A 113,398-nucleotide genomic window follows, 5' to 3' on the forward strand; every position below is an offset into this window, starting at 1 on the left:
TTAGCCTACTCCGCTAATGTATTCCGAGCCCAGCAGCGCGAAGGGGGCCGGCCGGCAGAGTTTGAACAAATCGGTATTGAATGCTTGAATGAAGATACCGTTTCATGCGACGGCGAAGTCATTGCCCTGCTGATTTCCTCTTTAAAAAAGGCAGGACTCACAGAATTTCAAGTTTCAGTCGGTCATGTTGGCTTTGCACAAGAGCTATTTATGCAAATCCTCGGGACAAACGGCCGAGCCCATGCATTAAGGAAATTTTTATATGAAAAAAATTATGTCGGCTACCGCGAGCATGTGAATTCTCTCCAGCTATCATCGATTGATAAGCAAAGATTGTTGCAGCTTCTTCAATTAAGAGGCGGGGAAGAAGTCATCGGCCAGGCACTTGACATTATTGAAAATGATAAAGGTAAGCAAGCTATCCTTGAGCTGAAGGAGCTTTGGGAAGTCATTAAGGATTACGGTGTCGAACAATTTGTTAAGTTTGATTTTACCATCGTCAGCCATATGAGCTATTATTCCGGCATTTTATTCGAGGCCTATGCCGGGAAGGTCGGCTTTCCAATCGGAAATGGCGGGCGTTATAGTTTAATTGAAAAGTTTGGAAAAACAGCAAATGCCACCGGATTTGCGATTCGAGTGGATACGCTGCTTGAGGCGCTGGGAGATTTACAAGTAGAAAATACAACCCATTGCATCTTTTTCAGTCAGGAGCGCCGCAAAGAAGCCTTTGATTTGGCCGCTGAAATGCATGAGCAAGGGAAAAAGACCGTCATTCAAGATATAACCGGGGTCAAAAATCTTGATGCTTTTACTAAAAGATTTGCCGAGACCACCTATTTAATCGGAGGAAGCGGAGATGAGTAATATCCTAACGATTGCGATGCCAAAAGGGCGAATTTTTGAAGAAGCGGTTGAATTGCTTCGTAAAGCGGACTACAAACTGCCCCGGAATTTGATGATTCAAGAAAGTTGATCATTGACGTGGAGGAAGAGGGGCTCCGGTTTATTTTATCCAAGCCAATGGACGTGGCTACGTATGTCGAGCATGGTGTGGCCGACGTCGGAATCGCCGGGAAGGACGTGCTGCTCGAGGAAGAGCGCGATGTGTACGAACTCCTTGACCTTAAGATCAGCCATTGTTATTTAGCAGTTGCCGGCCTTCCGGATACAAAAATGAACGAAGTGGCCCCAAGAGTCGCAACGAAATATCCAAATATCGCCGAAGCCTATTTCAGAGAGCAGGGCGAACAGGTGGAAATTATCAAATTAAACGGATCAATCGAACTTGCACCGTTAATCGGCTTATCGGACCGGATTGTTGACATTGTTTCAACTGGCCGGACATTAAAGGAAAACGGGCTTGTCGAATACGAAAGAATTATAGACGTGACGTCGCGTTTCATTGTGAACCGAGTCAGTTATCGGATGAAGGACAAACAGATTGATGAAATGGTAACCCGGCTTAGTGAAGTGGTTTAGGAGGATTTTTTCATGAAAATACTAAAGGTTGATGAACTTGTTTCAATTAAACGCTCGATTGAAGCAGGTACCTCCGAGCAGCAAACGATTGTAAAAAAAATAATTACTGAAATTCGACAGCGCGGTGATGTGGCGTTACGAGAGTTTACAGAGACATTTGACCGGGTCAGCCTTGCCTCTTTTTCCGTTACTGAAGCAGAGATAGAGGAAGCCTACGGCGAAGTGGAAGAGCAATTGGTGACGATTATTCGCGAAGCCGCAGAAAATATCCGCTTTTTCCATGAAAAGCAGCTTCGGCCGTCGTGGATGACGACCGAAGAGAATGGAACGATTCTTGGTCAAAAAATAACCCCGCTGGATTCAGTTGGCGTGTATGTGCCGGGCGGAACGGCTGCCTACCCGTCATCTGTGCTGATGAACGTGATTCCGGCGAAAGTAGCAGGAGTCAAACGGATTGTGATGGTGTCACCGCCTGGCAGTGACGGGAAATTACCGGCAGCGGTGCTCGTTGCAGCAAAGGAAGCCGGCGTGGAGGAAATCTATAAAATTGGCGGAGCCCAGGCAATTGCCGCGCTAGCATACGGAACGGAATCCATCACTTCGGTTGATAAAATAACTGGTCCTGGGAATATCTTTGTCGCTTTGGCGAAACGGGAGGTATTCGGCGATGTCGATATCGATATGATTGCCGGCCCGAGTGAGATTGCCATTTTAGCAGATGAAACAGCACGGGCGGACGAAGTCGCCGCAGACCTGCTATCACAGGCAGAGCACGACCCGCGGGCATGCAGTGTTTTGGTTACCCCGTCACTGGGGTTAGCCGAGCAGGTGTCAGCGGAAGTCGAAAAGCAGCTGGCGATGCTGCCGCGCAAGGAAATTGCCGCTCGTTCGATTGCGGATTACGGGGCCATTTATGTAACAGCTGACCTCGACGAAGCCGTGGAAACGGTGAACCAGTTAGCGCCGGAACATCTTGAAATTATCACAGAAAATGCAATGGAGCTTCTCGGGAAAATTCGCCACGCCGGAGCGATTTTTATCGGCCGTTATAGTTCAGAGCCCGTTGGAGATTATTTTGCCGGCCCGAACCATGTGCTGCCGACGAATGGAACAGCAAGGTTCTCTAGTCCGCTGAATGTTGACGATTTTCAAAAAAAATCAAGCGTGATCGTCTACAGTGAGCGTGCATTAAAGGAAAACGGCGCCAAAATCGCAGCCTTTGCCCGTCAGGAAGGGCTCGAGGCACATGCACGGGCAGTGGAAATGAGACTAACAAACGATAAGTAGGATCTAAAGGACAAAACAGCTCGGGAAAGCAGCGGAAATGTCTTTAAGAAGGCTTCTTAAGGACAAAACCGGCTGTGAAAACGGTTAAAATGTCTTAAGACTGCTTCTTAAAGACAAAACCATATGAGAAAGATGCAAAAATGTCCTTAATAAGATTCTAATGGACAAAACTCATCTCAAAAGAATAGTTTCAGTTTCACTAAATGCAAAACAGCAAAATATCTAAGGAGTGTCCCTTTCATGGAAAGAACCGCAAGCATAGAACGGAATACAAATGAAACAAAGATCCAGCTTTCTTTGGCCATTGATGGCGAAGGCCAATCCCAGCTTGATACAGGCGTCCCATTCTTAACCCATATGCTAGATTTATTCACAAAACATGGTCAATTCGACTTAACTGTAGACGCCAAAGGTGATATTGAAATTGATGATCACCATACCACTGAAGATATCGGAATTTGTCTGGGGCACGCGCTCCGTGAAGCATTAGGAGACAAAAAAGGTATTAAACGGTACGGAAATGCCTTTGTCCCGATGGATGAAGCTTTAGCGCAGGTAGTCGTGGACCTCAGCAATCGTCCGCACCTCGAAATGCGTGCGGAATTCCCTGGACAGAAAGTAGGTAATTTCGATACCGAACTCGTACACGAATTCCTCTGGAAGCTCGCCCTCGAGGCACGGATGAACCTACATGTCATTGTTCACTATGGAAAAAACACACACCACATGATTGAAGCTGTATTTAAAGCATTGGGACGAGCACTCGACGAAGCCACAACCATCGACCCGCGCATCAAAGGCGTCCCATCAACAAAGGGCATGCTATAAAAACGACAAATCCGTGGCGTGTCAGGCACACGCCAAGAAACACAAAAATCCGTGGCGTGCCAGGCACACCCCGAGAAGCAACAAAAATCCGGGCTGTGCCTGTCACCTCCCGAAAACGACAAAATTCGAGGTGTGACAGGCGCCATCCAAAGGAGGGCACAACGATGATCGGTATCGTCGATTATGGAATGGGAAATCTTTTCAGCGTGAGTAAGGCACTCGAACGATTAAACGCCGATTATTTCATTTCCGCTGATCAAACGAAATTACTGCAAGCAGATGCATTGATTCTTCCGGGGGTGGGCTCGTTTCGTGATGCAATGGAACGTTTGCCTGCAGAAATGATAAAGGAATTTGCCGCTACTGGGAAGCCGCTGCTTGGCATCTGCCTCGGTATGCAGCTGCTGTTTGAATCAAGCGAGGAAAATGGGCCGACCAAAGGGCTGGGGTTGCTGCCTGGAAGCGTCCGCCGTTTTTCGGGCCGCACCCAGCAAGGCGAATCCTACAAGGTCCCGCATATGGGCTGGAACAAGCTAACATTTGTTAAACAGTCGTCCCTATTAAATAACCTTACCGAGGACTACGTCTATTTTGTGCATTCTTATTTTGTAGACGCAGAACACTCCGAAGAGGTACTTCTCGCAAAAACCGATTACCATGAACAGGTTTCGGCTATAGTGGGCAAAGACAATATATACGGGATGCAATTTCATCCGGAAAAAAGCAGCAGACTTGGAATGGCCTTATTAAACAACTTTTTACAATTGGTTGAGGAAAGGATACGGTACAATGAGCTTCACAATTTATCCGGCAATTGATATGCGCGGCGGCAATTGCGTCCGCCTCCTTCAAGGGGATTATAATCAAGAAACAATTTACGGGGATTCCCCGTTTGATATGGCTCAAAGCTTTGCGGCGGCTGGCGCCGAATGGATTCATATGGTCGACCTCGATGGGGCAAAGGACGGAAAACGCGTCAATGACCGTTTTGTGATTGAAGCGGCGGGGAAGCTCAAAGCAAACATTCAAATCGGCGGCGGCATTCGTTCTGAGGAGGATATCCTCCACTATCTAGAAAATGGTGTTGATCGCGTCATTATTGGTAGTATCGCAGTTTCCAATCCTGCTTTTGCGATAGAAATGATTAGAAAGTATGGCGCAAGAATCGCAGTCGGAATTGATGCGAAAAATGGCTATGTTGCTACTCACGGCTGGCTTGAAACATCTGCCCTCAAGGCGGTAGATCTGGGAAAACGGTTTGCGGATGCCGGAGCTGAAACATTTATTTTTACCGATATTGCTACGGATGGCACCTTAAAAGGGCCGAATATTGCTGCTGTTTGTGAAATGGCAGAAGTTACAGGGAAAAACGTCATTGCCTCTGGCGGCGTAAGCAGTCTCGCGGATTTAAAAGCCCTTGCAGCCGAAAAGGGTATAAGCGGGGCCATTGTTGGAAAGGCGCTCTACGAAAGTCGTTTTACCTTGAAAGAAGCATTGGAAGAGGGGAAACGCTGATGACATTAACCAAACGTATTATTCCCTGCCTTGATGTGAAGGATGGCAGGGTGGTAAAAGGCATTCAATTTGTCCAGCTGCGCGATGCCGGGGACCCTGTTGAACTTGCCCGTTTTTACGATGAGCAGGGAGCGGATGAGCTGGTGTTCCTCGATATCTCCGCATCGGTTGAGGGCAGAAAGACGATGATTGAAGTCGTAAAGGCTGTCGCCTCAGAACTTGCAATTCCCTTTACGGTTGGCGGCGGCATCAATTCACTAGAGGATATGAAGAATATTCTTCGGGCGGGTGCAGACAAGGTGTCATTAAATACGGCAGCGGTCTTGAACCCGGAATTAATCCGTGAAGGTGCCGATTACTTTGGTTCACAATGCGTCGTTGTCGCCATCGATGCCAAATTTGATCCCGAGCTTGGGACTTGGCGCGTCTATACCCACGGCGGAAGAAAACCAACAGAAAAAACCACTGTCGAGTGGGCGATGGAAGCTGCCGAACTTGGTGCAGGAGAAATTTTATTAACCAGCATGGACAGCGACGGCGAGAAGAACGGTTTCGACCTAAACCTTACACAAGCGGTTAGTGAAGCTGTTCCCATTCCGGTCATTGCATCTGGTGGTGCTGGGAACGCTGAACATTTTGAAGCGGCATTTTTACAAGGAAAGGCAGATGCTGCACTGGCTGCTTCGATTTTTCATTATAAAGAAACCTCTGTCCATGAAGTCAAAAGCTATTTGCGGGAAAAAGGAGTGAGCGTACGATGAACGTTCGATTTGATGAAAAGGGCCTAGTCCCAGCCATTATCCAGGATGCGGGAACGAAAGAAGTGTTAACACTCGCCTATATGAACGAGGAATCGCTGGCAAAGACGATTGAAACCGGAGAAACGTGGTTTTACAGCCGCTCGCGCCAGGAATTGTGGCACAAGGGCGCAACAAGCGGCAATACACAAACGGTTGTGAATATCAACTATGACTGCGACCAAGATGCGTTATTAGTGCTTGTCAATCCAAAAGGTCCCGCCTGCCATACGGGTGCCGTAAGCTGTTTTTCAGAACGGATTGTCGAGGGTACCTCGAATATGGCGGATTACCAAATCCTGCAAACCCTTGAAAAAGTAATTTCCAAGCGTGAACAGGAGCGGCCGGAAGGTGCGTATACCACATACCTTTTTGAAAAAGGTGTCGATAAGATCTTGAAAAAGGTGGGGAAGAAGCGGCAGAGGTGATTATCGCAGCCAAGAACCGCGACCATGAGGAGCTTAGATGGGAAGCGGCGGATTTGCTTTACCACTTGCAGGTGCTTTTAGTCGAACAAGGACTTCCCTTTAAAGAAGTATTGCGAACATTAGAAGAAAGACACAAAGACCGGTCTTAAATGGACCGGTTTTTGTTTTGTACCGCTTGAAATTCATTATACAAATGTAGGAAGGGGAAATATTGCCGGGTGCCCCTTCTCGAACAACTCCCAAATGTGTTATAATACATAAGTTATGTTGAAAAATGTGGAGGACTTCATGGTGAAAGACTTGATGGCAAGAATGCAAAAAGGAAAACTATTAACATTTGTTCCTACGGGGGAATATTATTTCACGAAAGGTTTAAAGGCATACCATCGACGTGATTTTATTAAATCAAAAAAATATCTTGAGCGGGCGATTCAGCTTGAGCCGGGTGAACCGATGATTACATGCCAGTTGGCGGTCGTGTCAACAGAACTTGGCGAGTTTGAACATTCCAACCGACTCTTGCATCTCATCCTTGAAGAGCTTGACCCAGATATGGCGGAATGCCATTACTTTTTAGCGAATAATTATGCCCATATGGGATTTTTTAAAGATGCTTATCATCACAGTAAGCTATATCTGCAGCTCGATCCTGACGGAGACTTTTCGGAAGACACCGAGGATTTGCTTGAAGTGCTCACCTTAGAATCAGAGGGTTTAGAGGAAGAGTTGTATGAAGAAGATGATCTGATTTTCAAACAAGAGCAGGCTCGTGAGCTGCTCGAGTCTGGCTACTTTCCTAAGGCGATCGAATTGTTAAAAGATGTCGTCAAGGATTATCCGGAATACTGGTCTGCGTACAACAATTTAGCACTCGCTTACTTTTATTTAGGTAAAGTCGAAAAGGCGGAATCAATTTTAGTGGATGTGCTCGAACGGAATCCGGGCAATCTTCATGCACTGTGCAACCAACTGATCTTTGCTTATTATCAAGGGCAGTCAGAAGGTGTTGCACAATTGGTGAACTCATTGAAAAAAATTCAGCCGCTCCATAGTGAATATCAATTTAAGCTGGGAGCCACCTTTGCATTAGTTGGAGAAAATGAACTTGCTTATTTATGGTTGAAAAAGTTATATAAACATGGTTTTAATGGAGATGGACCTTTTTATTACTGGCTCACCTATTCGGCCTATTTCACGGGACATGAACAATTTGCACAAGCTATATGGAAAAAAGTGCTCGAAATGAATCCCGAAAAGGAAGGCTCAGAACCATGGAATGACAAAGATCCAGCTACAAACGGATTTGAGGATTATAAGGGATCGATTTTTCAAAAGCTTGAAAGTGACTATGTGGAAGAACGGTTATTTGCCCTTTTCCTGACGACTGTTTCCAGTAAAAAAGACGAAATCATCACTTCAAAACGGCTTTTCCAAAATCCGAAATTGACTACTTTGGAAAAAGAGTATATTTCCTTAATTAGATCAGGGAAACCTTCCTTAACGGCAGATGCACAGGAAATTGCTGAGCTTTTTTATGAAAATTATCAGCCGATTGGCACGGTTGAGTCGGGGTTGTACTTGATGTGGTTCTCGGTGTTTGCCGAACTTTCCAAAACCAACGTCCGCTTGAAGAATAAACGGGCATGGGCTGGGGCTGTCGAGTACTTATGGCATAAGCTGCGCAGTGAAAAGGTTTCCCAGCAGGAAGTTGCGGAACGTTACGGACTCTCCTCAGCAACCATCGGTAAATATGTAAAATTAGTGAATAACTATTTAAACTAGAACAGGTATAAAAAAATAAATTTGAGAATTGTCTAGCTCCAGCACCCTAGCGGCTAGTGTCCTTCGCTCTCCGCCCTACGATAAGTCAACATCGGATCGCTTCGCTCTCCGTGTTTCCTTTATCTCAGTTGGAGCGCTCCAGGCCATACGCCGCTGATCAGGGCGCTTGCGCTTTTCTTATAAGCAGAAAAATGGACTATAATCCAATTGTTTTATACGATTAAGTAGGGAATACTAATGCTTAATCGTATTTTTTTTAATTTAGTAAAGCCGGCGTCTAGACATGGCGTTCCGCTTTTCTAGTTAGGAGTGAAAACCATGACAGAAGAAAAAATTTATGACGTAATTATTGCCGGGGCTGGTCCTGCAGGAATGACAGCTGCCGTGTATACATCACGCGCGAGCCTTTCCACACTCATGATTGAGCGCGGGATGCCGGGCGGGCAAATGGCCAATACAGAGGATGTCGAAAACTATCCGGGCTTTGAGAGCATTTTAGGCCCTGATTTATCAACGAAAATGTTTGAGCATGCCAAAAAGTTTGGTGCTGAATATGCCTATGGGGATATTAAGGAAATCGTTGATCACGGCGACTACAAACTCATAACTGCCGGTTCTAAACAATATAAAGCCCGTTCAGTTATTATTTCAACCGGTGCTGAGTATAAGAAAGTCGGTGTCCCAGGCGAAAAAGAGCTTGGCGGCCGCGGTGTCTCTTATTGTGCGGTTTGTGATGGTGCATTTTTTAAAGGGAGAGAATTGTATGTCATTGGCGGCGGGGACTCTGCTGTTGAAGAGGGCGTGTATTTAACTCGCTTTGCATCTAAGGTTACCATTGTTCACCGACGCGATCAGCTTCGGGCACAGAAGATTCTTCAGGATCGTGCCTTTGCCAATGAAAAGATTGACTTTATCTGGAACCATACGATTAAATCAATTAATGATAAAGATGGCAAGGTAGGCAGTATTACCCTTGTCTCGACACAAAATGGCGAAGAACAAACATTGCCGGCAGATGGCGTTTTCATTTATATTGGGATGGTGCCGCTGTCTAAACCATTCGAAAGCATTGGCATTACCAACGAAAATGGCTATATTGAGACGAATGAACTCATGGAAACCAAGGTGCCTGGGATTTTCGCAGCGGGGGATATTCGCGAAAAAACACTTCGCCAAATTGTAACGGCAACCGGAGACGGCAGTATCGCCGCCCAAAGTGCCCAGCATTTTGTCGAGGAACTTAGAGAAGAGATGAAATTAAAGAAATAATGTGGATGAGTACAAGGGAACTAGTTGTAAAATGGATCCCCAAAACAATTCACAAAAAAGTAATTCTCCTGTAACAGTGGTGAAATATTGATAGGGTATGATAAGAGAAATTGACCCCCTTTAAAAATATATCTTTCTTGCACAGGCCCAGCAGCTTGTGCTCTTTTTTTTGGGTGTCAGGCACCATTTTCCTCAATAGCATGATAGTAATAGGAGAAAGGGTGTCAGGCACCATTTCCTGCAATAGCATGATAGTAATCGGAGAAAGGGTGTCAGGCACCATTTCCTGCAATAGCATGATGGTAATTGGTGAAAGGGTGTCAGGCACCCGAAATAATTAACAGAATTATTGATTTTGTATTCATTGTGACTGTTTCCTAAAAATAGTATAATGAAAAGAATATAAAAAATGGATTTTTGTTTTCTAAAGAGGGTGAAAACATGCAGCGTGTGACTAATTGTGTATTGATCAGGAACAATCAAATATTATTGCTGCAAAAACCGCGCCGCGGCTGGTGGGTAGCCCCAGGCGGAAAAATGGAGCCCGGCGAGTCTGTACGCGACTCCTGCATCAGGGAATACCGGGAAGAAACGGGCATCTATTTGAAAAACCCACAATTAAAAGGGATATTTACAATGATTATGAAGGAAAGTGACGAGCTGCTTTCCGAATGGATGATGTTTACCTTCGTGGCAACCGAGTCAGATGGCATGGATTTAGAGGAATCGGAAGAGGGCAAGCTCGCGTGGCAGCCGATTGACCAAATTAAAGGTCTGCCAATGGCTGCCGGTGATCTACATATCATCGATTATATGGTTCATGGAAAAGGGATCATTTACGGTACTTTTACTTACACAAAAGATTTTCAACTCATTAGTTATCGATTAGATCCAAGTTAATATGAAATAGGGGGAATTGCAATGAGTACCGGTTCGACAAGCGAAACTCAGATGGTGATTATTACAGGGATGTCTGGGGCTGGAAAAACTGTAGCCATTCAAAGCTTTGAAGATTTAGGATTCTTCTGTGTTGATAATCTGCCTCCTACATTACTTCCAAAATTCCTTGAACTAATGAAGGAATCCGGGAATAAAATGAATAAAGTTGCCCTTGTCATGGACTTAAGGGGAAGAGAATTCTTTGACCATCTTTTTAAAGCGCTTGATGAACTTGCTGAAACATCATGGGTAAATCCGCAAATTTTATTTTTAGATGCGGATGATGCTACACTGGTACGCAGATATAAAGAAACAAGGCGGTCCCATCCGCTTGCCCATTCAGGCCTGCCACTTGAAGGCATCACGCTTGAGCGGGCACTGCTCGAGGAATTAAAAGGCCGGGCACAACTGATTTACAATACTTCCCAGATGAAACCTCGTGAATTACGTGAGAAAATATTAACGGAATTTACCGCGAATAACCAAGTAATCTTTACTGTCAATGTCATGTCCTTTGGCTTTAAGCATGGGATTCCAATCGATGCGGATCTAGTATTTGACGTGCGTTTCTTGCCAAATCCTTTTTATATCGAACACATGCGGCCATTAACAGGCTTGGATGATGAGGTCTCAAGCTATGTTTTAAAATGGAATGAAACCAATAAATTTTTGGAAAAATTAACGGATTTGCTCACCTTCATGCTTCCTCATTATAAAAGAGAGGGAAAAGCACAGCTAGTGATTGCGATTGGCTGTACCGGCGGGCAGCATCGTTCCGTTACGTTAGCCGAGTATCTCGGACGATTTTTCCAAAATGATTATAAGACATGCGTCACCCACCGTGACATTGAGAGGAGAAAGGATAAAACAACATGAGAGAGTTAGGACAGCCTCGTATTGTCGTCATTGGCGGAGGCACAGGATTACCAGTCTTACTAAGAGGATTAAAACAGTATCCTGTGGATATCACCGCTATTGTGACTGTGGCGGATGATGGCGGCAGTTCAGGACGCTTGCGCGAGGACCTGCATATTCCTCCACCAGGGGACATTCGAAATGTGTTAGCATCATTGTCAGATGTAGAACCGCTTGTAGAGGAAATGTTTCAGCACCGCTTTAAAACGTCGAATGAACTTTCCGGGCATTCACTCGGCAATTTAATCTTGGCGGCGATGACCTCGATTACCGGAAATTTTGTTCACGCGATTCAAGAAATGAGCAAAATACTAAATGTCCGGGGCAAGGTATTGCCGGCTGCTAACCAGAGCGTCGTTTTGCATGCGGAGATGGAAGACGGAACGACCGTTTCAGGCGAATCTAAAATCCCTTATTCGGGAAAAAAAATAAAGCGAGTGTATTTAACATCAAAAAGTACAATCCGCCCATTGCCGGAATCAATTCATGCGATTCGGCAGGCAGATTTAATTATTATCGGACCTGGAAGCCTGTATACAAGTATCCTGCCCAATTTGCTCGTCCCGGGTTTAGGTGATGAAGTATGCCGCTCCCATGCGAAAAAGGTGTATATATGCAACCTGATGACACAGGCCGGGGAAACACATGGCTATGCGGCCAGTGACCATGTAAAAGCTATTTATGATCATATGAGCTGTGCCTTTATGAATACGATTCTTGTCAATAATGAAGAGATCCCACAGCATATACAGCTCCGTTATAATGAAGAATTGGCTGACCCTGTTCTATATGATTTACCGCAGCTATTCCAGCTTGGGCTAGAAGTCGTGCATGCGGATATTGCCTACCAGGAAAATGGCGCGTTAAGACATGATCCCAAAAAGGTAGCAAATATTTTATATAATTTGCTAATTGCTGAAACCAAAAAGCGATATGAAGCGTAGATAGTATGTACGGTCAGAAACATAAATAAGTGCGAGTGTTTTATTGGAAATGAAAAAAGGGTGTGAGGGGATGTCTTTCGCTTCGGAGACGAAAAAGGAATTAACAAACTTGGAAGTGAAAACGTGCTGCCTTCAATCTGAGTTATCAGCATTGATTCGCATGAACGGTTCCCTTTCCTTTTCCAATCGTAAGCTAGTGGTCGATATTCAAACCGAAAATGCTGCGATTGCCAGGAGAATTTATACATTATTGAAAAAGAGCTACCAAGTGCAAGTAGAGCTCTTAGTTCGAAAAAAAATGCGCCTAAAGAAAAACAATGTGTACATTGTTCGTTTAGCCGAGCAGGCAAAGGAAATTCTTGAGGATACGAAAATTTTGGGTGAAGGATTTACCATCATTCATGATATTTCACCGGGACTTATTAAAAAGAAGTGTTGTAAGCGTTCTTATTTACGCGGCGCCTTCCTTGCCGGAGGATCCGTTAATAATCCGGAAACGTCTTCCTATCATTTGGAAATTGCTTCGCTTTATAAAGAACATAATGATTCTTTATGCGAATTGATGAATACATTTGGACTTAATAGTAAAACGCTTGAGCGTAAAAAAGGCTTTATCACCTACTTAAAGGAAGCCGAGAAAATAACCGAGTTTCTCAATATTGTCGGTGCCCATAATGCCTTGCTTCGATTTGAGGATGTCCGAATTGTCAGGGATATGCGGAACTCCGTGAACCGTTTGGTAAACTGTGAAACCGCTAATCTTAATAAAACGATCGGTGCATCCATCAGGCAGGTAGAAAACATCCGCTTTATCGACGCAACCGTCGGCTTGCAGATTTTGCCGGATAAACTCAGGGAAATTGCCGAGCTCCGAATTCAATATCCGGATGTAACGCTGAAGGAATTGGGAGAAATGGTATCCGGAGGCACCATCAGTAAGTCAGGGATTAATCATCGCTTACGAAAAATTGATGAAATCGCGGAAAAGCTGCGTGTCGGGGAAATGGCCCCAAAGCATAAAAGTTTGTGAAATAGTGAATTAGTTCAAAGAATATAAGAAAAAACATGGGGAGGAATTTGTGTAATGTTGGCGAAACAAGTAGAAGTAAAATTGAAAACGGGTCTTCAGGCACGCCCAGCAGCACTTTTTGTGCAAGAAGCTAACCGTTTTTCAGCTGATATTTTTCTAGAGAAGGACGGAAAAAAGGTTAATGCCAAAAGCATCATGGGCTTAATGAGCTTAGCAGTCGGCTCAGGAGTTGTCATCAATATCATCGCTGATGGCGACGATGAAGACAAAGCGATCAATGCATTAACCGATTTTATTGAAAAAGAGCAATAACGGAAAAGGTTCGGCTTCGGTTTAGAAGCTGAGCTTTTTTTATGCCCGCGGCGGGGGAAAGCACCGTAATGGTCACAAAAAAAACAACCGGCGGAAGGCCGATTGCTCGTCAAATTACTTTTTATCTTTGATTTCATTAGGGTTACGGGTAACGATGTTGTCAATTAAGCCGTATTCCTTTGCTCTTTCAGCTGTCATGAAGTTATCACGATCAGTATCGCGTTGAATCACTTCAAGCGGCTGGCCTGTGCGCTCTGCAAGGATACCATTTAATTTTTCGCGAAGGAAAAGAATGCGTTTCGCGGCGATCTCGATTTCTGTCGCTTGTCCTTGAGCACCGCCAAGTGGCTGGTGAATCATGACTTCGGCATTAGGCAATGCATAGCGCTTGCCTTTTGTGCCTGCAGCAAGTAAGAATGCACCCATCGATGCAGCCATCCCAATACAAACAGTTGAAACATCTGCTTTAATATACTGCATGGTATCATAAATAGCCATACCGGCTGTAATGCTTCCACCTGGGCTATTGATGTAAAGGGTGATATCTTTTTCAGGATTTTCCGCTTCTAAAAATAGTAATTGTGCTACAATGCTGTTGGCAACATTGTCATCAATCGCGCTGCCAAGCATAATAATCCGGTCTTTTAACAGACGGGAATAAATGTCATATGCACGTTCTCCGCGGTTTGTTTGTTCAATAACTGTAGGAATCAAATTCATTTTTCTTCCTCCTTTGAGTGTATTAGGTAATAATCTTATGTAATGTAATCATACACTGATGGTCAATAAAGGTCAAACAATTTGACTTTAAAATTCTTCGACAACTTCTCCCTAATCCATCATAACCATTTTATTCGTTTTTAAACCTATATTTCACTTGCAATGTTCACGGATCTGGCATATAATATGTAAGTCGTTACAAATTAGCGCTCGTGGTGCAACGGATAGCACGTAAGATTCCGGTTCTTAAAATGGGGGTTCGATTCCCTCCGAGCGCGTCAATCAAACACTAAAAGTTCCTATGTTTGTATGAGTCTATACAAGCATAGGAACTTTTTTGTAATCACCTAAAAAAGGCAAGCACATTTCTATGCTCACCTTTGTCAACAACAATGCGAATTAGACGATACTTGTTGAATACTTTTGCTTAAGTAAAGCAGGCATTCTTAACAAGGATGTTAATCTAGAGTTTATTTTACTAATGAAGAACGCTGCTCTAATACCTAAAATAATTAAGGATGGGAATAAGCTTAAAAGAATATTCAAAGTATATCCCTCCACATTGAAGTTTTGTGTTAAATGATAACACTAAGGTTAGTGTTAATCTAAGGAACCAATTTATTCAATGGGAGACCTATTTTAATGATTGAAACCATTTTCCAATACACGAATTCGGATTCATCGTGTAAAATAGAATGAAGGGGGGGATATGGATGAACTTTAAGGCAGGTTTATGGCAGCAGCAAACGTTGAAATTAACGATGACACAGGAATTGTCGCAGGCTATTGCATTATTGCAATATTCGGCCCAGGAACTGACTGCTTTTTTAGAAGATAAGGCACTCGAAAATCCCCTTATGAAGGTTGAAACGGGCGATGTTAAGCCGATGAATCCCCTCATGGACCGCAAACGCCGCCGGCATCAAAAAGAGGAAAAGGATTGGATCGAACAAATTGCAGACAAACCCTTTTCGCTTGAAGACCATTTAATCTCTCAATTAAATATTGCCAACTTAACGGCAGAACAATTAAAAGTCATTCGGCGTCTGATTCAGAGTCTTGATGAAAACGGTTACTTTCTGGGTGACCTTAGCGAAATCGCTCAAAGCCTGCGGGTGGAGGAAGAAGTAGTTGAAGATTGCTTAGCCGTGATTCAAACGCTTGAACCGGCAGGCATCGGTGCACGGAACCTTCAAGAGTGCCTGTTGATGCAACTGTATTATGAAAATCCAAATAATGAAGTGGCATTAAATATATTAGCCAACTATTTCGTTCCGTTTGCTGAAAAGAAATGGAAGCAAATTGCGAAGGAATTGAAAATAACTTTAAAAGATATTCAAGATGTGTTTGACCAAATTCAATTTCTGAATCCAAAGCCGGGTGCTATGTTAGCGAAGGAAACCACCACGTATATTATTCCGGACGCCATTGTCGAGCAAACCGAGGAAGGCCTGACAGTCAGGATGTTTGATGATTCCCTGCCAAGGATTAGTTTTAATGAGAATTATTATAAGAAGTTCAAAGATCAGGACCAGCAAGTCAGCCGGTTTTTGCAGGATAAGGTCCAGGATTATCAATGGATTGCCAGAAGTATTGAACAACGCCGGGAAACGCTCACTAAGGTGGTTGCCAAAATTGTTGAAAAGCAAACGGCCTTTTTTCAAAAGGGTGCACAATATTTGGTGCCAATGACAATGAAGGAAGTGGCCGCTGAATTGGATATTCATGAATCAACGGTAAGCCGTGCGGTCCGTGAAAAATATGTCCAGACACCGATCGGGACCTTTTCATTAAAAACATTCTTCACCAGCATGATTCAGACCGTTTCGGCGGATGAAAATACATCGTCAACCCAGGTGAAAAATGAGATTAGTAAATTAATAGAACAAGAAAATAAAGAAAAGCCGTTATCAGATCAAGAAATTGTGGAACAATTAAAAACGAAGGCAGGGATTGTGGTTTCGAGGCGTACGATTGCTAAATACCGTGATCAGCTGGGAATCCCGTCATCTTCAAAACGAAAAAGGTTCAATTAAGGAAGGAAATAAACGATGACGCAAACGACGATCACACTCTATACACGTAATCGCTGCCCCCTTTGTGATAAAGCAAAGACCGCACTTGAAGAGCTGCAACAGGAATGGAATTTTTCCCTCGAAGAAATCGATATTGAAACGAGCGATGACTTAACAGAGCGCTATGGCTTGATGATTCCAGTTGTACACCTCGACGGAGAAGAAGTGGGATTTGGCTTCGTAGATAAATTTGATATAAGTAATCGTTTACAAGAAAAAAGCGACAGCAAATAAGTTGAAATAGGTTATCACTCCTGATACAATAAAGATCGTACGAGGGGTGATTTTTTTTAGCGTAGGTGGGACATAATATGTCTATGGTGGACATTTTTGGACCAACTGCATAGAATAAAGGAGCATGCTAATCATGCAATCATTTATTGATATTCAAAAAAGATTATTACCCGATCTCCTTCAAGTCCTGCAAAAACGATATACGATATTACGTTACATAGGATTTATGCAGCCTGTAGGAAGGAGGAGCTTAGCTGTCAGCTTGGGCTATACAGAAAGAATCCTCCGTAGTGAAGTAGATTTCCTCAAAGAGCAGAATCTTATTAACGCAAATAATGTGGGAATGAGTTTAACCCCTGAAGGGAAAAATTTACTTGAGGATCTAGAAGGTTTAATGCGTGAATTAAAGGGTATTGATGTGATGGAGCTAGAATTAAAGCATCGGCTTGGCGCTAAGAAAGTGATCATTGTACCCGGAGATAGTGATGATTCACCATTGGTTAAAGGCGAGCTAGGCAAGGCGTGTGCAAGTTGCATGAAAAAGCTTTTAAACGGGGAAAATATCATCGCTGTTACTGGCGGTTCAACGATGGCGGCTGTTGCAGAAAGGTTATCCCCTGATCATCACCATAAGAAATTGCTGTTTGTCCCGGCACGCGGCGGGGTTGGCGAGGATGTCGCTAACCAAGCCAATACGATCTGCTCGAATATGGCAAAAAACACGGATACCAAACATCGTGTATTGTACGTTCCCGATCAGGTCAGTCCGGAAATTTATCAATCCCTTATAAAAGAGCCTGACATTCATGAGGTGTTAGAACTAATTAGATCTGCAAGCATGGTTATCCATGGGATTGGGGATGCTATCACAATGGCTAAGCGGCGAAAAACAAATCCCGAAATTAAGCAAAAGCTTGAAACCGGGAAGGCCGTCGGCGAAGCTTTTGGTTATTATTTTAATGAAGAGGGCGAGATAGTCCACAAGGTCTCAACGATTGGACTACAGCTCGAAGACCTAGCCAATATCCCGAACGTCATTGCTGTGGCCGGAGGGGCATCAAAGGCAAAGGCCATCAAGGCATTTTTTAAAAAAGCACCGGCATCGACTATTTTAATAACTGATGAGAGTGTGGCAAAAAGTTTATTGAAAGGGTAATTCCCTTTATAAAAATACAGCTTTACCCAATAAAAGGAGGAATTTTATCATGACAGTAAAAGTTGGTATTAATGGATTTGGACGTATTGGTCGTAATGTATTTCGTGCGGCTTTAAACAATAGCAATGTGGAAATCGTAGCAATTAACGACTTAACAGATGCAAACATGCTTGCACACCTTCTAAAATATGACACAGTTCACGGAACTCTTGCAGAAGACGTAACTGTTGACGGCGAATACTTAGTAGTTGGCGGACATAAAGTGAAAGTTATCGCTGAACGCGATCCTGCACAACTTGGCTGGGGCGGTCTTGGTGTAGATGTAGTTGTTGAATCAACTGGCCGTTTCACTAAGCGTGAAGATGCAGCGAAACACCTTGAAGCAGGTGCGAAAAAAGTTATCATCTCTGCTCCGGCAAACAACGAAGATATTACCATTGTTATGGGTGTTAACGAAGACAAGTACGATGCAAACAACCACCATGTACTTTCAAACGCTTCTTGTACAACAAACTGCTTAGCACCATTTGCAAAAGTATTAAATGATACTTTCGGCATCAAGCGCGGTATGATGACAACTGTTCACTCATACACAAATGACCAACAAATCCTTGACTTGCCACATAAGGACTACCGTCGTGCACGTGCAGCAGCTGAAAACATGATCCCAACTTCAACTGGTGCAGCGAAAGCAGTTTCTCTAGTATTGCCAGAACTTAAAGGTAAATTAAACGGTATGGCAATGCGCGTTCCTACTCCAAACGTTTCAATTGTTGACCTAGTTGCTGAATTAGAAAAAGACGTAACAGCTGAAGAAATCAATGCGGCATTAAAAGCAGCTGCTGAAGGCCCATTAAAAGGCATCTTAGCATACAGCGAACTTCCATTAGTATCAAGCGACTACAATGGAAGCACTGCATCATCTACAATCGATGCTTTATCAACAATGGTTCTTGAAGGCAACATGGTTAAAGTACTTTCTTGGTACGATAACGAAGTTGGCTACTCTAACCGTGTAGTTGACCTTATCGGTTACATTGCTTCAAAAGGACTATAAGATTGGATTGAATTTCCATCTTTAAAACATATATAATGGTTAATGGTATTCCAAAGGGGAGCGGGGAGTTGAAGCCCCCTCCCTTTTTTATGTAAAAAACGCCAATATTTTTATAGGAGGGTCCTTTACATGAACAAGAAAACACTGAAGGATATCGATGTAAAAGGAAAACGAGTATTTTGCCGTGTCGATTTTAACGTCCCGATGCAGGATGGAAAAATTACCGACGAAACGCGGATTCGCGCAGCATTGCCAACGATTCAATACTTGATGGAACAAGGGGCTAAAGTTCTTTTGGCAAGCCATTTAGGCCGTCCAAAAGGAAAAGTAGTTGAAGAAATGCGTTTAACACCAGTTGCCGTCAGACTTGCTGAACTTCTTGGCAAAGACGTGAAAAAAGTGGATGAGGCCTACGGCGATTCCGTTAAAGCCGTGATTGAGACAATGAACGACGGCGATGTCGTATTGCTTGAAAATGTTCGTTTCTACCCTGGTGAGGAAAAGAACGATCCAGAGCTCGCAAAAGCATTTGCTGAACTGGCTGATGTTTATGTGAATGACGCATTTGGCGCCGCACACCGTGCCCATGCTTCAACTGAAGGAATTGCTAAAAACCTTCCAGCTGTTTCCGGATTCTTAATGGAAAAAGAACTGGACGTACTTGGTAAAGCTCTTTCCAATCCAGAACGCCCTTTTACAGCGATTATTGGCGGTGCCAAGGTAAAGGACAAGATTGGCGTAATTGAAAATCTCTTAGAATTGGTTGATAACTTGATTATCGGCGGCGGACTAGCTTATACATTTGTAAAAGCACAAGGCCATGAGGTTGGTAAATCATTGCTTGAAGAAGACAAAATTGATCTTGCAAAGTCATTCATGGAAAAAGCAAAAGCGAAAGGTGTTAATTTCTACATGCCTGTAGACGTGATTGTCGCGGATGACTTCTCAGCTGATGCCAATACAAAAGTGGTTGCAATTGAAGAAATTCCTGCTGATTGGGAAGCTCTTGATATCGGGCCAAAAACTTCAGAAATATACCGTGATGTGATTCAAAAATCGAAATTGGTTATCTGGAATGGACCAATGGGTGTGTTTGAAATTGACAAATTTGCCGGCGGTACAAAAGCCGTTGCGGAAGCTCTTGCTGAAGCAAAAGGTACATATTCAGTCATTGGCGGCGGCGACTCAGCAGCAGCAGTTGAAAAGTTTGGCTTAGCAGAGAAAATGAGCCACATTTCCACAGGCGGAGGCGCTTCCCTTGAGTTCATGGAAGGCAAAGCATTGCCAGGCGTCGTGGCGTTAAACGATAAATAATTTTTTCAACAAAAGAAAGGATGTGCGATCAATGCGTAAACCAATCATTGCAGGTAACTGGAAAATGAACAAGACACTTTCTGAAGCAAAAAGCTTTGCGGAAGAAGTGAAAGGACTTGTACCTGCTGCAGATAAAATGGAATCAGTGATTTGTGCACCAGCATTATTCTTACAAAGCCTTGTTGAAGCAGCACAGGGAACCGAAGTGAAAATTGGTGCTCAAAACATGCACTTTGAAGAATCAGGAGCATTTACAGGGGAAATCAGCCCGAAAGCTCTTGCGGACCTTGGAGTTCAATATGTGATTATCGGACACTCTGAACGCCGTGAAATGTTCAATGAAACAGATGAATCTGTAAATCAAAAGGCACTTGCTGCATTTAAATATAACTTAACCCCAATCGTTTGCTGCGGTGAAACATTAGAGCAGCGTGAAACCGGTGAAACCAACCAATTAGTCGGCGATCAAGTTGCCAAAGCATTAGCTGGTTTAACAGCTGATCAAGTAAAACAATTAGTCATCGCTTACGAGCCAATTTGGGCGATTGGAACAGGCAAATCATCGACATCTCAAGATGCAAACGATGTTTGCGCACATATCCGCCAAGTCGTGGCACAGCAATTCTCCCAAGATGTTGCCGATGCTGTTAGAATTCAGTACGGCGGCAGCGTGAAACCGGAAAATATTAAAGAATACATGGCACAGCCGGATATTGATGGTGCATTAGTAGGCGGAGCAAGCCTTGAAGCACAGTCATTCTTAAAGCTACTGGAGGCAGGTATGTATGAGTAAATCTCCAGTTGCTCTCATCATCCTCGATGGCTTCGGCTGCAGGGGAGAGACAAAAGGAAACGCAGTGGCCCAATCCAAAAAGCCAAACTTTGACCGTTTCTGGAGCACTTACCCGCATTCCCATTTAACCGCATCTGGTGAGGCAGTCGGCCTTCCAGAAGGGCAAATGGGGAACTCAGAGGTTGGACACCTAAACATTGGTGCCGGCCGAATTGTTTACCAAAGCTTAACTCGCGTGAACATTGCCATTCGTGAAGGCGAATTTGAAAAAAATGAAACCTTCACAGGGGCAATGGAGCATGTGAAAAAACATGGTACCGCGCTTCACCTATTTGGCTTACTGTCAGACGGCGGGGTTCACAGCCACATCCAGCATATGTTTGCCCTATTAAAGCTCGCGAAAGAAGAAGGCGTGGAAAAGGTTTATGTGCACGCATTCCTTGACGGCCGTGATGTCGGTCCGAAAACAGCGACTAAATATATTCAGCAGACACTGGATAAAATGAAGGAGTACGGCGTTGGCGAATTTGCAACGGTCTCTGGACGTTACTATTCAATGGACCGTGACAAGCGCTGGGAGCGTGTGGAAAAATCATACCGCTCTATGGTTTACGGGGAAGGTCCTTCTTACCGCAGTCCATTAGAAGTGGTGGAGGATTCCTATCAGCATGGAATTTTTGATGAATTCGTCATCCCATCTGTCATCACCAGAGAAGACGGTCAGCCGGTCGCAACGATTCAAGATAACGATGCTGTTATTTTTTATAACTTCCGTCCAGACCGGGCGATTCAGATCTCCAATACGTTTACGAATGAAGACTTCCGTTCATTTGATCGCGGACCCAAGCATCCAAAGGATTTATTCTTTGTCTGCCTAACACACTTCAGTGAATCTGTAGATGGGTATGTAGCATTTAAGCCTTCAAACCTTGACAACACGTTAGGTGAAGTATTGTCACAAAATCACTTAAAGCAGCTGCGCATTGCTGAAACAGAAAAATATCCGCATGTTACCTTCTTTATGAGCGGCGGCCGTGAAGAAAAGTTCCCTGGGGAAGAGCGGATTTTAATCAACTCGCCAAAGGTTGCAACCTATGATCTTCAGCCTGAAATGAGTGCCTACGAAGTAACCGAAGCATTGATGAATGAAATCCAAAATGATAAAGTCGATGCGATTATCTTAAACTTCGCAAACCCTGATATGGTTGGTCACTCAGGCATGCTTGAGCCAACGATTAAGGCGATCGAAACGGTTGACGAATGCTTAGGAAAAATTGTTGATTTAATCCTTGAAAAAGGCGGATCAGCGATTATTACTGCAGACCATGGAAATGCTGATGAGGTTATCACACTTGAAGGCGAGCCAATGACGGCGCACACAACGAATCCTGTACCGGTGATTGTCACAAAACAGGGTATAGAATTACGTGAAGGCGGAATTCTTGGTGATTTAGCTCCAACTATGCTAGATTTATTAAAGCTTAACCAACCAGCTGAAATGACTGGAAAAACATTAATTAAATAATTTTTAAGGAGAGATTTACATGCCATTTATTGCAGACGTATATGCACGTGAAGTGTTAGATTCCCGCGGTAACCCTACTGTTGAGGTTGAAGTTTTTACAGAATCAGGCGCCTTCGGACGCGCATTAGTACCAAGCGGTGCTTCAACTGGTGAATATGAAGCAGTTGAGCTTCGTGACGGTGACAAAGACCGTTATCTTGGAAAAGGTGTATTAAAAGCAGTTGACAACGTTAACGAAATCATCGCACCAATGCTTGTAGGCGAAGAATTCAGCGTCCTTGACCAAGTGGCTGTTGACCACGCGTTAATCGAACTTGACGGAACGGATAACAAAGGCAAACTAGGCGCTAACGCGATCCTTGGTGTGTCTATGGCAGTTGCACATGCTGCAGCAAACTATTTAGATATTCCATTATACCAATATCTTGGCGGCTTCAACTCTAAGCAGCTTCCAGTGCCAATGATGAACATCGTAAACGGCGGCGAGCATGCTGATAACAACGTGGACATCCAAGAATTCATGATCATGCCTGTAGGTGCGCCAAACTTTAAAGAAGCGCTTCGAATGGGTGCAGAAATTTTCCATACCTTAAAATCAGTTCTAAAAGGCAAAGGCCTTAACACAGCTGTTGGTGACGAAGGCGGCTTTGCACCAAACTTAGGATCAAACGAAGAAGCCCTTCAAACGATTGTCGAAGCAATCGAAAAAGCCGGCTACAAGCCTGGTGAAGAAGTTATGCTTGCAATGGATGCTGCCTCTTCAGAGTTCTACAACAAAGAAGACGGTAAATACCATCTCGCCGGCGAAGGCGTTGTAAAAACGTCTGCAGAAATGGTTGACTGGTATGAAGAACTAGCTAACAAATACCCAATCATCTCAATCGAAGACGGCCTAGACGAAAACGACTGGGAAGGCCACAAGCTTTTAACCGAGCGTCTTGGCAAGAAAGTTCAATTAGTGGGTGACGATTTATTTGTTACAAACACGAAGAAGCTTGCTGAAGGTATCGAAAAAGGCATCGGCAACTCGATCCTAATCAAAGTAAACCAAATCGGTACACTTACAGAAACATTTGATGCCATTGAAATGGCAAAACGTGCTGGCTACACTGCAGTTATTTCCCACCGTTCTGGTGAAACAGAAGATAACACAATCGCTGATATCGCTGTTGCAACAAACGCTGGTCAAATCAAAACAGGTGCACCGTCACGTACAGACCGCGTAGCGAAATACAACCAATTGCTTCGTATCGAAGATCAATTAGGTGAAACATCTCAATACAATGGTCTTAAATCTTTCTACAACTTGAGCAAATAATTTCGAAAAAAAACAACCCCTGGTCAATAAACATGGCTAGGGGTTGTTTTTTGTTGGCAAGTGCACTTGGAAAAATAAAAGCAGGAAATAACCAAGTTGTGTTTAATTTATATAGTAAACAACCTAATGATTCAACAGAAAGATTGGGGCATAATACATATGAAAAAATATTTTAAAAACCTTTCATGGACACAACGCTCGATTATGATTCTTGCTGTCATCCTATTAGGAACCTATTATTATTTTTTGACAGGCTCGCTGCCTTTTCAAAAAGAAACCGTCACCGTGAACGTCGAAAAAACGAAAGATGGCGAAACGGTCGTGATGCTGGAAGACACTAACATGGCGAAAGTAGAAAAAGATTTTGCGCCAGATATGCCAGAAGAAGAGGTCATGGCGGCTATTCATCAAATGTCACATCAAAAAGTAAAAGCAGCTAAAAAGTGGGGGGCGCTCCCGCTTACACCTAATCGGGTGAAACGGCTAATAGAAGTAGTATCTGATAATCGTGCGAAATATGTGCACGCTTCTGTTTACTTAGATATTTTAACGCGCTGGTCCAAAGGTGATTTTTCCCAAGTCGACCATGACCATAACGCAGTATGGAAACTTCAAGGCGGCACGGTTGGGGCTGCAAAGGGTATTGCTTCTGTTAAAGAAGAACAACAATTTATTGATGAGCATTTTAAAGTAAAACAATAATTGGAGGAATCACTAATGAAGCGTTTGTTAGATTGTACGGCATCTGATTTTGAAAAAATGACCGGGCGTGAGCTAAAACAATCCATCCTCGCATCTGAAGGAAGAACAATCGTTGCAGAGGTGATCGGTGCAGTGACGCCCTATTATCCAGCCGTCACCAATGCTGAAATGGCTGCAGCCTTTGGCGCCGACCTGATCCTGCTAAACTTCTTCGATGTGTTTAGCCCAAGCATGGCAGGACTTCCCGAAGTGGAGCCCGATACCATTGTTCACACGTTGAAAAAGCTTGTCGGACGGCCGATTGGTCTTAATTTGGAGCCGGTTGATGTAGATGCTGACCGTGTGGAGGCGCTGATTGAATTGCCGGAGGGAAGGCTGGCAACGGAAAAGTCATTGAGGAAGGCGAAGGAACTAGGCTTTGATTTTGTCTGCTTAACAGGAAATCCGAAAACAGGCGTTTCGAATGCTGAAATCACGAAAGCGATACAAGTCGCTCGAACGGTATTCGGGGAAGACGGGTTGATTATTGCCGGAAAAATGCACAGCGCAGGTGTCGCCGGTGAGGTCGGAGGCAGTCTGATGTCAACAGAAACGCTGCACGGTTTTATTGAAGCAGGCGCAGACATCATCCTCATCCCATCACCTGGAACCGTGCCAGGCTTTACCGTCGAGAAAACGGCGAAGTTAATAGACATCGTTCATGAAAAAGGAGCACTGTCTATTTTAACAACAGGCACAAGCCAGGAAGGATCCGACGAAGCAACGATTAAACAAATCGCCTTAAACAGCAAAATGGCCGGCGCAGATTTATTCCATATTGGCGATGCCGGTGCATCAGGAATGTCGATTCCTGAAAATATTACCGCCTACTCGATTGTCGTAAGAGGGAAAAGGCATACATATGTGAGAATGGCATCGTCCGTTTTAAGATAACTGATAGTGGTGGTCAACTCTAGCATTTCCAGTAATCGTTTACAAGATTTCACAATAACAACTATTGTTAAAAGGCAGATAATATGGTAAATTTAATATACTGTGAAATGTACGTCTACAGGAGGTGGCCTTCATGCATGCATTTGTCGTTACACTATTAGTTATCGTAAGTATTGGTCTTATTGCCGTTGTATTACTTCAATCTGGTAAGAGCGCAGGTTTATCCGGTGCCATTTCAGGTGGTGCTGAATCCTTATTTGGTAAACAAAAAGCGCGAGGAATCGACCTGATTCTACATCGTATTACGATTGTTCTATCAGTATTATTCTTCATCCTTGCTCTTGCAGTAACTTACTTTAAAATCTAATATTCAACTGATAAACTCGGCCGCAGCGCCGGGTTTTTTTGTTGCATTAAGCGGGTACATTTATGTTAGGGAATTCAGATGGGGAATTCTAGTTCAAAATATGGGCAAAAACAAATTGGCGGAATCCACTGGCCAAGGATCGCAAACTATCCCAAAAACGTCGAAAGTCCTGTTATACAGCTGCTCAAAATCAACAACCCATCTGCTGCAAGCCTTTTTTCTAGCATGTTCCCCTTCGGTTTGCTTAAACTAATATAAGCGAATTGAAACAAAAGGAGTTTTTCACATGAAAGTCTCAGTACCAAAGCCATTTACTTTTGAAGGCGGCAAAAGAGCCGTACTCCTGCTTCATGGATTCACCGGGAATTCGGCAGACGTCCGGATGCTTGGACGCTTCCTTGAAAAGAAAGGCTACACCTGCCATGCCCCCCACTACAAAGGACACGGAGTACCACCTGAGGAGCTTGTCCACACAGGTCCGGATGACTGGTGGCGGGATGTCATAAATGGATACAATTTTTTAAAAAATAAAGGTCACGAAGAAATTGCTGTAGCCGGACTGTCCCTTGGCGGTGTTTTTTCCCTGAAAATAGGATACACTGTACCTATAAAAGCGATTGTGCCAATGTGCGCACCAATGCATATTAAAAGTGAAGAAGTGATGTACCAGGGAATTTTAGAATATGCCCGTCAATATAAAAGATATGAAGGAAAAACTGACGAGCAAATCGAAATGGAAATGAATGAGTTTAAAAAAACACCAATGAAAACGTTAAAAGCACTGCAGCAATTAATCGCCGACGTCCGGGAAAATGTCGATATGATTTATGCACCGACATTTGTCGTTCAGGCTCGCCACGACAACATGATTAATACGGAAAGTGCCAACATTATTTATGAGAATATCGAGTCAGTCAAAAAGGAAATCAAATGGTATGAAGAGTCCGGTCACGTCATCACACTAGATAAAGAACGTGATCAGCTTCATGAAGACGTTTATAGCTTTTTAGAAAGATTAGACTGGCACGATTAATAAAACCCCTTAAGGAGGGATTTGTTTGGAAGACAACATACAAAAGCACATTGACAGGCTTTTGCAATATATGAGGGATGAGGCCTATAAACCATTGACGGTTCAGGAGCTGGAGGAGGCATTTGGCATTCAGGACTCCAGTGATTTCAAAGAGTTTGTCAAAGCCCTTGTACAAATGGAAGAAAAGGGTCTCGTCGTTCGGACCCGCAGCAATCGTTACGGTCTGCCGCAAAAAATGAACTTAATTCGCGGAAAGCTTATCGGCCATGCGAAAGGCTTTGCCTTTGTGGTTCCGGATGAGCCGGGAATGGATGATATTTTTATCCCGCCGAATGAAACAAACACCGCGATGCATGGCGACACCGTGTTAGCCCGTATTTCATCAGAAACCTCCGGACAGCGCCGCGAAGGAACCATCGTCCGTATCATTGAACGCGGTGTGCAGCAAGTCGTCGGAACATATGTCGAAAGCAAGAGCTTTGGCTTTGTGATTCCAGATGACAAGAAATTTGCCAGTGATATTTTTATTCCAAAAGCGGCTTCTAAAGGAGCAGTGGAGGGACATAAGGTGGTCGTGAAGCTTGTCACGTACCCTGAAGGGCGAAAGAGTGCGGAAGGAGAAGTCATCACGATATTGGGGCATAAAAATGACCCAGGCGTGGATATTCTTTCTGTCATACATAAGCACGGCCTGCCAATGGCCTTCCCTGATGAGGTGCTTAAACAGGCAAATGACACACCTGATACGATTGATGAAAGTGAATTGACCAATCGCCGCGACTTGCGGAATGAAACGATTGTCACCATTGACGGAGCCGATGCGAAGGACCTTGATGATGCGGTAACCGTCACAAAGCTTGAGAACGGCAACTATAAACTTGGCGTTCATATCGCAGATGTCAGTTATTATGTAAAAGAAGGAACGCCAATCGACCTTGAAGCAGAGGAACGGGCAACAAGTGTGTATTTAGTAGACCGAGTGATTCCGATGATTCCTCATCGCCTCTCAAACGGGATTTGTTCGTTGAATCCGAAGGTGGACCGGCTTGTTTTATCATGTGAAATGGAAATTTCAGATGAGGGCACCGTTGTTTCCCATGAAATTTTTCAAAGTGTCATTAAAACAACCGAGCGGATGACCTACCATGATGTGAATCTGATTCTTGTTGAAAAAGATGAGGAAACACGCGGACGCTACGAACCACTTGTGCCGATGTTTGAATTGATGGAAGAACTTGCTGCCATCCTCCGCAACAAACGGATGAAGCGCGGCGCCATCGACTTTGATTTTAAAGAATCAAAGGTGTTGGTGGATGAGGAAAGCAAGCCGACAGATGTCGTTCTGCGTGAACGTTCTGTAGCGGAGCGTTTAATTGAAGAATTTATGCTCGCAGCCAATGAAACGGTTGCGGAACATTTTCACTGGCTCGATGTACCGTTCATTTACCGTATCCATGAGGATCCGAAGGAAGATAAATTACGAAGATTTTTCGAGTTTATCACGAACTTTGGTTATATTGTAAGAGGAACCGCCAATGATGTACACCCAAGAGCGCTTCAGGAAATTATCGAAGAGGTGCAAGGAAAGCCTGAAGAGATGGTGATTTCAACCGTCATGCTGCGGTCGATGCAACAGGCAAAATATGACCCTGAAAGTCTTGGACACTTCGGCTTATCTACCGAATTCTATACCCATTTCACTTCGCCGATTCGCCGCTATCCGGATACGATCGTACACCGCTTAATCCGTACGTATCTGATTGAAGGAAAGTTGGATGAAACGACACAGGAAAAATGGAACGCCCGATTGCCGGAAATTGCCCAGCATTCTTCAAAAATGGAGCGCCGTGCCGTTGACGCGGAACGGGAAACAGATGAGTTGAAGAAAGCGGAATACATGGAAGATAAAATTGGCGTTGAGTATGATGGCATTATCAGCTCTGTTACTAACTTTGGAATGTTTGTCGAGCTGCCTAATACCATTGAAGGCCTAGTCCATGTCAGCTACATGACCGATGATTATTATCGCTTTGATGAACGCCATTTTGCGATGATTGGCGAGCGGACAGGGAATGTGTTCCGAATTGGTGATGAAATCACGGTCCGCGTGGTAAAAGTCAATAAAGATGAACGCGCGATTGATTTTGAAATCGTCGGCATGAAAGGAACGCCTCGCAGGGAACGTTCGGAGACACCGAAAATTTTTAAAACCCGCAGCGATACCGATAAGCCTCGACGCAACAAACAGAAGGGTGACCGTGATCAAGGCCGGAATGGAAGCCGTAATCAAAAGTCTGATTCTGGTGACACTCAAGGGAAAAAGCCGAAGAAAAAACGTAAATTTTACGATAACGTGCCTAAATCAAAGAGTACGAAACGGCGAAATAAGTAGTTGCTTAGAGGGAGCCTTCCGAAATGTTGGCTCCCTTTCAATTGTCCAGCCTCAGCGCCAAGCGGCTAGTATACTTCGCTAAACGGCGCTTTCACTTTTCTTAATTGTAGCGACTTGTTTTTTTTGTTAAAATAAAACTATAGATTGAGGTGAAAAATATGCCAAAAGGTGTTGGAAAAGTAGTCGCTCAAAACAAAAAGGCTTATCATGACTATTTTATTGAAGAAACATATGAGGCCGGGATTGTATTGCAAGGAACAGAAATTAAATCAATTCGTGCGGGAAAGGTGAATCTCAAGGATGCCTATGCGCGGATTCAGAATGGGGAAGCGATTCTGTTTGGGATGCATGTCAGTCCGTATGAACAGGGCAACATTTTTAATCATGACCCATTACGAACACGGAAATTATTACTTCATAAACGTGAAATCAGTAAACTGCTTGGAGAAACGAAAGAGGCCGGATATGCCCTTATTCCCTTAAAGCTTTATTTAAAAAATGGCTTCTGTAAGGTTTTAATTGGCCTGGCAAAGGGTAAAAAGAATTATGACAAGCGTGAATCCTTAAAGCAAAAAGAAGCAAAGCGCGAAGTCGAAAGAGCTTTCCGCGAACGGCAAAAGATGTAAGCCTGCTTTTTGAACAACAACAAAACGCAGCTTACAAATAATTACAATTGAAATTTACTGTAAGTGTGTTATAATAAGTTTGTCGCTAAGATATGCGGCAGAAACTTTTGCTCAAAACAATCTTGAGCATCCTAACGTCTAGCTTCATTTTTATAATGGGGACGCTACGGATTCGACAGGGGTAGTTTGAGCTTAGGTCGCGAGTCGAGGGGATCGGCCTCGTTAAAACGTCAAAGCCATAACTGGCAAAACTAACAACAACTTAGCTTTCGCAGCTTAATACTGCATAGCTGTTCGCCCCTCCATCGCCTATGTGGTAGGGTAGCGGACTCACTCTAAGTAGGCTACGCCGGATTCCACCGCCTGAGGATGAAGGAAGAGAACAACCAGGCTAGCTGACCGGACGCCGGTCGATAGGCAAAAGGCTCAGCGAAACACCAATATATCGACTACACTCGTAGAAGCTTAAGTGGCGATATCTTTGGACGCGGGTTCGATTAAGTATTAGTCGCCTTGTATGGTAACATACAAGTGAAAATTCGGCTTTATCGGTGAAACCTAAGTCACTTTAATTAGTGATAGGGCAATGCCGAGCGGTATGTGGAGTAATCCAACAGCCGTGTATCGACTTATAGGCTGCCATAATTCATTTGGTAGTACTAGGATGCGAATTCGATACCTTACAGAGGTAAATTTATGATTCGCATAAGACGCCGAGGGACCTGTTTGAATAACAGGTTCAAGATATAGTCAGTGCCATGACGAAAGCATGGAAACGCACGTCCCGCCGTCTCCACCATACATAGGTGGATAACAAGATCAGCAGATAAAATGCTGGTCTTTTTTATATTTGAAAAAAGGTATTTTCAAATGCGATTTTCTTTTCTAGTAAAAATAGGGATTGTCAGTACTTACCCAGGAGTCCCCTGTTGCATGATTGTGGAGGGGGACTGACCCTTTTTTTGGGACTATCAGCCTGATTTTTAGCCGCATGAGTCTAAGACTATGCGGTTCTTTTTATTTTTGGAAAAAATCGATTACGGTTCTTTCCCATTTGGGGTAATTTTTACTCAAAAAAAAGCTAATTGGGGTGGTCCAACTCTATCCAATAAGCCTAATATACCCTGTTTTATCCCTAAATTTGTTAATTTTAGAAATCTCCCCGACTTCTTACACCATTTTATCTGCTTCAAAAACCCCAATAGTTGAATATTCATAAAATTAATATAATAGGATTAGGCTACTCTTTAATCTATTTCAATAGAAAAGGAGGAACTACATATTTTTTAAAAAAAATGATGAAAGTAGGGAGATTATGAAAAAGAAGACATTCTTTAAACAAGCTGCCGTTATTTCTCTATCGGCAGGTCTAATCCTGTCCTCAACGAACTTCACCTTAACATCGAAAGTATCAGCGGCCAATTCAAAAGCAGAATCTATTCTTGCCGAACTTACACCGGAACAAAGAAATGCATTAAAGCAGTTGGAACTGACAGAACAAACAGGTCTGCAAGGATTCAACAAACAGGAATTAAACAAAGAGGAGGAGTTGGATGTTATCGTTCAATTCCACGCAAAGCCGGGCAAGATTGCCGTCCTTGATGCGGGAGTAAAAGGAAATAAACTATCGCAAAAGAAAGCGGATGAGCAGGTAGCAAAGGAACACGAACAATTTAAAAAGGATATTCAATCGATTCTTCCAGCCGGTAACATAAAGGGCAGACAAATCAATCACACGGTCAATTCCAGTTATAAAACGGTTTACAATGGCGTAGCGATGAAATTGCCGGCTAATCAGGTGGCAAATCTATTAAAATCTGATGTCGTAAAAGCTGTTTATAAAAATGAAACGTACAAGGTTGATCCGATTCTTCCCGAGGGGGATGGAGAAAAAGCAGGTTCCACACCAGGTACAGTAGTGGAAAGTTTATCTCATTTAAAGGTGGACAAGCTCCATGATGAGGGACTGACAGGGAAAGGCGTGAAAGTTGGAGTAATTGATACGGGCATCGATTACAACCACCCTGACTTAATGAAGGTCTACAAGGGTGGATATGACTTCGTTGATAACGATAATGACCCAATGGAGACAACGTATGGGGATTGGAAAAAGACCAAGTACCCGGAAGTTTCCAACGGTTCAACTTATTATACTTCACACGGAACACATGTCTCTGGAACGATAGCCGGACAGGGAACAAATAAAGATATTTCTGTTAAGGGTGTGGCGCCTGAGGTCGATTTATATGGTTATCGTGTTCTTGGCCCTTATGGGACTGGAACTGCTATCAATATCATGGCCGCAGTTGAAAAAGCGGTTGATGATGGGATGGATATTATCAATCTTTCATTAGGTTCAGGCATTAATGACCCTTATTACCCAACTAGTACAGTTGTCAATAATGCTGTCCTAAGCGGGGTTACTGCCGTCGTTGCGGCGGGTAATTCAGGGCCAAATGAATATACGTTAGGTTCACCTGGAGCAGCCGCGCTTGCCTTAACGATTGGAGCAAGCGATGTTCCAATGGCAGTTTCTACTTTTAAAGGCCAAATCGGCAGTGAATCCGGTGTTGAGCTTGTCAGTATGGCACGCAATTACACCGACAAATTAAATGACCTTGATGGAAAGTCATATGAGGTAGTCGATGTCGGCATTGGAGCGAATGCCGACTATAATGGTAAAGATGTGCAAGGAAAAATAGCGCTGATTGCCCGCGGAGACATTCCTTTGAACGAAAAGGTCACCCTTGCCAAACAAAAAGGCGCTGCCGCTGTTCTTTTATCTAATAATGTGGACGGACAAATTAATGCCAATCTTGGTGAATCAACCACATTTATCCCAACCCTCTCTATGACAAAGGATGCTGGGGAAAAGATAAAAGCACAGCTTCAGAGCGGGGCAGAAGGACTTTACTTTCTCTGGTTATGGAGTTAGCCAAACGGAAGGGGATCGTCTCGCAGACTTTAGTTCACGGGGACCAGCCAGACAAACGTACGGAATGAAGCCGGAAGTAGTTGCGCCGGGTGTCAGTGTTCTTTCGACTGTGCCATCCTTTATGGTCAATCCCAATGATCAAGGAAACTATCAATTTGCTTATTCACGCTATTCTGGAACATCAATGGCGACACCATTTACAGCAGGGGTTGCGGCCTTAATGCTGCAGGCTAATCCGAAACTAATGCCGGAGGATATTAAAACGGTCGTTATGAATACAGCCGATCCGCTGAACGGGGATTACAATGTGTTTGAAGTGGGCGCGGGAAGAATTAATCCATATAAGGCTGTCCACAATGGAGCAAGCTTCCAAGTTCTCGACAAAACGCTTATTCCCGGTGCGGAAAATCTGGTCGAAGTGAAGTCCTTAACTGGCGGGCTTAGCTTTGATCATGAATTAGTGGATAAAAACCTTCGCATCAACAAATCTATTAAAATAAAAAACAATGAAAAAATGAAAAAGACGTTCACCATGAATGTGACTGAAGGAAAAGGTTCCAACAGCTTGATGCAAAATGGCATGTCAATTGACCTTACCAATAACATTACTGTCAAGGGCAATGAAGAGAAAAAAATATCCGCCAGCCTGCGTGTCCACAAGAAAGCAAAGGAAGGCTACTATACAGGCTATATTACGCTAACGAATACGGAGAATTCCACTGAGCAGTACAGGATCCCGTATAGCTTCTGCTTATTAAAAGAAGGACTGAATAAAGTGGAGATCGATAACCCTGTTTTTTCTCCAGGTTATTTAAACGAGGAACCATTGGACTTCTTCAGGGAGCCTTATGTCTACGCTCAGTTCAACATGAAAGCGCCAATGGAAAAATTGGATGTTGTCCTGCAGGATGAGAAGGGAAATGACCTGGGGCTGATCGGTACGGCAAACCTGAATGGTGCTTACGAAGATATTACTTATGGATTAACGTTCTTCAATGGGCTTTACTATAAATTTACCGGCGATGCTAAGAAGCCTATTTCTTCAAAGTACAGCTATGCACAAGAAGGACATTACCAAATTAAATTCATCGCGACCGGCCTATCCGGAAAGGTATTTACAGAAACCAGACATTTATGGATTTATCTCAACAAACCAAATTTTGAAAGCTCATTAGATGGAAACTCGCCATTTATTGAATTTAAGCCGGGACAGCAAACCTACCCGTTTGACATTAAAATCACTGATCCGATTGTCGACGAGGTGAAGAAATACGGTTTAAATTACGACCATTCCTCGAACTATATGGTGTATTATTGGGGCACATGGGGCTTCCCGTCGATGCCAATTTATATGGATAAAGACGGAAGGTTTATTGAGGAAGTAGCCATGAATAAATCAGAAAAGCCGCTGTATTTTGACATGGAAGGCTATAATATCGCTGGAAATAAAATCAGTAAGAGATATAACTTTGTGAAAGAAGGAACACCAGTTACGTATCCGACAAGTGAGACAACCGAAGTCAAGACAGGTGATACATTCAAAGCAGCAATCATGCTGGATAACCTAGAGGATATTACTCAAGCAAAATGGAACTTTACCGACATTTATGGATCCCAGAATATAGAGCTTATAGACGCTAAGCTTGCGGAGACTTTTGTTGATAAGGCAAAGATTGAGTTGAAGGATAATCAAGTAACTGTCCAATTTACTCAACCTAGCGGTGCATTCGATCACAAGAAAGTTGTCGAAGTTACCTTCAAAGTATCGGATGATAAATTTACCACAAGCGATTACATCAACCCGACTGTTGTTGTAACGGGTGGAAATAGTCAAACGATCCAGGTGATCAATGCCCCATATACGTTTAAAATTAACCCGCAATTTTCAAAGTTAGAGGGTACAATCGGCCCAGAGGGATTCTATGTCGGTGACCCGGAGTGGGGCGGATACTTTGGCCAAAAGGACTGGACCAAGGTCGGAGGATCAGTCAAGTTGATGGATTCAAACGGTAAGGTGTACGACGGCACATCTTCCATTAGCCCATATGGTAAATTCACCATTGATAAATTGCCATTGTCAAACGTACCTAACACCGTTGAAATGAAGGTCCCGGGTCATTTCATGACGAAGGTTGAAGTACCGGTCAGTATTGTCAAAGGCGGCATTGCCTATGGAAATGACTTCAATATGTATCTTACCAATCTGACAGCCGGTGAAGTGAACCAGGATGGCGTGATTGATGTCTTGGATGCGATCGCCGTTCAAAAGGCATGGAAAACCAATGATCGGGCAGCAGATATTAACTTTGACGGGGTAGTGGATGAAAAGGATATGGCATTTATCCAGAATAACTACCTGAAGCAAAACGAGGATGTTGAAAATGCTCCTGTGCCTAAGAAAAACGCAAGCGGAAAAACATTAGAAAAGATTCTCGCTGAACTGGGGATTCGTCAATAACAACCATAAGAGAAAACACTTGAAGCTTTTTAACTAATTTCAAGTGTTTTCTTTCTCTTTCAGGCGGCTGAAAAATTACCCCAATTTACAATCTATCAACTATCAAGTTATGATAATGATGAATTGATTTCTATACAAAATTTAATAAATTTTTAAAAGAGAAGCTGCTACTTTCAGCGCTTTTTCCAATTGACTTGATTCTGAGTAGTGGACAAAGAGCCGTTTTTCATACTGCTGAACGAGCCAAAATAATTCATTTTCTTTGAAAAATGGCAGGGCAGTTTCGTCTATAAATTTGTACAGCTCAATACTTTCCGCAATCTCATAGTTTAACATCGTAAATAATATATGACTGAGCCGATCGGTTGGATTTTTTGTGAGCGACAACATTCCGTCAGCAACCAGTTCTGTCAATTTATCTTTTTCCAACAAGGAACCTTCATAGGCACAGCGAATATATCCTTCAAATGACCAGAAATAGAGGGGAGAATTATTCTCACAAAGCTGCATTGCTTCTTTATATAATTCGTTCGCTTCCAAATATTCTTTGCGAAGGTACCGGTTATAGGCAAAGTTATACAGAAGCTTTGTTTTTTTATCGATAAAATTACATATATCACACGTTTGAAGAAGTGACTGATACTGCGCCAACGTCTCTTGAAAGTTTAAATACTCATTATCACCAATTTGCACGATCATTAGTGTTTCTGTATCAATGATTCTATTAAAATTATTTGTTTCCTTAAAATAGGTTAATGCCTTTTCGGCATAATAGTAAGCCAGTACTTTTGAATTAATTGAATGATAGGAATAAGCCATATTATAGTAAAATTCATAATTTCTATATTGATTGGGATTGATTGATTTTAATAAATCAATGGCATTAATATATTTCTTTTCGGTTATGTAATAGATTCCTAAAACATGTTTTAGTAAATTACTTTCATAGGAAGATAATTTATCCATATCCTTTTGGATGGCGGAAAGAATTTTCATGGCTTTTCGAGGGTTCCCTTGGGAACAGTAGTATCTGGCGAGTAGAAGGTCAAAGTGAATTTGAAATTTTGATACAGCAAGAATAGGGACATCAAATAGTTTTGGAATAATAGTTTCTACTTCGTCAAACTTCTGTTTAATCAAGGCATTTTCCATATCCTGAATGAGTGCTTCAACTCCGTTCAGACGCTGTAGCTCCGATTGGATGTCAACTCCAAGGCGTTTTGCTAAAAGTGAAGTAATTTCGGGAGAATATTCTGTTAGTCCCCGTTCAATTTTACTTATATGGGTGACGGAGCAAATCCCTTTACCCAACTGTTCTTGGGTTAGGTTGGCCTTTTCACGGTAAAGTTTAATTACCTTTCCTTCGTTCATTTTGATCCTACCTTCCTATATGCGATTAGCGAATGACTTAAATAACTTAAGTTCTATTAATCGTAATGCTAGCAGAAAATCAAAATGGAAATTGTCGAATTTTGTTGAAATGATAGAAAATTATTAACTTATGTAAAAAGGGAGAATTCATATGGCGACTATTTATATAGATCCAATGATTAATATGAAAACAAATAACATAATTACCATTATCATTCATTTCAAAACGCAGCCGGCTCATGCGGCGGTTGCCATCGCGAACTCCAGCGGCTTTCCACTATCCCTCCAGCAGGCGGAGCAAGACGTGGCGGCGAGTCATCTTCGGTTTCAGAATGATCTTCAAAGATTATTCGGTCCTGAGGGGATTCCCTTCAGGATTAACCATACGTATAAGACGGTTTTCAATGGGGTTTCCTTGAGCCTTCCGGGAAATAAAATTCCAATATTACTGCAATCACCTGAAATATCGGCGATTTATGCCAATAAAGAATTTAAACTCGACCCGCCCTTTGTCCAGTTCTAACTTTAAAAAAGGGTCAGTCCTCCGCTGCATGAAAGTGACGGAAGACTGACCTTTTTTTCTCATATTATGAATAAAGTGCCACACCAACAATGCCCGAAAGCAAGATAACGTAGAGTGGATGCCAGCGAAATTTTATTAGAGCCAGCAGAGATAATCCAAATACAAGCAACAAGCTGATCGACTGAAAAGAGAGATGAACCGAGATCAGGTTATTTGCACGGGCGAAACTAATCGCGGCGTACATGATTAAACTAGCCACGATCGGTTTTAATCCATAAAACATCGATTGGACTACGGGAATGTGATGCAACTTAATGAAAAAGGTGGCGACAATCGCTACTAAGATGATGGACGGCAGCAAAATGCCAATGGCTGCCACAATCGCACCCACTACACCTGCTGTTGAATAACCAACAAGAATCGCACTATTGGTTGCAATCGGACCGGGTGACATGCCTGCAATGGCAATCATATTGGTTAATTTCTCCGCCGTCATCCATCCATATTTTGTAACCTCTGTTTCTATAAGGGGAATCATAGCATAGCCCCCTCCAAAGGAGACAAAGCCCATCATAAAGAATGTTTTAAACAGCTGCCACAGAACCATAAAATCGCCCCTTTCTGTTAATATTATTGGAAATAATAAATTTCAACTTTGAGAATTGTCCAGCTCCAGCGCCCTAGCGGCTAGTGTCCTTCGCTCTCCGCCCTACGATAAGTCAACATCGGTTCACTCCGCTCACCGTGTTTCCTTTATCTCAGTTGGAGTGCTCCAGGCCATACGCCGCTGAACAGGGCGCTTGCGCTTTTCCTATATCCCGGCACCCATGAAATAATCGGGATGTTGGGTTGGATCTGTTTCTTTGTCTTTACGCTGTTCCAATTCGACTGGTCGGCCCTTTTTTCGTTTAATCCAGACGGTAAAAATACCAGATAATGCGCCAGCAAATATAGCAACGATCGGATGGATGAAGAACAATGCCGGTATTCCCACAAGCATGATCAAGAATGTGGTTTTATCAACTATCGCTGTCTTGATCGTTTTCATCGCGGCATACACGATGATGGCCACAATAGAGGCTCGAATCGAGATAAACGCTGCCTCTAGCTTTGGATTATCATGAACGAAAAAGTAGAAGATCCCAAGTGTGAGAACGATTAAAAAGGTGGGCAGCGACACACCAATCAAGGCGGCAATCGCCCCTTTCAGCCCGCCAATCCGCTGCCCGATAAATGTCGCCGAATTAACGGCAACTCCTCCCGGGACGGTTTGAGACAAGGCAAACACATCCGTCACATCTTCACTTTTTAACCATTTTCTCTTTTCAACAATTTCTTTTTCGATTAAGGGGATCATGGCAAAACCCCCGCCAAATGTTACAGGGCCAATTTTGAAAAAACTCCAAAATATCTGGAACAGTAATTTCCATTGTTCCTTCATTATTTTTCCCTCTTTCTTTTTATGTAATATATTCCTTTGTGGGGAAACTATAGTGTATTGTATATCATATGAATCATACTATCTATTACATTAGCAAAAGAAAGCGTATGGGTAAATTGCAATAAATGGATAGGGTATAACAGATTGTTATACCTAGTAGGTTGGTCTGAATTTGTGGATATGGGGGTTTTCCTATTGAACATAGAGAGTTTGAAATTGTTTTGTTTGGTTGTCGATGAAGGAAGCATCAGTCAGGCCGCCAGATTAAGCTTTGCATCTCAGCCAGCGGTAACGCGGCAGATCCATCAACTGGAGAATTTTTATGGCACTTTGTTATTCGATCGAACGGATGGAAAAATGAAGGTGACGGAAACGGGCAAAATGTTATATCCTTTTGCAAAAACCATCATCCATGATTTCAATCGGTCCAAGGAAGTCATTAAACAGGCAACGGGAGAATATCATTCAACCCTTCACGTGGGGGCATCGTTTACCATTGGAGAATATTTATTGCCAAGCCTGTTAGGGCGCTTTAAAAAGCAACAACCGGATATAAGGGTATCTTTAACGATTAAGAATACGCCTGGTGTAATCGATGATTTATTCAATGATGTCATCGACTTGGCTTTAGTTGAAGGGATTTTTGAAAACGAAAAGTTTATCGTCGAAAAATTTGCCGACGACGAGCTCCTCCTTGTTTGTTCCCCTGAGCATGTGTGGACTGAACAAATCCAAATTAAAGAACTGGCAAATGAACGAATGATATGGCGCGAATCCAGTTCAGGAACAAGACTAATCGTTGAAAATATGTTAAGAGAACATGGCATCCTAGAAAAAATTGAAAGTTATATGGAATTAGGGAGCACACAAGCGATTAAAAGTGCTGTGGAAGCAGGACTAGGGGTCAGTATCCTGCCGCGGTTGACAGTAGCAAGAGAATTGGAGCAAGGGACCTTAAAGGGAGTAAATATTTTTGACGTAACGATAATGAGAGATTTATGGCTGGTTAAAAAGAACCAGCGATTCCATAAAATAGGAGTAACTGATTTTTTAGATTTCATAAAGGAATAAATTTGGAAAGTTCGGCAAAGTGTTGCTGAGCTTTTTTTATTTGTTTTCCGGTTTTAAAACCTCTGTTGGACGTCAATAATGACAGGTAGTTGAATTTTGGGGGTGCAGGAAGTGAAAGAGGAACTAAAGATCTTTCATCGGATTTTTACGACGACCTATGATGCCATTGAAAAATTTATGAATATGCTTAACCCGGTGATTCAAAATGCCACCGATGACCATGAACGACTGTATTATCATCATATTTTCGAAGAAGAGGAGCAGCGACTGTCACGCTTAGTGGAGTTAATACCATTGATCAGTAAGTTTGAAAAAGAAAAGTCTGATGCCGATTTTGCTCCAACGAACAATGAATTTAACCGGCTCCTGCAAGAGCTGAATCTAGAAAAGTTCGGCCTACATAATTTCGTCGAGCACCTCGACTTAGCGCTGTTTCGTTTTACCGACGAGGACCGGAGCACGATGTTAAACCAATTGCGTGAGGTATCCTACCAGGATTATCAACAGGTCAAAGCAATGTTAAATGAAATCAACAGTCGTTTCGACACAAACTACGTGGACCCGCACGCCCACCACGACGAGCATCATGACCACCTTGAACGGTCAGGTGCCGCTGCGCCAGCTAGGGTTACGGTTAAACATAAAAAAGGCTTCACTGTAGGGAGTTTGAGGTAGTTTTTTTAAAAGGGTAACTTAAAATTTCTGGTTTGGCGGAATTCAATCCCAAACCCGCTAAATAAAAAACACAAGGTACTAACTTCCAGAAGAAGGAGGAAGGATTCATGAGTAAATCACAGTTATTTCCGGATGCCCCCTTATCGGATCACGAATTCAATCAATTAGATAAAACAGTCATTGAAACGGCACGCAGGCAGTTGGTGGGACGCCGGTTTATCGAATTGTACGGACCGCTTGGACGAGGCGTGCAAAGCATTGCTAATGACATTTTTACAGAAACCATCGAAGCAAAAATGGATATTCAAGGTTCGTTTGATACGACATTTGAATCGAGTAAACGGGTCAACCACACCATCCCATTGCTCTACAAGGATTTTGTTCTTTTTTGGCGGGACCTTGAACAGGCAAAGGTGCTGGACATCCCGGTTGATTTTTCACCCGCAGCCAATGCAGCCCGCGATGTGGCGAATCTTGAAGACCAAATGATTTTTCACGGGGCAAAGGAATTTGATATCCCTGGGCTCATGAATGTGCAAGGCCGCCTTACACATTTGATTGGCGAATGGTATGAATCCGGAACGGCTTTTCAGGATATTGTCGAAGCAAGAAGTAAGCTCCTGGAAATGAACCATAATGGCCCATTTGCCCTTGTGCTTTCGCCAGAGCTTTACTCACTTATCCACCGTGTACATAGGGATACAAATGTGTTAGAAATCGAACATATTCGTGAACTGGTCACAGATGGCGTGTTCCAATCCCCCGTATTAAAAGGGAGAGCTGGAGTCATTCTAAATACAGGCCGCAACAACCTAGACCTTGCTGTTTCTGAGGATTTCGATACGGCGTATATGGGACAGGAAGGAATGAACCACCCATTCCGAGTTTACGAAACGGCTGTATTGCGGATCAAACGGCCGTCGGCGATCTGCACACTGGAATTCATAGGGGAATAACGGGTGGCGCAGCGAGTTTTTACAGTAGGATCACTGATTCCTGGAAAAATAGTGCCCGTTCCCAATAGAAACATTCAGCAATCGCCAGCAATCAAACTTGAAAGAAAAGTACCAGAACAGCATTCTCCAGTCATCAAGCCCGAAAAAATTATAGTACAGCAGGGCGACATCCAGTTTGAAATTTCTCCAGAAAAAGGGAAACTTCTGGATGCAGCACTTAACCAAGGAAAGCAAATCCAGTTTAAATGCCGAAAAGGAACCTGCGGTCAGTGTACGGTGAAAGTGCTCCAAGGCTCGGGATTATCTGAGCCAAATGAACAAGAGCACAATAAGCTAAATAAAGCAATCGCGGGCAGCTATCGTTTGGCATGCCAGGCGGAAATTCTCTAATAGGAATCAAATATCCACCCAAACCACAAAAAAACGAGGTCCATTATCGGACCTCGTTTACGCATGTAAACGAACTAATTTATCTTCAACTGGGAATGGCAGTGATACATTGTGATTTTTCAACTCTTTCACACTAATATCGTGAACGAGCTTCAATGCTTCCTTTTTGAACGTTGAGGTAATGAAACCGGCATTGACTTCACATAATCTTTGTAAGTATTGCAATGTATCGCGGACCATGATTTCTTTGATGAACGTGTTATTTAACTGGCAAATTAATTTATGCTGCAAGCCTTTGATGACGGCAATTTGGTCGACGTGGGCAATGATGTTTGTGCCGTCCTCATCGATAAAGCCGACGGAGACATAGTGTCCTTTTGAGATATCAACATTTGTAAACACGGGGTTTTGGTAGGTTTCACCAGATGATAAGCGAATCGAATCTGCTTCCGCTGCACCGCCGATTTTTCGTTGATTTGCTAGAACTGTGTGAATATCCTTCAACCCAAAAAGCATGTTAAACATGTTGTATCCCCCTTCGATGGATTCTCTATACAGGTCATTTTATAGATAATGAGAATCATTGTCAATGGGATTCTCAACTAAAATATGACGGTTATTAGAGCATCATCCTCAGCCAATAAAAAATCACCTAAAAAATTCCCAAAATGAAAATACTTGCTTAAAAGCGGTAAATCCTTTAAAATAAACCTTACAAAAAACGGAAGGGTGACCTTGGAACGATGATCTTATAATCCTATTTCTCATGAAAAAAATACAATCTTTTTTTTCTGGATAGGATTAGTCTGTACTTTTATACAAGTCGATAAGATCATAGTGTCCTTCACGCCGGGATATTTTGTTGCTTTGAAATTGTATTGTGCCGCCTCCTGCCAGGAAAATTACTGCAGGAGGTTTTTATATGGAAAAAAACATAACACAACCGGCACCAACCAGAGGCCTGTTTCAAAACCGGGTCTTTCTAGCTATTATCATGTCCGGATTATTTTTACAAATTGGAATTTGGGTGCGAAACTTTGCCGTATTGCTGTTCGTTATGGACCAAACCAATGGTGATGCCTTTGCCGTCTCGATGATTTCGGTGGCTGAATTCGCGCCAATCTTTATCTTCTCGTTTATTGGCGGAACCTTTGCCGACCGCTGGGCTCCGAAAAAGACGATGGTCTGGTGCGATATTTTAAGTGCAGTATCCATCTTTGTCGTACTCATCACTCTAATTTTCGGAACGTGGAAGGTAGTGTTTTTCGCGACTTTAATCTCAGCCATCCTTTCACAATTCTCGCAGCCTTCAGGAATGAAATTGTTTAAAATGCATTTATCCCCGGATCAAGTGCAGCAGGCGATGTCTGTCTACCAAACGGTCTTCGCTTTATTTATGGTGTTGGGACCGGTAATTGGAACATTCATTTTCCAATCGTTTGGCATTGACATCTCCATCACCATCACCGGTCTTGCGTTCTTGCTTTCAGCGGCGGCCCTTGCATTCTTGCCAAAGGATCGCCCATTGGAAGACGTCGGTGATTCCACATTACTGCAAGAAATGAAAAGTGGAGTTAAGTATGTTCTTGGAAAAAAAGAATTGAGCCTGCTGGGCCTATGTTTTATGGCAGCAGGGCTAGGGGTCGGGTTCATTAATCCTTTATCGATTTTCCTCGTTACCGAGCAATTAAATCTGCCGAAGGAAAACCTCCAGTGGCTGTTAATGGTCAACGGTGTGGGGATGATTATCGGTGGTGCCGTGGCCATGATTTTTGCCAAAAATGTGGCACCGCAGCGTCTGCTTGTTTTTGGAATGCTTGTCAATGGCATCGGCATCGCTGTAATGGGATGGTCGACAAACATCTGGATTACCTTGATTGCCGAGTTTGCGAACGGTTTGATGATGCCTTGTATTCAAATCGGGATCAATACCTTGATTTTGCAAAAAACAGAAGAGGCCTTTATCGGCCGCGTCAACGGAATTTTAAGTCCGCTGTTCGCCGGCTCAATGGTTATCACGATGAGTATTGCCGGGATTTTAAAAGAGAAGTTTTCATTAGTTACAACGTTTGAAACATCGGCTGTCTTGTTTATTATCGGTTTACTGTTCATCTTGCCTATATATAATCAGAAACAGCAGCCAAAACCTGAAGTTCTCAGTTCAAAATAAGGGTGCATTGAAAAATACATTTCAAGTCTTAGTGAAAAATAGTCTCCGAGTCGATTATGAATGAATCGTAAAGTATGTATAGTCAGGTAAGAAATAAGCACCAGATCAAGCCTTCTGCTGATTAGAAGCAAGGGACTAGAAATAATAAGCAGGGGGTAAGAACATTGTCTATTTCGCAAGTAAATATCGATGCCTTTCGGGCGATCAATGATTTAGGAAAAGAATATGATTTCCTAAATCCCATCGCCATCTTCATGGCAGAATATATGTTGTATATTTTAATCATTGGATTGTTGGTGTATTGGTTTACCAAAACAAGCCAAAATAGAATCATGGTGGTTCAAGGTTTACTCGCAGTTGCAGTCGCCGAAGTCCTTGGAAAAATTGCCGGTAGTTTATATTCCCATTACCAGCCATTCGCCGAGCTGCCGAACGTGAACAAACTTGTTGATAAAGCAGTCGATAATGCCTTTCCGAGCGACCATTCCATCATATTTTTCTCAATCTGTTTTTCCATTTGGTTAGTCCGAAAGAAAGAGGGCTGGGGATGGCTCATCCTTGCTGTGCTTGTGGGAACGTCACGGATCATGGTTGGTGTTCACTATCCTGGGGATATACTTACCTCGGCACTGTTCGGAATTGCTGCAGCACTATTTTCCTACTGGCTTGTTCCGAAGCTTAGCTTCGTTACAGTGGCTCTTACGAAACATGAAAAGGGCAAATTGCCTGCAAACGGGAAGTCTGAGGATCAGTCGAATCAATTTTAATATAGGAAAACCTCTTTGAACCTGGATTCAAAGAGGTTTTTTTGAATTTAGTAATCAAAAATATTAGGAACAGAAGTATTGCCTGCCCCAATTAAAATGCCATTTTGATAATTCACGACATAATAATTGTACCTTATGACGCAAATATTGAATTGATTTTACGTTAAATGAATCTATGGGTGTTTCGTCATAAACCACTTCAGAATCTGGTAATTCTGTTGGAATTCCATTCGATAAGACTACTTTTTTACTACTCAATTAATTTGGAATCGTAACTTCCATATTCAGCAGAGTCACCAATTTCACCGGGTTGTTCTAAACTAATAAATTTTGCAGTTATTGTATGCGTACCTGGATCAAAACCAACTAGTTCAAAAAGAGCGAAACCTTTAATTGTAACCGATGTTCCTCCAAATGCGGTAACAATAGGTACATACACTAATTTATTTGTTGTATTTAAATAATCGAATGCTTCTAGAACTTTATTTGCTTTGACGTTATCACCTGGAAGGGTATTTACACTCATTCCAGCTGTGAGTGGTGCTGGAGAGCTATTTCTTATATAATCTGCAAGTAGTGGAGATCCATTCCCATTTTTAGGAGGATTATCTAAAGGCCCAAAGTTTAAGAAACCAAAATCTCCTTTTACTCCAGAGCCAGGACTTGACGTAATACTTAGTTCTTTTCCAAATTCAAGTTTTTCATAGGTTACTTTCCCTGCCACGACTTTTTCTGTTAAATGTATCCCTATTGGAATTACCTGCCCAATACCTTGTCTTTTTATATCCCCAATTTTCACTCGTGCAAAGGCACTTACCTTAGTGTTATTTAATCCTAAAACAGGCATTAACGTTAAGTTTACATTTTCTTCTCCGTAGACGCTAACATAATTTGCACCGGCGTTTTTGGCACTATATTCATAATGCCCATTTTCACTTTTTATTTCGTGATTTTGTTCTGTAATAAGTTTAGCTTGAGTCTTCGAATCAGTGAAAGCAGGGTCTTTTTCTGATAGTTGTCTTTGTTTCATGATATCTAATAGATAATCTGCACCTGCAAGTGCACCTGCATCCACTGACTTTTGAAGCTGCGATTTTGTTAAATATAATCTTCCCCCGTCAATCGCTAAACCGGCAATTCCTATTAAAGCTATTATGGAAAAAGCCACAAGTATAAGTGATTGACCATTCTCATTTATCATTAAATTTTTGAACATAACAACACATCCTTTAAATAGTTCAAAGTTCAAAAATAGTGGAGTGTATTTCATACTTTATTGAGAATAACCTAAATGTTTTTTTATAAAAAATTATTAATTATGAGGAAGAGCAATTTTCTGAATTGAATCAGGAAAATAGCCACTTATTCAGAATGGAGCCCCTTATTATTCTACTATTTTTATTGAAACATCTTCCTCACTAAGTTGGTCCTTAAATTGACCATCATAAGTATAAGTATTATTTGACCCATTTAGGGTATTAATATGATAAGCAATTAGGGATCCTTTGAATGTCATTCCTCCTCCATCAATTCTAATTTCTCCATTTGGAGCATATAAAAGTCCACTAAAATTATGACCATTTCCATTTATACTTATATCACCTGAGACGTATAGTGTAGCCCATTTATAAACGTTGGAGTTACCACTAAAGTGAACATCTCCATTAACAAATATAGTATCAGTGGATTTAATTGCACTAATATTTTTGAAGAATTCGTCTTCACTATTAAATACCTTTGTTGCTTTTCTTTTATATTCATCCTTATCTATTTTTACCATTTCTATATAGGCTGATTTTTTTTCTTTAGTGTTTTCAATTGAATTATGTTTATCATCCAACGTTCCAACATACTCATACTTACCATCGATAAAAATTGGATTATTACCAATTTTTGAAGCTCCATTAATATGAATATCACCACTAAATTTGTTCTCTCCACCATTAATTGTAGTTTCAAACTCCTTTCCCTTAGAATCGGCCGTAGCAGCTGAAAAAATTAAATAGTCCCAAATGTTGCTTACCACCGTCCGTGTTCTGGTAAGTTGTACTGTTGCACTTGCGGGAACAGTAGCTTCTTTATCTTTCGGCATTAATACAGAGATTAGGAAAAAAGGAACAACTTCGTGCCCAGTTACTTTAATTTTGTCATTTGAAGGAAATTCTATTGTATAACTTATTGGATTATCGTTTTTATCATAGTTTTTCCTTGCATAGTCTTCTGCTGTTATTCTTGCATCATCCTCCGTACCAGATATCATTTCTTGTGCGCCTGCGAGTGCTGCCGCATCAACAGCCTTTTGTAACTGAGATTTTGAAATATAAAGTCGTCCCCCATCTATCGCTAACCCCGCAAATCCAATTAAAGCAACTAGAAAAATAGCAAACATTACCATGGACTGTCCTTTTTCTTCTGCCCAAAACTTTTTAAGCATTAAAAGCAACCCCTCTTCGAACTGTTCTTTATTAAGAATGATAATATGTAACTAGTTCTTTGTACAGATTTATTTCCCTTAAATTCACTAAATAATGTGCAGAAAGCCTGTCAAAAAAAATTGATAAATTAATTTAGAGTTTATTTAACATGAATAAAGCTGCCAACAATAATGCCTAAGTTATTAATCGATCCAGCAGGGAGCTCCAGAGTTGAATATGCGGCTTTCAAAGGTTTGGTCATACTCCAGGGCTTTAAATTCGGATACAACTTAACAACCTCTTTCCTTTCATTAAGAAGAACAACATCAATAGGAAATTTCATAAAAAACATATGCACCGAATTACATGGCACAATCCAAAGCCCTTCATCCTTAATCGGATCCTTGCGAAACATTAATCCTCTCAGTCTTGTAAAAAAAGAATCAGCTACTTTAATTTGGTATGGAATGAATACTGTTTTTTCGCACATATTTTAAAATCTCCTTTAAACTAATAACATTAAGTTCATTATATTAAACTTTACGTTCTTTTAAAAGAACAAAAAACTAAGGAAAAATTAGAATAATAGAGGAAAGATAGGAAAACCACAATAAATTAGTCCAGAATGACCAAAAATGGACATTTTCAAATTAAGAAGTTCGTTTTATATTTAAATTAAGTTCTAAATATAGAACGAAATTAAAAATAACTATTTTATAGGAGGAATACAAATGTTGCAAAAATTGAAGAACTTGGTTATTGAAGAAGAAGGGCAAGCAATGACGGAATATGGCTTACTTATTGGATTAATATCGGTTGCAGTAGTTGCCACCCTATTACTAATTGGCCCAGAACTAAAAACTCTATTTACAACAGTCAAAAATGCATTAGTAAGTGCAAATACTCCTTAAAATCTATTTACATTAATTAGAATATTATTGAAGCCCTACTATTAAAAAGTGGGGCTTCTTCAAAAGTAGAGGTAGATAATATGATTTTAAAAATGGTATTAATAGCTGCATTACTTATTTCAATTATAACTGATTTACAAAAAAGGAAAATCTTAAATATCGTAACTATTCCTTCAATATTAATTGCATTAATATTTTATGCTACGACACTTGGTTGGGAAGGATTCGTTTTTACAACTAGAGGGTTTGCTGTAGGACTAGGATTACTTATTATTCCCTATTTATTAGGAGGTATAGGTGCAGGTGATGTAAAACTAATGGCCGCAATTGGGGCACTTATGGGCACTAGTTTTGTTTTTTATTCTTTTATCTATACTGCCTTAATTGGCGGTTTAATTGCCGTAGTGGTAATTATTAAGCAAAAAGGTTTTATCAATTCAATGAAATCATATTATTATTCCGTAGGATTCTTTCGAAAGTAATCTTGGTTCCATACTACTTACAAAAGAAAAGAATTCAAGTGTTTCATTCCCATATGGGGTCGCTATTGTTCTGGGTACATTATGTACGCTTATCTGGGGTGGATTTTGATGAAATCGGAAAAAGGGCAATCGCTTGTTGAATTTGCGCTAATCCTTCCGCTTTTAGTTATGTTATTGTTCGGAATTGTTGATTTTGGAAGAGCTTTTCATGCCTATTTGACTATTGATCATGCAGGAAGGGAAGCTGCTAGGGCAGCAAGCATTGGAAAAGATAATGATACAGTGGAACAAATTGCTAAGAGTCGGGCGAAAAGTATTAATTTGGAAAAATACGGGAATGTAGTTGTCTCGACAACTGACAGAACACCTGGAATAGATGTCAAAGTTACAATCAGCTATACATTTTCCTTTATTACACCTGTACTTAGTCCTCTGTTAAAGACAATAGATTTAATAGACGAAACATATATGAGAGTGGAATAGGGAAGGCCGTAGAATTAATGTCAAATTGGTGGAGTTAAATCAAAAGTAGCAAGGGACCTAGGAGGACTTTATGAACACAAAAAAAATATGGCTTATTTCTTTAATATTAGGGTTGATGGTTGCGGGTGTGGTTTATGTAGCTATATTAGCAAAAGAAAATGCTTCTACTCCAGCCAGTTCGCAAGTTACCGAGGAATCAAATGGGGGAAAAAATCAAAAATCTGCAGAAGAAATTGAAAAAGAGAAACTAGCGGAAAAGGAGAAAGAGCTCGAAAGAGAATTCACTAATCCAATGGTTGATGTCAGCAAAGGAAAACGAGCTATTTCGATTAGAGTGAATTTAGAAGGCGGAGTTTCCGGGTATGTTGCCCCGAATTCGATGGTCGATGTGATTGCCTATGAAACTACCAAAGATGATTCGACAAATAAGAAATTTAAATCGGCAGTGCTTGTCCTTGAGAATGTAAAGGTGCTAACTTCCGGTCAATCGTCAGACAACAAGGAAGGTGCCCTCAAATATGAAACCGTCACATTGGAAGTTACCGTAGAGCAAGGGGTCATGCTCGGTCTGGCTTCCAAAGATAAAGACGGCTTCTATTTAATGCTAAGAAATAATGAAGATACTGAAACCGGCAAAGCAGGAACCAAACAAACAAGAGAAGTAATCAAAGATGATTCAGGGGAGGGACAATAATGAGTATAAACTGGGTTTATTTTTCCGATACGAATTCTCCACCTAGAGAGATTAAAAAATTTATTGAAAAGCAGCAATATCAGATTTTGTCAGCCAATCAAGTGGAGAAGTTACATTCCCTATTGGCTGGGAATAATCAGTCCGTGATCTTTCTGGAAGCATATACACAGTTTAATGTGTATGACCTATGCCAGGAAATCTCGGCGCTTTATCCGCATGTGTATATTATTCTGATTGTACCTGAAGAGATGGAGAACTTGAAAAAGGCGATGTTAATGGGTGCTTCCGATACTCTTCGTTCTACATATGACCTAGGGGAATTGTCTGAAACAGTCGCTCACGCAAAGAAATTTATGAATCACCGTGAAAGGATGGAACCAAGCTCAATCAATCTAGTAAAAGAGCAAGGGAAAGTGATTGCTGTTTCAAGTCCAAAAGGTGGTGTTGGCCGGACGGTATTAACCATTAATCTTGCCGTTGCTTTTGCCAAAATGGGCAAAAGAGTGGCCGTTATTGATGGCAACCTCCAATTTGGCGAGGTCGGCATCTACTATAATGTAAAACCCAAAAAAACGATTTATGAATGGGTAAAGGAGGGGTATGGCCGCCCAAATTACTCCATCAGTCAATATATGACTACCGTTGACAGCGGTGTATCTGTTCTTTCTGCCCCACCGCGGCCTGAATTCTTTGAAGGTATTTCCGAAAAACATATGAAGGAAGCAATCGAGGAAGTCAAAAATCAATTTGATATTATCCTCATTGATATGCCAGTTTATTTATCTGAGATTCACCTGCGCTGTTTGGATCTTGCTGATGAAATCTTACTTTTGTCACTGAATGAAATTTCGGGACTGAGATTATGTCAACTTTATTTAGATACACTTGAGGCTATTCATTTGCGAGGAAAAGTAAAACTCATTTTGAATCGCAATGCAAAGGGGCAGGGACTTGACCAGAAGCGAATCGAAGAAATTTTGACAATTGATGTGTACCATACTCTTCCGGATCAGGGGAATATCGTATCGTCTTCCATCAAAACAGGGCAGCCATTTCTCTTATCACACCCTCGTAGCAGCATTGGTAAGGCTGTATTGAATTTAACTGAAAAGCTTTACGCACAAAAAAGTGATGGACATGTGGTATCAAAAAAGGATAAAAAGTGGTTTCAAGTAGGCAAGCGAGGTGGAAAGAAGAATGTCACTATTTAAACGGTATATAGAGGGGAATAATGCAACAACCGCAACAAAAGAGAGTTTGGCAATCCCCGTTTCAAAAAAGTCCCAGGAATTTTGGGATATCGAATCCAATCTTCATAATTTCCTGCTGGAGGAATTGAAAAAGTATCCGGGACAGAATAAAGAAACTGAAAAAAGAAAAATAGAAGAATTGGCTCAGGGCTTTTTTGACCAAGAAGGCACGAGGCTGACTTTTGAAGAAAAACAGGAAGTAATGGAATACGTTAAAGATGAACTGCTCGCTTACGGTCCGATTTCTCCGCTATTAGATAATCCATTAATCAGTGAAGTCATGGTCAATAATTTTGATCAAGTCTATTATGAGAAAAACGGTAAGGTATACAAAAGCCATGTGAATTTTACCGATAACCTCCATGTAATGCGGGTGATTGAGCGGATTGTTTCTCCAATCGGCCGCAGAATTGATGAGAGCTCACCAATGGTAGATGCCCGCCTGCCGGATGGCTCACGTGTCAATGCGATTATTCCTCCACTCGCGCTTAAAGGGCCAAGTTTGACGATTCGGAAATTTTCCGAAACACCTTTCACAATAAAAGATTTAATTCACTTTGGAACAGTGAATGAAATGATGGCGGAGTTTCTTGATATGTGTGTAAAATCAAGGCTTAATATTTTTATAAGTGGTGGAACCGGTTCAGGGAAAACCTCGACACTAAATGTGTTATCCTCCTTCATTCCCAATGAAGACCGGATTGTAACGATCGAAGATGCAGCTGAGTTGAAGCTTTATCAGGAGCATATTGTCTCATTGGAATCGCGACCGCCTAATATTGAAGGAAAAGGCGAAATTAAGATCCGGGATTTAGTGCGTAACGCACTCCGGATGCGGCCTGACCGCATTGTTGTCGGGGAGGTCCGCGGTGCCGAGGCACTAGATATGCTTCAAGCGATGAACACCGGTCATGACGGTGGATTAAGTACCGGACATGCGAACTCTCCACGGGATATCCTTTCCCGTTTGGAAACAATGGTGTTAATGGCGGGATTTGATTTACCGGTAAAAGCGATCCGCGAACAAATTGCCAATGCCATTGATGTTATTGTTCATCAGTCCAGAATGAAAGACGGTACAAGAAAAATCACCCATATTACCGAAGTACTAGGCTTGGAAGGAGAAACGATCGTTCTTCAGGACATCTTTAAATTTAAGGAAACAGGCTTTAGCTCGGACGGCAGAATTGAAGGGAAATTCATTAGCACAGGTATTCGGCCAAAGTTTGCAGAGTTGCTTGAATTAAATGGATATAAACTGCCTGCTACATGGTTTGTCGGGGAGTGGTAGAGAGATGGAGCTTGTACTTGAATTAACGGTGATTGTCATTTTGGCCACTCTTTTGATGTATTTATTATTAAGTGAATACACAAAGAAACGAAGAATGAACAACCGAATGAAAGAGTTTTTACCATCGCCGCAGATGAAAGAATTAGTGGAAGGTCAAGAAAAGGAACCGTCTGTCTTCAAGCGCTTCTTTCTTTCAATAGCAAGAATGTTTAACAGTGTTCAATTTAGTGAACGTACTGAGAAATTATTAGTAGAAGCCGGCAGCAACTTGAAACCGGAGGAATTTTTTGCATTGCGTATTCTTTCTGCAGCTGGGATTGCTATTATTACCGGTTTACTAGGATTACCATGGTACTTGTTTCTCTTCGCTGCTGTTTTTGGATTTATTATCCCGAAAACGATGATGAAGCAAAAACGAAAAAAGCGATTGGCCCGAGCCAATTATCAATTAATCGAAGTGCTGGGGATGATGGCGAATTCGATGCGAGCAGGTTTCAGTTTTATGCAGGCAATGCAGCTTGTCGGCAAGGAAGTTCCCGATCCGCTTGGCCCGGAATTTGATCGGGTTGTCCGCCAATCAGGACTTGGTGTACCACTGGAAGACGTGTTTGAAGAAATGGTACAAAGATTGCCAAATAATGAGCTGGAGGTCGTCGTAAGGGCGATTCTTGCCCAACGGAAAAGCGGCGGAAACTTGGCGGAACTGCTGGAAACGATGGAAGATACGATCAGGGGCAGGGTTCGTATTTTAGAGGAGTTACGCACCTTGACAGCGCAGGGAAGGATGTCCTCTTGGATTATTACCTTGATTCCTGTTGGCCTCGCATTGTATTTAGCCTTAGTCAATCGGGAGTATTTTGCTCCCATGCTTGAGCATCCGCTAGGATGGGCGATGCTGTTTGTCGCCTCTGTTTCCACGATTCTTGGCTGGGTATTTATTCAAAAAATCATCCGAATTGAGGTGTAAAGGATGCTGGATATCTTATTACTTTTTCTACTGGCTGGATTTATGACCTCGGTTTTGGCAGCTCTAATGTTCACTATTTTTAAAAAGCAACTTGCCTATAATGAACGGGTGAACATGTATTTTGGCGAAGCAGGAGCCACAATAAAAGAGGATTCTTTAGGGGAGCGAAAGGATGGTCGGATAAGGCAGCTTATTGATATCTATTGGAATAAAGGAACGCAGGCATTAAATAAACGGATTTCAAAGGTGGAACGGAAAAAATTAGACACGTTACTAAAGGATGCAGGCTATCCGTTTAAATCCGCAATCGACTTTCGCCTGTTTCAAATTGTCCTTAGTGCCGGCATGAGCTTGCCTTTTTTCTTCTTTATATTGCCGCTATCTGATAACAAAATGTTAACCTGGCTGATGATCATTACAATGGCATTTTTGGGATTCCGCCTTCCGGTGTTTTATCTCGGGAAAAAGAAAACGGCCAGAATCAAAGCGATTAATAAAGCGATGCCCGATTACTTTGATACGGTAAACCTTTTGCTGGAAGCCGGGATGGGACTCGATTTGGCGTTAGCAGAGGTTTCGCAAAAGATTAAAGGTCCGCTGGCAGATGAATTTTTTCAAACATTAGAAGACATGAAGCTGGGGAAATCCAGACGGGAAGCATTTTATGAGTTACGCAAGCGCGTTCCTTCCGATTCATTTCAAAGTGTTATTACTTCACTCATCCAGGCCGACCAGCTTGGTATTGGGATGGCCAAGGTGCTGGGAAACTTAACCATAAGAATTCGCGAACAGCGTCGCGAGGCTGCTCGTGAACAGGCGATGAAGGCACCGGTAAAAATGCTGTTTCCTATGGTGTTCTTCATTTTCCCTTCTATCTTTATCGTGATCCTAGGGCCATTGGTTATTTATCTGGTGACAAAAGGACTAGGCGGTTAATTTTTTTTATAGAGTCGCGTATTAAATGGTGGGATGGTGGGTGTTGAACAGAAGGAGAGATACGATGGATGGAAATATACTCAAAAGGCTGCGCAAGAAAAAGGCATATTCATTATCAAAGTTAAGTAAACTAACTGGGATTTCCAAATCATATTTAAGTTTAATTGAGCGGGGGATCCAGAAGAACCCCAGCTTGGATATCTTAGAAAAATTAGCTGCGACGTTCGGGGTTGAAGTGGAAGATTTAGTGAAAACTAAAAAAACGGAGGAGAAACATAAGCCTTCCATTAAGAGTATATTAAAGGTAGAAATTGAATTATCCGAGGATCAATTAAATCCTCAGAAATTAAAGCAAATAAAAGAGTTAATCCATGCTATTAATGAAGAATAGATATTTTTAAAAGAGAGCGATTTTCCTGGTGGGAATGCTCTCTTTCTTATAAAATCAGACTATGTAACAAGGAAAGCGTAGATAGAAATACAAGACTGGAACAAACCGACAGGGCTGTCTTTAGACGGGTGTTTTGGATCTTTGAAAATAGAAATGATCCGCACATGCTGAACCAAGTAATAATGATTAAAATAATGAAGCCATCAAAAACGAAATATGAAAGCTTTCCCCAATAAACCAGTCCACCCAATCCGCAGCTGAAAATCAATGGAACGAAAAAGTCCTTCTTTTGAGTGATGACGGGCTTACTCGTTTCATCAAGCGCTTTTGCCGAGAGCAGCGGATAAATAAAATAAGGCAGGGCAAGTCCGAAGCTAATTCCGGTTAGCAATCTTCGGGTATTATCGGTTTTAAATAAGTGTAAATAAGAGCCTAAGCCGTCGATCATCAGGGGGACTAATAATAATAGAAGAAACAAGCTTATTTTTATTGTAGGAATCGTGATTTTTGCCCCTCGTTTGAACAGATACAAATAGATGAGCGTTGAAAAAATGCCGATATAGATGCCGGTGTCACGGGCGCAAACGGAGAGTGTTTCGCCTGATGCCTGGAGTGACCGTTCCTCCAACTGGTGGCAGATCGCTTTTCCGAAGAAATGGAATAGGTCTTGGATCAATGGTCATCACTCCTTATGAGAGAGAACCCAACTCAACATGATGAATTGGGTTCTTTTCATTCACCTAATACCCCGTCATAAACGCCGGGGCAATGGACAGCGCTGATGCTGCAAACCAACAGATACAGGATAGGACGATGGCGACAATTCCTACAATCAAACAGGTTTTTCCAATTGCTTTTTTTTCAAGGTCCTGATCATTCATCCAAATAATGCCTAAGATAATTCCAACCACGGGAATGAGAAAGGATAAGATGTAAAGCAGAGCTTTAAGCCCACCTGACACAACCATCACCTCCAAAAGTAATCAGAAGAAACGAATTCCATAGGTAAGATTGCAAAAGTAATTCTCGTTCAATGATATGTATGTCATACCCCCATTAAATTTGCCTGTACTCCTTTTTGAAATTTCTGATTTATTTTCTTCCCGCCACTCCTTTTTCCATTTTTTACTGTTATAATAGATTGGTAAAAAGTTGTAAATCAGTTGTAAAGAAGGGTATACATGCTATTGTCAAACCGTGTTGTCGAATGTCATAGTATTAGCAAGATTTTTTAATAGAATTGTAATATTTTTAATAGATTTGAAACAAAATGGATGGGAATTCGTCTATAATGGGAGAAGGAAAAAAACAACAAAGAGGGTAGAAAAATGGGGAAACAAAATAGCGGATGGCCGAAAGGGATGTTAAGTGTCATTGTTACGATTGGGCTCATTTTGGCCGGTATTTTTGTCAGTAATTATTTTCAGGCGAAGGCGGCGGGTGAACCTAGTAATCACTCAAAAAATGAATCTTTTAATCGTGCAGCAGCCAAAGGACCTACACCAGAATCGATTATAAAGAACACTGAGGATTTTAAGCTAGAAAAACACCTGATCCGTAAGCACCAAGAACAAGCGGTGTTTTGGAGAAATAAGCAAGAACTTGAGAATAGTAACACGCCAAAACCTACTACTGAAACTGCCGCAGCCCAAACTGCCACAAACGATACACCTACTGACCAACCACCAGTGAACGAATCCAACGCAGGAGAGTCGGAGCAAAATAGGACGGAGCAACAGGGGAACAATAAGACAGTGTATTTGACGTTTGATGACGGTCCTGCAGCATTTTCCGGTGAAATCATTGCCCTTTTGGAACAGTATCAATTCAAGGCGACCTTTTTTATGATTGACGGAAATATTCGGAAATATCCTGATTCGGTAAAGTTAATGGTTCAAAACGGTGAGACCGTGGGCCTTCACAGTGTGTCCCATAGTCCGAAAGCATTTTATGCATCAGCTAATTCTGTCATTGCAGAATTAACACAGAACCGTAATACGTTAAAGGAAATTTCGGGTGTTGATTCGTATATTATGAGGACCCCTTACGGCAGTGTTCCCCATATGACAGTGGAATATCGCCAGGCCGTTCAGGAGAATGGCTATAAAATGTGGGATTGGAATATTGACAGCAAGGACTGGTATTATAAGGATGCCCGCTACGTTGACAGTGTTATTGAACAATTAAACCATTTGGCTGACCATAATGGGCCGAAGGTAATTCTTTTACATGAAAGGCAGGAAACACTTAATCATCTTCCGGCGCTGCTTGACTATTTGAGTAAACAGGGCTTTGAGGGTAAAGCTATTGAGAGCACGATGACACCCGTTCAATTTAGTGCAAGATAGCATTTTAAAAAGGACAGAATGCCTAGTGGTTTGATATAATAAATTTATATCTAATAGTAAAAATAATGGGGTTCGATAATTGCCTATGATAAACAAACTTTTGCACAGCAGCGGATTTAAAAGGATAGCCATTTTTGTGTTCATCGCGCTGATTTTATATGCGATGAAATCAATGATTAATTTAATTTTACTCACGTTTATTTTTACTTTTTTAATGGACCGGTTAGTGCAATTTCTTGAAAAGAAAATTCCGCTGAATCGCAGGTTACTGGTGATTGTATCCTATTCCTGTATGATCGGTTTGTTTTCTTACGGTTTAGTGATGTACCTGCCGATGATTGCCGGTGAAATTACGGCGCTGATCAAGCAATTAACTGCTTTTTATACCGCACAGCATGATAATATTGTTCTGAATTATCTCGTCAGTCGCTTGGAAGAAAATCAAATTTCCAATTACCTGGAGCAGGGTTTTACCTTCCTCATTAAATATTTTACTGATATTAGTAAAATAACCTTGCAGGTGTTATTGGCCCTGTTGTTGAGCCTGTTTTGTTTGTTGGAGAAACCGCGCTTAATTGAATTTACCGGGAAATTTAGAACGAGCAAAATCTCGTCGATTTACGTGGAAGTTGAATTTTTTGCCCAGAAATTCGTCCGGACGTTTGGTAAAGTAATCGAAGCGCAATTAATCATTGCTTTAGTGAACTGCATTTTGACGACGATTTTCTTGTGGCTGCTCGATTTCCCTCAGCTGGGCGGCTTATCGATTATGATTTTTGTCTTGGGCTTAATCCCGGTTGCCGGCGTGATTATTTCGTTAATTCCGCTTGTGATTATCGCCTATAGTATTGGCGGTATCATGAAGGTGGTCTATGTTATGATTGCAATTGCGGTGATCCACGGGATCGAGGCCTATATTTTAAATCCAAATTTAATGAGTTCCAAAACCAATCTACCTGTTTTCTATACATTTATCGTCCTGATTTTTTCCGAGCATTTCTTCGGTGTGTGGGGTCTGATCATCGGGATTCCAATCTTTGTCTTCCTATTGGATGTATTAGAAGTGACGGATAATGAGAAGGTTAAGTAAAAGCCCAAGATGGGCTTTTTTTTGTGGCGCTGCCATTGGTTTTGTTTGGTTATTTCTGCTATTCTAGAGGTAAGTACATAGGTGAGGAGGGTTCCGAATGAGCGAATGCAAGTTAGATCACTCGCATGAGGATGTAAAAAGTAAATACGAATCCCAGGCTGCTTTTTTACCTGAGGAGATGAAGCCATTATTCGATCAGTTTTTTGCCAAGGAGCATACCCAGGATTTGTTAAATGAAGTATTCCACCTTTTGAAAAAATATGATTTGGCATCTGCTGAAGAGCAGGATGAACGGAATAACCGTTTATACTTGGTGTTAAGAAACGTTTAAATGGAGAGGCCCCTTGCGCTGGTGCAGCGAGGGGCCTTTTGTTTTGAATGATGAAATTATTTTTGCTCATTCGCACGTTATCCATCATTTATTTAATGAAATAGGCAATTTTAGAAAATATTAAAGAAAACAAATGAAAAGAGAAGAGGATTCCATGGGTGAATTAGTACAGCTTTTGAAACGCGGGAATAAGTCTGCCATGCTGGCCGCCATTATTAATACGATTATTTCGATCATTAAAGGTGTGGCCTTTATGTTTACAGGCAATGTGGCGATGTTCGCCGAAACGATGCATAGTCTCGGGGATGCTGCCAATCAATTTTTTGTGTTTGTTGGATCAGCTTTAAGTAAAAAAGCGCCAACTGAAAAATATCCGAACGGCTTTGGCCGCCTTGTCAATTTAGTTCTTTTGGGGGCGGTGCTGATTGTCGGAATTATGGCTTTTGAAACCATTAAAGAAGGCTGGCATCATGTGGTCCATCCAACCAAGTCCGGCGGATTTATCATTAATATTATTGTTCTTGGCGTTTCCACGCTACTTGAAACCTTTGTCTTATTTAAAGCCATGAAGGAAATTTTGCATGAAATTGATGTCCAAGCAAGTGGGCCGAGTGTGTTTGTTAAGAGCTTTGCTAATGTAGGAAGGGCAAAACCGGCGACAAAACTTGTGTTTATGGAAGACCTTGTCGCTACTTTGGGTGGATTGTTAGCAATTATTGCTGTTGTGATTGCCCACTTTACAAATTTCCATCAGTTAGAAGGGATTGCCTCGATACTGATTGGCGTGATGATGTTTTTTGTTGTCGGAAAGGTCTTTTTAGACAATGCTGCAGGTGTTATTGGGCAGGCAGATGAGGAAATGGAAAACAAAATTGGGACGCTTGTCATGGCAGACCCCGATGTCATGGATATTCAGGACATAACGGTCATTAAAGAAGGAGAAGACTTGCATGTAGAATTGGAAATTGAAATTGACCCAACGCTAACCGTTGCCGCAGCCGATGATATTAAAGACCGATTAGAGGAAAAAATCATGGCGGAGAAAGGTGTTGTCGATGTCACCATTGAGATCGATGAAGAAGATGGTGTGATGACATGGAAAAGCCGCAGTGAACAAACGGTCAAATAAGTGGAAAAGAATAATTAAATGAGGCAGTTTCCATACGTGGAGAATAAAACAGCATCCCAATTGGGAATCTATTCTTATAGTATTTTTAGGAGGCTACATATTAATGGTTAAGCATAATGTTCGGTTAACCAGTGCCGAAATCGGCGGATTGTGGGCGACCTATCTCCAAGAAAATATGGCTGTTTGTTTATTAACCTATTTTCTCCACCACAATCAGGATGAGGAAATACAAACGACATTACAGCATGCCTATGAAATTTCGAATAGCCATGTAAACCAAATAACAGCGATATTTAATGATGAGGGCATCCCAGTCCCTGATGGATTTACGGAAAAGGATCTTGATTTATCTGCTCCGCCATTATTTTATGATATGTTCGGCTTAAGCTTTGTGTATTCCATGTGCCGTTTGAGTATGATTAACACAGGCTTTATTGCTGCAACTATGGCAAGAGAAGATGTTCAGGATTTTTTTGTGACGATGGTTCAGGAAAATTCAATGTTATATAAAGAATCTACAACCTTAATGCTTTCAAAAGGAATCTATGACCGACCGCCAATGATTCCCTATCCAAAGGAAGTGGAATATATTGAAAAGCTTTCCTATCTAAAAGGATTTGGAAAAAAACGGCCCCTAAATGTGGCGGAGATTACAGAAATCTTTTTTAACACGGAACGGAATTATTTTTCCATTATACTTTGTATGGGATTGCTTCAAGTGGTGAAGGATAAGGAAATTCACGCTTACATTCAAGAAGGCAAGGAAATTTCCGAGAAACAAATCAATACGTTTAATGATATTCTTTTGAAAGAGGAACTGCTGGGGAATATTGCGACCAATATGGAAGTCACGGATTCCACTTGTTCTCCCTTTTCAGACAGGCTTGTGGTTACGTTGTTCCATTCATTAAACGCAATTGATATTGCCCTGATTGGACATGCCCTTTCCTTATCGATGAGAACAGACTTAGCAGCCTTTTATCAAAAGTACATCTTAGAAATATTGGCGTATTCCGGTAAGGGCTTTGATATTATGGTCGATCGAGGCTGGGCGCAAGGACCTCCACATGCTCCAAGCAGAAGGGATCTTCAGAAGTTGAAATAGGTTCGCGATCAATTCGCGAACCTTTTTGAGTTGACTTTGAGAATTGTCCAGCTCCAGCGCCCTAGCGGCTAGTGTCCTTCGCTCTCCGCCCTACGATAAGTCAACATCGAATCGCCTTCGGCTCTTCGTGTTTCCTTTATCTCAGTTGGAGCGCTCCACAAGGAAAGCTTCGGCAGCATAGGCATCGCACGAAGAAAAAGCGCTAGCTTTTTCGAGGAGGCCATACGCCACTGATCAGGGCGCTTCCGCCTTTCTTATTCCCACGGTTTATGGGTAGTAAACACACTTGCCAGTTCTTTACTGCTTTTTCGATGTTCTTTCCGCTTTTCTGCCCTTTCCTTGCCTGTTTCATGAAGCTTTTTCTCTTCTTCGGTTTCGGGGATGAGGGCCGGAACCTCTGTTGGCTTGCCCTGATCATCTAACGCGACAAACGTTAAAAAGGCAGTAGCGGCAATTTTTCGATTTCCTGAAATGAGATTTTCCGCAATGACTTTGACGAATATCTCCATTGAAGTAGTTCCTGTCGATGTCACAAAGGTTTCAATGCAAACAGAATCCTTTGGGGTAATCGGACTGAGGAAATCAACGGAATCAATCGAGGCTGTAACGCATTCAGCCCGAGAATGCCTTGTAGCGGATATCGAAGCAACCATATCAATATCACTAATCAGCTTGCCGCCAAACAAGGTGTTATGGTTATTGACATCATTCGGAAATATCCTGCTCGTTCTCACTACCCTTGATTCATTACACGTTTTTGCTTCCATCTACAATTCCTCCTAATGTTGACTGCATTTAGTTTACCCCAATCACTATGTAACTTGTTATGTTTAGTGAAAAAGACGCTTTTGTGGTACATTACATTTATACAAAACTTGGTCAGGAGGTTCAATTGATGAGCTTACAAGCACAGATTATGAAGGAATTACATGTCAATCCAACCATTCAGCCAGCAGAGGAAATTCGAAAACGAATTGACTTTTTGAAAAATTACCTGCTAAAAACGAAGGCAAAAGGCTATGTCCTTGGCATCAGCGGCGGTCAGGACTCGACACTTGCCGGCCGTCTTGCCCAGCTGGCAGTGGAGGAGTTGCGGAACGAGGGCAGTGATGCTTTGTTTGTTGCTGTCCGTCTTCCATACGGGATTCAACAGGATGAGGATGATGCGAGGCTATCGTTAGACTTTATTCGTGCTGATCGCGAAACATCCTTTAATATTAAGGCAGCGGTTGATGAAGTCCAAAAGGAATATGACCAGAGTTATGAGGGCGGGCCGATCAGCGATTATCAAAAAGGTAACGTGAAGGCGAGAATGAGAATGATTGCCCAATACGCCATCGGCGGCATGGAAGGGCTGCTAGTCATCGGTACCGATCATGCAGCAGAAGCGGTTACAGGCTTCTATACAAAGTATGGCGATGGCGGCGCCGACGTCCTTCCATTGACAGGCTTAACGAAACGGCAGGGGAAGGCTTTGCTGATAGAACTTGGTGCGGTTGAGCGCTTGTATTTAAAGGTACCAACCGCAGACCTGCTCGACCAAAAACCGGGACAGGCGGATGAGACGGAATTGGGCATCACGTATGATGAGCTCGATGACTATCTTGAAGGGAAGCCGGTTTCCAAAGAAATCGCAGAAAAAGTCGAAAAGCGCTTTCTCATCACAGAACATAAACGGAATATGCCTGCCAGTATGTTTGATGAGTGGTGGAAGTAGTAATCAGAGGTAAACCAACTTTCTTTACAGCCCTACATGCTACGGGAAAAAAACTTCTATTTTTGTGCACTGGCTTTAAAGAGCTTAACCTATCAGAACTTTTCTGATAGGTTTTTATTTTTTATAACAGGGTAAAATAAATCTATTCTCAGCGATTTTTTTCTTTGACAGAATAAAAGCAATATCATATGATTATGAAATCCAAGAAAAACAATCAGAATTAGGGGGTTTAATTTGAATGAAAAAACTAACCGTTATATTTGCGCTCTTACTTAGCTTTATGCTTGTTTTGTCCGCCTGTGGTACGAAGGATGATAAAGCCGATAAAAATAAATCTGATAACAAAACAGCAGAAAAGGATTTATTAAAAAAGGTGAAAGATGATGGAAAGCTAGTCATTGGCACGGAAGGTACATATGCTCCTTTTACGTTCCATGATGAAAGCGGCAAATTGACTGGATTTGATGTCGAGGTGGCTGAAGAGGTTGCCAAGCGTTTAGGTGTGAAGGCAGAGTTTAAAGAAACACAATGGGATGCGATGTTTGCCGGTCTGGATGCAAAACGTTTTGATATGGTCGCCAATCAAGTGGGAATTCGCCCGGACCGCCAGGAGAAATACGATTTCTCTGATCCATATATAACTTCTGCTGCGGTGTTAATCGCGTCAAAGGATAATGAGAAAGTAAAGTCGTTTGAGGATATAAAGGGATTAAATTCTGCCCAATCGCTGACAAGTAACTATGCGGATATCGCGAAAAAGTTCGGCGCGAATATCGTCGGTATTGAAGGCTTCCAACAAGCGGTTGAACTGCTTGCCCAGAAGCGTGTTGATGTGACCGTTAATGATAAAATTGCCTACTTAGATTATACAAAGAAAAAGCCGGATGCTCCGATTAAAATTGTCGCAACGTCCGATGATGCCTCAACAAGCGGCTTTATGTTCAGAAAGAAAAGCGACAAGCTTATAGATGAAGTCAATAAAGCCTTGAAAGATATGGTTGATGACGGCACTTATAAAAAAATCTCTGAGAAATGGTTTGGTGTAGATGTACTTAAATAGTATTTTTGCTGACCCGGAACGAACAGCACGATTAATCGATATCGCCAAAACCTCCCTCCAGCCGATGCTGGAGGGTGCAATTATGAACACCATCCCGTTAACGATTCTTTCGTTTATCATTGGGATCATTTTGGCCGTTTTAACAGCACTTGCCCGTATTTCTCAGGTGAAGCTTTTTCAGGGGATTGCAAGAGTGTATGTTTCAGCTATCCGCGGGACGCCATTATTAGTGCAATTATTCATCATCTTTTATGGCCTGCCGAATATCGGGCTTACGCTTGATCCTTTTATTTCTGCAGTCATCGGTTTTTCTCTAAGTGTTGGTGCGTATGCTTCTGAGATTATCAGAGCTGCGATTCTCTCTATTCCAAAAGGTCAGTGGGAGGCCGGCTATTCCATCGGCATGACCTATACACAAACATTAAAAAGAATTATTCTGCCTCAGGCTGCAAAGGTATCGATTCCGCCCTTATCGAATTCGTTTATTAGTCTTGTAAAGGATACCTCACTTGCCTCACTCGTGCTTGTTACGGAGATGTTTCGCCGGGCGCAGGAAATCGCTTCAACCAATTATGAATTTTTGTTGGTCTATTCTGAAGCAGCACTCCTTTATTGGGTGATATGCTTTTTCCTCTCTGTCATCCAGGGGTTTTTGGAAAAAAGATTGGATCGATACGCATCATAGTAAGGGAGTTTTCACATGATTTCTATTAAAGGTTTATATAAACAATTTGGTCAATTAGAGGTGTTAAAAGGCATTGACCTTGAGGTGGAAAAAGGAAAAGTGGTGGTGGTCATCGGCCCGTCCGGTTCCGGGAAAACCACGATGCTCCGCTGTCTAAATGTGTTAGAATTACCGACAAAAGGCGTCGTTTCCATTCAAGGTCAAAGTTTGGATTTTTCAAAGGCAGTTCCGAAAAAAAAGCTCACTTCCTTCCGCCGCTTAACAGGAATGGTGTTTCAAGGCTATAATCTTTTTCCGCATAAAACCGCGCTTGAGAACGTCATGGAAGGGCCGATTATTGTGAAGGGGGAAAGTAAGGAGGCGGCCCGCAAAAAAGCCTCTGCTCTGTTAGAAAAGGTCGGTCTTGGCGATAAGAAGGATTACTATCCCGCACAGCTTTCAGGCGGTCAGCAGCAGCGCGTCGGAATCGCCCGGGCATTGGCCATGGAACCTGAGGTCATGCTGTTTGATGAACCGACCTCTGCCCTTGATCCCGAGCTTGTCGGCGAGGTATTAAAAGTAATGAAGGACCTTGCCACAGAAGGGATGACGATGATCGTTGTCACCCATGAAATGCGTTTCGCCCGTGATGCCGCAGATGAGGTCATTTTTATGGACGGTGGTGTCATCGTCGAGCGAGGCCGCCCGAACGACCTCTTCACCCAGCCAAAAGAAGAACGAACCAAGAAGTTTTTGAATATGATTCAGTAAGGTGCTGTAGCTCAAGTTGCTATGGCACTTTTTTTGTGCTCACTTATTCATGCGCGGAGAAGAGAGGACGGGCGGCGGTCTACGTGACCGTATATGTAAGAAAGAACCCCAACCGGTAAATGAAAACAGGTTACATTGACCCAAACAGGAAAAAAGAAGCCCAATCGGTAAATGAAAACAGGTTACATTGACAAAAAGAGGAAAAAAGAACCCCGACCGGTAAATGAAAGCAGGTTTCATTGACCCAAAGAGGAAAAAAGAAGCCCGAACGGTAAATGAAACCAGGTTACATTGACCACCAGAGAAAAAAAGAACCCCGAACGGTAAATGAAACCAGGTTACATTGACCAACAGAGGAAAAAAGAACCCCGACCAGTAAATGAAAGGCTCCCCTGCCACTTATACAAAAAGAAAGTTACCCTTTTAGTAGTCCAAAACCCCAAATGTTTTTACAACCACTGCAATTGTCCGTAAGTTGTCGAAGATTGTTCTGTTTCTTATTGCCAAAAAATGATAAAATTGTCTTATGTATGAAACCTTTTACCTGTTCATCCGTATTACCTATTATACATAACCCAAAGTAAGGGAAGGATGCACCATGCTTGAGTTCTCATGAAATCCCAAACCCAAAGTTCACTTTCCTTTGTCTTCTTTTTACCATAATTAAAAAAAGGATGGATGCACATGGAAACTTTCGGCATGCCATTAGAAACGATTTATTTGTATGGATTAATCATTTCGGGTGTATTAACGGTTTTATATGTTTTATTTGCGGATGTGTTTCATTTTCACGGAGCTGGGGACGGCGGGCTGCACTTCCTTAATCCGGTCCTGATTTTTGCCTTCGTGACCATACTGTCTGCGAGCGGCTATTTGTTTGAAAGAATGTCATCATTACATTATTTCCTCATTCTAGCCATCTCGGCAGTCATCGCTTTTATTGTTGTTACATTATTAAATGTCTTTGTGCTCGTACCGTTGTCTTCTGCAGAGGAGTCACTTGTATATAAAGAATCTGATTTACAAGGCCGGGTGGGGACGGTTATTACCGCCATTCCTGCCGATGGTTTTGGCGAAGTGATGATTGACAGTACGAGCGGCAGAATTGCCAAACCGGCTTCAAGCTTTGATGGCGACGAGATTCCAAATGGCACCAATGTCCTTGTGGTCCAGGTGAAAAATGGAGTTCTCGAAGTAACCGTTCACCATCAACTAGAGAGCTATATTTAAAGAGGGGGGTTTTAAGGAATGGAATTTAATGTTATTTGGATTATTATCGGAATTGTCGCACTTATTTTAATTGCACTAATCGGTGTTTTTGTTACAAAGTACAGAACCGCTGGGCCGGACGAGGCACTCATCGTAACGGGAAGCTTCCTTGGAAGCGGTAATACCCACGTGGACGAATCAGGCAATAAAGTTAAAATCATCCGCGGCGGCGGTAGCTTTATTTTACCAGTATTCCAACAGGCAAAACCGCTAAGCTTGCTATCTAGTAAACTAGAAGTTACTACACCTGAGGTTTACACTGAGCAGGGTGTGCCGGTCATGGCTGATGGTGTCGCGATTATCAAAATTGGCGGTTCAATTAGCGAAATTGCAACGGCTGCTGAACAATTCCTTGGCAAGCCAAAGGACGACCGTGAAAATGAAGCAAAAGAAGTTCTAGAGGGCCATTTACGATCGATTCTCGGCTCGATGACGGTGGAAGAAATTTATAAAAATCGCGATAAATTTTCACAAGAAGTGCAAAGGGTGGCATCACAAGACCTTGCAAAAATGGGTCTAGTTATTGTATCTTTCACGATTAAAGATGTCCGTGATAAAAATGGTTACCTGGATTCCCTTGGTAAACCGCGTATTGCTCAGGTGAAACGTGATGCGGATATTGCCACAGCAGAAGCGGAAAAGGAAACCCGGATCAAGAAGGCGGAGGCAGCCAAGGAAGCGAAGAAAAGTGAATTAGAGCGGGCAACGGAAATCGCGGAAGCTGAGAAAATCAATCAGTTGAAAATTGCAGAATTCCGCCGCGAGCAGGACATCGCAAAGGCAAAAGCCGACCAAGCATATGACTTAGAAAGTGCTAGAGCGAAGCAGGATGTAACGGAACAAGAAATGCAAGTTAAGATCATTGAGAGACAAAAACAGATTGAGTTAGAAGAAAAAGAAATTCAGCGCCGCGAACGTCAATATGATTCCGAAGTGAAGAAGAAAGCCGACGCTGACCGTTATTCTGTTGAGCAATCAGCAGCAGCGAATAAGGCGAGAGAAATGGCGGAAGCGGAGGCCAATAAATACCGGATCGAAGCGATGGCAAAAGCGGAAGCAGAGCGGATTCGTCTCGACGGTCTTGCCAAAGCAGAAGCACAAAAGGCACAGGGTTCAACCGAAGCAGAAATAATCCGCTTAAAAGGTTTGGCCGAAGCGGAAGCGAAGGAAAAGATTGCCGAAGCGTTCGAGCAATTCGGTCAAGCAGCAATTCTCGATATGGTCATCAAAATGCTTCCTGAATACGCGAAGCAAGTGGCAGCTCCATTATCCAATATCGATAAAATCACCGTGGTCGACACAGGCGGCGGCTCTGGTGAAAATGGCGGGGCCAATAAGATTACCAGCTATGCCACCAATCTAATGGCCAGTTTGCAGGAGTCATTAAAAGCATCAAGCGGAATCGATGTCAAAGAGCTCATCGAAAACTATTCCGGTAAAGGCAATGTCCGCAGAAGCATAGAAGAACTGACAGAAGAGGTAAAAAAGAAAGACGAATAAATCCAGAAAAATCCTTATCGAAACCGATAAGGATTTTTTTTATAAAAAAATTGGGCACCCCGCCGTTCGGAGTACCCTTGTTATAAAAAAAGAGAGAGGTTAAATTTGGGATGAGTGATGGTCATTCATGAACCATGTACTGCATCAAAGAGCGGATCACTCAAAACTTGGGGGTCTCGAGGGAACCACTCTTTCTTACCTACAAATACATCTTAGCGGGAAAAATTGAAGATGTTATGAGGATTTTGTGGTGAATTTGTGAAGTTACAAAAATCACAGACCCAAGATGATATAGTAAGGGTATGGGGAGTGGTGATTCATGAAGATTTTATTAGTAGACGATGAACGTAGAATCATAGAAGTTCTCGAAGCCTACCTAGAGAGAAGGCTATGAAATTCATAGCGCTGATAATGGAATTGACGCCTTGAAAAAGGCCAAGACAATCAATCCTGACCTCATTATACTAGACTTAATGCTGCCTGATATTTCCGGTGAAGAGGTCTGCCGTTTAGTACGAAAAGAATCGGATGTACCGATCCTGATGCTGACTGCGAAATCGGCTGAAGACGACCGCATCAACGGTATTGTTATGGGGGCCGACGACTATTTAACGAAGCCATTCAGCCCGCGGGAAGTAGTCGTCCGCGTTCAAGCGATTTTAAGACGGGTGAAAAAGACAGAAAAGGTTGAACGGCTAGAATTCAACGGCAAGAAACTAGCGATTGATTTAATCAAAAAAGAAGTAACTGTAAACGGTGAGGATATTACCTTAACACCAATTGAATATAAATTGTTAACCAATATGGCGGTGAATCCGGGGCGGGTTTACAGCCGGATGGACCTGCTCGAAAAAATTCAAGATGAAGGTATGTATTATGAAGGCTATGAACGGAGTGTCGATACCCATATTAAAAACCTCCGCAAAAAAATCGAATCCGATTCGCGGCAGCCGGATTTTATCGTGACCGTATTTGGAATGGGCTATAAATTTGGAGGGGTACTAGATGCTGCAAACACTCCGGTCTAAGATTCTATTTTATCTAGTCCTCATCTCGATGATCGGGATTGTCATTGTCAGCTTTTTTATCCAGTATGGCTTTGAAGAAAGTTTTAATAGTTATTTAGACCGGAATCGCGAGAAAAAGATTGATCGGATTATCACCGAAATTGAAAAGGATTATCGGAAAAATGGTCATTTTACCAGCAGCCCAGTGTATGGATTGCTGCATGAACATGCGATGACCGATCAGCTATATTTCCAATTGTATGATCGATACGGGCAAATTCAAATGGATTCGTCCAATATTCGCGGCATGCTGAACAGCTTTGGTTTAACGGAACCGGAGCCTGATGGGGAAGAGTGGCACTCCAAAACCTATACGCTGAAGGTTGACAATGCCGTTATTGGCAAATTAGTGGCCATTTATCCTGAAGGCTTGATAGATGATGAATACACGTTTATCCAAACGATCCAATTATACATCTTGGCGGCCGTGTGCTTAACGATCGTGTTAGCGATAGTGTTTAGCATGGTTTTTTCAAAAAAGTTAACCTCCGGCTTGAAAAAGCTGTCGTTCGCAGCCGGCGAGCTCCAGCAGCACAACCTAGATATTCGCATCCCGCTATCAGGGCTGCCCGCTGAGGTAAAACAGATTGCCATTTCCTTCAATAACCTGGCCGAATCGCTGGCAAAGGAAGAAAAGCTGCGGAAGCAATTTACCGGTGACCTGGCCCACGAGCTGCGGACACCGCTTGCTACATTAAGAAGCCAATTTGAAGCCTTTCAGGACGGGATTTGGCAACCGACCCCGCAGCGTTTACAGGTCAGTCACGAAGAGCTGATGCGCTTAGTCCGGTTAGTGAACGAGTTAGAAAAGTTGCTTGCTGCTGAGAACCCGCAAATTAAGCTGGAAAAAATCGAGCTCGAAGCAGGAAGCGTATTGGCTGCATTATGGGAAATGTTCTCACCTATTTTTAAAGAAAAGGGCGTTGGGCTGCAGATTGAGGAACCGACACAGGAAGAAATGTTTACAGCGGACAAGGACCGCTTGATGCAAGTTCTTTCCAACGTTCTGAATAATGCCCTAAAATACACACCAGAGGGAAAGACCGTCACGATTTCGATGGTTACGGAAATGGAAGGCTATGTCGGCTTCAAGATTCAAGACGAAGGCCTGGGAATGAACGAGGAGGACATCCCGCATATTTTCGAGCGCTTCTACCGCGGCGACAAATCCCGTGACCGCAAAACCGGCGGTGTCGGCATCGGCCTTTCAATCGTCAAAGCGTTAATGGATGCCCATAAAGGTGTCATCAAAGTAAAGAGCAGATTGAATAAGGGAACCAGCATTACCTTGTGGTTTCCTCAGGAAGATTAAGAAGGCCGCTCAACTTCGAGCGGCCTTTCAGTTTATTTTAACAGCTCTTTAATAGTGTACACCCTTCCACTTTCAACATTCCCGCTTAGAACGAGGTCTACTAAAGCATTAGCGACGACATCTGCCTGCAATAACATGTTCTTTTCCTTGTATTCCTTGAATTGGTCGAGATCTTTAAACGCTTCCTTGCTGGACGAGCGGATGGTTTCTTGCATGTTCGTATCCATCACCCCTGGGCTGAAAGCGATAATGGTGTTGTGTGTGTTCATTTCCGCCTGCTCAATCGCGGCCGTTTGGGTGAACATGTTTAACCCGGCCTTCGAGCTGCAATAGACACTCCAGCCTTCGACCGAGCGCACCGCTGCACCGGATGTAACGTTAACCACCGTTACCTTCGTGTTGGTTAACTGTGCCTTGCTGAAAAATAAATTGGTAATCAGAATCGGTGCGATTAAATTGACCTGGATGTTTCCAATGACCGGAGTTTGATCCAAATGACCGACCTTTTGGATCGGTTCAATCATGCCGGCATTATTAAATAGTAGAATTTCCTGCGGATTTTTTTGAAAAATACAATGGGCAATCTCCATAAAGACTTCCTGGACTTCCTTTTCTAAAGAAAGGTTGCAGGAAAAGTGTTTATAATCGATTCCTTGCTCAGCGGCAAGGCGTTTGATTTCTGTATTCTCTGTCCGTGAAACTGAAACGACCGCGATTTGTTCGCGAATCAGCCGCTTTGCAACCGCTTCACCCAGACCTTTTGATGCTCCCGTAATGATGGCGTATTTCATAATAAAATTCCCCCTTAGAACCCAGTAACTTCTATACTTTCATTTTATGCTCCACGGATTTTTAAAGCAAATATTGTGTTACCTTGGATTTTTCCATCCTGTACAACTATAAAAAAAAGCAGCTCCAACTGGAACTGCATCAACGTGCTAAGGGATAAAATTTCTTCCACTCGTTTAGGAAGGAGGCGGTGGAAGAATTAGGATGTTCAAGGACCCGAGGGGTGGGTCCGGATTGCTTTACTTCACCATTTACAATAATCGCCAGCCGAGTCGTCAGGTAATTAATTTCCATCAAATCATGGCTGACAAATACAGCCGTTGTTTGGGAAGCTTCGATAATACCTTTGAAATCTTCCATTAATTTAATTTTGGTCGGAAAATCTAAAGCTGAAAAGGGCTCATCCAGAAACAGAATCTCCGGTTCAACAATCATCGCACGGGCCAAATTGACCCGCTGTGCCTCACCGCCGGATAAATAAAGCGCATTTTTTTTCGCCAAGTGGCTGATGCCAAATAGCTCCATCCAATGGGCGACTTTTTCCTTAATAGCCTGTTTGGGAATCTTCCTTAGTTTAAGGCCGATCGCAATGTTATGAAAAACGGTTCCATCCAATAACAATGATTGCTGCAGAGCAATCGAGAACCGCCTCCGTATATCCAGCGGGGCAGTACCTTTAGGAATTACCTCACCGCGATAAAGGAAATCACCGCTCGTTTGCTGGTCAAGCAGCGCTAATAGCTTTAGCAGCGTGCTTTTTCCGGCCCCGTTCGGCCCCATCATACCAAGAAATTCACCATTGTAAATTTGAAATGAAGGAATATCAAGAATCATTTTCTGATGGGCATGAAAGGTAACGTTTTTTAGCTCAATTAACGGGTTCATGATATCCGCTTCCTTTGCTGTAAAAATGTTAATCCGGCCGTAATCAACAGGGCAACCGACAATAAGATGAAGGAAAGGGCAAGGGCGATATCAAAGTTCCCTTTCGATACTTCCATCACAATCGTCGTGGTTAAAATTCGGGTGTCACCCTGAATATTGCCGCCAACCATCATTGCGGCGCCAACTTCGGCGATCACGCGGCCAAAGCCCGCCATAATCGCCGCCAGAATGGCAATTTTTAATTGTTTGATCAGAATCATCAATGTTTGCAGCCTTGTTGCGCCTAATGCTTTAATTTGCAGCAGCATCTTATCGCTGATTTGCTGGAATGCGGTGCATGTCAGGCTCGTCACAATGGGCAGACTGACCAATACTTGTGCCATGACAATCGCTGTCGGTGAATAAAGCAGGGTAAGATCGCCAAGCGGACCGGAGCGCCACAACAGCATTGTGATCCACAGTCCGGCAACAACAGGCGGCAGGCCCATGCCGATATTGATAAACAATAATAGGACTCTACGACCCTTGAATCTAGTTAATCCGAGTAAAATGCCCAGCGGCAATCCTATCAGGGTGCTAATCAGAATGGAAATGAGACAGACCTTAAGTGTCAGCCAGGTAATCGCAAAAATTTCCGGGTCGCCGGTTAAGATCATTTCAATTGCTTTCTTCAGTCCATCTACTAGCAGCTCCATAAACGTTTTGCCTCCGGGATTTCTTTTAAAAATTACTCAGTATACTTAAAAAATAACGATTGACCGTATTCTTTCTTACCGAACTCTTCAATCACATCTTGCGTTTTTGCATCTATCATAAATTCTACAAATTTTTCGCCATCTTTGCTATTCACTTTATCATGTTTTTCAGGATTTACTTGCATAACGTGATAGATATTCATTAAATCATTGCCGCCTTCAACGACAATCTTCAATGTATCCAAATTCTTTTCTTGCGCCAGCCATGTTGCCCGGTCTGTTAACACATACCCTTTTTTCTCAGCTGCTACTTGTAAGGTTTGTCCCATTCCTTGGCCAGTTGATACGTACCAATCACCTGCAGGTTGAATATTTTCTGCAGTCCAAATGCCTAATTCTTTTTTATGTGTACCGGAGTCGTCGCCGCGTGAAACGAAAGTAGCCTTCGTGTCAGCCAATGTTTTGAATGCAGCTTTAATGTCATCGCCGCTTACGCCTGCTGGATTGTCTTTTGGTCCAACTAAAATAAAGTCGTTATACATCACGCGTTTGTAGTTAATCGCATCGCCGGCATCGACGACTGCCTTTTCGGCTGCTGGAGCATGAACAAGAAGGGCGTCAGCTTCACCTTTCGTACCCATTTCTAATGCCTGGCCAGTTCCAACTGCAATCGTTTTTACTTTCACATTATTTTCTTCTTCAAACATTGGAATTAAGACATCAAGCAATCCGCTGTCCTGTGTACTCGTAGTCGTTGCCAAAATCATTTCTGTTGGAGCTGGTTTCTCAGCAGGCTTCTTTTTCTCTTTTGCGGCAGCATCTTTTGTGTCAGCGCTTCCGCAAGCTGATAAAACTAGAAGCATCAATGCAAATAGTGCGATTAAAAAGCGATTTTTTCTCATCGTAGTAGTTCCTCCGTTTGACTTGTTTGATAGACTATTTTTCCTAAATCTTGAATCGTGTAGCCTTCTAAATCATAAAGGCTGTCTTTGAAGCTGGCAGACTGCAGGTATTGAATTAAGTCTGTTAAACTTTGTCTGTTTTCGTCGGTAAAGCGGAATACAAGATCAAACTGTTCCTTCGCTACTGGCACGAAATCAAGTCCTAAGTGGCTGGCAGCCGAATGGATGCCAAAGGTTACATCGGCAATGCCTCTGCTAATGTATGAGGCTGCTGATAAGTGGTTCCATTCTTCATTGCCGTAACCGTTAATTTTACTCGGAGCAATCCCTTGACTTGAAAGCTTGGAATCTAGTAAAAATCTTGTCCCTGACCCTTTCTGGCGGTTAATAAATTGAATGTCCTTTCTGGTGAGGTCAGAAAAATCTAGAATACTCTTTGGATTGCCTTTGGCAACAATAAAACCTTGCTCTCTGACAGCCAATCTCACCACCAAAATAGATTCATAGACAAACAGCTGATGGATAAAGGGCAGATTATACTCTTGTGATGCCGGATCTAATAGATGTACAGCTGCTATATCACATTGCCCGCGGTACAGCATCATTAACCCTTCCAAACTGCCGATGAAAGAAGGCTGAATTTGCAGGTTTAAAGTCTTTGCCGCTTGTTTGGCAAAATGTTCGACAAGAAAATCGTGGCTGCCGGAAAGCCGGATTAACATGTTCGGATTGGTTACCGGGCCAGTTTGTTCTGCCGGAATTTTCTTAGCTGGTGCCTTCATGTTTTCCTTAAATCGTTCAATTTCTACATGCTCAATTCTCATTTTGTTTCCAATTTTAAAGGCCTGCAGCTCGCCTCGTTTAATCAGCTCATAAACCGTATGCTTGGAGATTTGAAAGATTTGCGCGACCTCATCGGGAGTATAAGCCTTTACGTCCATTCGTCACCCTCCTTTTTCCAGTTTTTATTTTATAAAAAGAATATCATACTAACTGTGACTTTTGTTAAGTTTTGTTAAGTTTCGTTTAGTTTTGTTTAGAATTGTCACGAAATGTTCATTGGGAGCAGGAAGATTTCACAATTTCTTCATAAACTTCACTAATTGTTCAATGGTGAGCAAGAACGTTTGTAGTAGTATAGTATTAGTAGAAAAAATTATGGCTAAAGGGAAGGGTTGTACATGTCAAAGTTATTATATATTACGGCGAATCCAAAAAATGACATTAAGCTATCGAAAGGGATGCAGATCGGGGAAGTATTTTTAGAAGAGTTCCAAAAAGCGCAGCCGGATGTAGAGATTGAGCGCTGGCACTTATATGATATGGATATTCCCGATATCGATATGGACCTATTATATGCCCGGGCCAAATTATCGTTTATGGGTTACACGAAAGAGCAGCTGTCAGAAGCAGAACGGACGAAGCTCGAAAACATGCATGAGCTTGCCGATCGCTTTATCGCTGCCGATTATTATGTATTTGTCACACCCATTTGGAACCTTGGCGCCCCATCAATTTTGAAAAAATTCATAGACAACTTATTTATAGTAGAAAAAACATTTACCAATACGGCAGAGGGCCCAAAAGGACTGCTCACCGGCAGAAAAGCGCTCCATATTCAAACACGCGGCGGCATTTACTCAAGCGGACCGATGGTTGAATTTGAAATGGGTGACCGATACCTTCAAAAAGTTTTTAAGTTCCTCGGATTCGAGAGCTTGGACACCGTCATTGCCGAAGGAATGGATCATTTTCCAAAAAAAGTGCCGGAAATCATGGCAAAAGCAAAAGAACAAGCAGCAGAAGCAGCACGAGAGATGGCAAAACAGACGGTATCTCAATAGAAAAAAAGCGGCTCGAGTGGTTCGAGTCGCCTTTTTGTTAAAATTTCCCCGTAAACTGGAAAAACAGCACAATCAGTCCTAATGCCCAAACATATAGTGCAAACGGCTTTAACGAATGGTTCTTCAAGTAGCCGATCATCCATTTGACTGCGACATAACCAAAGACAGCAGAGGCAATAATTCCGACTAGCAGGGCGGATAAAGAGATTTCTTCACCGGCACCTCCAAGTAAATCCTTCGTTTGCAGGACAATCGCTCCCGCTATTGCCGGTGTGGATAACAAGAAAGAGAAGTATGCCGCGGTTTCACGGTCCAACTTCCGCCAAAGGGCGGCAACTATTGTCATTCCTGAGCGGGAGATCGCCGGCATAATCGCAACCGCTTGGAAGGTTCCAATGATAAACGCATCCTTATAGCTGATGTCGTCCATTTTCTTATAGCCATTTTTCGCTGAATCGGCGAGCCACAGAAATAACCCCGTCAGTAAAAACTCCCAGCCAATCGTCACCCCTGTCTTTGAAATTTCATCAATGTAATCCTTAAAGGCCAGTCCGAAAACAACCGCTGGAATCGTCCCAACAATCAGCAAAAAAGTTAATTTGCTGAACGGATTTTTGATGATTTTGACAAACTCATCCTTATAAAAAACAAAGACGGCCAACAGTGTACCGACATGAAGCATCGTATCGAGCAAAAGTCCCGCTTCCTGCAGGCCAAATAAATTTCTTCCTAAATAAAGATGTCCCGTACTGCTGATCGGCAAGAATTCCGTTAGACCTTGAATAATCCCGAGGATAAATGCCTCTAATTTCGTTAACATAAAGTCCCTCTCAATCTTATATTATCGTAAGCCTGTACATTTTAAAGATATGCTCACGGCAACGATTTCATGAAAAGTTCAAGTACTCAAACAAATTAAGTGCAAACTAGCGGTATCCTCCCATAAAATAGGAATAAAGCCTTTTGGAGAGGAGAAACCTGTTTGAATACTAAACATCTGCATTTTAATACGGCAATTGGTGTAAAGAAGCCGGAAAATATTCGAAATAAAGCGCAGGCCTGTCCGTTTTGCGAACGAGACCAGCTGACAGACCTCATCGCCGTCGACGGTCCGATTATTCTTTTGAAAAATAAATACCCTGTATTGGAAAATGCCTATCAAACGGTGTTGATCGAAACGGACGATTGCCATGCCGATTTATCCACCTACTCAAAAGACCATCTACATAGCTTGATTCGATTCGGTCTGCAGCATTGGTTAGAGATGGAGGACAGCGGCGGCTTTCAATCGGTTATTTTTTTCAAAAATCATGGGCCGTTGTCGGGCGGAACACTTGCCCATCCGCATATGCAGATTGTCGGGTTACATGACATTGATTATAAGGAAAAAGTAACCCATGAAATGTTTGAGGGAATCGTTATTGCGGAGGCAGAGGGTGCACGGTTCACTTTATCGACGAAGCCCCGCGTGGGGTTTTATGAATTTAATGTGGAAATGGAGGATTCCGGCTACAAGGAAAAGTTTGCGGAATACCTGCAAATAGCTGTCCACTATATTCTGAATCACTTTCCATTCAAAGCCTCGAGCTACAATGTGTTTTTCCATCATATTGACGATAAAATCTATGCGAAAATTGTTTCCCGATTTGTCACCACTCCGCTATATATCGGATACGGCATTCCACAGGTGCCCAATAATTTAGAATGGATGGCAGGAGAAGTGCGGCGTCTCTATTTTAGTATGTAAATTAAACCATTGACGGGTTATAAGTTGAGATTTGTTGTTTTTAAAAATATAATGGAGGAATGTACAAGTTTTTAGTAAGGTGGAACCTAAATGTCCTCAAACAACAACTCAACGACCAAACTCGATTATAGTCTTGTCTTCATATTATTATTATTGTTCTTAGCCAGCTGTTTAGCGATTTATAGTGCGCAGGCGAGCGGCCAGTATAAGGAGAACTTTTTAATTAAGCAAATTGTCTGGTATGCCGTTGGCGGCGGTATTATTGCAGCCGTTATGACGCTCGATTCGGATCAATTACGGAAGCTCACTTGGTATGCGTACGGATTCGGAATTTTCCTGCTTTGTTTTTTGATTGTGGCACCGCCAAGTATCGCCCCGGTTATCAACGGTGCAAAAAACTGGTTTAAGATTCCCGGAATGGGAACGATCCAGCCATCGGAGTTTGTCAAAATCTTTATTATTCTTGCGCTTGCACGAACGATCGATCAACATCATCAAAAAAATGTGATCAAGACGATTCAAACCGATTTTTGGCTGTTAATCAAGATGGGTATGATTACAATGCTCCCATTAGTGCTAATCATTAAACAGGACTTGGGAACATCGCTCGTCTTTATCGCCATATTAGTCGGAATGATTTTTATCTCCGGCATTTCATGGAAATTGCTTGTACCCATATTTTCTTCAGGGCTTATATTGATTGGAACCGTTTTTTATTTCGTTCTCTGGTATCCTGAATTTTTGGCAAAGTATCTGGGAGTGGGCGAATATCAGCTCCGCAGGATTTATTCATGGCTCGACCCTTATAGCTACCAGGGCACTGATGCCTATCAACTGACGAAATCGCTTCTCGCGATCGGATCCGGGCAAACAGGCGGCAAAGGGTTCGGCAACCGCGAAGTGTATTTACCTGAAAGTCAAACCGACTTTATTTTCAGTGTCGTCGGTGAGGAATACGGCTTTATTGGCGCAAGTGTATTAATCAGTTTATTTTTCCTTTTGATCTACCATATTACAAAGGTAGGGATGGAAACGAAGAATAATTTTTATACGTATATTTGTGTTGGCGTCATCAGCATGATTACCTTTCACGTCTTCCAAAATATCGGCATGACGATCGGTGTCCTGCCAATCACAGGGATCCCGCTTCCGTTTATCAGCTACGGCGGCAGCGCGTTAATGGGCAACATGCTCGCACTAGGCTTAATCTTTTCGATCCGCTACCATTATAAAAAATACATGTTCTCAACAACCGCATAGAACCTTTTTTAAAGAGCGAGGATGACTTCGCTCTTTTTTTGCTGCTTGAAAAAGGGTTTGGCGTAAATAATCCCAAACTCGCGGAATATAAAAAGACCGCCCAACATCAAAAGGCGGTCCATACTGCATGTATATTTATTTTTTCAAAAAGATCTTTTCAATATCGTCAAGCATCAAGTTGGCGGCGAGTACGCCTCCTGCTGTGTTCCAAATCGTATCGCTTACCTTATGAACTTCACCTTTCTTAGCTACCTCAAGGTTCTTGAACAACGGATCATTAATCCATTCTTTCTCTAATTCAGAACCTTTGCCGTCACCCGTTTCATAAGTGAAATAGAAGAGAATATCGCCTTCCATTGCTGGAATCCGTTCTTTGGTTACATTTCTTTCAGCAAAATCATCGACATTTTGACTTTCCGGACGGGCAAAGCCAAGGTCATTTAAGATCACACCGGAGAAGGTATCTTTATGATAAATCCGAACCTCACCGGCCATAAAACGAACCATCGAGACCTTCATATTCTTTTTATCGCCAAGCTTTTCTTTAATGTCAGCAATGCGAGCGTCATATTTTTCAAGGACTTCGTTACCTTTGTCAACTTTATTAAGTGCTTTTGCATATAAATTGAAATTTTCCTTCCAATCACCGCGAAGGGTTTCCGCAAATACGGTTGGTGCAATCGCCTTTAATTGGTCGTAAATTTTTTCCTGACGCATTTTATTACCAATAATTAAATCAGGTTTCAAAGCAGCAATGGCTTCCACGTTTACTTCACTTTCGACACCAACTACTTTTACGTCTTTCATTTTGTCAGCAATATGGTCATACCATGGATCACCAGTAAATGATTTAACGGCTCCAACAGGCGTTACTCCCATAGCTAAAAGAGCTTCCGTTCCTTCATTTGTTAGAATGACGACTCTTTTTGGGGTTCCCTTAATGGTAGTGGATCCCATTGCATGTTCAACAGTATAGGATGTTGCTTCCGTTGTTTTTGGTGCTTCCTTCTTTTCAGCTGTTTTCTCCTCGCCACCGCCGCAGGCAGCTAACAGGAACACTGCCATGATGGAAAGAAGAGAGAGCAGGGTCTTGATTGATTTCATTTTTATGTATCCTCCTAAAGTATGGTGTTGTAATTGATAATCATTTTCAATGACATCCTTATCATAAAATGAAGGGAAGGCGCTGTCAATAACTAATTGAAAATGATTATCAGATTCATTGACAATAGTTATCAATTAGAGATAGACTAAATCTATCAACTAAATAGAAGTAGAAGGGTTTCAAACAGATGCTGTTAAAAAGTACAACATACAAATGGATGGGTTTAATCATCGCTATCATAGCAATGGTTCTGTTAATGTGTGCCAGTGTGATATTCGGCTATACAGATACAAGCTGGCGGACGGCGATCGATTCCTATACGAATTATAATGGCTCAAACGAACATATTATTATTCAGACTGTGAGAATGCCGCGGGCGTTAATTGCGTCAGCAGTAGGGGCAAGTCTCGCGATTGCCGGGGTACTCATGCAAACATTAACAAAAAATCCGCTGGCATCACCGGGAATCTTCGGGATTAATGCCGGGGCGGGTTTTGCGGTGGTCACTGCCGTCACCTTATTTTCGGTCCATGATTTACAGGCCTTCAACGGTCTTGCCTTTCTTGGTGCTGCAGTAGCAGCCATCAGTGTGTATGGAATTGGTTCCTTTGGCCGTGAAGGGTTAACACCGATGAAACTCACATTGGCCGGTGCCGCGATTGGCGCAATGTTTTCTTCCTTCACTCAAGGCCTCCTAGTAGTAGACGAAGCGGCGCTCGAGCAGGTTTTGTTTTGGCTCGCAGGGTCTGTTCAGGGCCGGAAGCTTGAGACACTCATGTCCGTTTTGCCCTATATCGGGCTTGGCTGGGTGGGTGCCGTTCTGATTTCCGGAAAAATGAATATCCTGTCCATGGGGGAAGATGTGGCGAAAGGACTTGGGCTGAATACCGGACTTATAAAAATGGCTATTGGTATCATTGTCATTTTATTAGCGGGCGGATCCGTTGCGGTTGCCGGGCCGATTGGCTTTATCGGGATTGTCGTTCCCCACATTACAAGATCCATCATTGGGATTGATCATCGCTGGGTGATACCGCTATCCGGCGTTTTGGGGGCTATCTTGTTACTCGCAGCAGATATCGCCGCAAGATATATTTTAATGCCGTCTGAAGTACCTGTCGGCGTCATGACGGCCATCATTGGAACTCCATTCTTTATTTACATCGCGAGAAGGGGGTTCAATGGCCGATGAGCAACTATAAAAATTTCCGTCTGTTTAAGGGCAAGCTGTCCTTTTTAATCGATCGAAAAGCGGCCTTTATTTTTACCATCATGCTCCTTGTCACCTTTGCAGTATTTGTGATGAGTACTGGCATTGGAGAGATGAAAATTGATCCGCTGACAGTGGTAAAGGTTTTGTTCGGCGGCGGTCCGGAGATGGAAAAGCTGATTATTACATCATTTCGTCTGCCACGCATTATCGTTGCCTTAATGGTAGGAATGTCGCTTGCAGTCGCGGGTGGTATTTTACAAGGAATGATTCGCAACCCGCTCGCTTCACCGGATGTACTCGGAATTACCGGCGGCGCGGCAGTCGCAGTGGTTGGATTTTTAGCATTCTTTAGTGATAAAAATAATGCCTTAACTGTCAGCATCGCCTGGTTACCGTTAGCTGCCTTCTTAGGCGCAGGGGTTGTCGCTTTCTTAGTCTATTTCCTGGCCTGGAAAAATGGTGTTTCCCCAATTCGGCTTGTCTTGATTGGGATTGGGATATCCACACTCATGCAGGCATTAACGACACTCATGATGATTTTGGGACCCATTTATCAAGCCAGCCAAGCGAATATTTGGATTACCGGCACCGTGTACGGCTCGAATTGGAAAAACGTCGTCACACTCGTTCCATGGACGATTATTTTTCTCATCATTGCCATGGTGGCGGCACGAACTATTAATATTCAAGAGCTTGGTGATGAGATTGCCACCGGTTTAGGCGGCAAAGTGCAAAAACAACGGTTTCTCCTATTAATGATCAGCACTGCGTTAATTGGCAGCTCGGTTGCTTTTGCCGGGGGGATTGGCTTTGTTGGGTTAATGGCGCCGCATATGGCGAGGAGGTTAGTCGGATCATCCTTTGGAGCGCTGCTTCCGACATCCGCACTGCTTGGCGGAATCCTCGTCATGGTTGCTGATTTAATCGGCAGGACGATGTTTTCACCGCTTGAAGTGCCTGCCGGTGTGTTTACCGCCGGAATTGGCGCACCGTATTTTATTTACTTACTCTTTAAAACAAGAAACGCATAGCCTGGAACAACAAGTAGAAAAGGAGCTGGCAAGAAGATGACTGCGATTGAAACGAAGAATTTATCCCTTTCCTATGGAGAGACACTCATCATAAATGAGCTCGATTTGAAAATTCCAAAGGGTGAGATTACCGTTTTTATTGGCGGGAACGGCTGCGGGAAATCGACACTGCTTCGTTCAATCGCCCGTCTCCTTAAGCCAAAAACGGGGGGCGTGCTTTTGGAAGGAAAAGCAATCGCCAAGCTTTCCACAAAGGAAATCGCCAAGAAGATGGCGATTCTGCCCCAGTCTCCATCCGCACCAGAAGGGTTAACCGTCTTGCAGCTCGTGAAGCAAGGGCGCTACCCCCATCAATCATGGTTAAAGCAATGGTCGGAGGAAGACGAGAAAAAGGTGAATGATGCGCTGAAAGCAACAAGGTTGGAGGAATTAAAGGAGAGAACGGTCGATTCTCTTTCCGGCGGACAAAGACAGCGCGCCTGGATTGCGATGACGTTGGCTCAGGATACGGATATCATCCTGTTAGACGAACCAACTACCTACCTGGATATGACTCATCAAATTGAAATTCTTGATTTGCTTTTTGACTTAAATGAAATAAAAAAACGAACGGTTGTCATGGTCCTGCACGACCTCAATCTTGCCTGCCGCTATGCCCATAATGTCGTTGCGATTAAGGACAAGAAGGTTTACGCCCAAGGGAAGCCGGAGCATGTCGTCAATTGCAGCCTTGTTAAGAATGTTTTTGGGATGGATTGTGAAGTGACGATGGATCCGCTATTTGGAACTCCCCTTTGTATCCCATATGGCAAAGGAAGATGTATTTTGGATAAGGCGGTGGCGATGAATGGCTGAATTGTTGACCGAACAAGAATGTGAGCAATTGAAAAAATACAGGTTCACTGACAGCTTGGACCAATCATTTCAAGTAGCTGAGCTCTTAGATCAATCGTTTCTCAAAGATTTTTTAAAAAATGTTTCCCTTGCAATTGGTGCGCCCAATGAAAAAGCAGCGGCTTCTATTTTTATAAAACGTTATGCTTTTTTAGCAGTGGTATCCTTGTATGCGATGACCGCTTGGAATAAAAAGCTGAATGTGTCCCTGGAAAATGTAAAAATGGAGCCAGCCGAACAAGGGGAGAATTGGCTGCCTTTTATTTGTTTTGAAGATACCGCTGTGCAAGAATGGAGTGTAAATGAGAGTCGTTCTGAATGGCGCAATCGTGTTTTAAAGGATCTTTTTGCACATAATATCTATCCAATAATCGTACATTTGGAAAAATCAGTCGGAATCTCAAGGCTGATTTTGTGGGAAAATATTGCAGTATACTTGTTTTGGCTTTATGAAAGCGAATTAAAAGATAGTGAGAATACAAACGTGAAAGACGACTTCCGCTATTTACTTTTAGAAGCAGAAGGGCAATTATTCGGCAGCTATAACCTGAACCCGCTGGTTAAATATTTTTCTGAAAAGACCTATTTAGATGAACGGGAAGAAGAGGTTAGAATCAGAAAAACCTGCTGTTTTTCCTATCAGCTCCCTGCTGGTAAACGCTGCAAGACATGTCCATGCACTCATATAGCTAAAGACGGAAGGTGTCATGATGGAGAAAGTATTTGTGGAACAATTCGAAACCTTGCTTGAAAAGTATAGCGAACTATTAGTGGGGGAAAGTGACGAGGCGGTGAAAGAAAAGGTGAAGGCTTGGGCGTTGTATTCCCATATTGCCAAGTCGATGCCGGCCTTGATCAATCATTGGAGTGCACTATACCCTGAGGCACGGGAAGAAATGAAGCAAATGATTCAGGAAATTAAACAGCTGAATGAAGAGCATCGGAAATCGATGAAAAAGTAAGAAACCGGAGTACTCACGTTCCTCCGGTTTTTTCTCCTACTGCAATGTCCCGCCACTTGGAAATTGGTTGGTATATCCTTGGAACTGCTGATAGGATTGCTGCAGCTTTTGCTGCTCAGCTGCCTCGATTGCATACCAGCCTTTTCTGAACATCAAGTCATATAGGTCGCGCTGGCATTGCTCGGTTTCCGTGAAAATTTGCATAATGTCTTGATAAAGGCCTTGGTGGCTGGCCTCGTGCATGGCCATGCTATAGGAGGTTGTCATATATTTTTCAGTTGTCAGTAAATCATTGATGAAATCACGATCATTCATTTGCGGGGTTTTAGGTACTTGCGTTTCCGGATTTTGAATCTTTTGCTGATTTTGATTCATTGTAACATTCTCCTCTCACTGCATATTATTTAACGGCTGCTGCTGGCTTGCGTGCTGACCTAAGTGTTGAAGAAGCTTCTGGTAATGCTGCTGATGCATTTGACCGCATTTAACGGCAGCTGCCTTTACCTCAGGATCCTGACACTGCTGGGCAAAGAAGTGGGCTTTCTTCGAAGAAAGTAAATTCCACGACATCATGTCGGTTAAATACAGGGAATCCTTTGTTGAAATTACCCCTGGCGGCTGCTGCATTTTCATTTGCTGATTTTGCATGTTCATGTTGGGCATATTCATATTTTGCTGCTGCATCGTGTACCCTCCTAGTTTAAAGTTGTCTCTACGACATTATGGTTTCTCATGCAGGAACTTTTATGCAAAAATAGGGAAAGGCTGAATGCTCAGCCTAACGAATACTATCTCTTGTACTGATTATTCTGGCTGTTTTTTTTGTCCAAGTGAGCCTCTTCATTGCCTGGCCCGCCATTGCCCTTCACACTGGCGGCACTGACGCCTGCTTTGGAAGGATTCTTTTTCATCTTCGCCATCTTTATCACCTCAAAAAATAGGTTGCCCAACGAAGAGAATTAATTTGCGGAAAATAAAAGTTCAAAAAAATTTCAAATTTCCGCAATTATAGATTGCAGAAATATTCAAAATATTTTATAGTAAGTAGTAGCAGAACTCATTCAAAAGTGAATTTTTTTTGACAAAAAAATGAATGAGCATTCATTCAAGTTTTGAAGGGGGAGACAATGTTGAACCAATTAATAAAAAAAGCGGCTGTCCTAGGATCTGGAGTCATGGGCTCTGGAATTGCTGCCCACCTAGCAAATATTGGCATACCGACACTACTATTGGATATTGTGCCACAGGAGTTAACAAAGGAAGAGGAAGCAAAAGGACTGTCATTAGCTGACAAACAAGTACGAAACCAAATCAGTGCAGCAAATATCCAAAAATTATTGAAGCAAAAGCCGGCACCGCTGGCAGCGAAAAAGAATCTTGCTCTTATTGAAGCGGGGAATCTAGAAGACGATTTAGTTAAGCTAAAAGACGTTGACTGGGTCATTGAAGTTGTCGTCGAAAACTTAAACGTGAAGAAGCAGGTGTTTGAGAAGGTCGACCAATACCGCAAGAAAGGCAGTATCATCAGTTCCAACACTTCGGGGATTTCGGTTGAAGCGATGGTGGAAGGCCGTTCTGACGACTTCAAGAAGCATTTCTTGGGCACCCATTTCTTTAACCCGCCACGCTATTTGAAATTATTGGAGGTAATTCCAACCCAATTCACAGACCCGGGAGTTCTCTCCTTCATGAAAACATTTGGTGAGGATGTACTTGGAAAAGGGGTTGTCATCGCTAAGGATACACCAAACTTTATTGCCAACCGGATTGGCACGTACGGCCTTCTTGTCACGGTGCAGGAAATGCTGAAAGCCGGCTTAAGTGTTGGCGAGGTAGATTCGCTAACCGGCCCGTTAATTGGCCGGCCCAAGAGTGCCACCTTTCGTACCCTTGATGTCGTTGGCTTGGATACCTTCTATCATGTAGCAGGCAACGTGTACGAACAAGTGGAAGGAAAAGAGAAAGAAGTGTTTGCCGTTCCGGCCTTTTTAAAAACGATGATCGAAAAAGGCTGGCTTGGAAGCAAATCCGGTCAAGGTTTCTTTTTGAAAAAAGGAAAAGAGATTCTTGAATTGGATCCAAATACACTGGAATACGGCCCGCGTAAAAAACTGATCACACCTGCTATCGAGTTAGCGAAGCAGGAAAAAGGCACGGCGAATAAATTGAAAGCGCTTGTATACTCGGGGGACAAAGCCGGACAATTTTTATGGAATACCTTTACAGCCTCTTTTGTTTATTCTGCACAGCTATTAGGTGAAATTGCCGACAACATCGTGGCGATTGACCGCGCGATGAAATGGGGCTTTGGCTGGGAAATGGGTCCATTCGAAGCATGGGATGCCATAGGTGTTGAAAAATCGGTTAAAAAGATGAAAGAAGCCGGCGTAGAAGTACCAGCATGGGTTTCGGAAATGCTGGAAAAAGGAAATTCCTCATTCTACTTAGAAGAAAATGGCGAGCAGTTCTACTACCATAATGGTCAATATCGATTGGTAGAAACCAATCCGAAGGCGATTGATCTTAAAAAAATAAAGAAACAAAAAGGCGTCATTAAAAAGAACAGCGGCGCAAGCTTAATTGACCTTGGTGACGGGGTTGCCCTGTTAGAGTTCCATTCACCAAACAATGCCATCGGTCTTGATATTGTGCAGATGATCAATTATGCAGTTGATGAAGTGGAGAAAAATTATAAAGGTCTTGTCATCGGCAACCAAGGAAAAAATTTCTGTGTCGGTGCGAACCTGGCGATGATGTTAATGGAGGTGCAGGACGACAATATTTATGAACTTGATTTGATTGTCCGCCACCTGCACAGTGCCTTGTTAAAGGTGAAATACAGCTCGAAGCCTGTTGTCGCGGCTCCGTTCGGGATGACACTTGGTGGCGGCGCAGAGGTTTGTCTGCCAGCCGCACATATCCAGGCATCAGCTGAAACCTATATGGGACTTGTCGAAGTCGGCGTTGGCTTACTTCCAGGCGGAGGCGGAAACAAAGAGCTGTATATGAAGCACTTAGAAAACCTGCCGAACGGTGTTCCATTTGACTTGCAAAATATTGCTAATAAAGTATTTGAAACGATTGCCATGGCTAAGGTTTCTACCTCCGCTGAAGAAGCGCGGGAAACTAATTTCTTAGATTCTTCTGATGGCATCAGCTTCAACAGCGACCATTTAATTCATGATGCGAAGCAAGCTGTCCTTGCCCTATCTGAACAAGGGTATAAGCCAAAAGTGCGCAGAAAGGTTCCTGTCGTTGGTGAAACTGGCTATGCGACCTTACTCCTTGGTGCAGAGGCGATGCGCTTATCCGGCTATATTTCCGAGCATGATATAAAAATTGCCAAAAAGATTGCCTACGTCATTGCCGGCGGTAAAGTACCGTTTGGAACTGAAGTAGATGAACAATATTTATTAGATCTAGAAAGAGAGGCATTCCTAAGCTTGATTGCAGAGCCAAAATCACAGCAGCGGATGCAGCATATGCTTGTGAAGGGCAAACCGTTAAGAAACTAATCATGAATGCAACTGGGCAGACCTCTCTGCCACACACGCGTTAGTGCAATAGGTCAGACCCTTTTGAAAAAATAGATTCGTATTTTTAAAATTTGAAAGAAAGCGAGGGAACTTGCATGAGAGAAGCGGTAATCGTTGCCGGAGCTCGTACACCGGTTGGTAAGGCAAAGAAAGGAACGCTTGCCCATGTTCGCCCCGATGATTTGGGAGCGTTAGTTGTTAAGGAAACATTAAAGCGTGCAGGTAATTATGAGGGAAATATTGATGATTTAATCATCGGCTGTGCGATGCCGGAAGCAGAACAAGGAAATAACGTGGCCCGAAATATTGGGGCGCTGGCAGGTCTGCCATATACTGTTCCCGCAATCACCATCAATCGTTTCTGTTCATCGGGTTTACAAGCGATCGCCTATGCGGCCCAAGGCATTATGCTGGGGCACACAGATACAGCGATTGCCGGAGGAGCGGAATCGATGAGCATGATCCCAATGATGGGCCATGTTGTCCGTCCGAATATTAAACTGGCTGAAACCGCACCGCAATATTATATGGGCATGGGTCATACCGCTGAGCAGGTTGCTGTAAAGTATGGCATCTCCCGTGAAGATCAAGATGCCTTTGCTGTTCGAAGCCACCACCGTGCCGCTAAAGCGATTGCGGAAGGCAAATTCGTCGATGAAATTGTTCCTGTCGATGTAACCATTCGTTCGGTTGGCGCTGACAATAAATTAGTTGAAAAAACGATTCAATTTTCACAGGACGAAGGGGTTCGTCCGGATACAAACCTGCAGACTCTTGCGAAGCTTCGCCCAGCCTTCTCGGTAACGGGTTCGGTAACAGCGGGGAATGCCTCACAAACTAGTGACGGTGCTGCCGCTGTGATGGTGATGGACCGTGAAAAAGCTGAAGCCCTTGGTTTAAAACCATTAGCAAAATTCCGATCATTTGCTGTTGGCGGCGTCCCTCCGGAAATTATGGGTGTCGGCCCGGTTGTTGCGATACCAAAAGCAGTACAGCTTGCCGGTTTAGAGCTTTCCGACATTAACCTATTTGAATTAAATGAGGCATTTGCTTCTCAATCACTGCAAGTCATTCGGGAATTAGGCCTTAATGAAGAAATCGTCAACGTCAATGGCGGTGCGATTGCACTTGGCCACCCGCTTGGATGTACAGGGGCAAAATTAACCCTTTCACTGATTCACGAATTAAAACGCCGCAATGAACAATTTGGTGTCGTTACCATGTGTATTGGCGGCGGCATGGGCGCTGCCGGAGTATTTGAGTTGCTACAATAAAAATGATTAGGAGGAATTTTCCATGACAAACGAAACAAAAAAGTTCATTAAAGGCGGAAGCTTTTTAATCGAAGATATTTCCTATCAAGATATGTTAACACCGGAGGATTTTACGGAAGAGCATTTAATGATTGCCAAGACAGCCGAAGACTTCGTTGAAAAAGATGTTCTTCCACAGGTGGAATATTTAGAAAAACATGAATTCGACCGCACGGTAAAGCTGCTTAAAAAAGCAGGTGAACTAGGTCTTTTAGCGGCAGATGTGCCTGAAGAATATGAGGGCTTAGGCTTAGATAAAATCACGTCTTCTCTGCTGACTGAAAAAATGTCAAAAGCCGGCGGTTTCTCCCTTTCCCACGGGGCACACGTTGGAATCGGCTCGCTGCCAATCGTTTTATTCGGTAATGAAGAGCAGAAGAAAAAATATTTACCTGACCTGGCTTCAGGTGAAAAGCTTGCAGCCTATGCATTAACAGAGCCGGGCTCAGGTTCCGACGCCCTAGGTGCTAGAACAACAGCGAAATTAAACGCTGAAGGCACACATTATATCCTAAATGGTGAGAAGCAATGGATCACTAATGCCGGCTTTGCCGATGTCTTTGTTGTCTATGCAAAAGTGGATGGCGAGCATTTCACTGCCTTCATCGTTGAAAGAGAGTTCAAGGGCGTTTCTACTGGCGCGGAAGAGAAGAAGATGGGGATTAAGAGCTCATCCACACGGACACTTATATTGGAGGACGTGCCGGTTCCAGTTGGAAATTTATTAGGTGAATTCGGCCGCGGCCACGTCATTGCTTTTAACATTTTAAATATCGGCCGCTATAAATTAGCAGTCGGAGCTGTCGGCGGTTCTAAAACCGCGTTTGAAATGACCGTTAAATATGCAAATGGCCGCCAGCAATTTAAAACACCCATTTCTCAGTTCAATTTAACAAAAGAGAAATTTGGAACATTGGCATCAAAGATTTACGCGGCGGAAAGCTCTGTGTATCGTACGGTTGGCTTATATGAAGACCACCAAGGCCAGCTTTCAACGGAAGATGCCAAAGATATTAAAAAAGTAGCCAATTCAATCGCTGAATATGCCATCGAATGCTCCGTTAATAAATTCTTTGCATCCGAAGTGTTAGATTACGTTGTCGATGAAGGCGTGCAAATTCACGGCGGTTACGGATTTATGCAAGAGTATCCAATTGAAAGAGCCTACCGCGATTCCCGAATTAACAGAATCTTTGAAGGGACGAATGAAATCAACCGTCTCTTGGTGCCAGGCACCTTCTTGAAGAAAGCTTTCAAAGGGGAACTGCCGCTGTTCCAAAAAGCTATGGCGCTACAAGAGGAATTAATGATGTTAATGCCGGAAGATCCAGGCGATGAGCCGCTTGCTCAAGAAAAATATCTCGTGAAAAATGCCAAGAAAATTGGTTTATTAGCAGCCGGATTGGCAGCACAGAAATATGGCAAGGCGCTTGAAAAAGAGCAGGAAATCCTCGCCAACATTGCGGATATTGCTTCTAACGTCTATGCAATGGAATCCGTTGTCTTGCGTACAGAAAAGGCAGTCGCTAAAGAAGGATTAGAAAAGAGCAGCCAAAAGCTTCTCTATACGCAAATCTTCTGTCAGGAAGCATTCAATGAAGTCGAGGCAACTGCGAAAGAAACACTAGTAGCGATTGAACAAGGGGATACACTGCGGATGATGCTGTCCTCCCTTCGCAAATTTACGCGCCACACACCAATCAACGTGATTGCGAAAAAACGTGAAGCGGCAGATGTAATCATCGAAGCAGAACGCTATATCGTATAAATTGCACAAGGCTTCCTTCACTGTTGAAGGGGGCTTTATTTTTTTGAAAATGAAAGATTGAATGTGCAGCAGATATTTTAAAAAAATATTGTAGAAAAGAAGAACTTTTTGAAAAATAATTCTTAGAGGAAGAAGGATTTTCACGAAATTAGTCGAATTTTTCTTATGGAGAACTTTTCAGGCCTCTAGTTAGGAATTTGAAAAACGTTATGGTACTATTCTATTGATGCGGTCACATTTTAGTAAAAGGCGGTGAAACCATGTCTCTGACTTTTTACTGGTATCCAAAGTGCGGCACTTGCCGGAACGCTAAGAAATGGCTGGATGCCCATCAGCTTTCCTATGCTGAAGTACATATTGTTGAACAGCCCCCGACACGCGAACAGCTGCAGGCGTTTTATCAAAAAAGCGGCTTGGAATTAAAGAAATTTTTTAATACAAGCGGTTTAAAATATCGTGAATTAGGGATAAAAGATAAAATGAAATCTGCAACCGAGGATGAACTCCTTGATTTGCTGGCATCCGACGGGATGTTGATTAAAAGACCGATTTTAACGGATGGCGAGCATGTTACAGTCGGCTTTAAAGAAGAAGAGTATGAAAAAATGTGGCTTAAGTAAGCCCGCTCTTTACTAATGGAAATCGATTTTATTCGATGATAGATTTTAGAAAAAACAAATGGAGGGATTTAAGCTAATGAGTACACCAAAAGAATTACGTTATTCAGAAGAACACGAGTGGGTAAAAGTTGAAGGGGAAAAGGTGCGCATTGGGATTACTGACTTTGCACAACATGAGTTAGGAGATATCGTTTTCGTTGAACTCCCAGAGGTAGGCGACGAATTAACAGCTGACGAGCCATTTGGCAGCGTTGAATCTGTAAAAACTGTTTCTGAGCTTTATGCACCAGTCAGCGGTAAAGTGGTAGAAGTGAATGAAGATCTAAGCGACAGTCCTGAATTCGTAAATGAATCACCATACGAAAAAGCCTGGATGATTGTTGTTGAACTTTCCGATTCTAGCGAGTTGGACAAGCTGATGACAGCTGAACAATATGAAGAAATGACAAAGGAAGACTAATCATTAAATTTTTAAAAGCACCTTAGCGGGTGCTTTTTCTCTTAATTTACCACTTTTTCTTCTACTAAGATGGGGAAACCTATCATAAAATAAAAAGTGTAGGCGTTGATTAGAGAAGCAAAACCCTACTTTTATACTGACAGTAGTGATATAGTTAACATACACAATCAATAGGGCACACGTAATCAATATTTTAGAATATGTTAACATAAACAACTTCTATTACAGGTGATGTGGATATGTATGATTCGTATGTTGACAAAGTTCTTATTGTCGAAGGAAAATCGGATAAGAATAAGGTAAAGAGTATCGTAAAGGAACCGGTCGAAATCATTTGTACCAATGGGACGATAAGTCATACCAAATTGGATGAATTGATCGATTTTCTCGAAGATAAGGATGTCTATATCCTAGTTGATGCCGATGCCGCCGGTGAGAAGCTTCGCAAACGGTTTAAACGGGAGTTTCCGCAAGCGGAACATTTATATATAGATCGTATGTATCGCGAGGTAGCGACCGCGCCGGTGCACCACTTGGCGACCGTCCTTCTGGGAGCGAACATCGATGTTCATACTGAGTTTTTAGAAATGGGATAATGATTTATGAATGAATGGAATCGAAATGATCTGGAAGCTTTCCTCGATGATGCGGAAAGCGGGCTAATCTATTTTTATACACCACTCTGCGGTACCTGTCAGCTTGCATCTAGAATGCTGCAAATCGTGGAGGAGTTAGTTACCGTTAAAATGGGTAAATTGAACTTGAACTTTTATCCGGATATAGCGGTTGAGTTTGCGATTGAAAGTGTACCGTGCCTGTTAATTGTTCAAGGAGGCAAGGTGAAAGAAACCCTGTATGCGTTTCATTCCGTACCCTACTTGCTTGAAAAAATGAAACAACATTTAAACTAAGCAGATGCGGGTTGCGTCTGCTTTTTGATTAAATGTTAGTAACCTGAGCCAGGCTAGCCGCCTGGCTTTTTCAATGTAAAAGAGACCGGTTAAATGCTAGCAGCGAGTAAAAACCTGATCAATGCTTTCCAGCTGCAAAAATAGGGTGATTTGATGAAAAAATGTTAGAGGAATCTAAAATTTCCTTATTTACAAAAACTTACCTCCTGGATTATGATACTTAGGGATACGAAATAATTGAAGGGGCTGAAACAAAATGGCCTTTTATCATAACTGGGCGGCGCAATTTAAAACGTATAATCGTAACATCAAGTTAAGCTTCATGGCTAATATTTTTACACAAATCGGCCTCGGTATTTTTATGGTAATTTATAATTTTTATATACGAAAACTCGGATACACAGAGGCGGTTAATGGCCAGGTCATTGCGATGACTTCGCTTGCCACAGCGATTATTTTAGTACCGGCAGGACTGATAAGTGACCGATACGGACGGAAAAAAGTGTTTTTTTATGGCATTTTGATCTCCGGTGCTGTATTACTTTTGCGGAGTATTTTTTCCACACAAGGAGTGCTTATCGGACTTGCTTTCACGAGCGGATTGACAATGGCTTTTCTGCAAGTATCTAGCATCCCATGGCTCGCGGAAAATTCGACGGCGGATCAAAGGGTGAATTTATTTAGTCTCCATTTCGCCTTTATGACTGCGGCAAATGTTGTGGGAAACCTGTTAGGCGGGACGTTAACGGACTTATTTTCCTTTTTTGTCAGTGATATCAATAGTATTCGTTTCACTTTGATTATTGGTGCTATCATTTATCTAATTGGTATCTTCCCAGCTACGAAATTCAACGAACCTCCGAAATCAAAACCAACCGTAAAAAAGACCGGTTCAGCCTCCTGGAAAAATGAAGGGGTGAGGTTGATCGTTTTATTTGCGATTGCCCAGCTATTGATTGGCTTCGGAGCAGGCCTTGTCATACCTTATCTTAACCTGTATTTTGCTGATCGCTTTCGTGCGTCCACCACATCTATCGGCTTAATCATCTCACTTGGTCAGGCGGCCACGGCCTTAGCGATGTTTATTGGGCCGCAAGTGGTCAAAAAAGTCGGCGACGTAAGGGCGGTTGTTTATTTGCAGCTGGCATCGCTGCCATTCCTCTTACTAACTGCGTTTACAGAACATTTATGGCTGGCGGCACTTGGATTCTTGTTCCGTCAAGCGTTAATGAATGCTGGGAATCCGATTCAAATGTCGTTAATGATGTCGAAAGTTAACGACTCGATGAAGGGCCTCGCGAATTCCGTCAACCAAATGGTGTTTAATTTAGGGTGGGCGTTCATGGGGCCGGTTTCTACTGGGGTTGTTGTCAAATACGGCTCATATTGGGGCTATGCCTATGTTTTCACGATAACGGCAACTCTATATCTAATCGGTTCGGTCTATTTTTTCCTAGTATTTAGAGGCTTCTATGTTAAAAAAGATCTATCTGCAACAGCCAAAATTTCATAAAGATACGACATATTTCTCAGGAAATGATCGGAATGTTGAGGAAATAGGATGAGAATTGTCGAGTGATTAATAGAGGATTCCACTACTTTTTACTGAATTAGAAATTATAAAAGTAAGTGACCGGAGTGGTGGAAATGATCGAAGCGGTAGAAGCATTTCTAGTAAAAGTAATAGAACAAGGGCATATTCTTCCCTTGATACAGCAGGCGGACGTACAAATCATTCTTCAATGGGAAGAACAACAAAGCATACAGCTGATCATAAAAAGCGGCGGCATCTGTTTCACTAAAAATCCTGACTTTCAACAAGGGAATTATGTGATTAGCGGTTCCCCCACCGCAATGACACAGCTGATTGAAGGGACGGGAAGGCTGCGCGTGCTTGAACAGCAGGGACAGCTAGAAATCATGGCACCATTAAGAACCATTCTTTTACTAGAATCAATCTTCTTTTTAACAAAAGCACAGTTGGCAAAAATAATTTAAACAAAGCTATTGACTCGGAATTAAACTTCATGTAAAGTATTATTTAAATATTCTATTAATAAAAACAATTCAATAAAGCATTCTTATCAAGAGTGGCGGAGGGACTGGCCCTTTGAAGCCCGGCAACCGGTTTGGACACGGTGCTAAATCCAGCAGAGCTAAGTAAGCTCTGGGAGATGAGAAGAGAGAGCCCCCTCTTCTTATGAAGTGGGGTTTTGTTATTTAACAATAAAAGGAGGAAGCAAGAATGGCAGAAAATCAAAAAAAGTATCGTTTTGAAACATTAAGTGTTCATGGAGGATTATCACCGGATCCGGTAACGGGTGCACGTGCGGTTCCAATCTATCAAAACAACGCCTATCAATTTAAAAATACTGAGCACGCAGCGAACCTATTCAGCTTAGCGGAGCCAGGTTACATATATACCCGGATTCACAATCCAACAACAACCGTTTTTGAAGAAAGGGTTGCATTGTTAGAAGGCGGCGTCGGCGCACTTGCCGTTGCCAGCGGAATGGCGGCGATTACGCTTGCGATTTTAAATATTGCTGAAGCAGGGGATGAAATTGTTTCTGCCGCAAACCTTTATGGAGGAACCTACAATTTATTTGCCGTTACTCTTCCTAAATACGGAATCAATGTAAAATTTGTTGATGGGGATGATCCTGAAAACTTCCGTGCAGCGATTACGGAAAAAACAAAGGCCGTTTTTGCCGAAACGATTGGTAATCCGAGCCTTCGTGTCCTCGATATTGAAAAAGTAGCGGAGGTTGCTCATGAAGCAGGCGTACCGTTAATTATTGATAATACCTTTGCGACGCCATATCTGTGCCGGCCAATTGAGTATGGTGCAGATATTGTCGTCCACTCAGCGACGAAATGGCTGTTAGGGAATGGAACGTCCACAGGCGGAATCATCGTTGACGGCGGTAAGTTTGATTGGAATTCATCGAAATTCCCAGGATTCACCACTCCGGATTCCAGCTATCATGATTTGGTCTATGCTGAAGCACTCGGTGCAATTGCGTACATCATTAAAGCTCGCGTGCAATTATTGCGTGACCTTGGACCTGCCTTAAGTCCACAAAATGCCTTCCAATTTACGCTTGGACTTGAAACCCTTCATGTTCGGATGAAGGAGCATGTGGCCAATACGAAAGAAGTGGTCGATTATTTGGAAAATCATCCAGCAGTTGACTGGGTTTCCTACCCAGGGCATGCATCACACCCTGACTATGAATTAGCGAAAAAATATTTACCAAAAGGTGCTGGTTCAATGGTCGTTTTCGGAATTAAGGGCGGTAAAGAATCAGGAGCTAAACTAATTGATTCCTTATCACTTTGGGCACATGTGGCCAATGTAGGCGATGCAAAAAGCTTGATCATTCACCCGGCAAGTACGACGCATCAGCAATTAGATGCGGAAGGACTAAAGGCTGCGGGTGTATCAGAGGATTTAATCCGTCTTTCGATTGGAATCGAAAATGTTGAGGACTTAATTGAGGATCTTGAATCTGCGATTGAAGCGGCAACAGGATTATCGTCATTGAAGACTAATGCCTAAATTTACCTAAATCCATTTTTCCGAATATGAAGAATTATTCGTTGACACCCCTATTTATCCATGATACGATAGCTTTCGTAATCTAATTACTGAAATATTAACGTGTTAATTGAATATAGAATGCTGTAAGCTCTTATCAAGAGAGGTGGAGGGATGTGCCCGATGAAGCCCGGCAACCGTCAATTATTGAAATGGTGCCAATTCACACAAAGCAATTGCTTTGGGAGATGGGAGAAAGGTTTAGTTCGTGATGCCTTTCTGCCTATGCAGAGAGGCTTTTTATTTTTTAAAATATTTTTTCCCAAACAGTCAAACCCTATATTTAACTAACTTGTAATCAGGATAAGAAGCAGGTGATTCAATGATTTCAATAAAAAATGTCCGTAAGATTTTTCCTTCCAAGCAAGGTGAATTGAAGGCAGTTGATGAAGTCAACCTTGAAATTCAAGAAGGAGAAATTTTCGGAGTGATTGGTTATAGCGGTGCCGGGAAGAGTACCCTCATCCGCATGTTAAACGGGCTGGAGCTTCCAACCGATGGGAGCGTGACAGTTGCCGGCAGAGTGATTTCAAAGATTAAGGGTGCTCAACTTAGACAAGCCCGTCAGGAAATCAGCATGATTTTCCAGCATTTTAACTTATTGTGGTCGAGAACAGTGAGCGAGAATATTGCTTTTCCACTTGAAATCGCCGGTGTCAAAGGCGATCAAAGAAAAAAACGAGTGGCTGAGCTGATCAAGCTGGTTGGCTTGGAAGGCCGAGAAAATGCCTATCCATCACAATTAAGCGGCGGGCAAAAGCAGCGGGTCGGGATTGCCAGAGCACTCGCCAATAATCCCAAAGTATTGCTTTGTGACGAGGCAACTTCGGCTCTCGATCCGCAAACAACCGATTCCATTTTGGAATTGTTAGTGGATATTAATAAGCGCCTTGGGTTAACCATTGTTTTGATTACCCATGAAATGCATGTTATTCGAAAAATCTGTCACCGGGTGGCGGTAATGGAAAGCGGCAGGGTTGTTGAGCTTGGATCAGTGCTTGATGTGTTTAAAAACCCGCAGCAGCCGATTACGAAACGATTTGTCCAGCAAGTGACGGAACCTGAAGAAACGAAAGAAACAATCGAACATCTAATCGAACGTTATCCGAGAGGACAAGTGGTTCAGCTCTCATTTGTCGGTGAAGCAGCAGAACAGCCATTAATCACAAATATCATTCGTGATTATGATGTGATCGTTAATATTTTACAAGGGAAAATTTCTCACACCCAAAACGGATCATACGGTACATTATTCATTCACTTAGATGGGCAAGCTCCCGAGATAGAGAAAGCCATCGATTATATTCACTCACAGCAAGTCGGCGTGGAGGTGATCAGTAATGGCTGATTTTATGGAAATGATAAAGTGGGAAAATTTATTAGAGGCCACGCGAGAAACACTTTATATGACTTCCATTTCAGTGTTTGCTACCTTTGTTTTAGGATTATTGCTAGGTCTGTTGTTGTTTTTAACAGATAAAGGCAATATTTGGGCAAACCGGACAGTGAATGTCATTATTGCCGGGTTTGTTAATATTTTCAGATCCATCCCGTTTATTATTTTAATTGTGTTATTGATTCCTTTTACTAAATTATTATTAGGGACTATGCTTGGTGCCAATGCGGCTTTGCCGGCCCTGATTATTGGAGCAGCTCCTTTTTATGCTCGAATGGTGGAAATTGCCTTAAGAGAAATCGATAAAGGTGTGATTGAAGCATCACAATCGATGGGAGCCACACATAGTCATATCATTTTTAAAGTATTAATACCGGAATCTTTACCGGCATTAATTTCTGGGATTACCGTCACGGCCATATCACTAGTAGGCTTTACAGCAATGGCTGGTGTTATTGGTGCCGGAGGACTTGGCCATTTTGCCTACCTTGAAGGTTTTCAGCGCAATAGGCCGTTAGTGACTTTAGTTGCAACCATCGCGATTTTAGTTCTAGTTTTTATTATCCAATTTGTTGGAGATTATTTTACAAATAAAACAGATAAACGATAACAGGAGGAGTTTACTAATGAAAAAATTACTAAGTGTTCTTTTCATTGCATTCGCAGTGTTTGCCCTGACTGCGTGCGGCGGGGAAAAAAATGATACCGCTAAAAAGGGTGACAGCAAGAAATTAGTGGTTGGTGCATCAGCAGTACCACATGCGGAAGTGTTAGAAGCGGCAAAACCTTTATTAAAAGAAAAAGGCATTGATCTAGAAATCAAAGTTTTCCAAGATTACATCCTGCCAAACGTAGCTTTAAGAGATAAAGAACTCGATGCAAACTATTTTCAAACACCAGGGTATTTAGACCTTCAAATGAAAGAAAACAAGGACTTTGATTTTGTTAGCGTTGGTGAAATCCATAAGGAACCAATTGGAATTTATTCTAAAAAATATAAAAGCTTAAAAGACCTTCCAAAAGGTGCGAAAATTATTATGAGTGATTCACTAAGTGATCATGGACGTATCTTACCTATTTTTGAAAAAGAAGGATTAATTAAACTTAAAGAAGGCGTTGGCGCCAATGCAAGAGTTGAGGATATTGTTGAAAATCCAAAGGACCTTGATTTCTCTACTTTAATTGAAGCGAAGTTATTAGCCTCTTCTTTCGATAGCGGTGAAGGGGATGCGGTGGTTATTAATACCAACTATGCATTAGAAGGCGGTATTGACATCGGTAAGTACGGAATTGCATTTGAAGGCCAAGACGTTGTGCCGGCAAACCTTGTGGTTGTTCGTTCAGAGGATAAAAACAGAAAAGAAATCAAAACACTTGTAGAAGTGCTTCGTTCAAAAGAAATCCAAGATTTCATTCTTGATAAATACAAAGGTGCGGTTGTATTATCCAAGTAATATATTAAATAGGAAGAAAGATACAAGTCAGTGATTCCCATCACTGGCTTTTCCTATTTCACTTGGAGCGGTGTTCACATGTACATGATTCCCGACAATTGGGTAAAAATAGAAACGACTTCGACCTTTAAATCAGTTGGAATTGTCCAAAAAATGAGGTATGATTTTAAACGGGCCCAATTTACATAACGGTTTATTGACTGAATTTTCTCATAAAGTACACTCTTATTCTCAATTAGAAGTTGCTTAATGAAAATAGTAACTTTGTTTTTACTGTTTAGGAGTTGCTAATACATTTCATTTGTTATAAGATTGTAATGAGAATAAAGTGAGAATAGAAGTATAGACCTAATTGGTCAAGATGATACAAAACTTTCTTTTTGGAGGTATAGATATGGCTGGATCAACTTTAACGATCAAAGATTTACATGTAGAAATTGATGGGAAAGAAATTTTAAAAGGTGTTAACCTTGAAATAAAGGGTGGCGAAATTCACGCAATCATGGGGCCGAACGGTACTGGTAAATCCACGTTATCATCGGCAATCATGGGTCACCCAAAATATGAAGTCACTAGCGGAAACATTACGTTAGATGGCCAAAACGTGCTTGAAATGGAAGTAGATGAGCGCGCACGCGCAGGTCTATTCTTAGCAATGCAATATCCAAGCGAGATTAACGGCGTAACAAATGCTGACTTTTTACGTTCAGCACTCAACAGCCGCCGCGGCGAAGGAAACGAGATTTCACTAATGAAATTTATCCGTCAAATGGATAAACAAATGGAATTCCTTGAAATGGATCTGGATATGGCACAGCGTTACTTAAACGAAGGTTTCTCCGGCGGAGAAAAGAAGCGTAATGAAATTTTGCAATTAATGATGCTTCAGCCTAAAATTGCCATCTTGGATGAAATCGACTCCGGATTAGATATCGATGCGCTAAAGGTTGTTTCTAAAGGAATCAATGAAATGCGCGGGGAAGAATTCGGCTGCTTAGTCATCACTCACTATCAACGTTTGTTAAACTATATCACTCCTGACTACGTGCACGTTATGATGCAAGGCCGTATTGTTAAATCAGGCGGTCCGGAACTGGCACAACGCTTAGAAGCAGAAGGATATGACTGGATCAAGCAAGAACTTGGAATTGAAGATGAAACAGTTGGGCAAGAAGCGTAAGTTAGGAGGATTAAAATGACAACAGAAACAAAATTACCATTTGATAAAGGTTTTGTAAGTTCTTTTTCAAAAGAAATGAACGAACCTGCATGGTTTGAAGAGTTTCGTCTAAAGGCATTACAAGATTTCGAACAACTGTCAATGCCTAGACCTGATAAAACGAAAATAGATAAATGGAATTTCACGCAATTTAATCAACATACAGTAAAAAGCGATGGCTTTGCCTCTCTAGCTGACCTGCCGGAGGAAGTAAAGGCATTGGTTGATTTGGAAGCGGGAAGTCAGAATTTGTACATTCAACGAAATCAAACCCCTGCCTTTTTAACTTTATCAGAAGATCTAAAAAGCAAAGGTGTAATCTTCACTGATATTTTCACGGCAGCAAGGGAACACGGGGACTTATTGAAAAAATATTATATGACGCAGGCAATTAACGTGGATGAACACCGTTTGACTGCTCTTCACGCTGCACTTGTAAATGGCGGAGTTTTCTTGTATGTTCCAAAAAACGTAGAAATATCCGAACCGATTCAAGCTGTATATGTACATGATAATAAAGAAGCTAATTTGTTTAACCATGTGATTGTTGTCGCAGATGACAATAGTTCCGTCACATATGTGGAAAACTATATTTCTACAATGGAAACATCGAATACGTTAGTCAACATCTTGTCCGAAGTGATTGCCAATGTAAATGCGAAGATTCAATATGGTGCGGTTGATACATTAGCTAATGGTGTTACCACTTATGTTAATCGCCGCGGTGTTGCAGGCAGAGATGCCAACATTGAATGGTCACTAGGTTTGATGAACGAAGGAAATACGATCTCAGAAAACACCACTAATTTACTTGGCGATGGTTCCAATGGCGATACTAAAACAGTTGTTGTCGGCCGCGGCGACCAAACGCAAAACTTTACTACGAAGGTTGTTCACTTTGGAAAGCATACTACCGGGAATATTTTAAATCACGGGGTAGTAAAGGATAGTGCTACATCCATCTTTAACGGGATCGGTAAAATTGAACATGGTGCCTCTAAATCAGATGCGGAACAAACTTCACGTGTTCTGATGCTCAGTGAAAAAGCACGCGGCGACGCCAATCCTATTTTGCTGATTGATGAAGATGATGTTGTGGCAGGACACGCAGCTTCTGTAGGCCGCGTTGATCCATTGCAGCTGTATTATTTAATGAGCCGCGGAGTTCCTAAACAAGAAGCGGAACGGTTAGTCATTCATGGTTTCCTAGCACCAGTCGTGAATCAACTTCCGATTGAAGGAGTAAAGAAACAGCTTGTCGAAGTGATTGAAAGGAAAGTACGCTAATGAATATCCAGGATATTCGTAAACAATTTCCGATACTCGATCAAGAGGTAAATGGCAAGCCGCTCGTTTATTTGGATAGTTCGGCAACTTCACAGAAGCCGCTTCAGGTAATCGAGGCTGTTGATAAATATTATCGTGAAATCAATTCCAATGTCCATCGCGGTGTTCATACGCTTGGAACTAGAGCTACGGATGCATATGAAGGGGCAAGGGAAAAGGTTCGCAAGTTTATAAATGCGAAATCGACGCAGGAAGTTATTTTTACAAGAGGAACAACCACTTCAATTAATACCGTGGCAGCAAGCTATGCTGCTGCGAATGTAAAAGAAGGCGACGAAATCGTCATTACCTATATGGAGCATCACAGTAATATTATTCCGTGGCAGCAGGTTGCAAGACGGACGGGTGCGCAGTTAAAGTACATTCCATTGCAAGAGGATGGCACCATTTCACTTGATGATGTCCGTGCAACTGTAACGGAAAATACAAAAATTGTGTCTGTCATGCAGGTGTCAAACGTACTTGGCGTGATCAATCCTGTTAAAGAAATTGCCCAGATTGCCCATGAAAATGGTGCCATCATGGTGGTCGATGGTGCCCAAAGTGTGCCGCACATGAAGATTGATGTCCAAGACCTGGATTGTGATTTTCTTGCTTTTTCCGGACACAAAATGTGTGCTCCTACTGGCATAGGTGTTCTTTATGGAAAAAAACATCTTCTAGAAAATATGGAGCCAATTGAATTTGGCGGCGAAATGATTGATTTTGTTCATTTGTACGAATCAACCTGGAAAGAGCTGCCGTGGAAATTCGAAGGCGGTACGCCAATTATTGCCGGAGCGATCGGACTTGGCGCAGCAATTGACTTTTTAAATGAAATTGGTTTAGACAATATTGCCGAGCATGAACATAAGCTTGCTGCCTATGCATTAGAAAAAATGTCAACCGTTGAAGGAATGACCATTTACGGACCGCATGATGCAGCCAAGCGTGCAGGACTTGTGACGTTTAATATTGAAGATGTCCATCCGCATGATGTGGCAACCGTATTAGATGCAGAAGGAATTGCTGTACGTGCCGGACATCATTGTGCACAGCCGCTGATGAGATGGCTGAAAGCTTCAGCTACAGCGCGAGCAAGCTTCTATTTATATAATTCTGAAGAGGATATTGATAAACTCGTTGAAGGGCTTGTCAAAACAAAGGAGTATTTCAGCGATGTCTTCTAATTTAGATGCACTTTACCGAAGAGTGATTATGGACCATTATAAAAAACCCCGCAATCGCGGTGTGTTGGAAGATGGAAGTCATACCATTAACATGAACAACCCAACCTGCGGTGACCGGATTCAATTGACATTTAAAGTGGAAAATGGAATCGTTGAGGATGCAAGATTTGAGGGCGAAGGCTGCTCGATTTCAATGTCATCCGCCTCAATGATGACGCAGGCAATCAAAGGGAAAAAGGTCGAAGATGCGATCCAATTATCACATATTTTTTCTGAAATGATGTTAGGCAAAGAGCCAGACGATTCGATTGATTTAGGTGATATTGAAGCACTTCAAGGTGTAGCCAAATTTCCAGCCCGCATCAAATGCGCGACATTAGCGTGGAAGGCGATGGAAAAAGGCTTGAAGGAAGAGGAACAACAATAAAACGCTGGGGTGCTCTAGCCCCATCGTTTAAGAATGGAGGAATACGACGATGGCTAAAAAGATGCCTGAGATCGGTGATTATAAATATGGTTTTGCCGATAAAGACGTTTCCATATTCCGATCAAAACGTGGATTAACACGTGAGATTGTTGAAGAGATTTCAAAAATGAAAAGTGAACCGCAGTGGATGTTAGACTTCCGCTTAAAATCACTGGAGCATTTTTACAAAATGCCAATGCCGCAATGGGGCGGAGATTTAAATTCATTAAACTTCGATGAGATTACCTATTACGTTAAGCCGTCTGAGAAGTCTGAGAAATCTTGGGATGAAGTGCCGGAAGAAATTAAGGCAACCTTCGATAAGCTGGGAATTCCTGAAGCTGAGCAAAAGTATCTTGCCGGGGTTTCGGCTCAATATGAGTCCGAGGTTGTTTACCACAACATGAAGGAAGACCTAGAAGAATTAGGTATAGTCTTTAAGGATACCGATTCTGCCTTACGTGAAAATGAAGATATTTTCCGTGAACACTGGGCAAAGGTAATTCCACCAACTGATAACAAATTTGCGGCACTAAACTCTGCAGTTTGGTCAGGTGGATCGTTTATTTATGTACCGCCTGGTATAAAAGTAGATACTCCATTACAGGCGTATTTCCGAATTAACTCCGAAAACATGGGGCAATTCGAACGGACGCTGATTATCGTTGATGAGGGCGCGCATGTCCATTACGTTGAGGGCTGTACCGCTCCGGTTTATACAACGAACTCCTTGCATAGTGCGGTTGTTGAAATTGTCATTAAAAAGGATGCTTACTGCCGTTATACAACGATCCAAAACTGGGCAAACAACGTGTATAACCTTGTAACAAAACGTGCTGTCTGTGAAGAAAACGCAACGATGGAATGGATTGACGGTAATATCGGTTCTAAATTAACGATGAAATACCCAGCGGTTATTTTAAAAGGTGAAGGCGCCCGCGGCATGACGTTATCCATCGCGATTGCCGGTAAAGGCCAGCACCAGGATGCCGGAGCAAAAATGATTCACTTAGCTCCAAATACATCTTCCACTATCGTTTCGAAATCCATTTCGAAGCACGGCGGGAAAGTAACTTACCGTGGGATCGTTCAGTTTGGCCGAAAAGCCGATGGCGCCCGTGCCAACATTGAATGTGATACGTTGATTATGGATAATCAATCAACATCTGATACCATTCCATACAACGAAATCCTAAATGACAATATCTCTCTTGAGCACGAAGCGAAAGTTTCGAAAGTATCTGAAGAGCAGCTCTTCTACTTGATGAGCCGCGGTATTTCAGAACAAGAAGCTACTGAGATGATTGTAATGGGCTTCATCGAGCCATTTACAAAAGAACTGCCAATGGAATACGCCGTCGAAATGAACCGTTTAATCAAGTTCGAGATGGAAGGATCCATCGGTTAATATCGTTGAAAAATTTCCCCGCTTGCTGCGTTAGCAGGCGGGTTTTTGCGTTGCAGATGTGATTTACTGTCGTTTGAGAAGAGTTTACTGTTGGATAGAGGCGGCTTACTGTCATATAAGGTTTATTTACTGTCGGATAACACAAATTACCTGTCAATTGGAAAGGTTACTGTCGGATAACAGTTGGTTACTGTCGAATAAGATTTGTTCACTGTCGGATAACAGCAAATTACTGTCGTTATCCTTTCCAATATTAAAAGGAAGCTTCGTAAATCGAAAAATCTAGCATCTTCTAAAATTGGTTATGCTATTATTAATAAATGGAGGTGAGCTTCTTGATCTATATTGGTGTAACGGGTTGGGGAGACCACGACAGCTTATACCCCAGTCACACGCCCTCACGTGATAAACTTAAGGAATACGCAGGTCATTTTCCGACCGTTGAAGTCGATACCGCTTTCTACGCCATTCAGCCAAAAAGAAATGCTGAAAAGTGGGTCAGTGAAACGCCAGAGAGCTTCCAGTTTATCGTAAAAGCCTATCAAGGGATGACAGGTCACCAACGTGGCGAAATCCCATTTGAAAGCAAACAAGCGATGTTCAGCGCCTTTAAAGAGTCATTGGAACCATACATACAACAAAATAAATTAGCCATGGTCCTGTTTCAATTTCCGCCGTGGTTTGCCTGCAAACGAGAAAATGTAGATTATTTAAGATGGTGTAAACATGAAATGGAGGATATACCCTGTGCATTGGAATTTAGGCATCAATCCTGGTTTGCACCTCAATATCGCCGCCAAACTCTTGATTTTATGAAGGCAGAGAAATGGATTCACAGCATTTGTGATGAACCTCAATCCGGGGAAGGGTCTGTCCCAACAGTACTGGAGACGACTAGTGCTAGTCAGGTACTTGTTAGATTTCACGGCCGCAATGTTCATGGCTGGCAAAAGCGAAACGCCGAAAACTGGCGCGAGGTCCGCTATCTTTATCGCTATAATCATCAAGAGCTGGAAGAGTGGGCCAAACGCGTCCAATGTTTAGCGCAACAAACCACTAACATCTATCTCCTGTTTAACAACAACTCCGGCGGCGACGCGGCGGACAATGCCAAAGAAATGATGAAACTTTTACATATTGAATATGAAGGGCTCGCTCCAAGGCAGCTGGATTTATTTAATTAGACATACACTAGAAGGTGAAAACAAAATGGAATGGATTATTTTAGTTTTAGTAGGGCTGGTTGCGAGCTCACTAGGCTCGCTGATTGGCATGGGGGGAGGCATCATTGTTGTCCCTGCTTTGCTGTACTTAGCAACCTTGTCAACATTCAGCCACCTGACACCGCAGGTAGTAGTCGGGACATCTCTCTTTACGATGATTTTTACCGGGCTATCCTCTACATTAGCCTACATGAAACTTAAAACGGTTGATTATAAAAGTGGATTAATATTTCTGATTGGCAGTGGGCCGGGGAGCATCCTTGGTGCATGGGTAACGGAAAAATTAGAGTTGCACTCTTTCAATATTTATTTCGGACTATTTATTCTGTTTGTCTCGATTGTAATGGTCGCTAAGGATAAATTAAAGCCTCTGCCGTATCGGAAAGATAAGGGAATTGTCCGGAGCTTTACCGACAATAGCGGGAAAACCTTTGACTATGGTTTTAGTCCGATTCTAGCCGTCGTCATTTCCTTCATTGTCGGCTTTTTATCAGGGATTTTCGGGATTGGCGGCGGCTCGCTGATGGTGCCAACGATGATCTTGCTATTTTTCTTTCCGCCGCACGTGGCAACGGCGACATCGATGTTTATGATTTTACCAACATCGATCTTGAGTTCCATCACCCATATCACCCTGGGGAATGTGGATTGGCTTTATGCATTGGCACTGATACCGGGGGCATGGATTGGCGCGAAGGTTGGCGTGCTTTTAAATTCCAAATTAAAGAGTAAAACCATTGTTATGATTATCAGAATTATCCTTGTGGTGGTAGCCGTTCGCTTAATTTATCAAGGGATTACAGGGTAAGGTAGAAAAATGGAAACCATACATCTATACCATACAAATGATTTTCACAGTCACTTAGAACATTGGCCGCGAATACAGCAGTTTCTTTTGCAGAAAAAACAATTACATCAGCAGCAAGGTGAGGACGTCTTTCTCTTTGATATCGGCGATTTCATTGACCGCTGGCATCCGTATACGGAAGCAACGAAAGGGAAAGGGAATATCCCCCTGTTAAATGAGTGCCAGTTTACCGCGGCTGCGATAGGGAATAACGAAGGAGTAAACCTTCCTTTTGACGATTTAGATCAGCTTTACAGCGATGCTGAGTTCGATGTTCTTGCTGCAAACTTTTATTACCAAAATGGCAGTTATCCGCAATGGGTAAAACCCTATAAGATCTATCAAACACAAAAGGGAACTCGACTGGGCGTAATCGGTCTTACCGCACCCTTTACACATCTATATGATTTGCTCGGGTGGAGGCTGACAGATCCAATCTCCGAGCTTAAAAAATGGCTTGAACCGCTAGAAAAAGAATCGGATTTCATTATCTTGCTGTCCCATCTCGGCATCCATGATGATGAACGGATTGCAACAGCATTCCCGGAAATCGATGTTATTTTAGGAGCTCACACCCATCACTTTTTTGAAAAAGGAAAGCTTGTCGGGTCTACACTTCTTGGGGCTGCAGGAAAGTACGGTTTTTATGTTGGCAAGATGACAATTCACCTTAATGAACAAAAGGCTGTCACTCGTAAGGAGGCACTTCTTTATGACTTTAATGATCTTCCAATTGTTCCAAATGAACAGGAACAAATTATTGCTTTTTTAAACAAAGGGAAGGATCTGTTAAGCCATAAGGTCACAACCCTCAGCGAGCCATTGCTGCACAATCCATTTCAGGAAACCAATTTTTCACGTTTGTTATCGAAGACATTAAGAGAATGGTGCCGGGCAGACTGTGCAATGATTAATGCGGGGCTTCTTTTAGGCACATTATCTGAAGAGGTGACAACATACGATTTGCTCGAGGTTTGTCCACACCCGATCAATCCGTGTGTAGTCGAATTGACGGGAAAAGAATTATTGGAGATCCTATCTCAAACCATGGACGAGAGCTTACATCACAGGCAAATAAAAGGCCTCGGTTTTAGAGGGACCGTTTTAGGAATATTTGTTTATGATGGAATTTGCTTTGAGAAAAATAAAATTTTCATTCAGGGCAGCGAATTAAAGCTGGACAGCAACTATACATTAGCTCTCCCCGATATGTTTACTTTTGGCCATTTTTTCACAGAAGTACTGCCGCAGAAGCAGAAGAACTATTTTCTGCCGGAATTTTTGCGTGATTTATTGAAATGGAAGCTTGAGATGCCAACCTAGCCCATCACGAATTTTCCTTCGCAAACATACTGTGATAGTGAGGAAAGGAGTGTGGGACCCTTTGATTGAGCTTTCACCAATTGAAATTAACGGCCATACTTTCGTGGCTGTGACAGTTATACTACCAAAAACCACCCTTTTAACGGTGTCAAATGATAAAGGCTATATTATGTGCGGTGCTTTAGATGTTGGCCTATTAAATAAAAAATTAAAGGATCGCAAAATCATTGCCGGCCGGGCTGTCGGCGTTCGAACGATTGATCAGCTCCTAAATGCCCCTTTAGAGTCAGTAACTGTAGAGGCAGAAGAATTAGGGATTCATCAGGGGATGATCGGAAAAGACGCCTTGCTAAAAATGGTTTAAAGCTTGCTAAAAAAGCAGGCTTTTTTTCATGGGCTAGTTCATCTCTTCTTAGCATACACATAGCATGAAGGGGGGATTTCTTTGGCAAAGTTCCGACGGCGGCGATTTTTCAAGCGTGGGCCGCTGCCATTCCGATATGTGATGCTGCTGACTTTCGTCTTTTTCCTATTCTCTACTGCTGCCAGTTTGATGCTGGTAAACAAGGGAATTGAGCCGGCCTTAATGAGATATGCGGAATCAGAAACCCGTAATATTGCATCCCTTGTCATTAATAGAGCCATTACGAAACGTACTACCAATGTGGGGGAAAATAATCAGGTTATTAAAATAACGGAAAGCAGTGATGGAAAAAAGCAAAACGCCGAATTGAATACAGATTTAATCAATCGGGTGTTAGCAGAAACCACTGCCCAAATTCAAAAGAATTTAAAAACAGCAAAGAAGGGGGATATCGCCTTATTAGAATCAGATGTGGAAATTGAAACAGAAAACACCGGTAAAGAAGATGGAATTGTTTGGTATGTGCCATTAGGCCAGGCCACCAATATTTCATTATTAGGGAATATTGGACCTAAAATTCCGGTTAAATTCCATGCGATTGGTGAAGTGGAGCCGGATGTTCATATTGAACCAAAACAAATGGGAATCAATAGTGTCTGGATCCAGGTCTCTGTTGAAATCGAAGTATCAGTCCAAATTATCACTCCATTTGCAACAAAAATTACCAAGTTAAAACAAAGCATTCCGGTTGGGGGAAGGTTGGTAGAAGGAGAAGTTCCGCAATTTTATAACAGCGGCGGCGGTATCACGCCATCCATTCAGTTACCGGAAAAGAAAACAGATACGAAAAAATCAGGAAATTAAAAGGACTATCCTCCAAAGGACAGTCCTATTTCCGTTTCATATTCATTCGCTCCAGGCGTTTCCATTTTGCTAAATGCGGGTACGGGTCAAATGACCATTCCGTTATCCCATTGTCCTTATACATTCCGTAATGTAAATGGGGCGGGAATTTCCCGGAAGTCCCCGGCGGACCGTATCCGGAGCTGCCAACACCGCCGATGACCATGCCGGGCTCAACGATTTGACCAACCCTTAAATCTTTGGCAAACCCACTTAGGTGGGCTAAGTAATGATAGGTGTTATTGATATCGCGGATGCCGATTCTCCAGCCGCCGAACTTGTTCCAGCCCTTCATTTCAATAATTCCATAGCTTGTCGCACGGACCGGTACCCCGTAACCAGCGAAAATGTCCGTTCCTTCATGCATCCTTCTTCCGCCCCAGCCGCGTGCATCCCCCCATGTACTGCGATAACTGTGATTGCTGTGAAGAGGCACAGGGAAGACTTGTTTATCTAAATCAAGACGGCCGAAATGCCGATAAATTTTCGCCTTACCGGCAATAATACTTACCGTTTTATCACGATGATAGTAATTCCATAACCCGATTTTTATATTCTCATGATCTACACCATATGAAAGAAGATAGTTGGCAAACGCATATAAAACATCCTCATCACTCTTCAAGCTCGCTTTTCCATCCCCGTCGCCATCGACACCTATTCCATTAAAAAATTGGATAATAGCCGGATTTTCTTCCGATGGGTTTGGATTTGTTAAGCCTGCCCATTGGCCCGGCTTGAAATATATCGAAATGGTACTTTCAGGCTTTGGCAAATCGCGACGTGCAAAACGGATACTTCTTTCATATTGATCAATGGCCGCTAAATAATACCAAGGAATCTGAGTAACTGTTTCCATCTTTTTATATAGCTTCATTCTTTCCTGATAGGGATCAGGTTCTTCTTTTGCGTGAGCATCCCTGACAGACAATGGTGAAGTTAAGAGCATAAGGATCGTTCCAATTATGAGAACAGCCCGCAACAGAGATCCTCCTTCCAATTAAGGTACAAAGTTAGTTTATGATTATTAGTCCATTTCATTAGGGTTAATAATTGGTAATCGAAAACGGAATCATTAAACTACGGGAAAGGATCAGTAAAAAAGACATGATCTTAATAATTTGATTCCTTGTCGTTCCTATTCCAGTATGATAAAGTGACATCAGAAGAGGTTTCACTTTATCATACTGGGATTTCAAGGAGTGTAAAAATTGAGCCAAAAAGAAGAAGTTTTACGTAAGCCGGAATGGCTAAAAATAAAGTTAAACACGAATGAGTCTTATACGGGTTTAAAAAAAATGATGCGCGAAAAAAATCTTCATACGGTTTGTGAAGAGGCCCGCTGCCCTAACATTCACGAATGCTGGGCGGAAAGACGGACGGCGACATTTATGATTCTGGGAGATACTTGTACGCGTGCCTGCCGCTTCTGTGCCGTCAAAACAGGGCTGCCAACAGAGCTTGATTGGCAGGAGCCGGAAAGAGTAGCGGACTCTGTTCAATTAATGAACTTGAAGCATGTGGTCGTGACGGCAGTAGCCCGGGATGATTTAAAGGATGGCGGGGCAGCTGTTTTTGCGGAAACAGTAAGGGCGATTCGCCGGAAAAATCCATTTACAAGTATAGAAGTTCTTCCTTCTGATATGGGAGGCAAGGAAGAAAATTTACAGCTGTTAATGGATGCGAAACCGGATATTTTGAATCATAACATTGAGACAGTTAAACGGTTAACACCAAGAGTAAGAGCACGTGCTAAATATGACCGGTCGCTTGAATTTCTTCGCCGTGCCAAAGAAATGCAGCCAAGCATTCCCACAAAATCAAGCTTAATGATTGGTCTTGGGGAGACAAAAGAAGAAATCCTGGAAGTCATGGATGATTTAAGAACAAATAACGTTGATATCATGACCATTGGGCAATACCTGCAGCCGACCAAGAGTCATTTAAAGGTGCAAAAATACTATAGCCCGGATGAGTTTAATGAATTACAGCAAATTGCGATGAGTAAAGGCTTTAGCCATTGTCAAGCAGGCCCTCTTGTCCGTTCATCCTATCATGCCGATGAACAAGTCAATGCTGCTGCCAAACACAAACAAATGCTTGGAGAAACAGAAGTAAAAAAAGAAGCGTAAAAAGAGTTCAGCCCCGGCAATAAAGGGCTGAACTCTTTTCTTTAACCGATAGGAAAGTGTAACTTTCCTATTAGGCATAAGTGCAACTACGCCTCTGTCTTCGCCAAACGGCAAGTTTTCTTTAGCGATTGCGCATATGGTCACTCTGAGTCATACCATTGGCATCTTCGTTGGAATTTACAGCAGAACCTTGTGGAGACTTTTTCATTTGCTTGATCAGCCCATTGACCACATTACGGGCATTTCTGCTATTTGAATCGGTATTAGCCAAATTTTCAACATCACGCATCAAGACTTTATTGTCAGTGACATACACATGGTAATATCTAGGTACCACTGATATCGCTGTCCGCTTCACCTGGTCTGCAGTTAAGTTGCGGTCCTTTGAATTGGTATCATAGGCAATTAACACTTCTTGATCTGTGACAAGTGTTGCAACATCATTTACGTTAGGAATACTTGTGCTTTGCTTGCTAATAATGTTAGCGACCTGCTCACGATCAAGTGCCGTATAGTGATTATTTCCCATATTATCATTCGCCACCGGACTTTTTTGGTGGCGGACAAAGCCATAATTGTCGCTGACATTACGAATTCCCCGACCGGCTTCTTCATTGTATAGTTCATGTCTTTTGTTATTGACGTTAATGGTATTACCGCTTTCCTCGTATATATCGTTGCTGGCAGTATCCTTTGAGCACCCTGTTAAAGCGGTCATCGTACATAATCCAGCGATTATGATAAATTTTTTCAATTAAAAGCACCTCCTTTTATTAGAATAGCCAAAGGAAGGATTTTTTTTCTTAGTAATTGATGGGGAATCGGTTATAATGGGTATTAGGTATTTGCTGGGCAAATGAGGTGAAATAGGATGATTGTGGTTAACAATACCGGATATGAAATTCTGCAGGAATATCGTGACGCGTATAATGAGGAAGCATTTAAAGCAAGGTACAGTGATATTTTATCGAGGTACGATTATATTGTAGGCGATTGGGGCTATGGGCAGCTTCGCCTGAAGGGTTTCTTCGACGATCAAAACCAAAAGGCTACATTTGATACAAAAATAAGCACACTGAGTGAGTACCTCTATGAATACTGCAATTTCGGCTGTGCCTATTTTGTTTTGAAAAAGGTAAAAAAATGAGAAGGTCAGGTAACCCTGAACCTTCTTTTTTATGCCTCCGAATAAGGCTCTTGTATATCTGTATCCGGGTCATCATGTGGCGGATGTGCACCTTCCATCTGCCGCGGTAAATCCTGATGCAGTGATTTAAATTCATAATTAAAAGCACTGTATTTCCGCTGTCCCTCTTTCCAAGGAGTACTCTTATTTTGCACTGGCTCGTCTTTTCTGATGGAGGAACCATACGCGCCTTCTGGAAACTCCTGGGCAGTGAGGAAATTTTGTTGTTGTTCAACCGTTGATAATTCTGTATATTTTTCTGAGTCCTTATTACCCATGCTTTCACTCCTTTACCCTTTAGTATTTCAAAGAGGGTGAAAAACATGTGAGGATCAAATGATTTCAGTTAAAAAACTGCGCAGTTCTTCCGCATCTTGCTCATTTAATTGAAAGGCAAATTCTAAGTATCCCTCTTCCTCCAAATCGTCCTGGCCGATAATGGCAAACCGATTTCCCTGGATATCAAGAACTAATGACTTTCCATAATGGCGATTCGTTTGAACAATCGCTAAATCGAAGCGCTGGTTTTCACCAACAAAACTGACAAATCTTGTTTTTGTATCTTCCGTATCATCGTATAAGAAAAAGCGTTCAGTCATGAAATGGTCTCCTTTAAGGTGTTCACTATTTTTCCATCTTCTTTATAGTATCAAATTTCAGGCCATGTTTCACTGATTTCTGCTGGGGAAAAATACGAACCATAGAAGGATTGTGTTACAATAAAAATGAAAGGGACTACATAGAGGGAAGTGGGCTAGATGTATTTTGTTGACAGAGAAAGAATTGAAGCATTCCTCCAATATTTAGAGACAAAAGTTAATCTTTTTCACGAACAAAAGGATTGGTCAACACCAATAGAAAAGACGGCATTGGAGCGTTTATGTCAAATGATGCTTGAAGCAGTATTGGATGTCGGAAATGACATGATTGACGGCTTTATTATGCGGGACCCAGGCAGCTACGAGGACATTATCGATATTTTAATGGATGAAAAGGTCATCACAAAGGAAACGGGAGAAGCATTTAAAAGCCTTATTCCATATCGGAAAATGCTTGTTCAGGATTACATGGACGTTGATCATCGTGAACTTCAGGAGCAATTTGCTAAGTACCTACCTGAATTCGGCCGTTTTTCGGAGAATGTCCGTGAATACCTTACAAATGAATTAGGACCGGTGTCTGCATTTAAAAATTGACCGTGATACGGTCTTTTTCTGTTTAACGGGAAAGATATAACTTAGGGGTGATAGCCATGAGAAAATATAAAGGTTATTTGATTGACCTAGATGGAACGATGTACAAAGGAACAGAGCGGATTGAAGCCGCGTCACGTTTTGTCCAACAGCTGCGTGATCAAAAAATCCCTTATTTATTCGTCACGAATAATTCTTCGCGAACACCGGCGCAGGTGGCCGAAAAACTGCTCAGATTTGACATACCGGCGGACGAAAAGCTTGTATTCACCACAAGTCAGGCGACGGCCAATTATATAGTTGAACGAAAGAATGATGCATCAGTTTATGTGATTGGCGAGGAAGGAATCCGGTCTGCGATTGAGGAAAAAGGACTGAAATTTGCCGGAGAAGACGCCGAGTTTGTTGTTGTAGGAATCGACCGTGCGATTAGCTATGAAAAGTTGGCGGTTGCCTGCTTAGCTGTCCGCAATGGTGCGGTATTTATTTCAACCAATGGGGATATTGCCATTCCAACGGA

The 113,398-nt window shown here is 42.3% G+C and carries 118 protein-coding genes, 1 tRNA gene, 1 other RNA gene, 3 pseudogenes and 2 riboswitches (2 of these 125 running past the window's edge); of the genes and pseudogenes, 98 read left to right on the forward strand and 25 right to left on the reverse strand.

All coding sequences use genetic code 11. The features are described 5' to 3' along the window. From ACO1D1_RS09740 to ACO1D1_RS09810, 15 genes and pseudogenes are all read left to right on the forward strand, one after another. Positions 1-867 carry the 3' portion of an ATP phosphoribosyltransferase regulatory subunit gene (locus ACO1D1_RS09740; protein ID WP_423335779.1) on the forward strand. Its footprint begins 306 nt before the window's first position, so the window shows 867 of its 1,173 coding nt (coding positions 307-1,173); the start codon falls outside the window, past its left edge; the stop codon is at positions 865-867. Next, positions 860-1,482 (forward strand): annotated as a pseudogene (hisG, locus tag ACO1D1_RS09745) (ATP phosphoribosyltransferase). Before ACO1D1_RS09740 ends, hisG begins: the two are co-directional and overlap by 8 nt. 12 nt (positions 1,483-1,494) lie before the next feature. Beyond that, positions 1,495-2,769 (forward strand): histidinol dehydrogenase, encoded by a 1,275-nt coding sequence (gene hisD / locus ACO1D1_RS09750; RefSeq protein WP_423335780.1) that lies wholly within the window; start codon positions 1,495-1,497, stop codon positions 2,767-2,769. 240 nt (positions 2,770-3,009) lie between these two features. Beyond that, positions 3,010-3,597, forward strand: coding sequence for an imidazoleglycerol-phosphate dehydratase HisB (hisB, locus tag ACO1D1_RS09755; RefSeq protein WP_423335781.1), 588 nt, complete (start codon positions 3,010-3,012; stop codon positions 3,595-3,597). A gap of 164 nt (positions 3,598-3,761) precedes the next feature. After that, positions 3,762-4,415 (forward strand): imidazole glycerol phosphate synthase subunit HisH, encoded by a 654-nt coding sequence (hisH, locus tag ACO1D1_RS09760; protein ID WP_423335782.1) that lies wholly within the window; start codon positions 3,762-3,764, stop codon positions 4,413-4,415. Next, positions 4,387-5,112 carry a 1-(5-phosphoribosyl)-5-[(5-phosphoribosylamino)methylideneamino]imidazole-4-carboxamide isomerase gene (gene hisA / locus ACO1D1_RS09765; protein WP_423335783.1) on the forward strand — a complete coding sequence of 242 codons (726 nt, stop codon included), beginning with the start codon at positions 4,387-4,389 and terminating at the stop codon, positions 5,110-5,112. Before hisH ends, hisA begins: the two co-directional genes overlap by 29 nt. Further along, a complete protein-coding gene (hisF, locus tag ACO1D1_RS09770; RefSeq protein ID WP_423335784.1) occupies positions 5,112-5,873 on the forward strand; it encodes an imidazole glycerol phosphate synthase subunit HisF in 762 nt (253 codons plus the stop codon). The genes hisA and hisF overlap by 1 nt, the downstream gene beginning before the upstream one ends. Continuing rightward, positions 5,870-6,486, forward strand: a pseudogene (gene hisIE / locus ACO1D1_RS09775) (bifunctional phosphoribosyl-AMP cyclohydrolase/phosphoribosyl-ATP diphosphatase HisIE). Before hisF ends, hisIE begins: the two are co-directional and overlap by 4 nt. Positions 6,487-6,625: 139 nt before the next feature. After that, entirely contained in the window at positions 6,626-8,119 is a 1,494-nt protein-coding gene (locus ACO1D1_RS09780; RefSeq protein WP_423335785.1) for a tetratricopeptide repeat protein, read from the forward strand. A 318-nt stretch (positions 8,120-8,437) separates the two neighbouring features. Beyond that, positions 8,438-9,388 carry a thioredoxin-disulfide reductase gene (trxB, locus tag ACO1D1_RS09785; RefSeq protein ID WP_423335786.1) on the forward strand — a complete coding sequence of 317 codons (951 nt, stop codon included), beginning with the start codon at positions 8,438-8,440 and terminating at the stop codon, positions 9,386-9,388. 441 nt (positions 9,389-9,829) lie between these two features. Then, positions 9,830-10,288, forward strand: a complete 459-nt coding sequence (locus ACO1D1_RS09790; RefSeq protein ID WP_423335787.1) for an NUDIX hydrolase — start codon at positions 9,830-9,832, stop codon at positions 10,286-10,288. 21 nt (positions 10,289-10,309) lie between these two features. Further along, positions 10,310-11,203, forward strand: coding sequence for an RNase adapter RapZ (gene rapZ, locus ACO1D1_RS09795; protein ID WP_423335788.1), 894 nt, complete (start codon positions 10,310-10,312; stop codon positions 11,201-11,203). Continuing rightward, positions 11,200-12,186, forward strand: coding sequence for a gluconeogenesis factor YvcK family protein (locus ACO1D1_RS09800; RefSeq protein WP_423335789.1), 987 nt, complete (start codon positions 11,200-11,202; stop codon positions 12,184-12,186). The genes rapZ and ACO1D1_RS09800 overlap by 4 nt, the downstream gene beginning before the upstream one ends. Positions 12,187-12,256: 70 nt before the next feature. After that, complete coding sequence (gene whiA, locus ACO1D1_RS09805; RefSeq protein ID WP_423335790.1) at positions 12,257-13,216, forward strand: DNA-binding protein WhiA; 960 nt, start codon at positions 12,257-12,259, stop codon at positions 13,214-13,216. Between the two features lie 54 nt (positions 13,217-13,270). Continuing rightward, on the forward strand, positions 13,271-13,528 hold the full coding sequence (locus ACO1D1_RS09810; RefSeq protein ID WP_149871568.1) for an HPr family phosphocarrier protein: 258 nt from the start codon (positions 13,271-13,273) through the stop codon (positions 13,526-13,528). A 114-nt stretch (positions 13,529-13,642) separates the two neighbouring features. Here the strand turns inward: ACO1D1_RS09810 and clpP are convergent, their stop codons facing one another. After that, on the reverse strand, positions 13,643-14,248 hold the full coding sequence (clpP, locus tag ACO1D1_RS09815) for an ATP-dependent Clp endopeptidase proteolytic subunit ClpP (protein WP_149871567.1): 606 nt from the start codon (positions 14,246-14,248) through the stop codon (positions 13,643-13,645). 206 nt (positions 14,249-14,454) lie between these two features. Between clpP and ACO1D1_RS09820 the strand changes: the two genes are divergently transcribed. The 19 genes from ACO1D1_RS09820 (at position 14,455) to ACO1D1_RS09910 (ending at position 35,166) form a co-directional block, all read left to right on the forward strand. After that, positions 14,455-14,526, forward strand: a tRNA-Arg gene (locus ACO1D1_RS09820). Between the two features lie 435 nt (positions 14,527-14,961). Next, entirely contained in the window at positions 14,962-16,284 is a 1,323-nt protein-coding gene (gene rpoN / locus ACO1D1_RS09825) for an RNA polymerase factor sigma-54 (protein ID WP_423335791.1), read from the forward strand. A gap of 15 nt (positions 16,285-16,299) precedes the next feature. After that, positions 16,300-16,557, forward strand: coding sequence for a glutaredoxin family protein (locus tag ACO1D1_RS09830; RefSeq protein WP_423335792.1), 258 nt, complete (start codon positions 16,300-16,302; stop codon positions 16,555-16,557). Between the two features lie 133 nt (positions 16,558-16,690). Then, positions 16,691-17,713, forward strand: a complete 1,023-nt coding sequence (locus ACO1D1_RS09835) for a sugar-binding transcriptional regulator (RefSeq protein WP_423335793.1) — start codon at positions 16,691-16,693, stop codon at positions 17,711-17,713. Between the two features lie 49 nt (positions 17,714-17,762). Beyond that, complete coding sequence (gap, locus tag ACO1D1_RS09840; protein ID WP_423335794.1) at positions 17,763-18,770, forward strand: type I glyceraldehyde-3-phosphate dehydrogenase; 1,008 nt, start codon at positions 17,763-17,765, stop codon at positions 18,768-18,770. Positions 18,771-18,899: 129 nt separating this feature from the next. Beyond that, positions 18,900-20,084, forward strand: a complete 1,185-nt coding sequence (locus ACO1D1_RS09845) for a phosphoglycerate kinase (RefSeq protein WP_423335795.1) — start codon at positions 18,900-18,902, stop codon at positions 20,082-20,084. A gap of 31 nt (positions 20,085-20,115) precedes the next feature. Further along, positions 20,116-20,877 (forward strand): triose-phosphate isomerase, encoded by a 762-nt coding sequence (gene tpiA / locus ACO1D1_RS09850; protein ID WP_423335796.1) that lies wholly within the window; start codon positions 20,116-20,118, stop codon positions 20,875-20,877. Beyond that, positions 20,870-22,402, forward strand: a complete 1,533-nt coding sequence (gene gpmI / locus ACO1D1_RS09855; RefSeq protein ID WP_423335797.1) for a 2,3-bisphosphoglycerate-independent phosphoglycerate mutase — start codon at positions 20,870-20,872, stop codon at positions 22,400-22,402. The genes tpiA and gpmI overlap by 8 nt, the downstream gene beginning before the upstream one ends. A gap of 19 nt (positions 22,403-22,421) precedes the next feature. Next, positions 22,422-23,720, forward strand: coding sequence for a phosphopyruvate hydratase (eno, locus tag ACO1D1_RS09860; RefSeq protein ID WP_149871559.1), 1,299 nt, complete (start codon positions 22,422-22,424; stop codon positions 23,718-23,720). A gap of 53 nt (positions 23,721-23,773) precedes the next feature. Beyond that, on the forward strand, positions 23,774-23,896 hold the full coding sequence (locus tag ACO1D1_RS09865; protein ID WP_423335798.1) for a hypothetical protein: 123 nt from the start codon (positions 23,774-23,776) through the stop codon (positions 23,894-23,896). Further along, positions 23,880-24,422: a DUF6241 domain-containing protein gene (locus tag ACO1D1_RS09870; RefSeq protein ID WP_423335799.1), complete on the forward strand. Its 543-nt coding sequence runs from the start codon at positions 23,880-23,882 to the stop codon at positions 24,420-24,422. The genes ACO1D1_RS09865 and ACO1D1_RS09870 overlap by 17 nt, the downstream gene beginning before the upstream one ends. Before the next feature lie 15 nt (positions 24,423-24,437). Continuing rightward, positions 24,438-25,355 (forward strand): haloacid dehalogenase-like hydrolase, encoded by a 918-nt coding sequence (locus ACO1D1_RS09875; protein ID WP_423335800.1) that lies wholly within the window; start codon positions 24,438-24,440, stop codon positions 25,353-25,355. 133 nt (positions 25,356-25,488) lie between these two features. Then, positions 25,489-25,722, forward strand: coding sequence for a preprotein translocase subunit SecG (gene secG, locus ACO1D1_RS09880; protein ID WP_149871556.1), 234 nt, complete (start codon positions 25,489-25,491; stop codon positions 25,720-25,722). Between the two features lie 286 nt (positions 25,723-26,008). Beyond that, positions 26,009-26,755, forward strand: a complete 747-nt coding sequence (locus ACO1D1_RS09885) for an alpha/beta hydrolase (protein ID WP_423335801.1) — start codon at positions 26,009-26,011, stop codon at positions 26,753-26,755. Between the two features lie 25 nt (positions 26,756-26,780). Continuing rightward, positions 26,781-29,147 carry a ribonuclease R gene (gene rnr / locus ACO1D1_RS09890; protein ID WP_423335802.1) on the forward strand — a complete coding sequence of 789 codons (2,367 nt, stop codon included), beginning with the start codon at positions 26,781-26,783 and terminating at the stop codon, positions 29,145-29,147. Between the two features lie 158 nt (positions 29,148-29,305). Further along, positions 29,306-29,773: an SsrA-binding protein SmpB gene (gene smpB / locus ACO1D1_RS09895; RefSeq protein WP_149871553.1), complete on the forward strand. Its 468-nt coding sequence runs from the start codon at positions 29,306-29,308 to the stop codon at positions 29,771-29,773. A 165-nt stretch (positions 29,774-29,938) separates the two neighbouring features. After that, positions 29,939-30,273, forward strand: a transfer-messenger RNA (tmRNA) gene (gene ssrA, locus ACO1D1_RS09900). A gap of 815 nt (positions 30,274-31,088) precedes the next feature. Then, positions 31,089-32,708, forward strand: coding sequence for a S8 family serine peptidase (locus ACO1D1_RS09905; protein ID WP_423335803.1), 1,620 nt, complete (start codon positions 31,089-31,091; stop codon positions 32,706-32,708). Between the two features lie 64 nt (positions 32,709-32,772). Beyond that, positions 32,773-35,166: a S8 family serine peptidase gene (locus ACO1D1_RS09910; protein WP_423335804.1), complete on the forward strand. Its 2,394-nt coding sequence runs from the start codon at positions 32,773-32,775 to the stop codon at positions 35,164-35,166. A 141-nt stretch (positions 35,167-35,307) separates the two neighbouring features. On the opposite strand, the gene ACO1D1_RS09915 is transcribed toward ACO1D1_RS09910, so the two are convergent. Continuing rightward, entirely contained in the window at positions 35,308-36,537 is a 1,230-nt protein-coding gene (locus ACO1D1_RS09915; RefSeq protein ID WP_423335805.1) for a helix-turn-helix domain-containing protein, read from the reverse strand. A gap of 151 nt (positions 36,538-36,688) precedes the next feature. Between ACO1D1_RS09915 and ACO1D1_RS09920 the strand changes: the two genes are divergently transcribed. Further along, positions 36,689-37,060, forward strand: a complete 372-nt coding sequence (locus tag ACO1D1_RS09920) for a protease inhibitor I9 family protein (RefSeq protein ID WP_423335806.1) — start codon at positions 36,689-36,691, stop codon at positions 37,058-37,060. Between the two features lie 64 nt (positions 37,061-37,124). Here ACO1D1_RS09920 and ACO1D1_RS09925 read toward each other — a convergent pair whose 3' ends face one another. After that, positions 37,125-37,667, reverse strand: a complete 543-nt coding sequence (locus tag ACO1D1_RS09925) for a chromate transporter (protein WP_423335807.1) — start codon at positions 37,665-37,667, stop codon at positions 37,125-37,127. Positions 37,668-37,871: 204 nt separating this feature from the next. Continuing rightward, positions 37,872-38,501, reverse strand: coding sequence for a chromate transporter (locus ACO1D1_RS09930; RefSeq protein WP_423335808.1), 630 nt, complete (start codon positions 38,499-38,501; stop codon positions 37,872-37,874). 195 nt (positions 38,502-38,696) lie between these two features. On the opposite strand from ACO1D1_RS09930, the gene ACO1D1_RS09935 reads away from it, so the two are divergent. From ACO1D1_RS09935 to ACO1D1_RS09950, 4 genes are all read left to right on the forward strand, one after another. Then, positions 38,697-39,572, forward strand: a complete 876-nt coding sequence (locus ACO1D1_RS09935; RefSeq protein WP_423335809.1) for a LysR family transcriptional regulator — start codon at positions 38,697-38,699, stop codon at positions 39,570-39,572. A 111-nt stretch (positions 39,573-39,683) separates the two neighbouring features. Further along, entirely contained in the window at positions 39,684-40,247 is a 564-nt protein-coding gene (locus ACO1D1_RS09940) for an IMEF encapsulin system ferritin-like cargo protein (protein WP_423335810.1), read from the forward strand. Positions 40,248-40,354: 107 nt separating this feature from the next. Then, the gene (locus tag ACO1D1_RS09945) at positions 40,355-41,203 is read left to right on the forward strand and encodes a family 1 encapsulin nanocompartment shell protein (protein ID WP_423335811.1); all 849 of its coding nucleotides are present in this window, start codon (positions 40,355-40,357) and stop codon (positions 41,201-41,203) included. A 3-nt stretch (positions 41,204-41,206) separates the two neighbouring features. Further along, a complete protein-coding gene (locus ACO1D1_RS09950; RefSeq protein WP_423335812.1) occupies positions 41,207-41,593 on the forward strand; it encodes a 2Fe-2S iron-sulfur cluster-binding protein in 387 nt (128 codons plus the stop codon). Positions 41,594-41,650: 57 nt separating this feature from the next. Here the strand turns inward: ACO1D1_RS09950 and ACO1D1_RS09955 are convergent, their stop codons facing one another. Then, positions 41,651-42,118: a hypothetical protein gene (locus tag ACO1D1_RS09955; protein ID WP_423335813.1), complete on the reverse strand. Its 468-nt coding sequence runs from the start codon at positions 42,116-42,118 to the stop codon at positions 41,651-41,653. A gap of 397 nt (positions 42,119-42,515) precedes the next feature. Between ACO1D1_RS09955 and ACO1D1_RS09960 the strand changes: the two genes are divergently transcribed. Both ACO1D1_RS09960 and ACO1D1_RS09965 read left to right on the forward strand, forming a co-directional pair. Then, positions 42,516-43,763 (forward strand): MFS transporter, encoded by a 1,248-nt coding sequence (locus ACO1D1_RS09960; protein ID WP_423335814.1) that lies wholly within the window; start codon positions 42,516-42,518, stop codon positions 43,761-43,763. A 164-nt stretch (positions 43,764-43,927) separates the two neighbouring features. Then, complete coding sequence (locus tag ACO1D1_RS09965) at positions 43,928-44,530, forward strand: undecaprenyl-diphosphatase (RefSeq protein WP_423335815.1); 603 nt, start codon at positions 43,928-43,930, stop codon at positions 44,528-44,530. Between the two features lie 250 nt (positions 44,531-44,780). Here ACO1D1_RS09965 and ACO1D1_RS09970 read toward each other — a convergent pair whose 3' ends face one another. The 3 genes from ACO1D1_RS09970 to ACO1D1_RS09980 form a co-directional block, all read right to left on the reverse strand. After that, a complete protein-coding gene (locus ACO1D1_RS09970) occupies positions 44,781-45,746 on the reverse strand; it encodes a Tad domain-containing protein (RefSeq protein WP_423335816.1) in 966 nt (321 codons plus the stop codon). Positions 45,747-45,914: 168 nt separating this feature from the next. Next, on the reverse strand, positions 45,915-46,964 hold the full coding sequence (locus tag ACO1D1_RS09975) for a TadE/TadG family type IV pilus assembly protein (RefSeq protein WP_423335817.1): 1,050 nt from the start codon (positions 46,962-46,964) through the stop codon (positions 45,915-45,917). Between the two features lie 140 nt (positions 46,965-47,104). After that, positions 47,105-47,434, reverse strand: coding sequence for a DUF192 domain-containing protein (locus ACO1D1_RS09980; RefSeq protein ID WP_423335818.1), 330 nt, complete (start codon positions 47,432-47,434; stop codon positions 47,105-47,107). A 241-nt stretch (positions 47,435-47,675) separates the two neighbouring features. Between ACO1D1_RS09980 and ACO1D1_RS09985 the strand changes: the two genes are divergently transcribed. From ACO1D1_RS09985 to ACO1D1_RS10025, 9 genes are all read left to right on the forward strand, one after another. Continuing rightward, entirely contained in the window at positions 47,676-47,855 is a 180-nt protein-coding gene (locus ACO1D1_RS09985; protein ID WP_423335819.1) for a Flp family type IVb pilin, read from the forward strand. A gap of 80 nt (positions 47,856-47,935) precedes the next feature. Next, positions 47,936-48,337, forward strand: coding sequence for an A24 family peptidase (locus ACO1D1_RS09990; protein ID WP_423335820.1), 402 nt, complete (start codon positions 47,936-47,938; stop codon positions 48,335-48,337). Positions 48,338-48,445: 108 nt separating this feature from the next. Beyond that, the gene (locus ACO1D1_RS09995) at positions 48,446-48,820 is read left to right on the forward strand and encodes a TadE/TadG family type IV pilus assembly protein (protein ID WP_423335821.1); all 375 of its coding nucleotides are present in this window, start codon (positions 48,446-48,448) and stop codon (positions 48,818-48,820) included. A 70-nt stretch (positions 48,821-48,890) separates the two neighbouring features. Further along, a complete protein-coding gene (gene cpaB / locus ACO1D1_RS10000) occupies positions 48,891-49,514 on the forward strand; it encodes a Flp pilus assembly protein CpaB (protein ID WP_423335822.1) in 624 nt (207 codons plus the stop codon). Next, positions 49,514-50,725: an AAA family ATPase gene (locus tag ACO1D1_RS10005; RefSeq protein WP_423335823.1), complete on the forward strand. Its 1,212-nt coding sequence runs from the start codon at positions 49,514-49,516 to the stop codon at positions 50,723-50,725. The genes cpaB and ACO1D1_RS10005 overlap by 1 nt, the downstream gene beginning before the upstream one ends. Further along, complete coding sequence (locus ACO1D1_RS10010) at positions 50,712-52,055, forward strand: CpaF family protein (RefSeq protein ID WP_423335824.1); 1,344 nt, start codon at positions 50,712-50,714, stop codon at positions 52,053-52,055. The genes ACO1D1_RS10005 and ACO1D1_RS10010 overlap by 14 nt, the downstream gene beginning before the upstream one ends. Before the next feature lie 4 nt (positions 52,056-52,059). Beyond that, positions 52,060-53,022, forward strand: a complete 963-nt coding sequence (locus ACO1D1_RS10015; protein WP_423335825.1) for a type II secretion system F family protein — start codon at positions 52,060-52,062, stop codon at positions 53,020-53,022. Between the two features lie 3 nt (positions 53,023-53,025). Beyond that, positions 53,026-53,958, forward strand: a complete 933-nt coding sequence (locus ACO1D1_RS10020) for a type II secretion system F family protein (RefSeq protein ID WP_423335826.1) — start codon at positions 53,026-53,028, stop codon at positions 53,956-53,958. 64 nt (positions 53,959-54,022) lie between these two features. Beyond that, complete coding sequence (locus ACO1D1_RS10025) at positions 54,023-54,349, forward strand: helix-turn-helix domain-containing protein (protein ID WP_423335827.1); 327 nt, start codon at positions 54,023-54,025, stop codon at positions 54,347-54,349. A 46-nt stretch (positions 54,350-54,395) separates the two neighbouring features. Here ACO1D1_RS10025 and ACO1D1_RS10030 read toward each other — a convergent pair whose 3' ends face one another. Both ACO1D1_RS10030 and ACO1D1_RS10035 read right to left on the reverse strand, forming a co-directional pair. Further along, positions 54,396-55,025: a DUF2085 domain-containing protein gene (locus ACO1D1_RS10030; protein WP_423335828.1), complete on the reverse strand. Its 630-nt coding sequence runs from the start codon at positions 55,023-55,025 to the stop codon at positions 54,396-54,398. A gap of 64 nt (positions 55,026-55,089) precedes the next feature. Then, positions 55,090-55,311 carry a hypothetical protein gene (locus ACO1D1_RS10035; protein WP_149871529.1) on the reverse strand — a complete coding sequence of 74 codons (222 nt, stop codon included), beginning with the start codon at positions 55,309-55,311 and terminating at the stop codon, positions 55,090-55,092. A 366-nt stretch (positions 55,312-55,677) separates the two neighbouring features. Here ACO1D1_RS10035 and ACO1D1_RS10040 point away from each other — a divergent pair, with 366 nt between their 5' ends. The 5 genes from ACO1D1_RS10040 (at position 55,678) to ACO1D1_RS10060 (ending at position 60,352) form a co-directional block, all read left to right on the forward strand. Then, complete coding sequence (locus tag ACO1D1_RS10040; RefSeq protein WP_423335829.1) at positions 55,678-56,697, forward strand: polysaccharide deacetylase family protein; 1,020 nt, start codon at positions 55,678-55,680, stop codon at positions 56,695-56,697. Positions 56,698-56,776: 79 nt separating this feature from the next. Then, on the forward strand, positions 56,777-57,787 hold the full coding sequence (locus ACO1D1_RS10045; RefSeq protein WP_423335830.1) for an AI-2E family transporter: 1,011 nt from the start codon (positions 56,777-56,779) through the stop codon (positions 57,785-57,787). A gap of 97 nt (positions 57,788-57,884) precedes the next feature. Further along, the gene (locus tag ACO1D1_RS10050; protein WP_423335831.1) at positions 57,885-58,118 is read left to right on the forward strand and encodes a hypothetical protein; all 234 of its coding nucleotides are present in this window, start codon (positions 57,885-57,887) and stop codon (positions 58,116-58,118) included. Positions 58,119-58,272: 154 nt separating this feature from the next. After that, positions 58,273-59,247: a cation diffusion facilitator family transporter gene (locus ACO1D1_RS10055; protein WP_423335912.1), complete on the forward strand. Its 975-nt coding sequence runs from the start codon at positions 58,273-58,275 to the stop codon at positions 59,245-59,247. A 103-nt stretch (positions 59,248-59,350) separates the two neighbouring features. After that, complete coding sequence (locus ACO1D1_RS10060; RefSeq protein WP_423335832.1) at positions 59,351-60,352, forward strand: DUF3231 family protein; 1,002 nt, start codon at positions 59,351-59,353, stop codon at positions 60,350-60,352. Between the two features lie 254 nt (positions 60,353-60,606). Here ACO1D1_RS10060 and ACO1D1_RS10065 read toward each other — a convergent pair whose 3' ends face one another. After that, positions 60,607-61,119 carry an acyl-CoA thioesterase gene (locus ACO1D1_RS10065; protein ID WP_423335833.1) on the reverse strand — a complete coding sequence of 171 codons (513 nt, stop codon included), beginning with the start codon at positions 61,117-61,119 and terminating at the stop codon, positions 60,607-60,609. Between the two features lie 128 nt (positions 61,120-61,247). Here ACO1D1_RS10065 and nadE point away from each other — a divergent pair, with 128 nt between their 5' ends. From nadE to ACO1D1_RS10105, 8 genes and pseudogenes are all read left to right on the forward strand, one after another. Further along, positions 61,248-62,069, forward strand: coding sequence for an ammonia-dependent NAD(+) synthetase (gene nadE / locus ACO1D1_RS10070; RefSeq protein WP_423335834.1), 822 nt, complete (start codon positions 61,248-61,250; stop codon positions 62,067-62,069). 238 nt (positions 62,070-62,307) lie between these two features. Continuing rightward, positions 62,308-63,129 carry an amino acid ABC transporter substrate-binding protein gene (locus ACO1D1_RS10075; protein ID WP_423335835.1) on the forward strand — a complete coding sequence of 274 codons (822 nt, stop codon included), beginning with the start codon at positions 62,308-62,310 and terminating at the stop codon, positions 63,127-63,129. Next, positions 63,116-63,814 (forward strand): amino acid ABC transporter permease, encoded by a 699-nt coding sequence (locus ACO1D1_RS10080; protein ID WP_423335836.1) that lies wholly within the window; start codon positions 63,116-63,118, stop codon positions 63,812-63,814. The genes ACO1D1_RS10075 and ACO1D1_RS10080 overlap by 14 nt, the downstream gene beginning before the upstream one ends. A 15-nt stretch (positions 63,815-63,829) precedes the next feature. After that, positions 63,830-64,564, forward strand: a complete 735-nt coding sequence (locus tag ACO1D1_RS10085) for an amino acid ABC transporter ATP-binding protein (protein WP_423335837.1) — start codon at positions 63,830-63,832, stop codon at positions 64,562-64,564. Positions 64,565-65,248: 684 nt separating this feature from the next. Next, entirely contained in the window at positions 65,249-65,794 is a 546-nt protein-coding gene (locus tag ACO1D1_RS10090) for an NfeD family protein (protein ID WP_423335838.1), read from the forward strand. A gap of 18 nt (positions 65,795-65,812) precedes the next feature. Further along, positions 65,813-67,333 (forward strand): SPFH domain-containing protein, encoded by a 1,521-nt coding sequence (locus tag ACO1D1_RS10095; RefSeq protein WP_423335839.1) that lies wholly within the window; start codon positions 65,813-65,815, stop codon positions 67,331-67,333. 319 nt (positions 67,334-67,652) lie between these two features. Then, a pseudogene (locus tag ACO1D1_RS10100) lies at positions 67,653-68,361 on the forward strand (response regulator transcription factor). Then, positions 68,339-69,712, forward strand: coding sequence for an ATP-binding protein (locus ACO1D1_RS10105; RefSeq protein ID WP_423335840.1), 1,374 nt, complete (start codon positions 68,339-68,341; stop codon positions 69,710-69,712). The pseudogene ACO1D1_RS10100 and the gene ACO1D1_RS10105 overlap by 23 nt, the downstream one beginning before the upstream one ends. 32 nt (positions 69,713-69,744) lie before the next feature. Here the strand turns inward: ACO1D1_RS10105 and ACO1D1_RS10110 are convergent, their stop codons facing one another. The 5 genes from ACO1D1_RS10110 to ACO1D1_RS10130 form a co-directional block, all read right to left on the reverse strand. Continuing rightward, positions 69,745-70,503: a (S)-benzoin forming benzil reductase gene (locus tag ACO1D1_RS10110; RefSeq protein ID WP_423335841.1), complete on the reverse strand. Its 759-nt coding sequence runs from the start codon at positions 70,501-70,503 to the stop codon at positions 69,745-69,747. Between the two features lie 139 nt (positions 70,504-70,642). Further along, complete coding sequence (locus ACO1D1_RS10115) at positions 70,643-71,386, reverse strand: ATP-binding cassette domain-containing protein (protein WP_423335842.1); 744 nt, start codon at positions 71,384-71,386, stop codon at positions 70,643-70,645. Beyond that, complete coding sequence (locus ACO1D1_RS10120) at positions 71,383-72,081, reverse strand: ABC transporter permease (RefSeq protein ID WP_423335843.1); 699 nt, start codon at positions 72,079-72,081, stop codon at positions 71,383-71,385. Before ACO1D1_RS10120 ends, ACO1D1_RS10115 begins: the two co-directional genes overlap by 4 nt. A 32-nt stretch (positions 72,082-72,113) precedes the next feature. Then, complete coding sequence (locus tag ACO1D1_RS10125; protein WP_423335844.1) at positions 72,114-72,983, reverse strand: substrate-binding domain-containing protein; 870 nt, start codon at positions 72,981-72,983, stop codon at positions 72,114-72,116. Then, complete coding sequence (locus ACO1D1_RS10130; RefSeq protein ID WP_423335845.1) at positions 72,980-73,924, reverse strand: substrate-binding domain-containing protein; 945 nt, start codon at positions 73,922-73,924, stop codon at positions 72,980-72,982. The genes ACO1D1_RS10125 and ACO1D1_RS10130 overlap by 4 nt, the downstream gene beginning before the upstream one ends. A gap of 240 nt (positions 73,925-74,164) precedes the next feature. On the opposite strand from ACO1D1_RS10130, the gene ACO1D1_RS10135 reads away from it, so the two are divergent. Then, positions 74,165-74,827 carry an FMN-dependent NADH-azoreductase gene (locus ACO1D1_RS10135; RefSeq protein WP_423335846.1) on the forward strand — a complete coding sequence of 221 codons (663 nt, stop codon included), beginning with the start codon at positions 74,165-74,167 and terminating at the stop codon, positions 74,825-74,827. Between the two features lie 37 nt (positions 74,828-74,864). Here ACO1D1_RS10135 and ACO1D1_RS10140 read toward each other — a convergent pair whose 3' ends face one another. Continuing rightward, the gene (locus tag ACO1D1_RS10140; RefSeq protein ID WP_423335847.1) at positions 74,865-75,647 is read right to left on the reverse strand and encodes an undecaprenyl-diphosphate phosphatase; all 783 of its coding nucleotides are present in this window, start codon (positions 75,645-75,647) and stop codon (positions 74,865-74,867) included. A 162-nt stretch (positions 75,648-75,809) separates the two neighbouring features. On the opposite strand from ACO1D1_RS10140, the gene ACO1D1_RS10145 reads away from it, so the two are divergent. Together ACO1D1_RS10145 and ACO1D1_RS10150 are read left to right on the forward strand one after the other, a co-directional pair. Further along, the gene (locus ACO1D1_RS10145; protein ID WP_423335848.1) at positions 75,810-76,574 is read left to right on the forward strand and encodes a DUF4931 domain-containing protein; all 765 of its coding nucleotides are present in this window, start codon (positions 75,810-75,812) and stop codon (positions 76,572-76,574) included. A 90-nt stretch (positions 76,575-76,664) separates the two neighbouring features. Then, on the forward strand, positions 76,665-77,834 hold the full coding sequence (locus ACO1D1_RS10150; RefSeq protein WP_423335849.1) for an FtsW/RodA/SpoVE family cell cycle protein: 1,170 nt from the start codon (positions 76,665-76,667) through the stop codon (positions 77,832-77,834). Positions 77,835-77,969: 135 nt separating this feature from the next. Here the strand turns inward: ACO1D1_RS10150 and ACO1D1_RS10155 are convergent, their stop codons facing one another. Further along, complete coding sequence (locus tag ACO1D1_RS10155) at positions 77,970-78,938, reverse strand: ABC transporter substrate-binding protein (protein WP_423335850.1); 969 nt, start codon at positions 78,936-78,938, stop codon at positions 77,970-77,972. A 188-nt stretch (positions 78,939-79,126) separates the two neighbouring features. Between ACO1D1_RS10155 and ACO1D1_RS10160 the strand changes: the two genes are divergently transcribed. Genes ACO1D1_RS10160 through ACO1D1_RS10180 form a run of 5 tightly spaced genes read left to right on the forward strand, consistent with a single transcriptional unit; the run spans position 79,127 to position 83,039 of the window. After that, entirely contained in the window at positions 79,127-80,131 is a 1,005-nt protein-coding gene (locus ACO1D1_RS10160; protein WP_423335851.1) for a FecCD family ABC transporter permease, read from the forward strand. Next, on the forward strand, positions 80,128-81,183 hold the full coding sequence (locus tag ACO1D1_RS10165; RefSeq protein WP_423335852.1) for a FecCD family ABC transporter permease: 1,056 nt from the start codon (positions 80,128-80,130) through the stop codon (positions 81,181-81,183). Before ACO1D1_RS10160 ends, ACO1D1_RS10165 begins: the two co-directional genes overlap by 4 nt. Positions 81,184-81,219: 36 nt before the next feature. Then, complete coding sequence (locus tag ACO1D1_RS10170) at positions 81,220-82,038, forward strand: ABC transporter ATP-binding protein (protein WP_423335853.1); 819 nt, start codon at positions 81,220-81,222, stop codon at positions 82,036-82,038. Beyond that, complete coding sequence (gene fhuF / locus ACO1D1_RS10175; protein WP_423335854.1) at positions 82,031-82,828, forward strand: siderophore-iron reductase FhuF; 798 nt, start codon at positions 82,031-82,033, stop codon at positions 82,826-82,828. Before ACO1D1_RS10170 ends, fhuF begins: the two co-directional genes overlap by 8 nt. Then, positions 82,788-83,039, forward strand: coding sequence for a DUF2573 family protein (locus ACO1D1_RS10180; RefSeq protein ID WP_423335913.1), 252 nt, complete (start codon positions 82,788-82,790; stop codon positions 83,037-83,039). Before fhuF ends, ACO1D1_RS10180 begins: the two co-directional genes overlap by 41 nt. 36 nt (positions 83,040-83,075) lie before the next feature. Here ACO1D1_RS10180 and ACO1D1_RS10185 read toward each other — a convergent pair whose 3' ends face one another. From ACO1D1_RS10185 to ACO1D1_RS10195, 3 genes are all read right to left on the reverse strand, one after another. Next, positions 83,076-83,414: a spore coat protein gene (locus tag ACO1D1_RS10185; RefSeq protein ID WP_149871501.1), complete on the reverse strand. Its 339-nt coding sequence runs from the start codon at positions 83,412-83,414 to the stop codon at positions 83,076-83,078. A gap of 15 nt (positions 83,415-83,429) precedes the next feature. Then, positions 83,430-83,723 carry a hypothetical protein gene (locus ACO1D1_RS10190; RefSeq protein ID WP_149871500.1) on the reverse strand — a complete coding sequence of 98 codons (294 nt, stop codon included), beginning with the start codon at positions 83,721-83,723 and terminating at the stop codon, positions 83,430-83,432. 104 nt (positions 83,724-83,827) lie between these two features. Then, a complete protein-coding gene (locus ACO1D1_RS10195; protein WP_149871499.1) occupies positions 83,828-83,959 on the reverse strand; it encodes a YuzL family protein in 132 nt (43 codons plus the stop codon). A 207-nt stretch (positions 83,960-84,166) separates the two neighbouring features. Here ACO1D1_RS10195 and ACO1D1_RS10200 point away from each other — a divergent pair, with 207 nt between their 5' ends. The 23 genes from ACO1D1_RS10200 (at position 84,167) to yunB (ending at position 108,328) form a co-directional block, all read left to right on the forward strand. Next, positions 84,167-86,554 (forward strand): 3-hydroxyacyl-CoA dehydrogenase NAD-binding domain-containing protein, encoded by a 2,388-nt coding sequence (locus tag ACO1D1_RS10200; protein ID WP_423335855.1) that lies wholly within the window; start codon positions 84,167-84,169, stop codon positions 86,552-86,554. Between the two features lie 116 nt (positions 86,555-86,670). Continuing rightward, positions 86,671-87,849, forward strand: coding sequence for an acetyl-CoA C-acetyltransferase (locus ACO1D1_RS10205; protein ID WP_423335856.1), 1,179 nt, complete (start codon positions 86,671-86,673; stop codon positions 87,847-87,849). A gap of 22 nt (positions 87,850-87,871) precedes the next feature. Further along, positions 87,872-89,656: an acyl-CoA dehydrogenase family protein gene (locus ACO1D1_RS10210; protein ID WP_423335857.1), complete on the forward strand. Its 1,785-nt coding sequence runs from the start codon at positions 87,872-87,874 to the stop codon at positions 89,654-89,656. 260 nt (positions 89,657-89,916) lie between these two features. Beyond that, a complete protein-coding gene (locus tag ACO1D1_RS10215; protein WP_423335858.1) occupies positions 89,917-90,276 on the forward strand; it encodes an arsenate reductase family protein in 360 nt (119 codons plus the stop codon). Between the two features lie 76 nt (positions 90,277-90,352). Beyond that, on the forward strand, positions 90,353-90,736 hold the full coding sequence (gene gcvH / locus ACO1D1_RS10220) for a glycine cleavage system protein GcvH (RefSeq protein WP_149871495.1): 384 nt from the start codon (positions 90,353-90,355) through the stop codon (positions 90,734-90,736). Between the two features lie 239 nt (positions 90,737-90,975). Further along, entirely contained in the window at positions 90,976-91,332 is a 357-nt protein-coding gene (locus ACO1D1_RS10225; RefSeq protein ID WP_423335859.1) for a toprim domain-containing protein, read from the forward strand. A gap of 6 nt (positions 91,333-91,338) precedes the next feature. After that, a complete protein-coding gene (locus ACO1D1_RS10230; RefSeq protein WP_423335860.1) occupies positions 91,339-91,647 on the forward strand; it encodes a thioredoxin family protein in 309 nt (102 codons plus the stop codon). Between the two features lie 256 nt (positions 91,648-91,903). Further along, the gene (locus tag ACO1D1_RS10235; protein ID WP_423335861.1) at positions 91,904-93,160 is read left to right on the forward strand and encodes an MFS transporter; all 1,257 of its coding nucleotides are present in this window, start codon (positions 91,904-91,906) and stop codon (positions 93,158-93,160) included. A 134-nt stretch (positions 93,161-93,294) separates the two neighbouring features. Then, complete coding sequence (locus ACO1D1_RS10240; RefSeq protein ID WP_423335862.1) at positions 93,295-93,645, forward strand: hypothetical protein; 351 nt, start codon at positions 93,295-93,297, stop codon at positions 93,643-93,645. 80 nt (positions 93,646-93,725) lie between these two features. Continuing rightward, positions 93,726-93,828: riboswitch (SAM riboswitch) on the forward strand. Positions 93,829-93,892: 64 nt separating this feature from the next. Further along, positions 93,893-95,209: an O-acetylhomoserine aminocarboxypropyltransferase/cysteine synthase family protein gene (locus tag ACO1D1_RS10245; RefSeq protein WP_423335863.1), complete on the forward strand. Its 1,317-nt coding sequence runs from the start codon at positions 93,893-93,895 to the stop codon at positions 95,207-95,209. Positions 95,210-95,339: 130 nt separating this feature from the next. Continuing rightward, positions 95,340-95,443: riboswitch (SAM riboswitch) on the forward strand. Between the two features lie 127 nt (positions 95,444-95,570). Further along, positions 95,571-96,596 carry a methionine ABC transporter ATP-binding protein gene (locus tag ACO1D1_RS10250; protein ID WP_149871489.1) on the forward strand — a complete coding sequence of 342 codons (1,026 nt, stop codon included), beginning with the start codon at positions 95,571-95,573 and terminating at the stop codon, positions 96,594-96,596. Next, positions 96,589-97,254, forward strand: coding sequence for a methionine ABC transporter permease (locus tag ACO1D1_RS10255; RefSeq protein ID WP_423335864.1), 666 nt, complete (start codon positions 96,589-96,591; stop codon positions 97,252-97,254). Before ACO1D1_RS10250 ends, ACO1D1_RS10255 begins: the two co-directional genes overlap by 8 nt. Before the next feature lie 16 nt (positions 97,255-97,270). Further along, positions 97,271-98,098 carry a MetQ/NlpA family ABC transporter substrate-binding protein gene (locus tag ACO1D1_RS10260; RefSeq protein WP_423335865.1) on the forward strand — a complete coding sequence of 276 codons (828 nt, stop codon included), beginning with the start codon at positions 97,271-97,273 and terminating at the stop codon, positions 98,096-98,098. 394 nt (positions 98,099-98,492) lie between these two features. Continuing rightward, the gene (gene sufC / locus ACO1D1_RS10265) at positions 98,493-99,278 is read left to right on the forward strand and encodes a Fe-S cluster assembly ATPase SufC (RefSeq protein WP_423335866.1); all 786 of its coding nucleotides are present in this window, start codon (positions 98,493-98,495) and stop codon (positions 99,276-99,278) included. 15 nt (positions 99,279-99,293) lie between these two features. After that, a complete protein-coding gene (sufD, locus tag ACO1D1_RS10270; protein WP_423335867.1) occupies positions 99,294-100,604 on the forward strand; it encodes a Fe-S cluster assembly protein SufD in 1,311 nt (436 codons plus the stop codon). After that, complete coding sequence (locus ACO1D1_RS10275; protein ID WP_149871484.1) at positions 100,604-101,833, forward strand: cysteine desulfurase; 1,230 nt, start codon at positions 100,604-100,606, stop codon at positions 101,831-101,833. Before sufD ends, ACO1D1_RS10275 begins: the two co-directional genes overlap by 1 nt. Next, a complete protein-coding gene (gene sufU, locus ACO1D1_RS10280) occupies positions 101,823-102,260 on the forward strand; it encodes a Fe-S cluster assembly sulfur transfer protein SufU (RefSeq protein WP_149871483.1) in 438 nt (145 codons plus the stop codon). Before ACO1D1_RS10275 ends, sufU begins: the two co-directional genes overlap by 11 nt. 49 nt (positions 102,261-102,309) lie before the next feature. After that, positions 102,310-103,707, forward strand: a complete 1,398-nt coding sequence (gene sufB / locus ACO1D1_RS10285) for a Fe-S cluster assembly protein SufB (RefSeq protein ID WP_149871482.1) — start codon at positions 102,310-102,312, stop codon at positions 103,705-103,707. A 335-nt stretch (positions 103,708-104,042) separates the two neighbouring features. Continuing rightward, positions 104,043-104,891: a DUF72 domain-containing protein gene (locus ACO1D1_RS10290; RefSeq protein WP_149872788.1), complete on the forward strand. Its 849-nt coding sequence runs from the start codon at positions 104,043-104,045 to the stop codon at positions 104,889-104,891. A 25-nt stretch (positions 104,892-104,916) separates the two neighbouring features. Next, positions 104,917-105,738: a sulfite exporter TauE/SafE family protein gene (locus ACO1D1_RS10295; protein WP_423335868.1), complete on the forward strand. Its 822-nt coding sequence runs from the start codon at positions 104,917-104,919 to the stop codon at positions 105,736-105,738. A 9-nt stretch (positions 105,739-105,747) separates the two neighbouring features. Beyond that, a complete protein-coding gene (locus ACO1D1_RS10300; protein ID WP_423335869.1) occupies positions 105,748-107,100 on the forward strand; it encodes a bifunctional metallophosphatase/5'-nucleotidase in 1,353 nt (450 codons plus the stop codon). Positions 107,101-107,161: 61 nt separating this feature from the next. Next, on the forward strand, positions 107,162-107,464 hold the full coding sequence (locus ACO1D1_RS10305) for a YunC family protein (protein WP_149871479.1): 303 nt from the start codon (positions 107,162-107,164) through the stop codon (positions 107,462-107,464). Between the two features lie 81 nt (positions 107,465-107,545). Then, positions 107,546-108,328 carry a sporulation protein YunB gene (gene yunB / locus ACO1D1_RS10310; RefSeq protein ID WP_149871478.1) on the forward strand — a complete coding sequence of 261 codons (783 nt, stop codon included), beginning with the start codon at positions 107,546-107,548 and terminating at the stop codon, positions 108,326-108,328. Between the two features lie 25 nt (positions 108,329-108,353). On the opposite strand, the gene ACO1D1_RS10315 is transcribed toward yunB, so the two are convergent. Continuing rightward, complete coding sequence (locus tag ACO1D1_RS10315; RefSeq protein ID WP_223821016.1) at positions 108,354-109,316, reverse strand: M23 family metallopeptidase; 963 nt, start codon at positions 109,314-109,316, stop codon at positions 108,354-108,356. Between the two features lie 262 nt (positions 109,317-109,578). Here ACO1D1_RS10315 and lipA point away from each other — a divergent pair, with 262 nt between their 5' ends. Then, positions 109,579-110,499, forward strand: a complete 921-nt coding sequence (gene lipA / locus ACO1D1_RS10320; RefSeq protein ID WP_423335870.1) for a lipoyl synthase — start codon at positions 109,579-109,581, stop codon at positions 110,497-110,499. 121 nt (positions 110,500-110,620) lie between these two features. Here the strand turns inward: lipA and ACO1D1_RS10325 are convergent, their stop codons facing one another. Then, positions 110,621-111,253: a YhcN/YlaJ family sporulation lipoprotein gene (locus ACO1D1_RS10325; protein WP_423335871.1), complete on the reverse strand. Its 633-nt coding sequence runs from the start codon at positions 111,251-111,253 to the stop codon at positions 110,621-110,623. Between the two features lie 117 nt (positions 111,254-111,370). On the opposite strand from ACO1D1_RS10325, the gene ACO1D1_RS10330 reads away from it, so the two are divergent. Beyond that, the gene (locus ACO1D1_RS10330) at positions 111,371-111,646 is read left to right on the forward strand and encodes a YutD family protein (RefSeq protein WP_149871474.1); all 276 of its coding nucleotides are present in this window, start codon (positions 111,371-111,373) and stop codon (positions 111,644-111,646) included. Positions 111,647-111,675: 29 nt separating this feature from the next. On the opposite strand, the gene ACO1D1_RS10335 is transcribed toward ACO1D1_RS10330, so the two are convergent. Next, positions 111,676-111,963 carry a cytosolic protein gene (locus ACO1D1_RS10335; RefSeq protein ID WP_423335872.1) on the reverse strand — a complete coding sequence of 96 codons (288 nt, stop codon included), beginning with the start codon at positions 111,961-111,963 and terminating at the stop codon, positions 111,676-111,678. 54 nt (positions 111,964-112,017) lie between these two features. After that, positions 112,018-112,284: a DUF3055 domain-containing protein gene (locus tag ACO1D1_RS10340; protein WP_149871472.1), complete on the reverse strand. Its 267-nt coding sequence runs from the start codon at positions 112,282-112,284 to the stop codon at positions 112,018-112,020. A gap of 159 nt (positions 112,285-112,443) precedes the next feature. On the opposite strand from ACO1D1_RS10340, the gene ACO1D1_RS10345 reads away from it, so the two are divergent. Then, entirely contained in the window at positions 112,444-112,881 is a 438-nt protein-coding gene (locus ACO1D1_RS10345) for a DUF86 domain-containing protein (protein WP_423335873.1), read from the forward strand. 56 nt (positions 112,882-112,937) lie between these two features. Then, a protein-coding gene (locus tag ACO1D1_RS10350) for a TIGR01457 family HAD-type hydrolase (protein WP_423335874.1) crosses the window boundary here: on the forward strand, positions 112,938-113,398 show its 5' portion. It continues 304 nt past the right edge of the window; only the first 461 of its 765 coding nucleotides appear in the window; it begins with the start codon at positions 112,938-112,940; the stop codon falls past the right edge of the window.

Origin of the sequence: Neobacillus sp. 19, from assembly GCF_049463095.1 — a bacterium.
GTDB lineage: Bacteria > Bacillota > Bacilli > Bacillales > Cytobacillaceae > Neobacillus.

What these genes read in the sequence shown, in the direction of transcription:
- ACO1D1_RS10295 (WP_423335868.1), top strand. Translation starts at nt 104,917, where the DNA reads ATGGAATGGATTATTTTAGTTTTAGTAGGGCTGGTTGCGAGCTCACTA.
- ACO1D1_RS09830 (WP_423335792.1), top strand. Translation starts at nt 16,300, where the DNA reads ATGACGCAAACGACGATCACACTCTATACACGTAATCGCTGCCCCCTT.
- ACO1D1_RS09910 (WP_423335804.1), top strand. Translation starts at nt 32,773, where the DNA reads ATGAAGCCGGAAGTAGTTGCGCCGGGTGTCAGTGTTCTTTCGACTGTG.
- ACO1D1_RS10080 (WP_423335836.1), top strand. Translation starts at nt 63,116, where the DNA reads ATGTACTTAAATAGTATTTTTGCTGACCCGGAACGAACAGCACGATTA.
- ACO1D1_RS09925 (WP_423335807.1), bottom strand. Translation starts at nt 37,667, where the DNA reads ATGGTTCTGTGGCAGCTGTTTAAAACATTCTTTATGATGGGCTTTGTC.
- ACO1D1_RS10160 (WP_423335851.1), top strand. Translation starts at nt 79,127, where the DNA reads ATGCTGTTAAAAAGTACAACATACAAATGGATGGGTTTAATCATCGCT.
- ACO1D1_RS10180 (WP_423335913.1), top strand. Translation starts at nt 82,788, where the DNA reads ATGGAGAAAGTATTTGTGGAACAATTCGAAACCTTGCTTGAAAAGTAT.
- ACO1D1_RS10330 (WP_149871474.1), top strand. Translation starts at nt 111,371, where the DNA reads ATGATTGTGGTTAACAATACCGGATATGAAATTCTGCAGGAATATCGT.
- ACO1D1_RS09875 (WP_423335800.1), top strand. Translation starts at nt 24,438, where the DNA reads ATGAAGCGTTTGTTAGATTGTACGGCATCTGATTTTGAAAAAATGACC.
- sufU (WP_149871483.1), top strand. Translation starts at nt 101,823, where the DNA reads ATGTCTTCTAATTTAGATGCACTTTACCGAAGAGTGATTATGGACCAT.
- hisB (WP_423335781.1), top strand. Translation starts at nt 3,010, where the DNA reads ATGGAAAGAACCGCAAGCATAGAACGGAATACAAATGAAACAAAGATC.
- ACO1D1_RS09945 (WP_423335811.1), top strand. Translation starts at nt 40,355, where the DNA reads ATGAGTAAATCACAGTTATTTCCGGATGCCCCCTTATCGGATCACGAA.
- ACO1D1_RS10135 (WP_423335846.1), top strand. Translation starts at nt 74,165, where the DNA reads ATGTCAAAGTTATTATATATTACGGCGAATCCAAAAAATGACATTAAG.
- ACO1D1_RS10075 (WP_423335835.1), top strand. Translation starts at nt 62,308, where the DNA reads ATGAAAAAACTAACCGTTATATTTGCGCTCTTACTTAGCTTTATGCTT.
- ACO1D1_RS10230 (WP_423335860.1), top strand. Translation starts at nt 91,339, where the DNA reads ATGAATGAATGGAATCGAAATGATCTGGAAGCTTTCCTCGATGATGCG.
- ACO1D1_RS09990 (WP_423335820.1), top strand. Translation starts at nt 47,936, where the DNA reads ATGATTTTAAAAATGGTATTAATAGCTGCATTACTTATTTCAATTATA.
- ACO1D1_RS10315 (WP_223821016.1), bottom strand. Translation starts at nt 109,316, where the DNA reads ATGCTCTTAACTTCACCATTGTCTGTCAGGGATGCTCACGCAAAAGAA.
- ACO1D1_RS09985 (WP_423335819.1), top strand. Translation starts at nt 47,676, where the DNA reads ATGTTGCAAAAATTGAAGAACTTGGTTATTGAAGAAGAAGGGCAAGCA.
- ACO1D1_RS10085 (WP_423335837.1), top strand. Translation starts at nt 63,830, where the DNA reads ATGATTTCTATTAAAGGTTTATATAAACAATTTGGTCAATTAGAGGTG.
- ACO1D1_RS10095 (WP_423335839.1), top strand. Translation starts at nt 65,813, where the DNA reads ATGGAATTTAATGTTATTTGGATTATTATCGGAATTGTCGCACTTATT.
- ACO1D1_RS09835 (WP_423335793.1), top strand. Translation starts at nt 16,691, where the DNA reads ATGCAATCATTTATTGATATTCAAAAAAGATTATTACCCGATCTCCTT.
- ACO1D1_RS09920 (WP_423335806.1), top strand. Translation starts at nt 36,689, where the DNA reads ATGGCGACTATTTATATAGATCCAATGATTAATATGAAAACAAATAAC.
- ACO1D1_RS10155 (WP_423335850.1), bottom strand. Translation starts at nt 78,938, where the DNA reads ATGAAATCAATCAAGACCCTGCTCTCTCTTCTTTCCATCATGGCAGTG.
- ACO1D1_RS10020 (WP_423335826.1), top strand. Translation starts at nt 53,026, where the DNA reads ATGCTGGATATCTTATTACTTTTTCTACTGGCTGGATTTATGACCTCG.
- secG (WP_149871556.1), top strand. Translation starts at nt 25,489, where the DNA reads ATGCATGCATTTGTCGTTACACTATTAGTTATCGTAAGTATTGGTCTT.
- hisD (WP_423335780.1), top strand. Translation starts at nt 1,495, where the DNA reads ATGAAAATACTAAAGGTTGATGAACTTGTTTCAATTAAACGCTCGATT.
- sufD (WP_423335867.1), top strand. Translation starts at nt 99,294, where the DNA reads ATGACAACAGAAACAAAATTACCATTTGATAAAGGTTTTGTAAGTTCT.
- ACO1D1_RS09980 (WP_423335818.1), bottom strand. Translation starts at nt 47,434, where the DNA reads ATGTGCGAAAAAACAGTATTCATTCCATACCAAATTAAAGTAGCTGAT.
- rapZ (WP_423335788.1), top strand. Translation starts at nt 10,310, where the DNA reads ATGAGTACCGGTTCGACAAGCGAAACTCAGATGGTGATTATTACAGGG.
- ACO1D1_RS10040 (WP_423335829.1), top strand. Translation starts at nt 55,678, where the DNA reads ATGGGGAAACAAAATAGCGGATGGCCGAAAGGGATGTTAAGTGTCATT.
- fhuF (WP_423335854.1), top strand. Translation starts at nt 82,031, where the DNA reads ATGGCTGAATTGTTGACCGAACAAGAATGTGAGCAATTGAAAAAATAC.
- ACO1D1_RS10090 (WP_423335838.1), top strand. Translation starts at nt 65,249, where the DNA reads ATGGAAACTTTCGGCATGCCATTAGAAACGATTTATTTGTATGGATTA.
- ACO1D1_RS10185 (WP_149871501.1), bottom strand. Translation starts at nt 83,414, where the DNA reads ATGAATCAAAATCAGCAAAAGATTCAAAATCCGGAAACGCAAGTACCT.
- ACO1D1_RS10260 (WP_423335865.1), top strand. Translation starts at nt 97,271, where the DNA reads ATGAAAAAATTACTAAGTGTTCTTTTCATTGCATTCGCAGTGTTTGCC.
- ACO1D1_RS09955 (WP_423335813.1), bottom strand. Translation starts at nt 42,118, where the DNA reads ATGTTTAACATGCTTTTTGGGTTGAAGGATATTCACACAGTTCTAGCA.
- ACO1D1_RS10200 (WP_423335855.1), top strand. Translation starts at nt 84,167, where the DNA reads ATGTTGAACCAATTAATAAAAAAAGCGGCTGTCCTAGGATCTGGAGTC.
- ACO1D1_RS09800 (WP_423335789.1), top strand. Translation starts at nt 11,200, where the DNA reads ATGAGAGAGTTAGGACAGCCTCGTATTGTCGTCATTGGCGGAGGCACA.
- ACO1D1_RS09845 (WP_423335795.1), top strand. Translation starts at nt 18,900, where the DNA reads ATGAACAAGAAAACACTGAAGGATATCGATGTAAAAGGAAAACGAGTA.
- ACO1D1_RS09995 (WP_423335821.1), top strand. Translation starts at nt 48,446, where the DNA reads ATGAAATCGGAAAAAGGGCAATCGCTTGTTGAATTTGCGCTAATCCTT.
- ACO1D1_RS10130 (WP_423335845.1), bottom strand. Translation starts at nt 73,924, where the DNA reads ATGGACGTAAAGGCTTATACTCCCGATGAGGTCGCGCAAATCTTTCAA.
- ACO1D1_RS10225 (WP_423335859.1), top strand. Translation starts at nt 90,976, where the DNA reads ATGTATGATTCGTATGTTGACAAAGTTCTTATTGTCGAAGGAAAATCG.
- ACO1D1_RS10205 (WP_423335856.1), top strand. Translation starts at nt 86,671, where the DNA reads ATGAGAGAAGCGGTAATCGTTGCCGGAGCTCGTACACCGGTTGGTAAG.
- ACO1D1_RS09970 (WP_423335816.1), bottom strand. Translation starts at nt 45,746, where the DNA reads ATGTTCAAAAATTTAATGATAAATGAGAATGGTCAATCACTTATACTT.
- ACO1D1_RS10215 (WP_423335858.1), top strand. Translation starts at nt 89,917, where the DNA reads ATGTCTCTGACTTTTTACTGGTATCCAAAGTGCGGCACTTGCCGGAAC.
- hisA (WP_423335783.1), top strand. Translation starts at nt 4,387, where the DNA reads ATGAGCTTCACAATTTATCCGGCAATTGATATGCGCGGCGGCAATTGC.
- gap (WP_423335794.1), top strand. Translation starts at nt 17,763, where the DNA reads ATGACAGTAAAAGTTGGTATTAATGGATTTGGACGTATTGGTCGTAAT.
- sufC (WP_423335866.1), top strand. Translation starts at nt 98,493, where the DNA reads ATGGCTGGATCAACTTTAACGATCAAAGATTTACATGTAGAAATTGAT.
- ACO1D1_RS09885 (WP_423335801.1), top strand. Translation starts at nt 26,009, where the DNA reads ATGAAAGTCTCAGTACCAAAGCCATTTACTTTTGAAGGCGGCAAAAGA.
- gcvH (WP_149871495.1), top strand. Translation starts at nt 90,353, where the DNA reads ATGAGTACACCAAAAGAATTACGTTATTCAGAAGAACACGAGTGGGTA.
- ACO1D1_RS10105 (WP_423335840.1), top strand. Translation starts at nt 68,339, where the DNA reads ATGCTGCAAACACTCCGGTCTAAGATTCTATTTTATCTAGTCCTCATC.
- ACO1D1_RS10210 (WP_423335857.1), top strand. Translation starts at nt 87,872, where the DNA reads ATGACAAACGAAACAAAAAAGTTCATTAAAGGCGGAAGCTTTTTAATC.
- ACO1D1_RS10120 (WP_423335843.1), bottom strand. Translation starts at nt 72,081, where the DNA reads ATGGAGCTGCTAGTAGATGGACTGAAGAAAGCAATTGAAATGATCTTA.
- hisH (WP_423335782.1), top strand. Translation starts at nt 3,762, where the DNA reads ATGATCGGTATCGTCGATTATGGAATGGGAAATCTTTTCAGCGTGAGT.
- ACO1D1_RS10115 (WP_423335842.1), bottom strand. Translation starts at nt 71,386, where the DNA reads ATGAACCCGTTAATTGAGCTAAAAAACGTTACCTTTCATGCCCATCAG.
- trxB (WP_423335786.1), top strand. Translation starts at nt 8,438, where the DNA reads ATGACAGAAGAAAAAATTTATGACGTAATTATTGCCGGGGCTGGTCCT.
- ACO1D1_RS10005 (WP_423335823.1), top strand. Translation starts at nt 49,514, where the DNA reads ATGAGTATAAACTGGGTTTATTTTTCCGATACGAATTCTCCACCTAGA.
- cpaB (WP_423335822.1), top strand. Translation starts at nt 48,891, where the DNA reads ATGAACACAAAAAAAATATGGCTTATTTCTTTAATATTAGGGTTGATG.
- ACO1D1_RS10055 (WP_423335912.1), top strand. Translation starts at nt 58,273, where the DNA reads ATGGGTGAATTAGTACAGCTTTTGAAACGCGGGAATAAGTCTGCCATG.
- rpoN (WP_423335791.1), top strand. Translation starts at nt 14,962, where the DNA reads ATGAACTTTAAGGCAGGTTTATGGCAGCAGCAAACGTTGAAATTAACG.
- ACO1D1_RS10125 (WP_423335844.1), bottom strand. Translation starts at nt 72,983, where the DNA reads ATGAGAAAAAATCGCTTTTTAATCGCACTATTTGCATTGATGCTTCTA.
- ACO1D1_RS10165 (WP_423335852.1), top strand. Translation starts at nt 80,128, where the DNA reads ATGAGCAACTATAAAAATTTCCGTCTGTTTAAGGGCAAGCTGTCCTTT.
- ACO1D1_RS09810 (WP_149871568.1), top strand. Translation starts at nt 13,271, where the DNA reads ATGTTGGCGAAACAAGTAGAAGTAAAATTGAAAACGGGTCTTCAGGCA.
- ACO1D1_RS09905 (WP_423335803.1), top strand. Translation starts at nt 31,089, where the DNA reads ATGAAAAAGAAGACATTCTTTAAACAAGCTGCCGTTATTTCTCTATCG.
- gpmI (WP_423335797.1), top strand. Translation starts at nt 20,870, where the DNA reads ATGAGTAAATCTCCAGTTGCTCTCATCATCCTCGATGGCTTCGGCTGC.
- ACO1D1_RS10195 (WP_149871499.1), bottom strand. Translation starts at nt 83,959, where the DNA reads ATGGCGAAGATGAAAAAGAATCCTTCCAAAGCAGGCGTCAGTGCCGCC.
- ACO1D1_RS10010 (WP_423335824.1), top strand. Translation starts at nt 50,712, where the DNA reads ATGTCACTATTTAAACGGTATATAGAGGGGAATAATGCAACAACCGCA.
- ACO1D1_RS10275 (WP_149871484.1), top strand. Translation starts at nt 100,604, where the DNA reads ATGAATATCCAGGATATTCGTAAACAATTTCCGATACTCGATCAAGAG.
- ACO1D1_RS10235 (WP_423335861.1), top strand. Translation starts at nt 91,904, where the DNA reads ATGGCCTTTTATCATAACTGGGCGGCGCAATTTAAAACGTATAATCGT.
- ACO1D1_RS10340 (WP_149871472.1), bottom strand. Translation starts at nt 112,284, where the DNA reads ATGACTGAACGCTTTTTCTTATACGATGATACGGAAGATACAAAAACA.
- ACO1D1_RS09930 (WP_423335808.1), bottom strand. Translation starts at nt 38,501, where the DNA reads ATGAAGGAACAATGGAAATTACTGTTCCAGATATTTTGGAGTTTTTTC.
- ACO1D1_RS10190 (WP_149871500.1), bottom strand. Translation starts at nt 83,723, where the DNA reads ATGCAGCAGCAAAATATGAATATGCCCAACATGAACATGCAAAATCAG.
- eno (WP_149871559.1), top strand. Translation starts at nt 22,422, where the DNA reads ATGCCATTTATTGCAGACGTATATGCACGTGAAGTGTTAGATTCCCGC.
- ACO1D1_RS10245 (WP_423335863.1), top strand. Translation starts at nt 93,893, where the DNA reads ATGGCAGAAAATCAAAAAAAGTATCGTTTTGAAACATTAAGTGTTCAT.
- ACO1D1_RS09790 (WP_423335787.1), top strand. Translation starts at nt 9,830, where the DNA reads ATGCAGCGTGTGACTAATTGTGTATTGATCAGGAACAATCAAATATTA.
- ACO1D1_RS09780 (WP_423335785.1), top strand. Translation starts at nt 6,626, where the DNA reads ATGGTGAAAGACTTGATGGCAAGAATGCAAAAAGGAAAACTATTAACA.
- ACO1D1_RS10050 (WP_423335831.1), top strand. Translation starts at nt 57,885, where the DNA reads ATGAGCGAATGCAAGTTAGATCACTCGCATGAGGATGTAAAAAGTAAA.
- ACO1D1_RS10110 (WP_423335841.1), bottom strand. Translation starts at nt 70,503, where the DNA reads ATGAAATACGCCATCATTACGGGAGCATCAAAAGGTCTGGGTGAAGCG.
- smpB (WP_149871553.1), top strand. Translation starts at nt 29,306, where the DNA reads ATGCCAAAAGGTGTTGGAAAAGTAGTCGCTCAAAACAAAAAGGCTTAT.
- ACO1D1_RS09870 (WP_423335799.1), top strand. Translation starts at nt 23,880, where the DNA reads ATGAAAAAATATTTTAAAAACCTTTCATGGACACAACGCTCGATTATG.
- sufB (WP_149871482.1), top strand. Translation starts at nt 102,310, where the DNA reads ATGGCTAAAAAGATGCCTGAGATCGGTGATTATAAATATGGTTTTGCC.
- ACO1D1_RS10345 (WP_423335873.1), top strand. Translation starts at nt 112,444, where the DNA reads ATGTATTTTGTTGACAGAGAAAGAATTGAAGCATTCCTCCAATATTTA.
- ACO1D1_RS09975 (WP_423335817.1), bottom strand. Translation starts at nt 46,964, where the DNA reads ATGCTTAAAAAGTTTTGGGCAGAAGAAAAAGGACAGTCCATGGTAATG.
- ACO1D1_RS10060 (WP_423335832.1), top strand. Translation starts at nt 59,351, where the DNA reads ATGGTTAAGCATAATGTTCGGTTAACCAGTGCCGAAATCGGCGGATTG.
- ACO1D1_RS10140 (WP_423335847.1), bottom strand. Translation starts at nt 75,647, where the DNA reads ATGTTAACGAAATTAGAGGCATTTATCCTCGGGATTATTCAAGGTCTA.
- nadE (WP_423335834.1), top strand. Translation starts at nt 61,248, where the DNA reads ATGAGCTTACAAGCACAGATTATGAAGGAATTACATGTCAATCCAACC.
- ACO1D1_RS10255 (WP_423335864.1), top strand. Translation starts at nt 96,589, where the DNA reads ATGGCTGATTTTATGGAAATGATAAAGTGGGAAAATTTATTAGAGGCC.
- ACO1D1_RS10150 (WP_423335849.1), top strand. Translation starts at nt 76,665, where the DNA reads ATGTCCTCAAACAACAACTCAACGACCAAACTCGATTATAGTCTTGTC.
- whiA (WP_423335790.1), top strand. Translation starts at nt 12,257, where the DNA reads ATGTCTTTCGCTTCGGAGACGAAAAAGGAATTAACAAACTTGGAAGTG.
- ACO1D1_RS10170 (WP_423335853.1), top strand. Translation starts at nt 81,220, where the DNA reads ATGACTGCGATTGAAACGAAGAATTTATCCCTTTCCTATGGAGAGACA.
- ACO1D1_RS10015 (WP_423335825.1), top strand. Translation starts at nt 52,060, where the DNA reads ATGGAGCTTGTACTTGAATTAACGGTGATTGTCATTTTGGCCACTCTT.
- tpiA (WP_423335796.1), top strand. Translation starts at nt 20,116, where the DNA reads ATGCGTAAACCAATCATTGCAGGTAACTGGAAAATGAACAAGACACTT.
- ACO1D1_RS10300 (WP_423335869.1), top strand. Translation starts at nt 105,748, where the DNA reads ATGGAAACCATACATCTATACCATACAAATGATTTTCACAGTCACTTA.
- ACO1D1_RS10025 (WP_423335827.1), top strand. Translation starts at nt 54,023, where the DNA reads ATGGATGGAAATATACTCAAAAGGCTGCGCAAGAAAAAGGCATATTCA.
- hisF (WP_423335784.1), top strand. Translation starts at nt 5,112, where the DNA reads ATGACATTAACCAAACGTATTATTCCCTGCCTTGATGTGAAGGATGGC.
- ACO1D1_RS10065 (WP_423335833.1), bottom strand. Translation starts at nt 61,119, where the DNA reads ATGGAAGCAAAAACGTGTAATGAATCAAGGGTAGTGAGAACGAGCAGG.
- ACO1D1_RS10335 (WP_423335872.1), bottom strand. Translation starts at nt 111,963, where the DNA reads ATGGGTAATAAGGACTCAGAAAAATATACAGAATTATCAACGGTTGAA.
- clpP (WP_149871567.1), bottom strand. Translation starts at nt 14,248, where the DNA reads ATGAATTTGATTCCTACAGTTATTGAACAAACAAACCGCGGAGAACGT.
- ACO1D1_RS09915 (WP_423335805.1), bottom strand. Translation starts at nt 36,537, where the DNA reads ATGAACGAAGGAAAGGTAATTAAACTTTACCGTGAAAAGGCCAACCTA.
- ACO1D1_RS10250 (WP_149871489.1), top strand. Translation starts at nt 95,571, where the DNA reads ATGATTTCAATAAAAAATGTCCGTAAGATTTTTCCTTCCAAGCAAGGT.
- ACO1D1_RS09960 (WP_423335814.1), top strand. Translation starts at nt 42,516, where the DNA reads ATGGAAAAAAACATAACACAACCGGCACCAACCAGAGGCCTGTTTCAA.
- ACO1D1_RS10240 (WP_423335862.1), top strand. Translation starts at nt 93,295, where the DNA reads ATGATCGAAGCGGTAGAAGCATTTCTAGTAAAAGTAATAGAACAAGGG.